This window comes from Croceicoccus mobilis (genome assembly GCF_001661965.1).
GTDB classification, from domain to species: Bacteria; Pseudomonadota; Alphaproteobacteria; order Sphingomonadales; family Sphingomonadaceae; genus Croceicoccus; species Croceicoccus mobilis.
Map to the genome: position 1 here is coordinate 225,051 of NZ_LYWZ01000020.1, position 105,236 is coordinate 330,286.

104 protein-coding genes, 4 tRNA genes and 1 pseudogene (1 of these 109 only partly in view) are annotated in these 105,236 nt (G+C 63.0%); 64 read left to right on the plus strand and 45 right to left on the minus strand.

What is annotated here, in order from left to right; all coding sequences use genetic code 11:
• Window positions 1-1,032, plus strand: partial view of a hybrid sensor histidine kinase/response regulator gene (locus A9D13_RS06270; protein ID WP_082922165.1) — the end only. 1,221 nt of this gene lie to the left of the window's left edge; 1,032 of the gene's 2,253 nt are visible here — the last part of the coding sequence; the start codon falls outside the window, past its left edge; it ends in the stop codon at window positions 1,030-1,032.
• A 13-nt stretch (window positions 1,033-1,045) separates the two neighbouring features.
• On the opposite strand, the gene A9D13_RS06275 is transcribed toward A9D13_RS06270, so the two are convergent.
• The 4 genes from A9D13_RS06275 to pedF all read right to left on the minus strand — a co-directional run bounded on the left by A9D13_RS06275 (window position 1,046) and on the right by pedF (window position 5,146).
• Window positions 1,046-1,729 carry a response regulator gene (locus A9D13_RS06275; protein ID WP_082922166.1) on the minus strand — a complete coding sequence of 228 codons (684 nt, stop codon included), beginning with the start codon at window positions 1,727-1,729 and terminating at the stop codon, window positions 1,046-1,048.
• An 84-nt stretch (window positions 1,730-1,813) separates the two neighbouring features.
• Complete coding sequence (locus tag A9D13_RS06280) at window positions 1,814-3,532, minus strand: methanol/ethanol family PQQ-dependent dehydrogenase (RefSeq protein ID WP_280521081.1); 1,719 nt, start codon at window positions 3,530-3,532, stop codon at window positions 1,814-1,816.
• Between the two features lie 280 nt (window positions 3,533-3,812).
• A complete protein-coding gene (locus A9D13_RS06285) occupies window positions 3,813-4,697 on the minus strand; it encodes a substrate-binding periplasmic protein (protein WP_066771601.1) in 885 nt (294 codons plus the stop codon).
• 5 nt (window positions 4,698-4,702) lie between these two features.
• Window positions 4,703-5,146 carry a cytochrome c-550 PedF gene (pedF, locus tag A9D13_RS06290; RefSeq protein ID WP_082922167.1) on the minus strand — a complete coding sequence of 148 codons (444 nt, stop codon included), beginning with the start codon at window positions 5,144-5,146 and terminating at the stop codon, window positions 4,703-4,705.
• Between the two features lie 157 nt (window positions 5,147-5,303).
• Between pedF and A9D13_RS06295 the strand changes: the two genes are divergently transcribed.
• The 4 genes from A9D13_RS06295 (at window position 5,304) to A9D13_RS06310 (ending at window position 10,723) form a co-directional block, all read left to right on the plus strand.
• Entirely contained in the window at window positions 5,304-6,314 is a 1,011-nt protein-coding gene (locus tag A9D13_RS06295) for a PQQ-dependent catabolism-associated beta-propeller protein (RefSeq protein ID WP_066771614.1), read from the plus strand.
• 125 nt (window positions 6,315-6,439) lie between these two features.
• Window positions 6,440-7,870 (plus strand): hypothetical protein, encoded by a 1,431-nt coding sequence (locus A9D13_RS06300; RefSeq protein ID WP_066771617.1) that lies wholly within the window; start codon window positions 6,440-6,442, stop codon window positions 7,868-7,870.
• Window positions 7,871-8,096: 226 nt separating this feature from the next.
• Window positions 8,097-10,163 carry a TonB-dependent receptor plug domain-containing protein gene (locus A9D13_RS06305; protein WP_082922168.1) on the plus strand — a complete coding sequence of 689 codons (2,067 nt, stop codon included), beginning with the start codon at window positions 8,097-8,099 and terminating at the stop codon, window positions 10,161-10,163.
• A gap of 14 nt (window positions 10,164-10,177) precedes the next feature.
• On the plus strand, window positions 10,178-10,723 hold the full coding sequence (locus A9D13_RS06310) for a cytochrome b (protein WP_229665395.1): 546 nt from the start codon (window positions 10,178-10,180) through the stop codon (window positions 10,721-10,723).
• A 6-nt stretch (window positions 10,724-10,729) separates the two neighbouring features.
• Here the strand turns inward: A9D13_RS06310 and A9D13_RS06315 are convergent, their stop codons facing one another.
• Window positions 10,730-11,743 carry a quinoprotein relay system zinc metallohydrolase 1 gene (locus tag A9D13_RS06315; protein ID WP_066771623.1) on the minus strand — a complete coding sequence of 338 codons (1,014 nt, stop codon included), beginning with the start codon at window positions 11,741-11,743 and terminating at the stop codon, window positions 10,730-10,732.
• 7 nt (window positions 11,744-11,750) lie between these two features.
• Window positions 11,751-12,536, minus strand: coding sequence for a quinoprotein dehydrogenase-associated SoxYZ-like carrier (locus tag A9D13_RS06320; RefSeq protein WP_229665397.1), 786 nt, complete (start codon window positions 12,534-12,536; stop codon window positions 11,751-11,753).
• A 98-nt stretch (window positions 12,537-12,634) separates the two neighbouring features.
• On the opposite strand from A9D13_RS06320, the gene A9D13_RS06325 reads away from it, so the two are divergent.
• Window positions 12,635-13,276, plus strand: a complete 642-nt coding sequence (locus A9D13_RS06325; protein ID WP_229665399.1) for a rhodanese-like domain-containing protein — start codon at window positions 12,635-12,637, stop codon at window positions 13,274-13,276.
• Window positions 13,277-13,296: 20 nt separating this feature from the next.
• Window positions 13,297-13,590: an EthD family reductase gene (locus A9D13_RS06330; RefSeq protein WP_066771627.1), complete on the plus strand. Its 294-nt coding sequence runs from the start codon at window positions 13,297-13,299 to the stop codon at window positions 13,588-13,590.
• A gap of 102 nt (window positions 13,591-13,692) precedes the next feature.
• On the opposite strand, the gene A9D13_RS20950 is transcribed toward A9D13_RS06330, so the two are convergent.
• The 5 genes from A9D13_RS20950 to A9D13_RS06355 all read right to left on the minus strand — a co-directional run bounded on the left by A9D13_RS20950 (window position 13,693) and on the right by A9D13_RS06355 (window position 18,102).
• Entirely contained in the window at window positions 13,693-14,313 is a 621-nt protein-coding gene (locus A9D13_RS20950) for a c-type cytochrome (RefSeq protein ID WP_082922170.1), read from the minus strand.
• Window positions 14,314-15,029: 716 nt separating this feature from the next.
• Window positions 15,030-15,719, minus strand: coding sequence for an SH3-like domain-containing protein (locus A9D13_RS06340; protein WP_066771628.1), 690 nt, complete (start codon window positions 15,717-15,719; stop codon window positions 15,030-15,032).
• Window positions 15,716-16,552: a nitrile hydratase subunit alpha gene (gene nthA, locus A9D13_RS06345; protein WP_308420383.1), complete on the minus strand. Its 837-nt coding sequence runs from the start codon at window positions 16,550-16,552 to the stop codon at window positions 15,716-15,718. The genes A9D13_RS06340 and nthA overlap by 4 nt, the downstream gene beginning before the upstream one ends.
• Window positions 16,533-17,594 carry a FecR family protein gene (locus A9D13_RS06350; RefSeq protein WP_156521938.1) on the minus strand — a complete coding sequence of 354 codons (1,062 nt, stop codon included), beginning with the start codon at window positions 17,592-17,594 and terminating at the stop codon, window positions 16,533-16,535. Before A9D13_RS06350 ends, nthA begins: the two co-directional genes overlap by 20 nt.
• Window positions 17,506-18,102: an RNA polymerase sigma factor gene (locus A9D13_RS06355; protein ID WP_066771638.1), complete on the minus strand. Its 597-nt coding sequence runs from the start codon at window positions 18,100-18,102 to the stop codon at window positions 17,506-17,508. Before A9D13_RS06355 ends, A9D13_RS06350 begins: the two co-directional genes overlap by 89 nt.
• Before the next feature lie 290 nt (window positions 18,103-18,392).
• On the opposite strand from A9D13_RS06355, the gene A9D13_RS21250 reads away from it, so the two are divergent.
• The 6 genes and pseudogenes from A9D13_RS21250 to A9D13_RS06385 all read left to right on the plus strand — a co-directional run.
• Window positions 18,393-20,507, plus strand: coding sequence for a TonB-dependent receptor (locus A9D13_RS21250; RefSeq protein ID WP_172808115.1), 2,115 nt, complete (start codon window positions 18,393-18,395; stop codon window positions 20,505-20,507).
• On the plus strand, window positions 20,483-21,361 hold the full coding sequence (locus tag A9D13_RS21255; protein WP_066771642.1) for a TonB-dependent receptor domain-containing protein: 879 nt from the start codon (window positions 20,483-20,485) through the stop codon (window positions 21,359-21,361). Before A9D13_RS21250 ends, A9D13_RS21255 begins: the two co-directional genes overlap by 25 nt.
• A gap of 88 nt (window positions 21,362-21,449) precedes the next feature.
• Entirely contained in the window at window positions 21,450-22,994 is a 1,545-nt protein-coding gene (locus tag A9D13_RS06370; protein ID WP_156521939.1) for an amidase, read from the plus strand.
• Between the two features lie 10 nt (window positions 22,995-23,004).
• Window positions 23,005-23,394: a nitrile hydratase accessory protein gene (locus A9D13_RS06375; RefSeq protein ID WP_216635492.1), complete on the plus strand. Its 390-nt coding sequence runs from the start codon at window positions 23,005-23,007 to the stop codon at window positions 23,392-23,394.
• Between the two features lie 27 nt (window positions 23,395-23,421).
• Window positions 23,422-24,099, plus strand: coding sequence for an energy-coupling factor ABC transporter permease (locus tag A9D13_RS06380; RefSeq protein ID WP_066771646.1), 678 nt, complete (start codon window positions 23,422-23,424; stop codon window positions 24,097-24,099).
• Window positions 24,100-24,126: 27 nt separating this feature from the next.
• Window positions 24,127-25,187 (plus strand): annotated as a pseudogene (locus tag A9D13_RS06385) (IS3 family transposase); the annotation flags it as partial.
• 154 nt (window positions 25,188-25,341) lie between these two features.
• On the opposite strand, the gene A9D13_RS06390 reads toward A9D13_RS06385, so the two are convergent.
• From A9D13_RS06390 to A9D13_RS06400, 3 genes are all read right to left on the minus strand, one after another.
• A tRNA-Thr gene (locus A9D13_RS06390) sits at window positions 25,342-25,417 on the minus strand.
• A 43-nt stretch (window positions 25,418-25,460) separates the two neighbouring features.
• On the minus strand, window positions 25,461-26,339 hold the full coding sequence (locus A9D13_RS06395) for a hypothetical protein (protein ID WP_066771878.1): 879 nt from the start codon (window positions 26,337-26,339) through the stop codon (window positions 25,461-25,463).
• Window positions 26,339-27,661 carry a replication-associated recombination protein A gene (locus A9D13_RS06400; RefSeq protein WP_066771654.1) on the minus strand — a complete coding sequence of 441 codons (1,323 nt, stop codon included), beginning with the start codon at window positions 27,659-27,661 and terminating at the stop codon, window positions 26,339-26,341. The genes A9D13_RS06395 and A9D13_RS06400 overlap by 1 nt, the downstream gene beginning before the upstream one ends.
• Before the next feature lie 450 nt (window positions 27,662-28,111).
• On the opposite strand from A9D13_RS06400, the gene A9D13_RS06405 reads away from it, so the two are divergent.
• Both A9D13_RS06405 and A9D13_RS06410 read left to right on the plus strand, forming a co-directional pair.
• On the plus strand, window positions 28,112-28,561 hold the full coding sequence (locus A9D13_RS06405; RefSeq protein WP_229665400.1) for a PadR family transcriptional regulator: 450 nt from the start codon (window positions 28,112-28,114) through the stop codon (window positions 28,559-28,561).
• Between the two features lie 100 nt (window positions 28,562-28,661).
• Window positions 28,662-29,096 (plus strand): hypothetical protein, encoded by a 435-nt coding sequence (locus A9D13_RS06410; protein WP_066771656.1) that lies wholly within the window; start codon window positions 28,662-28,664, stop codon window positions 29,094-29,096.
• 1 nt (window position 29,097) lies between these two features.
• Here A9D13_RS06410 and A9D13_RS06415 read toward each other — a convergent pair whose 3' ends face one another.
• Window positions 29,098-30,264, minus strand: a complete 1,167-nt coding sequence (locus A9D13_RS06415; RefSeq protein WP_066771886.1) for a glycosyltransferase family 4 protein — start codon at window positions 30,262-30,264, stop codon at window positions 29,098-29,100.
• A 338-nt stretch (window positions 30,265-30,602) separates the two neighbouring features.
• Here A9D13_RS06415 and A9D13_RS06420 point away from each other — a divergent pair, with 338 nt between their 5' ends.
• From A9D13_RS06420 to gspN, 8 genes are all read left to right on the plus strand, one after another.
• Window positions 30,603-31,382 carry a type II secretion system protein N gene (locus tag A9D13_RS06420; protein ID WP_229665411.1) on the plus strand — a complete coding sequence of 260 codons (780 nt, stop codon included), beginning with the start codon at window positions 30,603-30,605 and terminating at the stop codon, window positions 31,380-31,382.
• Window positions 31,382-33,604 carry a type II secretion system secretin GspD gene (gene gspD, locus A9D13_RS06425; protein WP_066771890.1) on the plus strand — a complete coding sequence of 741 codons (2,223 nt, stop codon included), beginning with the start codon at window positions 31,382-31,384 and terminating at the stop codon, window positions 33,602-33,604. The genes A9D13_RS06420 and gspD overlap by 1 nt, the downstream gene beginning before the upstream one ends.
• A gap of 85 nt (window positions 33,605-33,689) precedes the next feature.
• On the plus strand, window positions 33,690-35,183 hold the full coding sequence (locus tag A9D13_RS06430) for a GspE/PulE family protein (protein WP_066771888.1): 1,494 nt from the start codon (window positions 33,690-33,692) through the stop codon (window positions 35,181-35,183).
• Window positions 35,183-36,409: a type II secretion system inner membrane protein GspF gene (gene gspF / locus A9D13_RS06435; protein WP_066771658.1), complete on the plus strand. Its 1,227-nt coding sequence runs from the start codon at window positions 35,183-35,185 to the stop codon at window positions 36,407-36,409. The genes A9D13_RS06430 and gspF overlap by 1 nt, the downstream gene beginning before the upstream one ends.
• Window positions 36,410-36,413: 4 nt before the next feature.
• On the plus strand, window positions 36,414-36,872 hold the full coding sequence (gene gspG, locus A9D13_RS06440; protein WP_066771659.1) for a type II secretion system major pseudopilin GspG: 459 nt from the start codon (window positions 36,414-36,416) through the stop codon (window positions 36,870-36,872).
• Window positions 36,873-36,884: 12 nt separating this feature from the next.
• Complete coding sequence (gene gspL / locus A9D13_RS06445) at window positions 36,885-38,039, plus strand: type II secretion system protein GspL (RefSeq protein ID WP_066771660.1); 1,155 nt, start codon at window positions 36,885-36,887, stop codon at window positions 38,037-38,039.
• Window positions 38,036-38,521, plus strand: a complete 486-nt coding sequence (gene gspM / locus A9D13_RS06450) for a type II secretion system protein GspM (protein ID WP_082922175.1) — start codon at window positions 38,036-38,038, stop codon at window positions 38,519-38,521. The genes gspL and gspM overlap by 4 nt, the downstream gene beginning before the upstream one ends.
• The gene (gene gspN, locus A9D13_RS06455; protein ID WP_066771662.1) at window positions 38,518-39,276 is read left to right on the plus strand and encodes a type II secretion system protein N; all 759 of its coding nucleotides are present in this window, start codon (window positions 38,518-38,520) and stop codon (window positions 39,274-39,276) included. The genes gspM and gspN overlap by 4 nt, the downstream gene beginning before the upstream one ends.
• Window positions 39,277-39,309: 33 nt before the next feature.
• Here gspN and A9D13_RS06460 read toward each other — a convergent pair whose 3' ends face one another.
• Window positions 39,310-39,762: a Dps family protein gene (locus tag A9D13_RS06460; protein ID WP_066771664.1), complete on the minus strand. Its 453-nt coding sequence runs from the start codon at window positions 39,760-39,762 to the stop codon at window positions 39,310-39,312.
• Window positions 39,763-39,967: 205 nt separating this feature from the next.
• On the opposite strand from A9D13_RS06460, the gene A9D13_RS06465 reads away from it, so the two are divergent.
• Both A9D13_RS06465 and A9D13_RS06470 read left to right on the plus strand, forming a co-directional pair.
• Window positions 39,968-40,948, plus strand: a complete 981-nt coding sequence (locus A9D13_RS06465) for an adenosine kinase (RefSeq protein ID WP_066771666.1) — start codon at window positions 39,968-39,970, stop codon at window positions 40,946-40,948.
• Between the two features lie 4 nt (window positions 40,949-40,952).
• The gene (locus tag A9D13_RS06470) at window positions 40,953-41,531 is read left to right on the plus strand and encodes an LOG family protein (RefSeq protein ID WP_066771669.1); all 579 of its coding nucleotides are present in this window, start codon (window positions 40,953-40,955) and stop codon (window positions 41,529-41,531) included.
• Window positions 41,532-41,534: 3 nt separating this feature from the next.
• Here A9D13_RS06470 and A9D13_RS06475 read toward each other — a convergent pair whose 3' ends face one another.
• From A9D13_RS06475 to A9D13_RS06505, 7 genes are all read right to left on the minus strand, one after another.
• Window positions 41,535-41,984: a hypothetical protein gene (locus A9D13_RS06475; RefSeq protein WP_066771671.1), complete on the minus strand. Its 450-nt coding sequence runs from the start codon at window positions 41,982-41,984 to the stop codon at window positions 41,535-41,537.
• Complete coding sequence (locus A9D13_RS06480) at window positions 41,953-42,390, minus strand: hypothetical protein (RefSeq protein WP_066771673.1); 438 nt, start codon at window positions 42,388-42,390, stop codon at window positions 41,953-41,955. Before A9D13_RS06480 ends, A9D13_RS06475 begins: the two co-directional genes overlap by 32 nt.
• A 138-nt stretch (window positions 42,391-42,528) precedes the next feature.
• Window positions 42,529-43,206, minus strand: coding sequence for a phosphoribosylformylglycinamidine synthase subunit PurQ (gene purQ / locus A9D13_RS06485; protein ID WP_066771675.1), 678 nt, complete (start codon window positions 43,204-43,206; stop codon window positions 42,529-42,531).
• Between the two features lie 25 nt (window positions 43,207-43,231).
• Entirely contained in the window at window positions 43,232-43,462 is a 231-nt protein-coding gene (gene purS, locus A9D13_RS06490) for a phosphoribosylformylglycinamidine synthase subunit PurS (RefSeq protein ID WP_066771677.1), read from the minus strand.
• Between the two features lie 69 nt (window positions 43,463-43,531).
• Window positions 43,532-46,489 carry a M16 family metallopeptidase gene (locus tag A9D13_RS06495; protein WP_156521940.1) on the minus strand — a complete coding sequence of 986 codons (2,958 nt, stop codon included), beginning with the start codon at window positions 46,487-46,489 and terminating at the stop codon, window positions 43,532-43,534.
• A gap of 86 nt (window positions 46,490-46,575) precedes the next feature.
• Window positions 46,576-47,358, minus strand: coding sequence for a phosphoribosylaminoimidazolesuccinocarboxamide synthase (gene purC / locus A9D13_RS06500; RefSeq protein ID WP_066771680.1), 783 nt, complete (start codon window positions 47,356-47,358; stop codon window positions 46,576-46,578).
• A 203-nt stretch (window positions 47,359-47,561) separates the two neighbouring features.
• Window positions 47,562-50,009, minus strand: a complete 2,448-nt coding sequence (locus A9D13_RS06505) for a TonB-dependent receptor (protein ID WP_066771683.1) — start codon at window positions 50,007-50,009, stop codon at window positions 47,562-47,564.
• 432 nt (window positions 50,010-50,441) lie between these two features.
• On the opposite strand from A9D13_RS06505, the gene infA reads away from it, so the two are divergent.
• From infA to A9D13_RS06545, 8 genes are all read left to right on the plus strand, one after another.
• Window positions 50,442-50,687 (plus strand): translation initiation factor IF-1, encoded by a 246-nt coding sequence (gene infA / locus A9D13_RS06510; RefSeq protein WP_066771685.1) that lies wholly within the window; start codon window positions 50,442-50,444, stop codon window positions 50,685-50,687.
• A gap of 11 nt (window positions 50,688-50,698) precedes the next feature.
• Window positions 50,699-51,283, plus strand: coding sequence for a Maf family protein (locus A9D13_RS06515; RefSeq protein ID WP_066771687.1), 585 nt, complete (start codon window positions 50,699-50,701; stop codon window positions 51,281-51,283).
• The gene (locus tag A9D13_RS06520) at window positions 51,270-52,250 is read left to right on the plus strand and encodes a ribonuclease E/G (protein ID WP_308420384.1); all 981 of its coding nucleotides are present in this window, start codon (window positions 51,270-51,272) and stop codon (window positions 52,248-52,250) included. The genes A9D13_RS06515 and A9D13_RS06520 overlap by 14 nt, the downstream gene beginning before the upstream one ends.
• Window positions 52,247-52,438: a DNA gyrase inhibitor YacG gene (yacG, locus tag A9D13_RS06525; RefSeq protein ID WP_229665401.1), complete on the plus strand. Its 192-nt coding sequence runs from the start codon at window positions 52,247-52,249 to the stop codon at window positions 52,436-52,438. The genes A9D13_RS06520 and yacG overlap by 4 nt, the downstream gene beginning before the upstream one ends.
• 138 nt (window positions 52,439-52,576) lie before the next feature.
• A tRNA-Phe gene (locus A9D13_RS06530) sits at window positions 52,577-52,651 on the plus strand.
• 76 nt (window positions 52,652-52,727) lie between these two features.
• Window positions 52,728-54,683, plus strand: coding sequence for an excinuclease ABC subunit UvrC (uvrC, locus tag A9D13_RS06535; RefSeq protein ID WP_066771691.1), 1,956 nt, complete (start codon window positions 52,728-52,730; stop codon window positions 54,681-54,683).
• A gap of 64 nt (window positions 54,684-54,747) precedes the next feature.
• The gene (gene folE / locus A9D13_RS06540) at window positions 54,748-55,356 is read left to right on the plus strand and encodes a GTP cyclohydrolase I FolE (RefSeq protein ID WP_066771693.1); all 609 of its coding nucleotides are present in this window, start codon (window positions 54,748-54,750) and stop codon (window positions 55,354-55,356) included.
• A 139-nt stretch (window positions 55,357-55,495) separates the two neighbouring features.
• Entirely contained in the window at window positions 55,496-58,222 is a 2,727-nt protein-coding gene (locus tag A9D13_RS06545) for a DUF2339 domain-containing protein (protein WP_066771695.1), read from the plus strand.
• Here A9D13_RS06545 and A9D13_RS06550 read toward each other — a convergent pair.
• The 8 genes from A9D13_RS06550 to A9D13_RS06585 all read right to left on the minus strand — a co-directional run bounded on the left by A9D13_RS06550 (window position 58,161) and on the right by A9D13_RS06585 (window position 66,656).
• Window positions 58,161-59,213, minus strand: a complete 1,053-nt coding sequence (locus tag A9D13_RS06550) for a DUF475 domain-containing protein (RefSeq protein WP_066771699.1) — start codon at window positions 59,211-59,213, stop codon at window positions 58,161-58,163. The two genes, A9D13_RS06545 and A9D13_RS06550, sit on opposite strands and share 62 nt — an antisense overlap.
• Window positions 59,214-59,362: 149 nt before the next feature.
• Complete coding sequence (locus A9D13_RS06555) at window positions 59,363-60,808, minus strand: efflux transporter outer membrane subunit (protein ID WP_066771701.1); 1,446 nt, start codon at window positions 60,806-60,808, stop codon at window positions 59,363-59,365.
• 4 nt (window positions 60,809-60,812) lie between these two features.
• Window positions 60,813-61,916 carry an ABC transporter permease gene (locus A9D13_RS06560; protein WP_066771705.1) on the minus strand — a complete coding sequence of 368 codons (1,104 nt, stop codon included), beginning with the start codon at window positions 61,914-61,916 and terminating at the stop codon, window positions 60,813-60,815.
• A complete protein-coding gene (locus A9D13_RS06565) occupies window positions 61,916-63,043 on the minus strand; it encodes an ABC transporter permease (RefSeq protein ID WP_066771707.1) in 1,128 nt (375 codons plus the stop codon). The genes A9D13_RS06560 and A9D13_RS06565 overlap by 1 nt, the downstream gene beginning before the upstream one ends.
• Entirely contained in the window at window positions 63,040-64,788 is a 1,749-nt protein-coding gene (locus A9D13_RS06570; protein ID WP_066771709.1) for an ATP-binding cassette domain-containing protein, read from the minus strand. Before A9D13_RS06570 ends, A9D13_RS06565 begins: the two co-directional genes overlap by 4 nt.
• A 2-nt stretch (window positions 64,789-64,790) precedes the next feature.
• A complete protein-coding gene (locus A9D13_RS06575) occupies window positions 64,791-65,792 on the minus strand; it encodes an HlyD family secretion protein (protein WP_066771710.1) in 1,002 nt (333 codons plus the stop codon).
• Window positions 65,789-66,415 carry a CerR family C-terminal domain-containing protein gene (locus A9D13_RS06580; RefSeq protein ID WP_066771711.1) on the minus strand — a complete coding sequence of 209 codons (627 nt, stop codon included), beginning with the start codon at window positions 66,413-66,415 and terminating at the stop codon, window positions 65,789-65,791. The genes A9D13_RS06575 and A9D13_RS06580 overlap by 4 nt, the downstream gene beginning before the upstream one ends.
• 164 nt (window positions 66,416-66,579) lie before the next feature.
• Window positions 66,580-66,656, minus strand: a tRNA-Pro gene (locus A9D13_RS06585).
• Between the two features lie 223 nt (window positions 66,657-66,879).
• Between A9D13_RS06585 and yajC the strand changes: the two genes are divergently transcribed.
• From yajC to A9D13_RS06605, 4 genes are all read left to right on the plus strand, one after another.
• The gene (gene yajC / locus A9D13_RS06590) at window positions 66,880-67,212 is read left to right on the plus strand and encodes a preprotein translocase subunit YajC (RefSeq protein ID WP_066771712.1); all 333 of its coding nucleotides are present in this window, start codon (window positions 66,880-66,882) and stop codon (window positions 67,210-67,212) included.
• A gap of 14 nt (window positions 67,213-67,226) precedes the next feature.
• Window positions 67,227-68,819 (plus strand): protein translocase subunit SecD, encoded by a 1,593-nt coding sequence (secD, locus tag A9D13_RS06595; protein ID WP_066771717.1) that lies wholly within the window; start codon window positions 67,227-67,229, stop codon window positions 68,817-68,819.
• A 14-nt stretch (window positions 68,820-68,833) separates the two neighbouring features.
• Window positions 68,834-69,820: a protein translocase subunit SecF gene (gene secF / locus A9D13_RS06600; protein WP_066771719.1), complete on the plus strand. Its 987-nt coding sequence runs from the start codon at window positions 68,834-68,836 to the stop codon at window positions 69,818-69,820.
• Window positions 69,821-70,169: 349 nt separating this feature from the next.
• Entirely contained in the window at window positions 70,170-72,152 is a 1,983-nt protein-coding gene (locus A9D13_RS06605) for a glycosyltransferase (protein ID WP_066771721.1), read from the plus strand.
• 5 nt (window positions 72,153-72,157) lie between these two features.
• On the opposite strand, the gene A9D13_RS06610 is transcribed toward A9D13_RS06605, so the two are convergent.
• Window positions 72,158-72,730: a helix-turn-helix domain-containing protein gene (locus tag A9D13_RS06610; protein ID WP_066771723.1), complete on the minus strand. Its 573-nt coding sequence runs from the start codon at window positions 72,728-72,730 to the stop codon at window positions 72,158-72,160.
• Between the two features lie 104 nt (window positions 72,731-72,834).
• On the opposite strand from A9D13_RS06610, the gene A9D13_RS06615 reads away from it, so the two are divergent.
• Window positions 72,835-73,356: a DUF6456 domain-containing protein gene (locus A9D13_RS06615; RefSeq protein WP_066771725.1), complete on the plus strand. Its 522-nt coding sequence runs from the start codon at window positions 72,835-72,837 to the stop codon at window positions 73,354-73,356.
• Between the two features lie 70 nt (window positions 73,357-73,426).
• Window positions 73,427-75,226 (plus strand): DUF885 domain-containing protein, encoded by a 1,800-nt coding sequence (locus tag A9D13_RS06620; protein ID WP_066771726.1) that lies wholly within the window; start codon window positions 73,427-73,429, stop codon window positions 75,224-75,226.
• 19 nt (window positions 75,227-75,245) lie between these two features.
• Here the strand turns inward: A9D13_RS06620 and A9D13_RS06625 are convergent, their stop codons facing one another.
• Window positions 75,246-77,048: an ABC-F family ATP-binding cassette domain-containing protein gene (locus A9D13_RS06625; protein WP_066771727.1), complete on the minus strand. Its 1,803-nt coding sequence runs from the start codon at window positions 77,046-77,048 to the stop codon at window positions 75,246-75,248.
• A 132-nt stretch (window positions 77,049-77,180) separates the two neighbouring features.
• Here A9D13_RS06625 and A9D13_RS06630 point away from each other — a divergent pair, with 132 nt between their 5' ends.
• The 4 genes from A9D13_RS06630 to A9D13_RS06645 all read left to right on the plus strand — a co-directional run bounded on the left by A9D13_RS06630 (window position 77,181) and on the right by A9D13_RS06645 (window position 80,629).
• The gene (locus A9D13_RS06630) at window positions 77,181-77,903 is read left to right on the plus strand and encodes an SIMPL domain-containing protein (RefSeq protein WP_066771729.1); all 723 of its coding nucleotides are present in this window, start codon (window positions 77,181-77,183) and stop codon (window positions 77,901-77,903) included.
• A gap of 111 nt (window positions 77,904-78,014) precedes the next feature.
• Window positions 78,015-78,341, plus strand: a complete 327-nt coding sequence (locus tag A9D13_RS06635) for a PepSY domain-containing protein (RefSeq protein ID WP_066771731.1) — start codon at window positions 78,015-78,017, stop codon at window positions 78,339-78,341.
• Between the two features lie 113 nt (window positions 78,342-78,454).
• Complete coding sequence (locus A9D13_RS06640) at window positions 78,455-79,132, plus strand: response regulator transcription factor (protein WP_066771733.1); 678 nt, start codon at window positions 78,455-78,457, stop codon at window positions 79,130-79,132.
• A gap of 171 nt (window positions 79,133-79,303) precedes the next feature.
• Complete coding sequence (locus tag A9D13_RS06645) at window positions 79,304-80,629, plus strand: sensor histidine kinase (RefSeq protein WP_082922186.1); 1,326 nt, start codon at window positions 79,304-79,306, stop codon at window positions 80,627-80,629.
• On the opposite strand, the gene A9D13_RS06650 is transcribed toward A9D13_RS06645, so the two are convergent.
• The 8 genes from A9D13_RS06650 to A9D13_RS20440 are packed head-to-tail and all read right to left on the minus strand — an operon-like array spanning window position 80,626 to window position 83,777.
• Window positions 80,626-81,042, minus strand: a complete 417-nt coding sequence (locus A9D13_RS06650) for a SufE family protein (RefSeq protein WP_066771734.1) — start codon at window positions 81,040-81,042, stop codon at window positions 80,626-80,628. The two genes, A9D13_RS06645 and A9D13_RS06650, sit on opposite strands and share 4 nt — an antisense overlap.
• A 44-nt stretch (window positions 81,043-81,086) precedes the next feature.
• Complete coding sequence (locus tag A9D13_RS06655) at window positions 81,087-81,335, minus strand: hypothetical protein (RefSeq protein WP_066771735.1); 249 nt, start codon at window positions 81,333-81,335, stop codon at window positions 81,087-81,089.
• 11 nt (window positions 81,336-81,346) lie between these two features.
• Window positions 81,347-81,610, minus strand: coding sequence for a hypothetical protein (locus A9D13_RS06660; RefSeq protein ID WP_066771736.1), 264 nt, complete (start codon window positions 81,608-81,610; stop codon window positions 81,347-81,349).
• A 13-nt stretch (window positions 81,611-81,623) separates the two neighbouring features.
• A complete protein-coding gene (locus A9D13_RS06665; RefSeq protein ID WP_066771741.1) occupies window positions 81,624-81,914 on the minus strand; it encodes a hypothetical protein in 291 nt (96 codons plus the stop codon).
• Window positions 81,915-81,941: 27 nt separating this feature from the next.
• Complete coding sequence (gene pspC, locus A9D13_RS06670) at window positions 81,942-82,319, minus strand: envelope stress response membrane protein PspC (RefSeq protein ID WP_066771742.1); 378 nt, start codon at window positions 82,317-82,319, stop codon at window positions 81,942-81,944.
• Window positions 82,319-82,606 (minus strand): envelope stress response membrane protein PspB, encoded by a 288-nt coding sequence (gene pspB, locus A9D13_RS06675; protein WP_229665402.1) that lies wholly within the window; start codon window positions 82,604-82,606, stop codon window positions 82,319-82,321. The genes pspC and pspB overlap by 1 nt, the downstream gene beginning before the upstream one ends.
• A gap of 4 nt (window positions 82,607-82,610) precedes the next feature.
• Window positions 82,611-83,564: a phage shock protein PspA gene (gene pspA / locus A9D13_RS06680; RefSeq protein ID WP_082922178.1), complete on the minus strand. Its 954-nt coding sequence runs from the start codon at window positions 83,562-83,564 to the stop codon at window positions 82,611-82,613.
• Window positions 83,565-83,594: 30 nt separating this feature from the next.
• The gene (locus A9D13_RS20440) at window positions 83,595-83,777 is read right to left on the minus strand and encodes a hypothetical protein (protein WP_156521942.1); all 183 of its coding nucleotides are present in this window, start codon (window positions 83,775-83,777) and stop codon (window positions 83,595-83,597) included.
• A gap of 165 nt (window positions 83,778-83,942) precedes the next feature.
• Between A9D13_RS20440 and pspF the strand changes: the two genes are divergently transcribed.
• The 6 genes from pspF to A9D13_RS06710 all read left to right on the plus strand — a co-directional run bounded on the left by pspF (window position 83,943) and on the right by A9D13_RS06710 (window position 91,588).
• A complete protein-coding gene (gene pspF / locus A9D13_RS06685) occupies window positions 83,943-85,001 on the plus strand; it encodes a phage shock protein operon transcriptional activator (RefSeq protein ID WP_066771744.1) in 1,059 nt (352 codons plus the stop codon).
• 159 nt (window positions 85,002-85,160) lie between these two features.
• Window positions 85,161-85,751: a ribosome maturation protein RimP gene (gene rimP / locus A9D13_RS06690; RefSeq protein ID WP_066771749.1), complete on the plus strand. Its 591-nt coding sequence runs from the start codon at window positions 85,161-85,163 to the stop codon at window positions 85,749-85,751.
• A gap of 1 nt (window position 85,752) precedes the next feature.
• Window positions 85,753-87,480 (plus strand): transcription termination factor NusA, encoded by a 1,728-nt coding sequence (nusA, locus tag A9D13_RS06695; RefSeq protein WP_066771750.1) that lies wholly within the window; start codon window positions 85,753-85,755, stop codon window positions 87,478-87,480.
• Complete coding sequence (locus A9D13_RS06700) at window positions 87,461-88,222, plus strand: DUF448 domain-containing protein (RefSeq protein WP_066771751.1); 762 nt, start codon at window positions 87,461-87,463, stop codon at window positions 88,220-88,222. Before nusA ends, A9D13_RS06700 begins: the two co-directional genes overlap by 20 nt.
• A 109-nt stretch (window positions 88,223-88,331) precedes the next feature.
• Entirely contained in the window at window positions 88,332-90,956 is a 2,625-nt protein-coding gene (gene infB, locus A9D13_RS06705; protein WP_066771752.1) for a translation initiation factor IF-2, read from the plus strand.
• Between the two features lie 95 nt (window positions 90,957-91,051).
• Window positions 91,052-91,588, plus strand: coding sequence for a DUF1697 domain-containing protein (locus A9D13_RS06710; RefSeq protein ID WP_066771753.1), 537 nt, complete (start codon window positions 91,052-91,054; stop codon window positions 91,586-91,588).
• Window positions 91,589-91,681: 93 nt separating this feature from the next.
• Here A9D13_RS06710 and A9D13_RS06715 read toward each other — a convergent pair whose 3' ends face one another.
• Window positions 91,682-92,008: an RcnB family protein gene (locus A9D13_RS06715; protein WP_066771759.1), complete on the minus strand. Its 327-nt coding sequence runs from the start codon at window positions 92,006-92,008 to the stop codon at window positions 91,682-91,684.
• 113 nt (window positions 92,009-92,121) lie between these two features.
• Here A9D13_RS06715 and rbfA point away from each other — a divergent pair, with 113 nt between their 5' ends.
• The 10 genes from rbfA to A9D13_RS06765 all read left to right on the plus strand — a co-directional run bounded on the left by rbfA (window position 92,122) and on the right by A9D13_RS06765 (window position 100,539).
• Window positions 92,122-92,517, plus strand: a complete 396-nt coding sequence (gene rbfA / locus A9D13_RS06720; RefSeq protein WP_066771761.1) for a 30S ribosome-binding factor RbfA — start codon at window positions 92,122-92,124, stop codon at window positions 92,515-92,517.
• A 56-nt stretch (window positions 92,518-92,573) separates the two neighbouring features.
• Window positions 92,574-93,017, plus strand: coding sequence for a GNAT family N-acetyltransferase (locus tag A9D13_RS06725; protein ID WP_066771763.1), 444 nt, complete (start codon window positions 92,574-92,576; stop codon window positions 93,015-93,017).
• Window positions 93,018-93,083: 66 nt separating this feature from the next.
• On the plus strand, window positions 93,084-93,671 hold the full coding sequence (locus tag A9D13_RS06730; protein ID WP_066771769.1) for a thymidine kinase: 588 nt from the start codon (window positions 93,084-93,086) through the stop codon (window positions 93,669-93,671).
• On the plus strand, window positions 93,664-94,254 hold the full coding sequence (locus A9D13_RS06735; protein ID WP_066771771.1) for a GNAT family N-acetyltransferase: 591 nt from the start codon (window positions 93,664-93,666) through the stop codon (window positions 94,252-94,254). The genes A9D13_RS06730 and A9D13_RS06735 overlap by 8 nt, the downstream gene beginning before the upstream one ends.
• A 64-nt stretch (window positions 94,255-94,318) precedes the next feature.
• Complete coding sequence (locus tag A9D13_RS06740; RefSeq protein WP_066771773.1) at window positions 94,319-95,239, plus strand: hypothetical protein; 921 nt, start codon at window positions 94,319-94,321, stop codon at window positions 95,237-95,239.
• Window positions 95,240-95,271: 32 nt separating this feature from the next.
• Window positions 95,272-95,958: a site-2 protease family protein gene (locus A9D13_RS06745; protein ID WP_066771776.1), complete on the plus strand. Its 687-nt coding sequence runs from the start codon at window positions 95,272-95,274 to the stop codon at window positions 95,956-95,958.
• On the plus strand, window positions 95,955-96,950 hold the full coding sequence (gene truB / locus A9D13_RS06750; protein WP_066771779.1) for a tRNA pseudouridine(55) synthase TruB: 996 nt from the start codon (window positions 95,955-95,957) through the stop codon (window positions 96,948-96,950). The genes A9D13_RS06745 and truB overlap by 4 nt, the downstream gene beginning before the upstream one ends.
• A gap of 39 nt (window positions 96,951-96,989) precedes the next feature.
• The gene (gene rpsO / locus A9D13_RS06755; protein WP_066771781.1) at window positions 96,990-97,259 is read left to right on the plus strand and encodes a 30S ribosomal protein S15; all 270 of its coding nucleotides are present in this window, start codon (window positions 96,990-96,992) and stop codon (window positions 97,257-97,259) included.
• A gap of 198 nt (window positions 97,260-97,457) precedes the next feature.
• On the plus strand, window positions 97,458-99,764 hold the full coding sequence (pnp, locus tag A9D13_RS06760; protein WP_066771783.1) for a polyribonucleotide nucleotidyltransferase: 2,307 nt from the start codon (window positions 97,458-97,460) through the stop codon (window positions 99,762-99,764).
• Window positions 99,765-99,849: 85 nt separating this feature from the next.
• Window positions 99,850-100,539 carry a spermidine synthase gene (locus tag A9D13_RS06765; RefSeq protein ID WP_066771788.1) on the plus strand — a complete coding sequence of 230 codons (690 nt, stop codon included), beginning with the start codon at window positions 99,850-99,852 and terminating at the stop codon, window positions 100,537-100,539.
• Between the two features lie 3 nt (window positions 100,540-100,542).
• Here A9D13_RS06765 and A9D13_RS06770 read toward each other — a convergent pair whose 3' ends face one another.
• Together A9D13_RS06770 and A9D13_RS06775 are read right to left on the minus strand one after the other, a co-directional pair.
• On the minus strand, window positions 100,543-100,782 hold the full coding sequence (locus A9D13_RS06770) for a hypothetical protein (RefSeq protein WP_156521943.1): 240 nt from the start codon (window positions 100,780-100,782) through the stop codon (window positions 100,543-100,545).
• A 93-nt stretch (window positions 100,783-100,875) separates the two neighbouring features.
• Complete coding sequence (locus tag A9D13_RS06775; protein ID WP_066771792.1) at window positions 100,876-101,553, minus strand: GcrA family cell cycle regulator; 678 nt, start codon at window positions 101,551-101,553, stop codon at window positions 100,876-100,878.
• A gap of 114 nt (window positions 101,554-101,667) precedes the next feature.
• Between A9D13_RS06775 and A9D13_RS06780 the strand changes: the two genes are divergently transcribed.
• A complete protein-coding gene (locus A9D13_RS06780) occupies window positions 101,668-102,522 on the plus strand; it encodes an ABC transporter permease (protein WP_066771898.1) in 855 nt (284 codons plus the stop codon).
• A 78-nt stretch (window positions 102,523-102,600) separates the two neighbouring features.
• On the opposite strand, the gene hspQ is transcribed toward A9D13_RS06780, so the two are convergent.
• Window positions 102,601-103,035, minus strand: coding sequence for a heat shock protein HspQ (gene hspQ / locus A9D13_RS06785; protein ID WP_066771793.1), 435 nt, complete (start codon window positions 103,033-103,035; stop codon window positions 102,601-102,603).
• Window positions 103,036-103,192: 157 nt separating this feature from the next.
• Between hspQ and A9D13_RS06790 the strand changes: the two genes are divergently transcribed.
• The 4 genes from A9D13_RS06790 to A9D13_RS06800 all read left to right on the plus strand — a co-directional run.
• Window positions 103,193-103,282: transfer RNA gene (locus A9D13_RS06790), tRNA-Ser, on the plus strand.
• Between the two features lie 321 nt (window positions 103,283-103,603).
• Window positions 103,604-103,756 (plus strand): hypothetical protein, encoded by a 153-nt coding sequence (locus A9D13_RS21340; RefSeq protein WP_308420387.1) that lies wholly within the window; start codon window positions 103,604-103,606, stop codon window positions 103,754-103,756.
• Window positions 103,695-104,249, plus strand: a complete 555-nt coding sequence (locus A9D13_RS06795; protein WP_342341739.1) for a hypothetical protein — start codon at window positions 103,695-103,697, stop codon at window positions 104,247-104,249. Before A9D13_RS21340 ends, A9D13_RS06795 begins: the two co-directional genes overlap by 62 nt.
• A 52-nt stretch (window positions 104,250-104,301) precedes the next feature.
• A partial coding sequence (locus A9D13_RS06800) for a class 1 fructose-bisphosphatase (protein ID WP_066771795.1) occupies window positions 104,302-105,236 on the plus strand: 935 nt, incomplete at its 3' end.

The following is a 105,236-nucleotide window of genomic DNA, read 5'->3' on the forward strand; positions in this document are numbered from 1 at the left end:
CTGAATGCCGCGCGCCTATTCGTGTCCGCGCTGGAAGGGCGGCCCATGGCGTCGCGTTCGCGCAGTCTTGTCGACCAGACCTCTACCGCGCTGGATTCGGTGGAGGATCTGCTGGAGGCATTGTTCGAGATTTCCCGCCTCGACGCAGGCGCGATCCAGCCTGAAATATCGCGCTTTCCGCTCGACCATATATTGTCCGCGCTGCGCACCGAATTCACCCCGCTCGCCACACGGGCGCATTTGCGTTTCAGCGTGCCGGAAACGGGGCTTTGGGTGCAGTCCGATCCGCGCCTCTTGCGCCGGGTGCTGCAGAACTTCGTTTCCAATGCCATCCGCTATACCCAGCAAGGCTGCGTCACGGTCGAGCTGGAGCAGAAAGACAGCGAAGTCGTGGTCACCGTGCGCGATACCGGCCCGGGTATCGCCCCTGAAAACCGCGAACGCATATTCGAGGAGTTCCGCCGCCTTGGCAGCACTCAGGGCATTCCGGGCAAGGGGCTTGGGCTTGCCATCGTGCGCCGCGTGACGACGATGCTGGGGCACGAAATCTCGGTCGATACCGAAGTGGGCAAGGGGTCCGCATTTTCGATCACTCTGCCTTTCGTGGAGCCCGAGGCTGTGACCGAAGAGGAAGCGCAGAGCGTGCCCGAGGCGAAGGAGAAGGCTGGCGGGCTGGTGCTGGTCGTCGACAATGACGCCTCGATCCTGGCAGGGATGGAGGCGTTGCTGGAGAACTGGGGGCTGGAAGTCATCGCGGTCAGCGACCCTGCCGGCAAGGCGGCCACGCGCGCGCTTGAGCAGGGACCGGCCCTATTGATGGTGAACTATCACCTCGACAACGATCTGACCGGCGTGGAGGCGATTGCAGGGCTGCGCCAGCGTGCCGGCACTGCGATTCCGGCGCTGGTCATCACGGCCGATCGGGGCGAGGAGACCAAGGCGCTGCTGGCGGCAGAGGGTTTGCCCCTGCTCAACAAGCCGGTGAAGCCCGCGCAATTGCGCGCGCTGCTGCGTCAACTCGATATCTTGTAAAGGGGAAGGGCGCTTAGCCCTCTTCGCCGAAACCCACCTTGTTGGCGAGGATCACGGCCTGCGTGCGGCTGAATACATTCAGCTTTTGCAGGATGGCAGAGACATGCGCCTTCACCGTCGTCATCGAGACGTCGAGTTCATGCGCAATCTGCTTGTTAAGCTTGCCGTCGACGAGATGGCCAAGGACGACCTTCTGCTGCGGGGTCAGGCTCTCGATCTTCGCGCGGATTGCCTCCTCTTCCTGAACAGCGCTGTCTTCGCCTTCAAGTTCGGGCACATAGATCTCGCCCGCCATGACATGTTCCAATGCCTCGACAATGGCGGAACGCTTCAGCGATTTGGGCACGAAACCGGCGGCGCCGGCGGCCAGCGCGTCATGGACGATGCGGCGGTCGAGAACGCCCGACACCATCACCACGGGGCTTGATGGAAACCGTTCGAGCAATTGCTGGAGACCCGAAAGGCGCGTGACATTTGGCATGTTGAGGTCGAGCAGGACCAGATCGACATCGGATGTATGGGAAAGCGTTTCGAGCGCGCTTTCCATGCTGTCGGCTTCAAGGATCTGGCAGTTGGGATAGGTGTCGACGAATATCGAGCGCAGCCCATCGCGGATCAGCGAGTGATCGTCGACGATCAGCACCCGGTCAGGCGGTGACACTTCCCCCATCGTATTTTCCATCTGGGCCAGTTCCATATCGGCTTCTTCCTGCGACAATAGCCGTGAGTGCAGGGCGCGTCACCTTCGTCCTTTATCGGACGCGCCCTGCACCGGGAGAGATCAGTTGTTCAGCTTGAACACCCAGAGCATGCCGCCCTGGCTGATTTCCTTGAACGTCTTGGCAACTTCACCGCCCCAGAGCGGAACCGCGCCGCCCCAGCCGGACATGACGGCCACATATTGCTCGCCATCCTGTTCCCAGGTGACGGGCGAGCCGACCACGCCCGAACCGGTCTGGAACTTCCACAGCTCCTGCCCGGTCTTGGCGTCGAAGGCCTTCAGATAGCCTTCGGGCGTGCCGGTGAAGACGAGATTGCCGCGGGTGGCGAGGACACCGCCCCACAGCGGGGCAGGGTTCTTGTATTCCCACACGATCTTGCCGGTCTTGGGATCCATGGCGCGCAGGGCGCCGATGTGGTCTTCTGCGATCGGCTTGATGGTGAAGCCCGCACCCAGATAGGCCGCGCCCTTCTTGTAGGCGATGGGCTCGTTCCAGATGTCCATGCCCCAGTCGTTCGACGGGATATAGAACAGCTCGGTGTCCTGACTATATGCCATGGGCATCCAATTCTTGCCGCCAAGGAAGGACGGCGAGGAGAACACCACTTCACCCTTTTCCGCACCGCTCGGGGCACCGGGGCGACCGCCTTCGGTGAAGTTCGGGCGGCCGGTCTTCAGGTCTATGCTGTCGGCCCAGGTCGTCTGCATGACGAACTTGTGCGCGCCCATCAGCTTACCGTTGGTGCGGTCCAGCACATAGAAGAAGCCGTTACGGTCCGCCTTGGCGCCCAGCTTCATGTTCTTGCCGCCCATCTTCGCGTCGAACGGGATGAATTCGTTCACGCCGTCGAAGTCCCAGCCGTCATGCGGGGTGGTCTGGTAGTGCCACTTGATCTTGCCGGTGTCGGCATCGATGGCCAGCGTCGAGGAGGTGTAGAGGTTGTCGCCCGGGCGCAAATGGCTGTTCCACGGAGCGGGGTTGCCGGTGCCGAAATAGACGAGATTCGTGCCAGGGTCATAGGTGCCGCCCAGCCAGGTCGCGCCGCCGCCGGTCTTCCAGAGGTCACCTTCCCAGGTGGCATTGGTCTTGCCGGTGATGCCGTTGTCCTGACCGTTCAGGGTGCCCATGTGGCCCTCGATCGTGGGACGGTGCCAGACCAGTTCGCCGGTATCGACATTGCGTGCCTCGACAGCGCCGACGATGCCGAATTCACCGCCCGAATTGCCGGTGATGACCATGTCCTTGACGATGATCGGGGCGGCCGTGGCCGAATAGCCGGCCTGGTAGTCGCCGATCTTCTTGTTCCAGATGACCTTGCCGTTTTCACGGTTGAGCGCGATCAGGCGCGCGTCGAGCGTGGCGAAGATGATCTTGTCGCCATGGATGGCGGCGCCGCGGTTGACCACGTCGCAGCAGGGCATGATGCCATCGGGGAGGCGGGCGTTATATTCCCACTTCTTCTCGCCGGTCTTCGCATCGAATGCGAACACGCGCGAATAGGAGCCGGTGACGTATATCGTGCCATCATAGACGATCGGCTGCGATTCCTGCCCACGCTGCTTTTCACCGCCGAGCGAGGCGGCGAAGGCAGGGACGAGTTTCGAGACATTGGTGCTGTTCAGCTTGTCGAGCGTCGAAAAGCGCTGCTGCCAGGGCCCCATGCCATAGCTGATGACATCGCCGGGCGTGTTGGCGTCGTTCATGATGTCTGCCGTGGTCGGCCCTTCGGCCATGGCCGGTACGGCCAGCGCGCTGCCGGCTGCTGCCAGCGCGGCCATGATATGAGTGAAACGCCGCTTCATCGGTATCCCTCCTGAGTGGTTCTTCGCGCCGAGGTGCAGGATTGAAGCGTCCATCGCCCATCTGCCCCCGGTCGTCGCGGGTCAGCCTAGACCTTGGGTGAGGGCGGACAATTGCACCTTGGACCAAGAAGGGCAGGTAACACCGGCAGATTTGCAGCACGAAAAAGCCGCGGCACCATCAGGCGCGCGGCTCTTCGCGGTATCATATGGAAACTAACGGGGGCGCCGGTCGCAGCTTGGCGCCCCCGGCGCGTCACTAGGTGTTCGGTTGCAACGCAAGTGCGTTACGCCACTCCACCCCGTGACGTGCAAAGATGTCCTTGAGCTGGCCGCTTTCGGCCATGCCGTGGATCAGGTCTTCCAGCCGGAAGCCCAGCGATCTGCTATCTTCGCGCACGGCGATGCCGATGTCCCATCCCGGAGAGAGCATGGCGGGCAGGGGGCCCTGTCGCGGCACGATATCCGCGCCGCCGTTGGCCTTGTTCCCGGCCATCGCCGATTCCACCTGCGCTCGGGTGGCAACGGCGATGTCCGCCTTGCCCTCGCCCAATGCGCTCACCGCTTCATAGCCGGTGGTGTAATGGCCGACATCGGGACGCAATATGCCGCCGAAACTGCCGACGAGATAGAAATCGGGGATAGAGTCGATTTCGGCCGCCAGCCTTTTGCCGCGAAATTGCGTCGGCACGCCCTCGCAATCCGTTGCCGCGTCATTGGCGCAGGCCGCGGTAAAGCTTTCCCGGTAATAAGGGGCAAGTATGACGACTTCCGTCTCTTGCGCGGCGAACTGCCGGTCGAAGGGGACATGCATCATGACGTCGCAGCGGCGAAAGCCCAAGAGGCCACCGCGCCACACGACATTGCGCAGATCGTCGGATACTTCTTCGTCAGCGGGGAACAGGGCGAGATCGGTTTTCACGCCCAGCGCGTCAGCGCAGGCGCGGGCGATGTCGGCATCGATCCCCATCACCTGCCCGTCCTCTTCCCATGACCATGGGCGGTTCTTCTGATAGAGCCCGACGCGCAGCACGCCGAGCTCTTTCACTCTCGCCAATGGGGCGGCATTGCCGAGCGCTGGCAAGGCCAGCGCACCGGCAGCCGCCGAAATTCCGCCAAGGAATGCGCGACGCGACGGGCGCATCGCGACTACTCGTCCGTGTACTTGGTTTCGAGCCAGCTGCGGATCGTCCAGCCTGCCTTCTGGCCCAGCGATTCCTCGAACGGGGGCATGTAGACCTTGCCGTCGTGGCTGGAGCCGTTCTTGAAGCGCTCGATGAACCATTCATCGCCCGAGGGGCCGAGTTCAAGGTAGCGCAGGTCCGGTGCGATGCCGCCCGAGATGCCTTCGAGGCCATGGCAGCGCGCACAGTTCTGGTTATAGGCCGAGGCGCCGATCTCGATCGCTTTCTCGTTCCCCGAATAGGGGTTTTCCATGACCCAGTTGTCGTTGCCGCCTTCGATGTCGGGCAGGGCCGAGGTGTCGACAGCCTGCGGCGTCACGTCGCCATGCGCATTCAGCTGGCTGGCGGCGGCGAAAGTGAGAGAGGCAGCGGCGCCCATGAGGCACGCGCGACGGAACGTGATTTTCATAATAGTCATCCTCTGCGACCACGGGCCCACTCTTGCTGGCGGCGAACCCGAGCTGTCTTTGGAATAGGGGATCGGGCGGGGCGGCAACCATAGGACTATGGTACGAGACCAAGGTCCTATTTAACGGTGCGGGTCCGGCAGGTTAGACCTTTGTCCCATGGAGAAGAGATGCCTGAAAACCCGCGCGCTGGTCGCATGCGCCGCGCTGTCGTTCGCCCTTGCCGGACTGCCCGGAGCAGCATCCGCGCAGGACCTGTCGGGTCCGGGCATCGCTTATGTCTCGGATGAGCGATCCTCGACCATCACCGTGATCGACTATCTCTCGGGTGAGCAGCTTGCATCGTGGGAGGTGGGTAATCGCCCGCGCGGCATAACGCTGACCCCTGACGGCAAATATCTGCTCATCTGCGCCAGCCTCGACAACACAGTCGAAATGCGCGACCGGCTGACGGGCGAGCTGGTGGCGACCCTGCCGTCGGGCAATGATCCCGAACAATTCTTCATGGGCCGCGACGGGCGCCTGCTGTTCGTCGCGAACGAGGATAATGCCGCCGTCACCGCCGTCGACTGGCGGGAACGCCGCGTCGCGTGGCAGGTCGCCGTGGGTGAGGAGCCGGAAGGCGTCACCGAAAGCCCCGATGGCAAATGGCTGCTGGTCACCAGCGAGGAAGACCATACCGTCGCGTGGATCGACACCGCCAGCCGGGAGGTCGTGAAGGAAGTCGAGACCGACGCCCGCCCGCGCCATGTCGAATTCGTGCCCTCGGGCAAGGAGGTCTGGGTGGCGGCCGAGATGGGCGGCACCGTGCAGGTGATGGATACCGCGACGCAGGAGATCACCGACACGATCAGCTTTGCGCCATCGGGCGTGGCATCCTATCGTGTGCTGCCTTGCGGCATTCGCTTTACCCCTGATGGCAAGACGGCGGTGATCGCCCTGGGCCGCGCCGACATGATCGCCATCGTCGATGTCGCGAGCCGCGAAGTGCTGGATTATGTCGCGACGGGTGGGCGGCCATGGCACCTTGCCATCACGCCCGATGGCAAGACCGCGCTGGTCGCCAATGGCACCAGCGACGATGTCGCCGTGGTCGATCTGGCCAGCCGTAAGGTCATGCGAACTATTGCGGCCGGAAATGGGCCGTGGGGCGTAGTCCTCGCGCCCTGATTTTGGTCGGTTTGGGGCATTGGCCTAAGGTCTAAGGACCCAAAGTCCAATATCGCCACCAACAGGCCCGCTGCATCTTTCCCTTCGCCGCACAAGACGGCGTCAAATACATAAGGAGGGGAAGGATGAAGGTCTCCAGGATGATTCTGTCCGGTTCGGCCGCATTGGGTGCACTCGCACTCGCCATCGCGCCGGCACACGCAAGCCCGGGCGAAAACCTGCTCAAAAGACTGCACGAAAAAGGCATTCTGACCGACGAGGAATATACAGAGCTGCTGGCGGATTATCGCGCCGACGAGGCGGCCGATGCCGAGGCTATGGCCAGCATGCAGGCAGCGACCCCGACGCCGATGCAAAGCGCCGAGAACGCGCTCGATTCCAGCCGCATGGTCAAGATGACCGATAGCGGAATCGGGCTGGAGGTTGGCCCCGCAACGATCAAGTTCGCAGGCTCCGTCAACGGTTTCTACGTGCATGACAATGCCGACACGCCCAGTGCCACCACCAGCGTGGTAGGCGGCGTCGCCAATGTCGGCGACAATAATTCCAGCGCCATCCGCAACGGCCTTCTGCCCGGTTTCCTGACGGTGTCGGTGACGACCCAGCAGGAGGGATGGGACGTGGGCGCCTTCTTCGGTATGTATCCGGGCATCAACTCGACCGCATGGGGTGCGCTGGGCGCGAACAATGGCGGGCAGCCGACCGCGCTTGCCACCTCGGGCATCGATTTCCGCCAGACCTACATGACCTTCGGCAAGCCATCGCTCGGCACGATCAAGATCGGGCGCGACATCGGCCTGTTTGGCTCTGACGCGATCCTTAACGACATCACCCTTCTTTCCAGCGGCACACCGGGCGGCAATGTCGCACCGGGCAATACGACGCTGGGCCGGATCGGCGTGGGCTATATCTACACCGATTTCCAGCCGCAGATCACCTATACCACTCCGAATTTCAGCGGTTTCCAGGCATCGGTCGGCGTGTTCCAGCCGCTGTCCTCGCTGACGGGCCCGGCGCAGGCCAATTCCAGCCCCGGTTTCCAGGGCAAGCTGACCTATGACGGCGATTTCGGCGGCGTTGCCACCCATCTGTGGGCAGGCGGCATCACGCAGAAGCACGATACGCTGACCGGCATGGACTACACCGGCAAGGGCCTCGACCTTGGCGCCAAGGTCACTGCAGGGCCCGTGGCCGTCACCGGCTACTGGTACACGGCCAAGGGTCTGGGCACCACGGTGCTGGGCCTGTTCGACACCGACGCCGATGGCAAGCCGCGTGAGAGCGATGGCTTCTACGTCCAGGCGCTGGCCACCTTCGGCAAGCTGTCGGTGGGCGGCAGCTATGGCGAAAGCTCGCTCGACCATACCGATGCGGATGATGCCGCGGCATTGCCCAACCTGGTCGAGACGAACTCCAGCTATGTCGGCCAGCTTCGCTATGGCCTGACCCCGTGGGTCACGCTGATCGGCGAATATGTCCACTCCAAGGCCGAGGCGCATAACGGCAATGAAGCCGAAAGCGACGCGATCGCCCTTGGCGGTATCCTGTTCTTCTGATCGAGGAACAGCCCATGATCCGGGCCGGCCAATGATCTGGCGATGCCGGCCCGGTCACAGGAGCGTTATCCGCGCTCTCCTTCCCGGAAGCTTGCCGGTTCGACAAAAACACCATACCGGCAGGCTTTGGCCGGCGGCGATCCAAATCGGCGCCGCCGGCCTTTCCGTCTCGCGGTTCCGGATCCCCCACAGGCGCGCCAGGCCGAACGAATAACAGGAGGACATCTTGAGGAAGCACGCGCAAGCGCGCATCCCGACGGTCGCAGCCGTCGCCCTTATCGCAGCACTGACACCAGCAGCGGCATTCGGGCAGACGAGCGATGCGGAGGCGAGCGCAGGCAAGGACGAGGATGAAGGAGGCGAGACGCCCATCATCGTCACCGGCAAGGGACTTGAGGCCAGCATCGCCGCGCCCGCCTATGCCACGATGGAGATCGATCGTGAGCAGATCATCTCCTCTTCCTCCGGCCGGATCGAGGATGTTCTCTCCAATGTGGCCGGGTTTCAGCAATACAGGCGTTCGGACAGCCGTTCATCCAACCCCAGCGCGCAGGGCGTGACTTTGCGTTCGCTGGGCGGCAATGCGACCAGCCGCGCGCTGGTGCTGCTGGATGGCGTGCCGATGAGCGATCCGTTCTTCGGCTATGTGCCCCTGTCGGCGCTCGCGCCCGAACGGCTGGGCAATGTCACCGTCACCCGTGGCGGCGGTTCGGGCCCGTTTGGCGCGGGCGCGCTTACCGGCACGATCGAACTGGAAAGCGCCGATGCCGAGACATTGGGCCTGGTGTCGGCCCGCGCGCTGGTGAATGAGCGTGGAGAGACCGAGACGGCGGCGACCATCGCACCGAAGCTTGGTTCCGGCTTTGTCGAGGTTTCGGGCCGCTGGGACCGGGGCAAGGGTTTCTACACCACGCCCAAGGACCAGCGCGTCGATGCAAGCGCGCGCGCAGCCTATGACAGCTGGTCGGCGGGGGTTCGCGGGGTCGCCCCGATCTCGAGCGACATGGAGCTGCAGGCCAAGGTGCTGGTCTGGCGCGACGACCGTACGCTCCGCTTCGACGGGGCCGACAGCACGACCGAGGGGCAGGATGCCTCGCTCCGCCTTGTGAAGCGCGGCGACTGGTCGTTCGATGCCATCGCCTATGTGCAGGCGCGCAATTTCTCGAACGTGGTGATTTCCTCCAGCCGGTTCACCCCGGTGCTCGACCAGTACAACACCCCCAGCACGGGCGTCGGCGGCAAGTTCGAATTGCGTCCGCCCGAAATGGCAGGGCACCAGCTACGGCTTGGCGTCGATTATCGCAGCGCGTCGGGCACGATGAACGAAAATGCGATCAGCGCCTTTTCCGGCCTCATCACCGCGCGGCGCAAGGCTGGCGGCAGGAACGAGGACCTAGGCTTCTTCGCGGAGGATGATTACACGCTGGGCGCGCTGGTGCTGACAGGCGGCGTGCGCGCAGATCGCACCGCGATCACCGGCGGCTATTACACCGCGCGCAATCCCGACGGGACGATCGACACCAGTACGCAATATGATGACCGCAGCGACTGGACCGTCACATGGCGCGGCGGTGCGGTCTTTAACGTCAGCGAGGCGCTGGCCGTGCGCGGCGCGGTCTATCGCGGCATTCGCCTCCCCACGCTGAACGAGCTTTATCGACCCTTCGTCGTCTTCCCGGTCGTCACGCAGGCCAATGCCGGGCTGAAGAACGAAGAGATCTTCGGTTACGAGGCAGGCGTCGACCTGACCCCGCTGCCGGGCGTGAAGCTGTCACTGACCGCGTTCGACAACCGGATCGAGGATGCCATCGCCAATGTCACCATCGGCGAGAACCTGCGCCAGCGGCAGAATCTGCCCGCGATCGACGCGCAGGGGGTCGAGTTCGACGCGAATATCGGTGCAGGGCCGATCAGCCTTCTGGCCTCGGTCGCCTATACCGATGCGAAGGTCGACGGGAAGGGCGATGCCGCCGTTCTGGATGGCCTGCGCCCCGCCCAGACGCCCAAGCTGACGGCAAGCGCGACGCTGGCCTACCAGCCTGCCGCCGGAACCCGGCTTGCCGCGACATTGCGCCATGTCGGCAAGCAATACGAGGACGATCTCGAAACCTATGTGCTGCCATCGGCAACGACCGTGGACGCGTTCGCCAGTGTGCGTCTATACCGTCAGCTGTCGGTGATCGTTCGCGGCGAGAACCTGTTCGACGAGACCATCGTCACCAGGAACTCGGCGGGCTCCATCGACCTTGGCGTGCCGCGCACGATCTGGGCGGGCGTCAAATGGGGCTTTTGACGGGAAGGTAGTTGATGGCATCGATTGCGAATGGTCACGTTGTGGACGTGGTGAAATACAATTCCGTTGCCCGCATGCTTCACTGGATCATCGCGATCCTTATCATTGGCAATATCGCGGGTGGATTGCTGCACGATCCGCTTGAGGACATCGTGAGCCTGATGCCGACGCACAAGGCGATCGGCATCACGGTTCTCGTCCTCTCCATCGTGCGGGTGATCTGGCGCTTTTCCACCAGCCACCCGCCATTGCCTGCCAGCGTCACCGCGTTTCAGCGCGTCGCGTCGAAGATCGTGCAATTCGTGCTGTATCTGCTGATGTTCATCATGCCGCTTTCGGGCTGGGTCATGACATCGGCGGGGACCTATCCGCTTACCTGGTTCGGGCTGTTCTCCATCCCGAAATTCGACGTGACGAAAAGTGATCCCATCTATGGGATCAGCCATGAAGCGCATGAATTGCTGGGCTGGGTGATGCTGGCGTTGGTGATCGGCCATGTCGCGGCGGCGCTTTATCATCATTTCGTGATGAAGGACGCGGTGCTGAAGCAGATGGCCTGAGCCAGCTTACAGGCGGGGCAGCAGCTCCGCCTCCAGCGCCGGGTAGAAGTGCGAGACGCTGCGCTGCAGCTCATAGCGGGCGAGCTTTACGCCTGCGAAGCGGCCGGGGATGGCGATATTGCCCGCCTCGGCCATGTCGAGCCCTTGTGCCACCGCATCATGCAGCGCCCCATCCAGCCAGCCGAGCCAATCCGCCGTCTGCGCGATGGCATCCTGCCCGCCAGTATCCAGCCCGCCAGTATCCAGCCCGCCAGTATTTAGCCCGCCAGTATCCAGCGGGCCGTGGCCGGGCAGCAGGATGTTATGCGGCACCGCAGCCAGTTCGGTCAGCGATTTCTGCCATGCGGCGATATCGGCGTGGGGCGTTGCGGGGGCGCGGTTGTTAAAGACGAGATCGCCCGCGATCAGCGTGCCTGTCGCGTGATCGAGCAATGCCAGATCGCCGCCGCTGTGACCCTGCAGCGCCAGCAGGCGCAGCTTGCGCCCGCCATAGGTGACGTCTCCCGGCTTTACATCGCCATTGGGCAGGACGAGCGCCGTGCCCTTCATCCAGTCGGCAAGGATCCGGTACATGCCATCGGCAAAGCCTTCGCCTTCATCCACCAGTTCCCGGCGTGTTTCGGGCAGGGCGTGGAGGAGTTCGGGCGCAAAACCGGCCGCGCCCAATGCGTGATCGGGATGCAGATGGCTGACATAGACACGCGTGACCGGCTTGCCGGTCACCTCTTCCGCCAATGCCGTGAGTGCCAGCGCATATTCGCGTGAGGGACCGGGATCGAACAGGATCGTCCCTTCATCGGTTGCGATAAAGGCGCTGTTGGCGATCGCGCCGCCATTGGTCATGGCGATCGCTTCATCGGCGCCGCGCACCATCCAGATACCGTCCGCGATGCTTTCGGCGCGCGGGTGATAGCCAGTCGCGAATTGCTGGGCCAGCGCCGTGGCGGCAAGCCCGTGACCGGCAACCGCCACAGGCAAGCTGGCCGCAGCCGCCAACAGGGCGCGCCGGGAAATCGTCACCGCCGCGTCACCGTGCCTGCGCCAACAGGTCGACGCCTGCGCGCCGCGAAACCGATCCGTCGAACTCCAGCCCGGCCGTGTCGCGCGCGCTGACTGCGATCGGGGCCTCGCCCGCGTCCTTGACGATCATGGTGAAGACAGGGTCCTCTGCCACTGCGCCGAACACTGACATCTCGGCCAGCTTCGTGCCGTCGGCCGCGGTGACCGAAAGGGTGTCGATGTTATAGGCCGAGATGTTCTCGACGAGGCCCGTGTCCATCGGATGGCGAAAGCTGACGCGGATGCGGGTGTCGTCATGGTCGGGCCATGCCGCACCGCGCATTTCGCCCAGATGCTGCGCCCAGTCACCCTTTACACGGCTGACCGGCGGTGCCGAGCAGCCGCCGCCTGCCGCATCGACCCAGACGCCCGATACATGCCAGCGGCCATCACCGGTCTGCACCGCCGCGCGCACCGGCGTGCGCTGGTCGAGCTTTATGCGCGTGGCGACAAAGGCGCGCGCATTTATCGGGCGATAGTCGATGGCGACCGGAATGGGATTGAGATCGGCAAAGATCACGATCCGTTTCACATCGGGAAGTGCGCTGGCGTCGACCGTTACGGGAAAGACGTGCTGGTTTTCTGCCAGTTGCGGCACGATCACCTGCACCGCGTCGTCGAACACGACCTCGGCGTCGCCCAGTATCTCGTTTGCGCGATAATCCCACATCGGTGAATCGAGCGGGTCTGCCGGATATTCTCCGGCCCATGCCGCGCCGGACCAGACCAGCACGGATGCAAGGCAGCAGATCATCGATTTCTTCATACCAAAGAAGAATGTAAGTCAGCGATGCACGCGGTCATATTGGACCATAGGCCCAGATCTGGGGTGGGCAAAAGGGGAGAAGCCAGGTGGCAGCAAGGCGCGTCGGCCAATCCATGCTTGCCCCTTGCATTGCTCTGGTGCTGGCAGGTCCCGCAATGGTCGGCTGCACCATGGAACGCGCCATGCCATCCCCTACGAAAACGGCTGATGCCGGTCAGGCTATCTCTGCCGATTTCAACGCTGAGGGCTATCGCACCCGCCGCTTTCGCGCGCCGATCGACCGCAGCCCGGACCCTGCGCGGCAGATGCCGCTATCGGCGGCGCTGATGGTGCAGCCGGGGCGTGACGCGCTTTTCATCGATGTCCTGCCGGTGGAAAGCGGGGTGCGCGATCCTGAAACGGGCATCTGGCGCGTGGCATCGCCGCACAGCACCATCCCCGGATCGCTATGGCATCCCGAAACCGGCCGCGCTCCGCCCGATCCGCTGCTGTGGCGCGGGCTGAGGGATGAGATCGCGAAGGCGCGGATGGAACGCCCCGATCTGCCGGTCGTGCTGTTTTGCCGCACCGATTGCTGGATGGGATGGAACGCGGCGCGCCGGCTCGCCCGCGAAGGGGTGGAGGATGTGCACTGGCTGGCCGAAGGGGTGGAGGGCTGGCACGCTGCCGGTCGCGCCCTCGAACCCGCGACGCCCCGGACAATCGCGCCGGATTTGACGAAACGATAATCAGAACAAGGAGAAACAGGATGCCTGCATTGATCGTGGCCTATCCGCGCAAGGCCGATACGCAGTTCGACGAGAGTTATTATGCCGGCGCGCATACCGATCTCGTCAAGCAGACTTGGGGGCCGCACGGGCTGACGGGGGCCGAGATCCATTTCCCGGCCGATAGCGCTCAACCCTATGCCGCGATGGTCGTGCTGGACTTTTCCGGGGCAGAGGGGATCGATGCCGCTCTTGGCGATCCCGCCACGCCTGCCGTGCTGGCCGATATTCCCAATTTCACCAATGCCGAACCGCTGATCTATCGGGCGCGTTGAGGGGATGCAGAAACGCAAAAGGGGCGCGGCCCGATGGCACGCGCCCCTTTTTTGATCGGATAACGTCCGGCACCCCGCACTGCGGGATGCCGGCGCCTCCCGTCACTTGTTGTTCTTGAGGAACTCGATGATTTCCTGCCGCTGTTCGGGGTTCTTCAGGCCGGGGAAGCTCATGCGGTTGCCCGGCACCATCTTGCGCGGGTTCTCAAGCCAGCTGTCGAGGGTGGCCTCGTCCCAGGTGATGCCCGATTCCTTGAGCGCGCTGGAGAAGTTGAAATCGGCCGGATGCTCGCCCGCCTTGGTGCCATAGACGCCATGGAGATTGGGGCCGAGCTTGTTCGCGCCGCCCTTTTCCCAGGTGTGGCATACCGCGCAGCGGCTCTTGTAGATCTGCGGCGGCGAGGACGCGACGGCGGCGGCCACCTTTACCGGTTCGGGCTTGGGCTCGGGTGCCGGTTCGGCCTTTGCCACCGGCTTGGGCGCGGGTTCCGGTTCGGGTGCCGGCTCGGGTTCTTCCGCGGCTTCCTCGACGATGGCCTCTTCAGTCGCTTCAGTCGCTTCAGCCTCTGCGGCCGCATCGGCGACTTCCACGGTTTCCGTGCCGGTGTCGGCAGCCGCTTCTGCGGTGTCGGTGGCATCGGCTTCCTCAGGCGAGCCGGAGCAGGCGGCAAGGGAGATCGTGCAGGTCAGCGCGAGCAGGCTGGAGGTCAGGGCGGGGCGCATAAAAGTCCTCTCGAAACAGCGTCGTGTGATTTGCGGCGACATTGACATGGCACCGCACGACAAGGCTATTGCACTTTGGTCCGCCGCGATGAAGGTGCTTTTATGTTTTGAGCGGTGACCTGCCGATCCGGGCAGAACGATCCGCCTTCTGGAGGCGCAGGGCCAAAGCGCTGCAAGCTGCATGTCGGGATAAATGGTGCCGACTATAGGATTCGACCCCGTGGCCCCCTGATTACAAAATGGTCTTTGGCTCTAAGCATCTTTACCCAAACCGACGGTATTCGTCGCATGGATCGCCGCATGCCAAGCTTTGAGCCTTTGCTAGTCGTTGCGGCCTGTTGCAGTCGATAGCACGCAATTGTCTGCTGCTGGAACCCCGTTGGGACCCCACTCGGTTTGCGCACTTATGCTATCTCTGATTATTTGAAAGCTATCGTAAGGAAACTGTTCGCCGCAAAGTGCCTTGCTTTCCGGCTTTAGCGACCTTGCTGTTCTTGAAGCACTTTAAGTGCCAACCCTGATGCAGGTATGGGGCAGCTGTCCATTGAGTGCCAACAGCTGCGATTGGTGCGCACAGTGCTGGTTGGCAGTGATGCACGTGGTTTCGGTTATGCGCGGATGATTGCCAAATCGGCAAAAAGGCGACATTGGCGCGCACTAGCTAGCAGCTTCAGGCAGTTATATCCGCTCTTGAGCTTGCAAACCGTCGATGGTCCCTAGCCCTTACAGGTCAGATAGTCGTCTAACAGGTCTACCTCGAAAAAATCGTTGCGATGTCCATCGACGCCCCACAACTCTACACCATCGAAACTTACAGTATACGCATGCTGGACGCGCCCGCGCTCTGACAACGGTCGTGCGTCGGGTAGGTGATGGGGGCCAAGGTCGTCTGTGATGGTTCCGGTTTTCCCTCTAACATAGCCGGGACAGCGCGTATGTCCGACCGGGTTCATCGCGATGACGGTGACCACATCGCCCACTTTGTGTCGAGCAGGTGCCGCTTCCTCCGGCCGAGGCCAGCGGGTCTTAACGGACCGGATCGCTTCTTCTGCTGTCACAGCTGCTGGAACAGCCCGTGACTGAGCGGCTATCCGCTCCGGTTTGACGTATAAGGCTGCTTCGATCTCTCGTGGGGTCAGTATGCCCGCGGCATACATGGTCTCAAGGATGACGATTAGGTGCTTGGCCCAATAACCCTCGGAAAACGCAATGGCAGGCGTCATCTCCTCCAGCTTCTTGCGGATGTCGATCGGTGTGATGAAATCCTTTTTGCTCTTAGATGAATAGCCCCATATGAGCGGCTCCATGCAATGCATGTGCAGTTCCCAGGGTTCGATTTCCCGATCGTCGGGCACATTGGGCAGCGTCGAGCCGATCCGAAGGCCTGCCACGTCCTGAACATTCATGCCTGGACCTCCGGCGCTGTCCCCGATTGCGGGGCAAGGATCTCCGTTCCGATCATCGCGTTTCGCGTCACGATCGTTTCGAGTTGCTCTATGCTCCAGCCTTCGGTTCCTGCGGGACGTTCGGGCAGGACCATGTAGCGCTGGTCGGCGATGCTGTCCCAGACGTGCACTTTCACGTCGTCTGACAGTTCGATACCGAATTCCTTGAGTACACCGCGCGGGTCGACGGCGACGCGCGACCTATACTCAGGCGATTTGTACCAGCTCGGCGGCAGGCCGAGGACCGGCCACGGATAGCAGGAGCACAACGTACACACTACCAGATGGTGGTCCGTTGGCGAATTGGCTACGATCTTGATCATTGAAGTCAGCACGCCGCCAATCCCCATCGACCAGAGAGCGTCCGTTCCGTTTTCAAGCAATTCGGCGCAGAATTCTGGATCGGTCCAAGCGCGCGCCACGACTTTCGCGCCAATATGGGGGCCCACATCACGGCCATAATGCTCGACCAATGCGGCCAGCGCCGCAGGATCGATGATGCCCTTGCCAATCAGTACACTTTCCAGCGCCATCGCGGTTAGAGCCGCGTCCGAGGGAACGTGAGAGTGGTCATGCGCATGATTGTGATCGTCGTGACTATGCCTGCTCGTCTGCGCCTTGACCGGTGAGGTGGCGAGGGCACCTGCCCCAGCGCCGGCACCTGCCGCTACGAAGCCTCTGCGATCGATACTGAGGCCGGCGGGCCGGGACTTGTCATCTGGATGGGGCATCGGAAATAGAGCTCCGCTTGTGGTGATGGGACAGAGGCCCGGCCTAGGGGGCGGCCTGTCCATCGGTGATGTGGATGGTTCTGCCCTCTCGGTTCACCTGGAGGTCCAGAATGCTGGCCACTGAATTGGTGAATGCTTCAGGGTCATCGAGCGCGAAATAGCCCGCAATCTTGCGGTCGCCGATTTCAGCGCCGTCAAGAATAATGGGGGTGTTGGTATAGCGGGAGAATTCCGCCACGGCCTCGCGGAGCGGCGTGCCGGTAAATGCGATCTTGCCTTCACGCCAAGCCAGATCATTGTTGATCAGGCTCGGATTAAAATGGCTGACCTGTAGGAGGCGACCGCCCTCTTCTGCTTCGACCCGCATGTTTTCACGCAGCTGAAATGGCGCGAACGTGCTTTGATCGTTCGCAAGCTCGACCACACCTTCCTCGACCACGACATGAAACTTGTCCGCCCCCGTATTGCGGACGGCAAACGCAGTGCCGACCGCCCGCACGTTTGCAAACGGGGTGGAAACGATGAACGGTCGCTCCTTGTTCTTGGCGACTTTGAAGAAAGCCTCGCCCGATGTCAGTCGGATCGACCGCTCCGAATCGCTATACGCCACCTCGAGGCGGCTTTGCGTGTTGAGATCGACGGCAGAGCCATCTTCGAGGATGATCCTGCGCATTTCGCCCTTGCCGGTTGTGTAGACGGTCGGCGCAGGCACAAAGAAATTGCCGAAGCTGAAGGCCCAGATAAGCACCGAAGCGACCAATGCCATGCCGACCGCGCGTTTCCAGTACCGAGAGGCAATGGGTGCGGATTCGTAAAATTGCTCATCAGGTAAATGCGCATCGTCATTGTCCGCAACGGGATCGCTGCTCAAACGGGTTGCCTCGACGATTGCGCAGGCCCTGAGCAGCGCGCCTTCATGGCGGGGGCTTTGGCTTAACCAGCTTTCGAATTCCTGTTCGACGTCAGGATCGAGCGGGCCGCAATCGAGCCGGACCGCCCAACGGGCAGCTTCGGCATCAATTTCTTGAGATGTATCTTTCATCTTGCTCTTCGGCTTTTCTCGTCCTGCTCCCGGTAGATGTCTTGAGGGCGCTTTTTCCTCCACGCCCGAATATTTGCATCAATTCCCGGATACCCTTGATCACATGTTTTTCGACCGTGCTTTCGGCGATCTGGAGGCGTGCGGCGATCTCCTTTTGAGAAAAGCCATGGACCTTGCGCAGCACGAAAACCTCGCGGCATTTGGGGGAAAGCTGTTCGATCGCATCCATGACGAGATCGAGCTCCTGACGATCCTGAACCCTCTTGTCGGGCAAAGGGTCAGTGCTTGCGATCTCGAGTTCGTCAATGACGGTCAGATGATCGATCGGAACCGCCTTGGCCCTGCGCAACTGCTGCAGCATGACCGAATTCGCGACTGAATAGAAATAGCTGCGTGCAGAGCGGATTTCATCCACATTCTCTAGTCGGCCCAGTACGACATAGGCCTCGTGGATGATGTCATCCACGTCGAGATTAGGCGGCACCCGCCGTTCAAGCCAACGGCGCACCGACGCTTCATGGGGTAAAATGTTTCGCGCCAGCCAGGCGGCGCGAATTCTCCTGTCGTCCATGCTTTAAGCAAAAACGAAATCTCGCACATGCACAAGAGGCTTTCGTATACAATTTTTCTCGAAGCCGAAAAATTTTTGCTGCAATTGTATGGAGGAAGGGAGGGTCTGCTGCATCTACCCAGTAAGATGACCGTTTTCTGTATGCATAGCGTGCGTTCGCTTTGAATTTTTTCCTACTGAATTCAAGATCTACTCTTGATCAGGTTTGTAGAACATTTTTTTCTAAAGAAAAAAATTCATTCGGTCATTTTTTATTGAAAAATTCTAGAGTAAATTAAGGGGCTAGAATAGTGGCGGGACAATTCATCAAGCAGGCTTCGTTAATTGGATGTTGCGCCGCAGCAATTGCTGTATCTTCAAGTGCGGCTAATGCGCAGACGCGGGTTTTCGATTTGCCGCCTGCCAATGCTGTCGAGACAATTCCTGCATTCGCCCAGCAAAGCGGTCTCCAGATCCTGGCTCCTGCGGATCGCATCGTCGGTGTTAGAACACCGGCGATAAAGGGGGCCTATGATGCCCGCGCGGCCTTGCGAAAGCTCATTGCGAATACAGGTCTGGTGATCAGTTCAGACACTGGCTCCACCATCATCCTCAAATGGCAGGAGCCGAAGCGTGTGTCTGCCACGACAGCAGCGCCTTTGTCTGCAGCGAAGAGTGTCACGAGCACGGCTGCGGTCCAGCCTGTCGCCGAGGCTGCTGCGCTTGAGCCACCATTGGAAGACATCGTCGTTCTGGGCAGCCGTATCCGCGGCGCGGCACCGGTGGGCTCGACCGTGCTTGATCTCGATCGCGCTGACATCGAGGAACTTCCTGCTGTCACGACAGGTGACATTATTCAGACGATGCCTTCGGTCATCAATCTCGGGAACAGCGAATCCTCTCGCGCTGCAGGTGGTGGTGGTAACTTCACCTTCGCGCAGGGCATCAACATCCATGGCGTAGGCAATGGCGCCACTCTAATGTTGATCGACGGCCGACGAGTCGTGCCGCAGGGCACCATTGGCTCGATCAACGATTCCTCTCTCATTCCTGCAAACGCGCTAGAGCGTGTGGAGATCGTGCCTGATGGCGCGTCTGCCCTGTACGGATCGGATGCCATGGCCGGTGTGGCCAATCTGGTAATTAGACGTGACTATGATGGCCTTGAACTCACTGGGCGGCAGGGTTTTGCCGACGATTATTCCGAAACGCAGCTCGGCGCTTCGTTCGGAGCGGATTGGAGCAGCGGCAAGTTCGGACTCGTTTACAACTACTCCTATCATACTGATCTCAACGCGTCGGACCGCGGTTATGCGACGGCAGATCTGTCGGGGCGGGGTGGTGATGATTACCGCGGGAGCCAGTGTTCCCCCCCGACCCTTGTTGCGGGCGGCGTCACCTATGCACTGCCCAGTGGTGGCCTTAACGAGGCCAATGCCGGTGATCTTGTTGCCGGTTCGATCAACAGCTGTGACATTTATGCCAATGCCGACTTGATCCCGGAAGTGGAGCGGCACAATGTCGTGGCGACCTTCGACCAGGACATCACCGATACGCTTTCCGTCGCGGCGACAGGGTTCTACGCAAAGCGTAGCGTATACATGACTGCGGGTCTGACGACTGCGACGTTCACGGTGCCTGATACGAATGCATATTACGTGTCCTCGATCTCTGGACCACAGACAATCCAGTATGCCTTTGCCGATATGGCGACGAATGACACTGATGCCTCTAACGAATTCTATCAGGGGACCGTTGAAGCTGACTGGGTTCTGCCGTTTGACTGGCGCATCAACGGCGCCTTCACTTATGGCTACAGCGAAGATGCGCGGGCCATTACGCGCGGCCTCTACAATTCGGCGTTCACCGCAGCTTTGGCGAGTTCCGATCCGGCAACCGCATTCAATCCCTATGGCGGTGCCAACGATCCGGCCTTGCTCGACTCTCTAGCGCAAAGCGTTGGCGGCTATTTCACCGGCGACAGCAAGCAGTGGGTGGTCGACCTCGGCGCTGATGGTCCGCTATTCGATCTACCCGGCGGCACCGTCAGACTGGCCGCTGGCTACCAGCACCTGAATGTCCGCTCGCGGATTTTCGTGCGGATCGGAACCAACGATTCCTATTTTATTAGCACCGCTGCCGATCATACCCGCAAGGTGGATTCAGGCTACGCCGAACTTCTGGTGCCGATTTTCGGTCCAGGCAATGCGATTCCGGGTTTCCAGCGCCTTGATCTCAATATCGCGGGTCGCTTCGACAGCTACAACGACTCCGGCTCCACTACGAATCCGAAAATCGGCGTGACCTGGGAGCCGGTAAGCGGACTGTCGCTGCATGGTAGCTATGGCAAATCATTCAGAGCGCCGAATATCGCTTCGGCCTCGCGTCAGGCGGCCTGCAGGTGGGGCAGTTCGTCGATCCGCTAGCAGGCGGTGCAATCGTCGACGGGATTCTTAACAATGGGGGCCGTCCTGGTCTGGAACCCGAAACAGCGACCACCTTCTCGTTTGGAGCGGATTTCCGGACCGGTGAAACCGTGCGTTTCAGTGGCTCAGTCAATTACTTCAACATCAAGTACAAGGACATTGTCACCGGAATTGGTACGAATTATCAGGTGCTGAACCAGGCTGATCTTTACGATGGTCTCGGCTTAATCGTCCGCGACCCTTCTGATGAGTATCTCGACCAGTTGTTCGCCTCGTTCCCGTTCCTGGGAAGCGTCCTGCCAGAGGATATAGCGGTCTATGTCGACGGGCGGTCCATCAACATGTCGACCAAGGATATCGACGGCATTGATTTTTCAGCGGATGTCATGATCCCGTTGGATGGATCCGATCTGCAAATCGGAGTTAATGGCCTCTTTCTCCTGACCTACGACACCATGGTAACACCCAATGCTCCAGTCGCGGACCAGTTGAATACCATTCTTTATCCTGTGGCCTTTACTGCGCGGCAGTTCACGCGCTGGTCCAATGATACATTCAATGTCGGCGCCTATCTGAACTACACCGGCTCCTACACCAACAATCTGGTGTCGCCGTCGGAAAAGGTAGGCGACTTCATGACTGTCGACGCCCATTTTGGTGTCGAGCTTGAGGATCTGATCCCGGGCCCAATCGGACGTGATTTCAGCCTGTCGTTCGACGTCAAGAACCTGTTCGACGCAGACCCGCCGTTCGTCAACGTGGCACCTTCGTCGCTGGCTGGTGGCGGCTACGATGCCAGCATGGCCAGCCCGCTGGGTCGGATCGTGATGATCGGATTCAAGAAAACCTTCTGACGGAGAGTTTCCCTCGCGGGCGGGGCTGCAATGCCTCGCCCGCATATGGGTTACCTATTGTCTGCAACCAAATGCGAGGGGTTTAGTCTTGTCCATTGCCAAAGCGCCATCCGCCGATTTTTCGGCAAGTCGCCGTCGGGTTCTCAAGCTGACCGCAGCCGCTGCGGTTGGAATTGCATCAGCACCGACGATGGCTGCTCCCATCACCAGTCCCATTCGCAAGCTTGATCCGAATTCTCCTGATCCTGTCGACTGGACTATGCGCAAGGCAGCCGCGATGCTCGGCGATGGACAGATTTCCAGCATCGAGCTGACTGAGGCCATTCTAGCCCGGATCCAGCGAATTAATCCGGACTATAATGCGTTTCTGACGGTGACCGGTGACGTGGCTCTTGTTTCGGCGCGGCAGGCTGATGCGAATTTTGCCAAGGGCATCAGGCTGAGCGCGATGCAAGGCATTCCGTTTGGCCTCAAGGACAATATCGACACTGGTGGTATTCGCACCACTGTCGGCATGAAACAGTTCTTTGATCGTGTTCCCGACACGGATGCGACGGTCGCGGCACGGTTGAAGTCGGGCGGCGCGGTGCTGGTGGGCAAGAACCACCTCGCAGAAGCGGCGACCACCGTGCACCATCCGATCTATGGCAGGGCACCCAAGAGCCCATGGCGTGATGGCATGTGGACGGGTACCTCGTCGTCGGGTTCGGGTGTAGCCGTTGCAACTGGAATGTGTTTCGGCAGCCTCGGAACCGATACGGGCGGTTCGATCCGTCTTCCGGCAATGTCGAATGGTATTACCGGGCTCAAGCCGACGTGGGAGCGAGTGAGCGCCGCCGGCATTTTTCCACTTGTGCGTATGAGCGATGCCGTAGGCCCCCTGACCCGAGATGCCTGGGGTGCAGCCGCGATGATGTCGGTAATCGCGGGTGAAGACGATCGTGACATGATCACCTCGATCCGTCCGGTTCCCGATTACCTTGCCAGTCTCGAGGCGCCGCTGGATGCGGGCAATATTCGCATCGGCATCGACAGGGAGTTCAATACCGCAAATGTCACGCCCGATGTGCTTGCCTCGATGAGCCACGTGGAAGAGGTCCTGCGCGAACTCGGATTTACAATCGTCGAGTTCAAGATGCCCGATGTTTCGCGCTTCGAATTTGGCAAGTCCAAACCGACGGCGCATGTCGCTTATAGTCACCGGGACATCTATCCTGAACAGGCGGCGGATTACACCGAAGGCTTTGCCAAGGGGCTAGAAGCAGGCCGGAACGCCGATCCCCTGGACATGGCCGCCGCCGAACTTCGCCGAGCGGGCTTCAAGGGCGAGATGGCGCGCACCATGCGCGAACTCGACCTGATCCTTTCGCCCGTCGCGCCGAGGCCTACGCCCAACTGGAACGATGTCATGTCGATGATGGGCAGTGGCACTTACGGCAAGTTCCTACCCTATCTTGGCTATGTGAACGTAGCAGGTCTTCCCTCGATTGCCTTCCCTGCAGGGTTCAGTTCGGAAGGAACACCCTTGTCGGCACAGTTGATCGGCCGGCCATTCGGCGAGGACCTGTTGCTCAATTCCGTAGACGCCTTTCAACAGGTGACCGACTGGCATTTACATACCGCGGTGATTTGAGATGACATCGATGCAAAACGGTAAAGTACAGATGGAATACTCTACCGCTACGCCGTTCCGGTTGGGCGAGGCTAGGAATGATCTGCCGAATTTTGACGAGCCTTGGCAGGCCTATGTCTTTTCGCTGACGGTGGCGTTGGTGGAATCGGGAAAGTTTGACTGGCCGGAATGGATATCCAGCTTTGGCTGCTTGCGCAGTCCCGAGGTGCTCGGTTCAGACGAAGAGGAGCCAGGGGCGTATTACGAGCACTGGATACAGAGCTTGTGCGGCATCCTTCAGGAAAAAGGCGTGGCTTCTATCGCCGAGGTGACAAGCTGTGCGGAACGCTGGCGTCGTGCCTATCTGGCTACTCCGCATGGACATCCGGTCAAGCTGGAAGCCGGTAAACCAATTTTCTGAGCCTGGCACTTCTGAAGGGAAAAGCAAATGCATATCGAACCGGGCGTGGTCGTAGGGGCAAAGGCGATACTTGGATTGGTCACCGCGGCGGCGGCTGTCTTCAAGACTGGACGGGCATTCCGTAATGACCGGCACCGCGATGCTCTCGCAACTATCGCGATGCGCAGTCTGGTAGCAACCATGATCGTGATCGCGATTTTCCAGTTCCTTCCGCATCCGCCCGTCGGCGTTTCCGAAGTGCATTTGATCCTGGGATCCACCCTGTTGCTGACTTTGGGTGTGGCACCGGCGGCCATCGGCCTTGGGGTGGGCCTGCTGTTGCAAGGGATACTCTTCGCGCCCGCGGATCTGCCGCAATTCGGCATGAATCTGACCACGTTGCTCCTTCCGCTCTTCGCAGTCGATGCACTCGCGCAGAGAATTGTTCCCATCGAGACCGCTTATGTGGATTTGACCTACAGCCAGGTCTTGCGCCTCTCAGCCACATATCAGGCCGGGATCGTAGGCTGGGTCGCTTTCTGGGTCCTTTACGGAGAAGGCGTATCCGTTGGCAGCCTCCAGTCCCTTGCTTCCTTTGCAGCAGTGTATGCGAGTATCATCGTGATTGAGCCGATCATCGATCTCGCAGTTCTCGCGGCGGCACGCAGCGGTAAGGGGAGTCTGATTGAGACGGTCTTCGACGCCAAGGTATTTGCGCCCAGTTGAAGCTACTGTCAGCGGATCCTGCGGATCCTGCGGACACTCGAGGCCGAGAACGCGAAGCTCAAGCGGCTTCTGGCCGATGCGATGCTGGACCAGGCTGCCTTGAAGGATCTTCTGGCAAAAAAGTTGTGACGCCCGCCGCCAAGCGGGAAGCTGTCGCTCATCTCCAGCTATGTCGCGGGATGAGCGAACGGCGGGCGTGCCGTGTCATCGATGCCAATCGCAAGAGCATGCGTTACCGTTCGACCCGGGACGATGATGCCGGTCTGCGCGAGAAGCTGCGCCAACTGGCCAACCAGCGTCGCCGGTTCGGCTATCGGCGTTTGCATATCCTGCTGCGCCGCGAGGGGATCATGATCAACCGGAAGAAGACCCAGCGGCTTTATCGCGAGGAAGGCTTGGCGGTCAGGCGACGACGGGGCCGCAGGCGTGCTGTTGGCACAAGAGCACCTGCTACGGTTCTGGCTCTGCCGAACCAGCGCTGGAGCCTCGACTTCGTCCATGATCAGATAGCCTCGGGCAGACGGTTCCGGATCCTCAACGTGGTCGATGGCGTGACGAGGGAGTGCTTGGCCGCACTGCCGGACACCTCGATCTCGGGGCACCGTGTCGTACGCGAGTTGACCCGGCTGATTGCCCAGCGGGGCAAGCCCGGCATGATCGTCAGCGATAATGAGACTGAGCTCACCAGCAACGCCGTGCTGGCCTGGTGCGGCGAGATCGGCATTGAGTGGCATTACATCGCTCCGGGAAGGCCGATGCAGAATGGCTATGTCGAGAGCTTCAACGGCCGCATGCGCGACGAGCTTCTCAACGAGACCCTGTTCCTCAGCATGGCACATGCACGAGTCGAGATCGCCGCTTGGGTCGAAGACTATAACCGGGAGAGGCCGCACTCCTCCCTCGACTACGCAACCCCGGCGGCATTCGCCGCCAAACTGGATAAGCGCTCATGCGCAAAACAACCGCCCGGCTCTAATCCCAGCTGGAGGAAAGCTGGGGTCACGTCACACGCCCTAAAAAACATGTCCGAGAAGGTGGCTGTTTCCCACTTCGCTAAAATCCACAGCGTGATTTCTTCTTTGGGCTAACGTCGGCTCTTTGAGGTTAGGAAACTAGGTCCGAAAGTCCGGCATTAGGGCGCAATCCCAACGTTCCTATCAGTCGGATACGCCGGATCTGTTTCCCCATTGGGACCCAAATTCAATGCCGTCGACATTATTGGCATCTAAGCTTTTGAAAAATTGGTGCCGGCTACAGGATTCGAACCCGTGGCCCCCTGATTACAAATCAGGTGCTCTACCAACTGAGCTAAGCCGGCACATGTCAGGCGGGAAATCGCCTTGCGATTGGCGCTCTTTGCTTCAAGGCGCGCCGAAGGTCCAGCCCTCCGTTTGCGCGACATGTTCGATTTTTTCGGGCTTCCACAGGGTTTCGTCACCTGCGGCGATCCGCATCCATGCGGCAGAGAGCAGGGCATCGGCGCTGTGGTCGTCGATGCTGCCACTGCCCGTGGGGGCGGCGGAACCCAGCGCGGACAGCGCCTGCGCCAGTTCCTCATGACTGCGGATCTTCGACGTGCCCGCGCGGCGACCTGCGGCAACGGCGGGGATGGTCGTGTAGATTTCTACTATGGCGCTGCCGGTGGCAGGCAGCCGGTCGATCGGCCAGACGGGGATGCGCCCATCCAGCCGGTGCAGAACGCGCATCCCGGTCAGGCTCGATTTTCCCACCTGCGCCGCCCCGACAAGGTTGAAATTGGAATAGGGCTTGCAGCCGAGCAATTGCTGCCGTTCTTCGGTCACGCGGAAACGACCACGGCGGTGAGCGGCGCCGGGCGCGTGAAACAGCGCGCCTTCGCGACCGTTGTGGCGGCGGAAATAGGCGGATAGCTCGGGGTGGTCGACGAAGCTCGTGGCCGAGAGATGCGGATCGCCCGCGCAGATATCGTCGATCAGCGCCCACAGGCTTTGGGCATCGGGCGGGCTGTCGGCCCAGCCGGGAAAGAACGCGCCGCAATCGGCGAAGGGTAGCGATATGCCAAGGTCGAGCCCGACCAGCGTATCGTCAGGCAAATCCTCGCGCAGCAAGGCCAATACATCCTCGCGGGACCATCCCCGTCCGGCATCGACCAGCACCGGCGCGCCGCCACCGGCATGGGCCAGCGCCATGGCGATACCGCCGGGGCGCTCGGTCGCCGCGCCCGACCAGTCAACGGCGAGGAAATGGCGGAAGCGGGGCATCAGCCCTGTCTTTCGGCGCGCTTTTTCGCCCACCATTCCATGCGTTCGATCACCTGCCGTTCGAAACCGCGCGGGACGGGCTGATAGTAATCCTGCGCCGCCATCCCTTCGGGCCAGTAGTTCGCGCCCGAAAACCCGCCTTCGGCATCATGGTCATAGGCGTAATCCTTGCCATAGCCGATGTCCTTCATCAGCTTCGTGGGTGCGTTGAGGATGTTGGAAGGCGGCATCAGGCTGCCGGTTTCCCGCGCGCTTTTGAACGATGCCTTGAACGCTTTATACGCCGCGTTCGATTTGGGCGCGGTGGCGAGATAGAGGCAGGCCTGCACGATGGCGAGTTCGCCTTCCGGGCTGCCAAGGAATTCATAGCTGTCCTTCGCGGCAAGGCACTGCACCAGCGCCTGCGGATCGGCGAGGCCAATGTCTTCCGATGCAAAGCGCACGAGGCGGCGAAGGACATAGAGCGGGTCTTCGCCTGCCGTCAGCATGCGGGCAAGGTAATAGAGCGCGGCCTGCGGATCGGAGCCGCGCAGCGACTTATGCAGCGCGCTGATGAGGTTGTAATGTCCGTCGCGGTCCTTGTCGTAAACGGCGACGCGGCGCTGCAGGAATTGCCCCAGCGCGGCGGGATCCAATGGCGCGTCGATCTTCGCGGCATACAGCGTCTCCGCCTGATTGAGGAGGAAGCGCCCGTCGCCATCGGCGCTGGCCACCAGCGCGGCGCGTGCGTCTTCGGTCAGGGGCAGGGGCCTGCCGGTCAGCTCTTCGGCACGGTCCAGCAGCTTTGCAAGCGCCTCGGCATCGAGGCGGTGCAGGATCAGCACCTGTGCGCGGGACAGCAGCGCGGCGTTGAGGGCGAAGCTGGGATTTTCGGTCGTGGCGCCGACCAATGTGACGGTCCCGCGTTCGACAAAGGGCAGGAAGCCATCCTGCTGCGCGCGGTTGAAGCGGTGAATCTCGTCCACGAAGAGCAGGGTGCGTTTGCCTGCTTTCTGCATGGTATCGGCCTCGGCGAAAGCCTTTTTCAAATCGGCGACGCCGGAAAATACCGCGCTGACGGCGGCGAATCGCATGCCCACGCTATCGGCGAGAAGGCGCGCGATGCTGGTCTTGCCGGTGCCGGGAGGGCCCCACAGAATCATGGATGTCAGCCGGCCCGCCGCCACCATGCGCCCGATCGCGCCCTCGGGGCCGGTCAGATGCTCCTGCCCGATGACATCCGCCAGCGATGCGGGGCGCAGGCGATCTGCCAGCGGGCTATCGTCGGGCATGGCTTCGGTAGCGGTCCCGGCAGGGCTGTCGCTGGCAAACAGGTCGTCCATGCCGGGCTAGATAGGCGGTGCGGCGAAAATTTCCCACCGCGTCTTGCGGAAACTCAAATACGATATATCTTAGTTCTATCGAAAACAGGAGTTACGATAAAAGTGCTATTCGATGAGAACATGAGAGGCGGGCGGGGGCGTAAGGGTTTCCGCATGGGCCGCACCGAAGGCGAAGGCCGTGGCCGGAAACGCCATCGTCGCGGCGGCTGCGAACGTGAAGGGCGGATGGAGCGCATGTTGCGCAATGGTCCCGCTGATGCCGGTGCCCGGATGGGGCCGTGGGGAGAAGGCCCATTTGGCGGCCCGATCGGTCGCGGCCCATGGGGTGATGAATTAGGCGCCGGTCCCCGTGGCCGTGGCGACCGGGGCCGGGGCGGCCGAGGCAGGGGCGGCGAAGGACGGGGCCATGGCCGCGGACGCGGCGAAGGTCGCGGCCCGCGCGGGCGCCGGATGTTCCGCCAGGGCGAATTGCGGCTCGTGCTGCTTGCGCTGATCGAAGAGCGGGGTCGTCACGGCTATGAGCTGATCAAGGCGATCGAGGAACTGACGGGCGGCCAATATGCACCCAGTCCGGGCGCGGTCTATCCGCAGCTCAGCCTGCTGACGGACGAGGGGCTGATCGCCGAAGCCCCGAGCGTCGACAGCCGCAAGCCCTTTACCCTGACCGACGCCGGCAAGGCCGAACTGGAACGGGGCCGGACGATCGCCGAATCGGTGATCGCGCGGCTGAAGCAGATGGGCGCGGATGAACCTCGCGAAAGCCCGCCGATCCGCCGCGCGGTGGGCAATCTCCTGACTGCCGTTCGCAACCGGGCCATGCAGGAGGGGTTTGCCGACGATACCGCGAAAGAGATCGCGGCGATCCTTGACGAGGCCGCTGGCAGGATCGAGCGACTCTAGGGCGCGACGAGCCGCCTTTCCTGTTGCCGACCGTGCCTTTGCAATGCCGTCCATGCGGTGTAGCAATGGCACGGGAAAAACTGACGGGGAGACAGACCTTATGGCGAGCAAGGCAGCAAAAGTGCCGGCAAGCTTTTGGATTATCGCGGGCTTGAGCTTGGTGTGGAATTCGCTCGGGGCGTTCCAATACGCGATGACCCAAGCGGAAAATGCCGCCTACCTTTCCAATTTTTCGCCTGAAGAGCGGATGTATTTCACCAGGCTGCCAATGTGGCAGATTGCTTTCTGGGCATTGGGTGTCTGGGGTTCCGTAGCAGGTTCGCTGCTGCTTCTCTTGCGTTCGCGCTGGGCGCTTGCCGCTTTTATCGTGTCGCTGCTCGGGTTGGTGATCACCACGCTCGTGTCCTTGTTCCAGCCTGCGCCGGAAAGCCTGACAGGGCTAGTGAATTGGGTGATGACCGGGGTCGTCTGGGCGATCCTGATCGCATTGATCTGGTATTCGCGCCGGGCCATGGCCCGCGGCTGGATCGCCTGATCTAGCCCTGCGGGGCGAGAAGCTGGCAATAGGCCGACAACACCGCGGAATTTACCTCGTCCCAGCCATATTCGCTGGCGCGTGCCTCTCCGGCGGCGCCATGCGTGCTGGCAAGGGCGGGGTCGGTGCAATAGGCGGATAGTGCATCGGCGAACCCGTCGATGTCGCCAGGTTCCACCAGCTTTCCGGACACGCCATCGGCGACAAGGCTCTGGCTGCCGGTCGCGACGGCGGCGACCACGGGCAGCGCACATGCCATCGCCTCCAGCGTGACGTTGCCGAAGGTTTCGGTGACCGACGGGTTGAACAGCATGTCCATCGACGCGACCGCGCGGCCCAGATCCTTGCCCATCTGGTGGCCGACAAAGACCGCGTTCGACAAGCGCTCGGTAAACCAGCCGCGCGCAGGCCCTTCGCCGATGACCAGAACGCGGTGCTTTACCCCGCGCTTGTCCAGTTCGGCGCAGGCGGCGGAAAAAACGTCGAGGCCCTTTTCCATAACCAGCCGGCCCAGAAAGCCGATGACTTGTTCATCGTCGGCAATACCCAGTGATCGGCGCCACGCCATGTCACGCGCTACGGGTGAGAAAATCTCCCGGTCGACGCCGCGCGTCCACAGCGAGACATTTTCATTCATGCCCTGCTCTTTCAGCAGGGTGACCATCGAATCGGATGGCGCGACCAGCGCGTCGCAGCGATTGTAGAACCGCTTCAGCCCGGCCAGTAGCGGCGCCTCCAGAAAGCCCATGCCGTAATATTGCGGATAGGTTTCGAAACGCGTGTGCACCGAAGCCAGCACCGGAATATTGCGCGATCGCGCCCAGCTGACCGCGCGATGCGCGACCACATCGGGGCTGGAAACATGGACGACATGCGGCGCAAACCGGCCCAGATCGCGGCGCACGCGCGGCGACAGGGCCATCGGCACGCGATATTCGCTGCGGCCCGGAATAGGCAGCGCCGGTACGCCGACCAGCTCTCCGGTTGCCTCAAACGCGGGGTTTTCCACCTTGGGCGCATAGACCCGCACGTCGCAGCCCTGGCTCAGCAGATAGCCGACAAGCCGGTTGAGCGCCTGATTGGCGCCATCGCGCACGTAGTTGTAATTGCCGCTGAAAAGGGCAATCCGCAGGGGCGTTCTTTCAGATGTTGGAACAATGTCTGCCATGGCCATGGCGCGCGCTTTAGCCGTGTGATTCCCGTTTGGCGAGCCGCAAGCTTGCATGATCCACGCCGCCTGTCGCAATCTGCGCCGTGTTTGACATGAATTTGTCAAAAAGCTGCGACATTGGCAGCTGTTCAAACAGCAGAAGGGCTGCTCCCCGTAAAGGATCGAGTCGCGGGAGCGCGCAGATGCGTGGTGGGCATTGGCGCGCTGGCGCTTGTGTCGCGGCGGGCTGGCCCATAGTGCTAGGCAGTCACAATTGACGGGTGGGAAGAAAAATCTTGCGATTCGTTCGCACTAGATCTGGGGGCCTGCCTTTGCGGGCGCCGACATTGCACGATGTGATCTGGTGGTTGCTGGCCGCCGGGATCGTCATCGCGGGTGTGGCGCTGTTCTGGATGGTCGTCACCCCGGTGTCGCCGCTGGGGCAGTGGCGGCCGGCCAGCGTCAATGTCATGTCACCTGCTGCGCGCAGTGCGCTGATGGGCAGCTTTGACCCCTTCAACCGCATGCAGCCCCGGCCCGAACTGGCCGCAGGGCCCGAACGCGTGACCGATCTGCCCCTTACGCTGTACGGCCTGCGCTATAACGCGGCGACGGGCAGCGGCACCGCGATCATTGCCGACAATGACGGAGAGCAGAAGATCTTCCGCATCGGCGATGAGGTCACGCCGGACGCCACCTTGGCGGGGATCGCGTTCGATCACGTGGTGATCAGCCGTTCGGGTGCGCGCGAACTTCTTTATCTCGACCAGTCGAAGCCCGCGCCGGTGGCGCAGGCGGCAACCGGGCCAAGCCGCATGCCGCAGCCCCCTTCCAGCGATGTCATCGACCCCAATGCCGTGTCCGCCTCCGCCCTGCGCGGCGGCGTGTCGGTGCAGCCCGAGATGAAGGGCGCGAGCTTTGCGGGGCTGTCGGTCTATCCCAACGGCAATGGCTCGGCCTTCGATGCCGCGGGGCTGCAGGCCGGCGACATCGTGACCGCGATCGGCGGCAAACCCATTACTTCGGCGGGTGAGGCAGGCAGCCTCGTTCGCGCTCTTGTTCCCGGCAGGCAAGTCTCACTGACGGTGAGGCGCGATGGCCGGGATGTTCCAGTCCAGTTCCAGGTGGCGCCATGATGCGTTTTGATTCCCGTTCGGCCAGTGCCGCCCTTGTTTCCGCCGTCGCGATCTGCGCCAGCTCGGTCCCGGCCCACGCGCAATATGTGCTCAACATGCGCGATGCCGATGTGCGCACCTTTGTCGCCGATGCGGCGCAGGTGACCGGTCGGACCTTCATCGTCGATGGCCGGGTGAACCAGAAGATCAGCGTCGTCACCGATCGCCCGCTGACCCGCAGCGAATATTTCGAGGTGTTTCTTTCGACCCTGCGCGCCAACGGCCTTGTCGCGGTGCCGACCTCTGACGGGGCATTTCGTATCCAGCCCGCCAGCAATGCCGCTTCGCAGCCGACGCGGGTGGGCAGCCAGGGCGTGCCGGGAAACCAGATGGTGACCGATGTCGTGCGTCTGGGCGCCGTCGCGGCGGAGGATGCGGTCAATACGCTGAAGCCGCTGGTCAGCCCGGAAGGTTCGATCACCGCCAATCGCGCGGGCAATTCGCTGGTGATCGTCGATTATGCCGATAATCTGCGCCGCATCCGCGCTTTGCTGACCCAGATCGACACCGACAATAGCTCGACCCAGATGATCGCGCTGGACCACGCCGGCGCGCGCGAAATCGCGACCGCGCTGACCGAGCTGATCCCGCAGGGGCAGAACGGCAATGGCACGCTGGCCAGCGTGGTGGCGGTCGACAGTTCCAATTCACTGCTGCTGCGCGGGGAAAAGGCGACGCTGGAACGGCTGGCCGCGATGGCCCGCGAACTGGACAGCCGCGCCGCGCAGGGAAGCGAGATCAAGGTGATCTGGCTCGATTACGCCGATGCCAGCGCCATGGTCGCGACGCTGGAAAAGATCATGGGCGGAACGGGCAATTACACGCCCACCACCACCGGCTCCACCCGCACCAGCGGATTGTCGAGCATGAGCGGCAGTTCGGGCAGCACCGGCGCGCAGGGCGGATCGACGATGGGCGGGCAGGTCGCGGCATCGTCGGGGACCAGCGCGGCGCAGCAGAACACCAATCTTGGCGGCGGCACTATCGAATTGTCGGGCGGGCGCGGCACGGCTGTCATAACCCGCTATCCCGGCGCTAACGCGGTCATCATCTCCGCCCCTGTAAACGTGCAGCGCCAGCTGGGCGAACTGGTGCGCCAGCTGGACGTTCGGCAGGATCAGGTGCTGGTCGAGGCGATCATCGTCGAGATTTCGGATTCGGTCGCACGCGAACTGGGTCTGCAGGTCCTGCTGGCGGGTGAGGACGTGCCCTTCGCGGTCACCAATTTCTCAAACGTTGCGCCCAATATCATCGACCTGGCAGGCGGCATCCTTGCCGATGAATTCGATCAGACCACCACGGTCATCAGCGGTGACACCATCACCACCAGCACCAATAGCACCGTATCCGACATGCTGCGTGAAAACGCGGCGACGGCGGCGTTGGGCGCGCGTGGCGGGTATACCGGCTATGGCACGAAGTTCGGCGGCAACAACTATCTGGGCGTGCTGCTGAACGCGGTGCAGGAAGATACGGATTCCAATATCCTGTCCACCCCGCACATCACGACCAACGACAATGTCGAGGCCTCGATCCTGTTCGGGCAGGAGATCCCTGTTTCGACGGGTGAGGCGCTGTCCGATAATTTCGACAATGCCTTCCGCACGATCCAGCGCCAGAACGTGGGTATCGAGCTGGACGTAACCCCGCAGATCAATGCGGGCGACGAGGTGAAGCTGAACCTGCGGCAGGAGGTCTCCTCCATCGCCGGGCCGGTTTCGAGCGATTCATCCGAACTGATCGTCAACAAGCGCGAAATCAGCACCACTGTCACTGTCGGCAATGGCGAGATCCTGGTGCTGGGCGGTCTGCTTGACGATAATGAGCGGCGGACGATCCAGAAAGTGCCGCTGCTTGGCGATATTCCGCTGCTGGGCGAATTGTTCAAATCGCGCGGCAGGAGCCATGTGAAGACGAACCTGATGGTCTTCATCCGCCCGACCATCCTGCGCACTGCCGCCGACCGGCAGGAAGTCACCGCACGCCGCTATGGCGTGATTCGTGACGCGCAGCGCGAATTCGATCCGAAGCGCGAACCGGGCATCGATGCGCTGATCGTCGATTATCTGGGCGCGGTGCCGCCCGCGATGCCGCGCAGTGAAGGCGACGTCGTGATCCGCCCGCGCGCGGTGGATTCGCAGCCCGTCGTGCAGGAAATTCCGCCGTCGAGCGCGGCGCAGTAAAGGGGCGCAGACGGTGGCTTCGCGCGATCACGAAGATGTGCCGCTGGGCGAGGACGTGACCCTTGCCGGGGCCGTGCCTGCCGAGATGCCGCGTGTATCGCCCGCGCTTTCCTATGCCGAGGCGCGCGATCATGGCGTGATCGTCGCCGATGATCCCGATGGCCTGCGCCTGACGATGCGCAGCAGCGCCGATCCGCTGGTCCTGCTTGACCTGCGTCGTCGGTTTGGCCGGCCCTTTACGGTCGAAAAGGTGGAGCCGCAGCGGTTCGAGGCTTTGCTGGCCGACACCTATGGCGATGCCGGATCGCTGGCGGCTGACAGCATGGGCTTCGAAGCCAGCGCCGATACCGACATGATGGGCCTGCCCACCGCCGAGGATTTGCTCGACAGCGCCGATGATGCGCCTGCGATCCGGCTGATCAACGGGCTGATCGCGCAAGGGCTGCGCGAAGGCGCGTCCGACATTCATATCGAGCCTTACGAACAGGCCCTCGTCGTGCGCTTCCGCGAGGATGGCGTGCTGATCGAGAAATTGCGCATGCCCCCGCATGTCGCTCCGGTGCTGGTCAGCCGCATCAAGGTCATGGCTCGCCTTGATATCGCCGAACGCCGCGTGCCGCAGGACGGGCGCATCGGCCTCTCGCTAGGCGGGAAGCTGGTCGACGTGCGTGTCTCCACCCTGCCGAACCGCGCGGGCGAACGCGTGGTGCTGCGCCTGCTCGACAAGGAGAACGCGGGGCTGACCCTGAAGGACCTTGGTCTCGACGATCGGGCGGGTGAGGTGCTTGATCGCGCTTTGAAAGAGCCCAATGGCATCGTGCTGGTCACCGGGCCGACCGGTTCGGGCAAGACGACCACGCTTTATGCGGGGCTGCGCAGCCTGAACGATGGACAGCGCAATATCCTGACTGTGGAAGACCCTGTGGAATACGCTGTGGACGGGGTGGGGCAAACGCAGGTGAATGCGAAGGTCGGTCTCGATTTCGCGGCCGGTCTGCGGGCCATTCTGCGGCAGGATCCCGACGTGGTGATGGTCGGCGAAATTCGCGACAAGGAAACCGCCGATATCGCGGTGCAGGCATCGCTGACGGGCCACCTCGTGCTTTCGACCGTGCACACCAATGACAGCATTGGCGCGATCACCCGCATGCGCGACATGGGGGTCGAACCTTTCCTGCTGGCCAGCACTTTGCGCGGCGTGGTCGCGCAGCGGCTCGTCCGCCGGCTGTGCCCGCATTGCAAGCGCGAGGGCGGGATCGACCCGGCGCTTGGCGCGATTCTTGGCATCAAGCCGGGCAGGGCGGTATACGAACCGGTCGGCTGCGAGCAATGCGGCGAAACTGGCTATTCAGGGCGCATCGGCGTGTATGAGGCGGTTCGCATCGACGAGACGATCCGCCGCATGATCCACGAAAGCGCGGATGAAGAGCGGATTGCGGACTATGCGTTCGGCAAGACCGCCGAAGGCAAGCGCCGCGGCACGCGGCTTGCCCGCGCGGCGAAACGGCTGGTGCTGGAAGGCGTGACCTCTGCCGCCGAAGCGGCACGTGTCGCCCGGCGCGAGGACGAGGGCGCCTGATGGCGCGCTATGCCTATCTCGCGGTCGATCCGCAGGGGCGCGAAAGGCGCGGTGCGGTGGATGCCGCCAGCGTCCCCGCCGCGCGCGAGCAATTGGCGAAACGGCGCTGGCATGTGCTGAGCGTCGATGAAAAGCTGGGCGCGGCCTTGCCTGCGGCCAAGGGCGGCATCCATCTCCCCAGTTTCAAACGCAAGCTGCGCCCCAAGCAATTGGCGCTTTTTACACGGCAGCTGTCCTCGCTGATGATGGTAAGTCCGCTGGAAGAAGCGTTGCGCACGATCAGCCGCCAGACCGAAAAGGAAAAGGCGCGCGCGATCCTGACCAATGTCCACGCCGGCATCGTCGAAGGCCTGCCTCTCGCCGATGCGCTGCGGCGCGAGGAAGCGAGCTTTCCCCCCGTCTATCGCGCGATGATCGCGGCGGGCGAGAATTCGGGCAGCCTGCCCAGCATCGCCGAACGGCTTGCCGACAGTCTTGAGAAAAGCGCCGAGGTCCGCGGCAAGATCATCGCCGCGCTCGCCTATCCGATCATCCTGTCGCTGGTGGCGGTTGCGGTGGTGACGGGGCTGATGGTCTCTGTCGTGCCGCGCGTGGTCGAACAGTTCGACAATGCCTCGCGGCAATTGCCGCTGCTGACGCGGATCGTGATCGTGCTTTCGGATTTTCTTTCGGCGTGGTGGTGGGCGCTGGGGCTGGTGATCGCGCTGGCCATCCTGGCTTTCCTGCGCGCGCTGAAGAACCCCGGTTTCAAATATCGCTTTGACGCGCTGATGCTGAAAACGCCTTTCGTCGGTAAGCTCATTCGCGACATGCATGCCGCCGCGCTTGCCCGCACGCTTTCCTCGATGATCGCGGCGCGCCTGCCGCTGGTCGACGGGCTGCGCCTTGCCAGCCGCACCGTGCATAATTCGGTGCAGCGCCAGGCGCTGGAGCAGATCACGGAAAAGGTGCGCGCGGGCACCTCGCTTTCCACCGCCATGCGCGAGGCCGGGACATTCCCGCCGCTCCTCGTCTATCTTGCCTCCAGCGGTGAGGCGGCGGGACAGCTTGGTCCCATGCTGGAGCGCGCGGGCGAATATCTGGAACGCGAATTCGCCAGCTTCACCGCTGCGGCCATGGCCCTGCTGGAGCCTGCCATCATCATCCTCATGGGCGCGGTGGTCGCGACGATCATCCTCGCCATTCTGCTTCCCATCCTGCAATTGCAGGAACTGACCGGACTTTGAGATCATGACCGACCACCAGAAACAGACCGACCCCGAAACCCGCAAACGTCGACGCAAGAACGGCTTCAGCCTTGTCGAGCTGATGGTGGTGCTGTTCATCATCGGCCTGCTTGCCAGCATCGTCATCATCAACGTGCTGCCCAGCCAGGACAAGGCGATGCGCGTGAAGGCGGAGGCCGATATCGCGACGCTGGGGCAGGCGATGGAGATGTACCGGCTCGACACGGCGACTTACCCAAGCGCGTCGGATGGCCTCAATGCGCTGGTCACGCCGCCTGCCAACCTGATGATGCCGCAGAACTATCGTTCGGGCGGCTATATCAAGGAACTGCCCAATGACCCGTGGGGCCGCGCCTATCAGTACCGGGTGCCGGGCGAAGGCGGCAAACCGTTCGAGATCTATTCGCTTGGGGCCGATGGCCAGCCGGGCGGAGAGGGCGAGAACGCGGACATCACTGACTGAGCTAGCTGACCGATGGCCCGTTTCACCCAGCCCCTGCCTGAGCGCGATGCATCCGCCCCCGATGTGGGTGGCGTGATCGTGCTGCTTGGCGAACATCCGCGCGATGACTGGCGCTGGTGGCGCGTTGGTGCAGATGGCCTGCATTCGGAACATGGCTTTACCCCCGGCGATGATGCGGCATGGGGCGATGCGGGCCGCGTGGTCGCTATGGTCCCTTCGGTGCTTGCGCCTGTTCGCTTTTCGCCGCGTGGCGACATGTCCGGGCCGCAGGCGATCGCGGCGGCGCGACTGGCGCCAAAGGGGGCGGGCGCCACGGAAGAAACCCATGTCGCCGCCGCCTTGCTGGCCGATGGCGACACCATCGCAAGCTGCACCGTGGCGAAGTCGGACATGGATGTGTGGTTGGCCGAACTGGCCGCTGCGGGGCTTGATCCGCAGGCTGTCATTCCTGCTGCCATGGCGCTGCCGGAACCACCAGATGGCGAATTGTTGTCAGGCACGCTGGGTTCGCAGGTTCTGGCGCGCAGTGCGCAAGCGGCTTTCGCCGGAGAGCCTGACATGATCGCGGCGCTGTCTGGCGACGCACGGCGGCGAGAGGCGGGTGCCGATGCGCTGGCCGATGCCTTGTTCACGGCCTGGGCCGACCCGCCGCTCGACCTGCGGCAAGGTGTTTATGCCCCGCCGCGCGTTTCGTTTTTCCGCCTGCCCGATTGGGCACAGCTGGCTCGCATGGCGGCGGTGCTGGCGCTGCTGGGTTTCCTGATCCTTGCCGTGGAAACGGTGAAGCTGGAATGGGATGCCAATGCGCAGGAAGAAGCGGCCCTTGCCGCTGCGCGCGAACGGTTTCCCGCCGTTACCGATCTGGCCAGCGCCGAAAGCCAGATCAATGCCGAACTGCTGCGGCGCGGAGCGGGGGGCGCGAGTTTCGATGCGGTGACGCCAGCGGTGTTCGCCGCAATGCAGCCGCATCCATCGGTGCAGCTCAGGTCGCTGAGCTGGCAGCGTGACGGCACATTGGCCATTCGCGCCGCCGCACCACGGACGGAGGATCTGAACGCCATGCTGATCGCGCTGCAGGCCGATGGCTGGGTCATCACCGTGCCGCCATCCATCGCGCCCGACGCGACCGGCGCAACGGTGGCCGATATCACGGTGCGCGCGCCATGAGCGGGCTGCTGGAACCCGTGCGCGACTGGTTCGCCGGATTGACCGGGCGCGAACGCTGGCTGGTCGGGATCGCAGGCGTGCTCGCCGCGATCGTGATCGGGATTTATGGCATCGTGCTGCCACTGGGTGCTTTGCACGACGATGCGCATGTTCACCACCGTGAAGCGGTTGAGGCTTCGGGCCGCGTCATGGCGCGGCTTGAAGCGCTGGCGGATGCGCCGGACGCACCTGTTGCTGGCAGTGGACCCGTGGCGCAAATGGTCGCCGCCGCTGCCGATGCGCAGGGGTTGGTGCTGCAGGCGAATGAAGCGCGCGGTAATGACGCAACCCAGATCAGCGTGCCGACTTCCGCGCCCGGCGCGGCGCTGGCGCTGCTGGACGCACTTGGGAAACAGGGCATCAATGCCGAGCAGGTGACGATCACCCCATCGGCGGATGGATCGGTTTCCCTGAATGCGACTTTGACGCGGGCGACGCCATGATAGGGCGCTGGATATTCATTCGCGACGGGCGGCTCAACCGCCGGACATGGGCTGCGATCGCACTTGCCACGCTTGCGGCGCTTTTGGCGATGCTGCCGCTTCGGCTGGTGCTGGGATTGGCGGGCAATGGCCGGACTTTAAGCGCGCAGGCGGTGGAGGGCGTTGCATGGGACGGGCTTGTCGGTGAGATGCAGATCGGGCCGCTATCGATGGGGCTGATGGAAGTGGATCTGATGCCGCTGCCGTTGCTCGTCGGACAAGCGAAATTCGCGATTGAGCGGCCCGATTCCATGAACCGCGCACCGTTCAGGGCACGTGTCAGCAGCACCCTTGGCACAACAGGCATCGAGAATGCGACGGGTGAGCTTGCGCTTGCGGGCATGTTCGCCCCGCTTCCGGTCAGGGCGCTGACGATGCAGGATTTTTCTGCCAGCATCGCAGATGGGCAATGCGTGGCGGCTTCTGGCACGCTGGGGCTGGCCGTTCCGGCAATGGGCGCGTTCATGCCCGCCGAAACCGTGCTGGCAGGCGAAGCGCGCTGTGAAAACGGCGCGCTAGTCGTGCCGATGACAGGGCCGAGCGGGAACGAGCGGGTCGATCTTTCCATCAAGCCCGACGGGAGCTGGCGCGCGGTGATGTCGGTAGCGGGATTGCCGCCCGAAATGGCCGAACCATTGGAAGGCATGGGTTTTGTCGCGCGGCCCAATGGCGCGGGCCAGACGACAATGGGGCTGACGGCGAGCGGTACGCTCTGACGCCAGCCCCATTGTTTCAGGTCGTTTCAGCGATCAGCCGAGGATCGAGCTGAGGAACCAGGTGCGTTCCTCTGCCTGGTCGGTCCAGTCGTCGATCAACCCGTCGGTCGCATTGTCGCCTGCCTTCTCGGCCAGGTCTTTTACTTCCTTCAGCGTCTTGACCATGGTCGCGTTGTCGTCACGCAGCTGGCTGACCATGTCCATGGCTTCCAGATCGGTCGAATTCTGGTCGGCGACCTTGGTCTTTTCCATGATCGAACCGATCGAGGTCAGCGTCTTGCCTTCGATCTTGCGCACGCGTTCCGCGATCAGGTCGACATTGCCGAAGATCTCTCCGGCCTGTTCGTCGAACAGCAGGTGCAGGTCGCGGAAGTCGCGGCCCTTGACGTGCCAGTGGAAATTCTTGGTCTTCATGTACAGCGCGAGGTGGTCGGCCAGAAGGCCATTCAGTCCATCGATCAGCGCTTTCTTTGCATTGTCGCCCATTGCGGTTCCTCCGGGTGTTAATTTCGTGTCTGATATGGGTATGAAACGCACCGAAACAAATCGGGTTTCCCGTTTTTGGATGATTGATGTAATCGATTTTGTCGATCAGTGACCGTGCACCCGCTTCGTCGATAGCGATTGACCGGACAGCCACCCACCGGTAACGCCCGAAACCATTAATGATGCAGCTGCGAAATTATCCTTCATGACCAGTGACCAAGCGCAAATCGTGGCGCTGGGCGATGCCATCGTCGATGTGCTGGCCCAGCGGGACGAGGATTTCCTCGTCGATTGCGGCGTGCTCAAGGGCACGATGCGCCTGCTTGCCGATCAGGAGGCCGAGGATCTGGCCGCGGCCATGCATGGCAGCGGCACGGTTGAGGAAGTGCCCGGCGGTTCGGCGGCGAACAGCCTCGCGGGCGCTGCCGCACTGGGCGCGCGTTGCCGCTTTATCGGGCTGACCGGCAATGACCGTCTGGGCGAGCTTTTCAAGAAGCACATGGCCGATCTCGACATCGTGTTCGACACGCCGCCGCACGGGGACGCGCCGACGGGGCGTTGCTTCATCCTGGTCACGCCCGATGGCGAACGCACGATGCAGACTTCGCCTGCCGCCAGCCATTGCCTGACGGCGGACGCGCTGGATGAAGAGGCGATCCGCGGCTGCGACACGCTTTTCCTCGAAGGGTATCTCTGGGGCCCCGATACGCCGCGCGCCGCCATGCGCCGCGCGATCGAGCTGGCACGGGGCGAGGGGCGGCGGATCGCCTTTACGCTTTCGGATTCGATTGCCCTTCCGGGGCGGCGCGATTCCATCATGAAGCTCGTTTCCGATGGCGGCGTCGATGTGCTCTTCGCCAATGAATACGAAGCCAAGTTGATGACCGGCATCGACGACTTCCACATGGCGGTCCGGGCGCTGGGCGAAAAGGTGCCGTTGCCGGTCGTGACCTGCGGTGCAGGCGGCGCGGTTGCCGTGCAGGATGGGGAACTGATCGCCCGACCGGCGGTAAAGCCAGAGAAAATCGTCGACACCACGGGCGCGGGCGACCAGTTCGCCGCCGGCTTCCTTGCCGCGCTGATCGCGGGCCGCGATGTCACCCAATGTCTTGATACCGGCGCGCGCAATGCCGCCGCGGTGCTGGCCCATATGGGCGCGCGTCCGCTGAAACGAATGGAACTGTGACCACATGGCCGAACTGAAATCCCTCGCCGTCTATTGCGGATCGGGCATGGGGCAGAACCCCGTCTATGCCGCCGCCACGGTAGAGCTGGGCAAGGCCATGGCGAAACGCGGCATCGACCTCGTCTATGGTGGTGGCAAGCTGGGGCTGATGGGCATCATCGCCGACACGGTGCTGGAAGCGGGCGGGAAGGCCTATGGCGTCATCCCCGATGCCCTGTCGGCCCATGAAGTCGCGCATCTCGGCCTCACCGAACTTCATCAGGTCGCGGGCATGCATGAGCGCAAGGCGAAGATGACGCAGCTGGCCGATGCGTTCGTCTGCCTGCCGGGCGGCATCGGCACGCTGGACGAATTGATGGAGGCGTGGACCTGGAATGCGCTGGGCTATCACGCCAAGCCGTTCTGCCTGCTCGACATCCATGGCTATTGGCAGGGCTTTGCGCAATTCTGCGACACGGTGCAGGCCGAGGGTTTCATGAGCGTTGATCGCCGCCGCCAGTTGCTGGTCGCGCCCGATGTCGAAAGCTCTCTCGACATGCTGGCAGAGGCAGTTTCGGGCGCGGTGAACCAGCCGGTCTGGTAAGCTCTATTCGGATTGCGCATCAGGCAGGCGGCGGATGATCCAGCGATTGCCTGCATCCTCGACGTTCACCGATTGCCAAGTGCCGTCGGGCGCGATGCTTTCTTCATCGCAGCTCTTGTTGCCGTTCGATTCGGTACAGAACAACCCGCGTGACGGGGCGGTCCATGTGCCTGTTTCGGTGACCTGACCGTCCAGGCTGCTGCTATAGGTCCCGTCCTTGCGCACCTCCTGCACGATCACGACATCGCGGGTCGGAGAGCTGATCTCGAACCGGCCGGCCTGCGGCCCGCCATCTGCAGCGGGAAATTCAGGTGCCTCCCGCTCCGCCGCGGACTCCTCGGCAGGCTTCTCGTCCACCGAGCAGGCGGTGAGGGCCAGCGCGAGAAGCGCCGCGGCAGTGGATATGCGCAGGGTCGTCAGGTCATGTCGCTGGGGCAGCTTCGGCTTCTTCATCCGCCATGCGTACCACGGTCCAGCTATCGGTTTCATCCGCGATATTGGTGGCTGTCCACACGCCATCGGTAACCGTGTCGGCATAGCATGTTGTTTCGGTTTCACCCGCCATGGTCAGGCAGAAATTGCCATCACCATCGGTTGTCCATGTCCCTTCGGTCGGTTCGGTACCTTCGATCGTGTTCGTGACGGTGCCGTCTTCGCGAATGTCCTGCATGATGACAGTCGCGCCGTCGGCGGAAGTGACCTCGAACATTCCATATGCAGGCCCGCCGTCGGGTGCCGTGGCGACGGTTTCCGCTTCGGCGACCTCGGTCTCCATGGGTTCCGGGGCAGGCTCCTCGTTCTGTGAGCAGCCGGTCAGGGTGAACGCGGCAATGGCGGTGATGCAGACGATCTTCTTCATGGCAGTCTCTCCCTTTTTTCTGGGGGGAGACTAGGCCTCGACCGGCTCTCGGCAAGCGAAACCGGGGGCACGGGGGCAAGCCCCGCGAATATCTCGACTAATTGCCCGATATAACGACCGCCAATGCGGCGCGGTCGATCAGGCTACCGAAAGCGACTCGAACACGCCTTCAAACAAGGCGCGGCCATCGGCGCTGCCCTGCGCATCTTCGATAGCGCGTTCGGGGTGCGGCATCATGCCCAGCACGTTGCCTTTCGCGTTCAGGACACCCGCGATCTGCCGCGCAGAGCCATTCACGTTCTCACCATAGCGGAACGCGACGCGGCCTTCGCCTTCCAGCTCGTCCAGCGTTTCATCGTCGGCGTAGTAATTGCCGTCGTGATGCGCGACCGGGATCTGGATCGTGCTGCCGGTTTCATAGCGGCTGGTGAACAGGGAAGATCCGTTCTCGACCACCAGCGGCACGGTGCGGCATACGAAATGGATGCCGGCATTGCGCATCAGCGCGCCGGGGAGCAGCCGCGCTTCGGTCAGCACCTGAAAACCGTTGCACACGCCCAGCACGGGCACGCCGCGATCCGCTGCCGCGATGACGGAACGCATGATCGGGCTGTTCGCCGCCATCGCGCCCGAACGCAGGTAGTCGCCATAGGAGAACCCGCCCGGCACCGCGATGAAATCGATATTGCCGGGAAGATCCGCATCGCCGTGCCACAGGCGCAGCGGTTCGCGGCCCGAGATGTCACGGATGGCCACGGCCATGTCGCGGTCGCAGTTCGAACCGGGGAAGGTGATGACGCCAGCGGTGAATGCCATGATCGCGTGCTCCCTTAAGGAAAGCTCAGAGCTTCTCGATGCGGTAGTTTTCGATCACCGTATTGGCGAGCAGGCGGCGGCACATGTCCTCCAGCGCCTCGTCACTGGTGTCGTCGGCGACTTCCAGCGCGATTTCGCGGCCAACGCGGACATCGGAAACGCCGCCAAAGCCAAGACCTTCCAGCGAGTGATGGATCGCACGGCCCTGCGGATCGAGAACGCCGGGCTTCAGCGAGACATGGACCAGCACCTTCATCGCACGAACCTTCCTGTTAGCTGCGCTGGCGAGTGACAAAAGGGCCAGCGGGAATCCGTGCGCCAGCCCCTATGGCGAAGCGGTCGCTGGCGCAAGCGGTGGATCGATGGAAATCGGGGAAGGCACGCCTTCGGGCAGTACGAAAAAGGTCAAAGCCCCTCCTTCGGGCAGCCAGCGGCGGGCATCGGCCTGCAATGCCTCCACCGTCACGGCCTCTGCGCGCTCGCGGATCGCGGCGGTGCGGGCAAGGCGGTCCGCTTCGCTTTGCGCGCGATCGGCCAGTGCCAGCCAGCCCTGGTTCGATTTCAGCATATTGTCGAAACTGGCCATATAAGGCTCCCGCGCTCGGTCGAGCAGATCCTGTGAAATCGGCCCATCACGCAGTTTCGCGATGGTCGCGGTCAGGGCCTGATCCGCCGCCGCAATCGCGTCGGCATCAACCTGCGCGCGAATGGTGAAGCTGCCATATCCCGGATAGATCGAGCTCATCGCATTGGAGGCGGATGGCGAATAAGCCTGCCCCAGTCGCTCGCGCAGCTCGTCGGTCAAGGCAATGCGCACCATGCGCTCGAGGATCTCCATCCGCGTGTTGAGCATGGCGTCGCTGTCATCGCGCGTCGGCCAGATCTTCTGCACCAGCGCCTGCGTCGCTTCGCCTTGATGACGCAGTACCACGGTTCCGCGCCGCTCGGTGAAGCTGCGCGCCAGCGCGGCGGCATCGGGGGTGAAGCTGGCCTCTCGCCTGGGCAGCGCGCCCAGCGTTTTCGCGACCAGATCGATGGCACGGTCCTCGTCGATGTCGCCGACGATGGCGATTTCGATCGGGGCATTGTCGAACACGGGCTGCATGATCTGGCGCAGCTGCGCGAAGTCGAGCGCGCGATAGGCGTCGATCGGTTGCTGGCTGAAGCGTGGATCATCATCGCTCATGATCGCGCCCGCCTCGCTCGCAAAGGTGGAGGAGGGCGTTGCTTTCAGCCGTGCGAAATAATCGGGAAGCATGCCGCGAAACCGCGCCACAGGCTCTGCGCGCCAGCCCGGATCGGTGATCAGCGCAGCCATCAGCTGAAGCTGCATGGCAAGGTCGTCGGGCCGGGTCGAACCCGTGGAGGTGAAGGCGTCGGTACCGGCACTGAAGTTAAAGGAGACGCGCTTGCCCGCAAGAATCGTTTCGAGCTGGTCGGCATCATGCGCGCCCAGCCCGCCAGCCGGAATGCGCGACGCCAGTTCCACCGCGAGCGGATCTTCGCGGCTTTCCAGCAGCCTGCCGCCGCTCAGAGTCATCCGCACGAAAATGACATCCTTGTTGATGTCGGTATGCTTGAGGTTGAGCCTGACATTATTGGCAAAGCGGATCGTGCGAATGCCGAAAATGGGCTCTATCTCGTCCGCCACCACATCACCGGGCATCCCGAAATCAGTATAGGCGAAGTCCTGCGCCTCTTCCCGTGCCTGTTCCGGTAGCGGGGCGGCCAGCGCCTCTTCCCATGCGGCGCGCAGGGCAGGGCCGCCGTCCTCGGGTTCGCTCCGTCCGCGAAAGCGGATCAGCGCATTCTCGTCCAGCGGCACGGCTTCCTCTTGCAGCGCCTCCATGATGGCATCGGGCGTGATTTCGTCGCGCATCGCGAAGTACCGTTCGGCCGCTTCGGGGCCGGTCGTGGGTACGCGCCCTTCGGAAATCCAGCGTGAGATGCGGTTGACGAAAAATTCGTTAGACCGCGTCGCCTCACCCGCTGCGGCCTGTTCATAGCGTTCGTCCAGTTCGGCGAGCTGTTCCGCGATCTCGGCGCGGGTGAAACCCTGCTCCATCGCGCGGCGATATTCGCTGGTGGCAGCGATCAGGCCCCGTTCCCACTGGCCATCGACGCTGTCGACCACCAGCCGCGTCACGCGCGCCATGCGGAAGACGTTGCCGGTGCCAAATCCTGCCGACCGGAACGGTGCGTCAGCCTCACGCGCAAGGCTTTTCAGCCGGCGGTTGATCGCGTCATAGCCGATCTGGCGCAGGACGGCTTCGCGCCGCTCTGCGCTGTCGTCAGCTTCGTTCTGGGCAGGGGCGACGCGAAACACGGTGAGCCGTTCGGACAGCGCGGGGTGGATGTGGATGTCCTCTGCCGCGCCGCGATCGAATTCGACCGAACCGTAATCGCGTGGGGCAGGGGGCGGGCTGCCATCGGACCAATCGGCAAAACGCGCCTTGATCGCCGTTTCCACCGCGTCCGGATCGATATCGCCGACGACGATCAGGGCGGTGTTCTCGGGTCTGTAATGCCCGGCCCAAAAATCCTTCAGCCCGGCGCCGTCGGCAGCTTCCAGCGTTGCAACCGTGCCGCCGGCCCAGCGCTCGACATAGCGCGCGCCGGGTGTCTCGAAGCCATAGCGGTCCAGCGCCTCTTCGAGCTGGTAGTTATCCCGGTCGCGGCGTTCGGCCAGCAATACGCCGCGTTCCCGATCGACCGCGCCCTGATCGAATTGCAGCTCTCCCGCCACTTCGCGCATCAGCATAAGCGCTGTATCGAGCAGTGCCGGGTCGCTCTGCGGCAGGCTCAGCCGATAGCTGGTATTTTCAAAACTGGTGGAGGCGTTGGTGTCCGCGCCAAAGGCCAGCCCCTCGCGCTCCAGCAGGGGCACCATCTCGCCTTCGGGCACATTGGTCGAACCGTTGAAGGCCATGTGCTCGACATAATGCGCCCAGCCGCGCTGCCGATCGGTTTCGTCCAGAGAGCCCGCATCGAAGACGAGGCGAACCTCTGCCGTGGAAGCAGGGGTGCCATTCTGGCGGATGGCGTAAAACATGCCGTTTGCCAGCCGCCCATGACGGATATCGCTGTCGGGCGTCAGATCGCTCTGCGCGAGTACCGTTTCGGGCAGCGGAACGCCCGCGCGGTTTGTTTGCGGCGCTTCTGCCTGAACGCTGGGAGCGGGAAGGGCGGAGCAGCCCGCGAGTGCGGCCAGTGCCAGCAGGCCCGGGGCGAGAGCGGAAAGAGGAAGGCGGAAACGGGCGCGACCCACGCGAAAATCAGCCAAGCATGACCCCCGGGTCACACCGCTTTTGCGTTTGCCTGTTTCCGATTGTCTTTCCTCTCACCGTTCTTCTTTTTGCAGGCTGCGGCCTATTTCTTGCCCCTCAGCTTGCGGTGATGGCTGAGGTCGAAAACCTCGCTCGGCCCGTCATCCTGCAACACGCCAAGGCGGCGGGCAACCTCGGTGTAGGCGTCTTCCTCACCGCCAAGGTCGCGGCGGAAGCGGTCCTTGTCCAGCTTTTCGCCGGTTGCCATGTCCCACAGGCGGCAGCCGTCGGGGCTGATTTCATCGGCCAGGATCACGCGGCTGTAATCGCCGTCCCACAGGCGGCCGAACTCCAGCTTGAAATCGACAAGGCGGATGCCGACCGCTGCGAACATGCCGCACAGGAAATCGTTGATGCGGATCGCCATCGACGACATGTCCTGCATCTCCTCGTTCGAGGCCCAGCCGAAGCATGCGATATGCTCTTCCGCGATGAGCGGATCGCCCAGCGCATCGTCCTTGTAGTAATATTCAAGGAGCGTGTGCGGCAGCGGTTCGCCTTCCTCGATGCCGAGGCGTTTGGAGATCGAACCGGCCGCGACATTGCGCACGACAACTTCCAGCGGGATGATGTCGACCTGGCGAACGAGCTGTTCGCGCATGTTCAGGCGGCGGATGAAATGCGTCGGGATGCCGATATGCGACAGGCGGGTGAACACGAACTCGCTGATGCGGTTGTTGATCACGCCCTTGCCGTTGATCGTGCCCTTTTTCTGAGCGTTGAAGGCGGTGGCATCATCCTTGAAATACTGGATCAGCGTGCCCGGTTCCGGGCCTTCGTAAAGGATCTTGGCCTTGCCTTCGTAGATCTGGCGGCGACGGTTCATGTGAAGAGCTTTCCAACGCTTTGCCGCCGGTCATTGGCATCGCTGCGCGAAGGGGCGGGCGACATGGCCGTGGGCATGAAATACCGAGCCCCGGCCTGACCGGCCCACGATGATTCGGGCAGGGCGGGCCGGGGCGTTTCCGCCCCGCCTATAAGCCAGCTTATGCGCAAAAGCAAAAGCTCTGCGCGGGTGCCGCCAAGTACCTAGAACCGCTTGCGGAAATCGATCTCCAGCAGGCGTCCGGCAGGGTCGGCGAAGGCGGGGAGGTAGTTTGTCGGCACCTCTCCACTCTCATCGGTGACGCGCTGCTGTGCATCGAAGATATTATCGATGGAGAAGGAGAGCCGCGCCCCCTTGAAGAAGGGCACCTTGTCGGCCAGCCCGCCCGCGCGTTCGAGATCGGCGAAGAAGCGCACGTCGAAGGTCGCGATCGGATCGAAGTCGAGCGAGGAGCCGGTGCCGCTCGTATCCTCGATGCTCGCGCCGCCAAGGTAATCGCCGGAAAGCCGCATGCCGAACCCGTTGTAGAAGGCGCGGGCCTGAAGCTCGACCTCATGCCGGGCGACGGGTGTGGAGGTGATCGATTCGCCGTCCAGCAGGTCGAGCACCTGCGTGCCTTCGGCGATCTGCACGCTCTGTTCGAAACGCACGGTGTGATAGATGCCGAAACCCCAGCGCCCGCCACTGCGGTTGCGGCGGCTTCCGGGCATGCCGGGCGCTCCGCCGCCCTGCCGGCCCTGCTGGCCTTCGCCGCGCTGGCCCGATTGCTCTTCGCTCTCCTTGCCCTTGATCCGGCCCGACAGGTCGATGCCATAGCGCAGGCGCCGCCCGTCCTGCCTTGCATAGGTGACAGGACGCTGGTCGATGCTGACCAGATTGCCGCTGGAATCGCGTGTCACCCGGTCCGGGAAAGCAGCTTCGATCGCGGGGGTGAGGGCGGGGAAGCCGCTCGACACGTCGGTCGAGTGTTCGTCGTAATATTCGGCGATGAAGCGTGAGCGGTCCAGAAACGGCAGATCGTAGTTGAAGGCGAATTTCCAGTCGTTCTGCTTTTCCTCGACCAGATTCGGATTGCCGCCGGTGATGAGGTCGACAAGCACGCTTTGCCCCGTGGTAATGTCATAAATCGTCGCGCCGCTGGTGATCAGCGAGGGCGCGCCCAGCTGGCTGAGCGTCGGGGCCTTTTCGGCGTAGATCCGGCTTGCCTGGAAATTGATGCGCTCAAGCGGCGACCAGTTCAGGCCTGCGCTCCAGTTATAAAGCGCGCCGAAATCGGAGAGATGGTTGACGCCGCCCGACAGGTCGATGGTGATATCGCCCACCGCGTCGAGGATGCCTTCTCGCCTGCTGGTGACGGGAATGCCGACGGTCAGGCCCGCATTGGCATCGCCGCGGGTCAGATCGGTTTCGCTGCCCAGGGTCTGGGTCTGGCGCGACACGATATTGCTCCAGTCGAACCCGGCTTTCACCGTCAGCGCAAGTTCGCCGCCCGGCAGCAGCACCGGCCGCCCCGTAAGCGTGGCAAGCGAGCTGGCGTCTTCGGAATTGGAATAGCTGCGGTTGGTGGAACGCGAGCCGAGATAGGCAGCCAGATCATCGACAGGCGCGGTGATCGCGATATCGCCTGCCAGCGCTGCGGCCTCCAGCGAATCGGTGTCGAGCCCGATACCCGATGCGGTCACTGTGTCGTCATGCGTCCAGCGGCCGGTCACGGTAAGGTCCCAGTCGCCTAGCGGCTTGTTGAAGGTCGTGCCCAGTTCGAACCCGGAACTGCGGCTCTGGCGTACACGATTGCCAAGGCCAAGTGCGCTGGAAAGCAGCACGCGCTGCGCTGTCGCTCCGCCTGCATCCTCCAGCGTCACCGTGTCGGGGCCCTGCAGCGACAGCGAATCGCTGCGTGTGACGGTGCCGTTGACCGTCACCGATCCGCCAAGCCCGCCTTCGCCAATGCCGCGCGTCCACACGGTGTTCAGCGTAAGGTCGCGCGTATCGGGCGACAATGAGCGATAGGCCGAAGGATCGGCATCGCCTGCCATCGGCGTAAAGCCATAGGACGACACGCCGCGTTCGCTTTCACGCAGGAGCGACGAATTTTCCGCCTCGATCGCGATGTTCAGCCGGTTGGGGCCGTTGATCGTCAGCATGGATGCCTCGATCTCGCTCGTGTGATAGCCGCCCTTGTCGGGCCAGCCATATTCGGCGGAGATTTCCTGCGAGGAATAGTTTTCCTTGAGGATGAAATTGATCACGCGCTGATTGGGCGAAAAGCCGAAGCGGATGGCAGTTTCCTCGGGCAGGATCTCGACCCGGGCCAGCGCCTCGGGCGGATAGTTGCGCATCTCGCGAAAGCCCGAAATGCGCTGCCCGTTGACGAGGATCGCGGGCGGGCCGCCAGATCCGCGACCGCTGGCGGAATTCGATTGCGGTGCCAGTTCCTCAAGCAGTTCGGCCAGCGACGATGCGCCCACGCTCTCGATCTCGGCCTCGTCCAGCACGGCGATCGGGGCCTGCGGGACATCGACCTGTCCGCGCAGGCGCGGCGCGGTGACGATGATCTCGTTGATCATGCCATCGTCATCCTCGCGCGGTTCGATATCCTGAACGCTAGTGCCCTGCTGGACCGCCTCGTTCGCGGCGGCCGCGACTGGCATTGCACAAATGCACGCTGCTAGCGCAATGGCGCAGACTTTCGGCTCGACGCTGCTGATCGCGCGCGCCGGTACGCCTTGCGGCAATGGGAATTCGGGGTCGCGCGGGGCGCGGCCATTGGAAGCGGTAAGGGGCAAGGCGGTCAGTCTACTCTTTTTGCGCATTGCGTCCCACGATAGGATGTGGGCACCGGAAAGGCATGTAATATTCTGTCGCAATGCAGCATGAACGAAATTGATCCGCGCCAGTCATCAAATTTGACGGCGATCAGCGCGGTTCACGCCGCTAAATGGCAGTCGGTCAGTCGCGCCACCGTCTGGGCGCCAGACGTTGAAAAGCAACTCCGCTCTTTCCATATTGGCCGTGCGGCGCTATGGGCGCGCAGGTTTTTCCCTAACACTTTAGCGAAAGGATGGGTGCACGGCGCCCAAGGCATGGCGAAAGAAGAACTCCTCGAAATGCGCGGCACTGTTGTGGAGCTGCTTCCCAACGCGATGTTCCGCGTCCGCCTGGAAAACGATCACGAGATCCTGGGTCACACCGCAGGCAAGATGCGTAAGAACCGCATCCGCGTGCTGGTGGGCGACGAGGTGCTGGTGGAACTGACGCCTTACGACCTGACCAAGGGTCGGATCACCTATCGCTTCATGCCCGGCCGCGGCGGCCCCGGGCCGAGCTAATCCGCGCCGGCATGGCTGGCCCCACATCAACCGCACTGGTATTGGCATCGGCCAGCCCCCGGCGGCGCGAACTGATCGCGCGGCTGGGCGTGGAACCGGTGCGCATCGATCCTGCCGACATCGACGAAACGCCGCATGACGGGGAATTGCCGCGCGCCTATGTGGCGCGCATGGCGCGGGAAAAGGCTGCTGCCGTCGACGGCAGGGGCGCTTATGTTCTGGCAGGCGACACCGTCGTTTCCGCCGGGCGACGCATCCTGCCCAAGGCCGAGGACGAGGCGACCGCGCGTGAGTGTCTGACGCTTCTGTCGGGCCGGCGCCACCGCGTCATGTCGGGCATCGCGCTGGCCGCGCCCGATGGCACCATCCGCGAAAAGATCAGCGAGACGGTGGTGCGCTTCAAACAGCTCTCCCAGGAAGAAATCGACGCCTATATCGCCAGCAGCGAATGGGACGGGAAGGCGGGCGGCTATGCTATCCAGGGCCATGCCGAGGCGCTGATTGCATGGATCCAGGGTAGCCATTCGGGCGTCGTGGGACTTCCCCTTTATGAAACGCGGGCGCTGCTGAAGGCGGCGGGTTTTGCCATTGCCTGATTGGCTGGTCGAACGCGGCATCGGCGAAACGCGCGCGGTGCAGCTTTCGGGCGGCAGGATCGTGGCGGCGAAGATCGCATGGCCGGGCGAACTGGCCGCAGGCGCTGTGGTTGAGGGCGTACTCGTATCCCGCGCCGCCGGATCGAAACGCGGCACCGTGCGGCTGGAGGGCGGCGAGGAAGTGCTGGTCGATCGCTTGCCGAAAGATGCGAGCGAAGGGGCGCCGATCCGCATCGAGATCCACCGCGCCCGCATTGACGAGGGCGCAAGGTCGAAACGCGCGCAGGGCCGGCCCAGCAATGCCGCATTGTCCCCTGCGCCCGATCTGGCAGACAGGTTGAAAGCCGCAGGCCAAGCGGTGCGCATCGTGCCGCGCTTTCCGGCATGCGATTGGAACGAGCTGGTCGCAGAGGCGATAGACCGCGTGATCGCATTCGATGGCGGTGCGCTGCATTTGTCGCCCACGCCTGCCATGACCTTGATCGACATTGACGGCACGCTGCCGCCGCGTGCGCTGGCGCTGGCGGCTGTGCCTGCCGTTGCCGATTGTCTGCGCCGACTGGATATCGGCGGATCGATCGGTATCGATTTCCCGACATTACAGGAAAAAGCCGACCGGCGCGCGGTGGACGAGGCGCTGGCGCTGGCGCTGGACGGTTTTCCGCATGAACGCACCGCGATGAACGGGTTCGGCTTTGTCCAGATCGTCGCGCGGCTGGAAGGGCCGTCGATCCTGCAGCGGCTTGCGCGCCATCGCCTCTCGGCGGCCGCGCGACTGCTGTTGCGGCGGGCCGAGGCGGTGACGGAACCCGGCGCGATCCTGCTGAGGGTGCATCCCGCGCTGGAGCCGCGATTGACCGATGACCTGCTGGCCGAGCTTGGCCGACGGACAGGACGCGAAATCCGCATCGAAACCGATCCGGCCCTTGCGCCAGAGGCCGGGATGGCGCAGGCGGTGCCCCTATGAGCCAGACACCGATGAAACGCGCGGTGAAGTCCTGCCCGATGTGCGGCAAGCCGCGTTCCGAAACCCACGCCCCGTTCTGTTCCTCTGCCTGCAAGGACCGCGATCTCGTCCAGTGGCTGCAGGGCGGTTATGCGATTCCCGGCGAACCGGCGCATGTGCCGACGGGCGAAGAGGATGAAGATTACTAGCCAAAACCGCCTGCCTGTGGATTTTCATCGCAACGGCGCATTTTCATGTTTGACAGCGCGCAAAGCTTTGGCCATAGGCGGCGCTCCCGACGCGAGGCACTTGTTTCGCCATCGGGAATTCGCCCTTCTGTTGGCGATGCCTGGGTAGCTCAGTGGTAGAGCAGACGACTGAAAATCGTCGTGTCGGTGGTTCGACTCCGCCCCCGGGCACCACTCCCTTTCCATAGCGATAACAATTGCCAACGGGGCTGGTGGCGCTTTGCGTCCGCGCTCCCTATCTTGCACCGCGATGAGCCGCACCGAAGCCGGAACCCCACCCAACCCCAAGGGCAGCGAACGCTTTCTGGAAGAGAAGGCGAGCGCCACGGTGCGCGGCAGCCAGCCCGACATCAAGGCCGGGATCGAGGCAATCCGCGAAGTGCAGCGCACCCTGCCACCGCGCCCCGGCGTCTATCGCATGCAGGATGCGCGCGGCGACGTGCTCTATGTCGGCAAGGCGCGGGCGCTGAAGAACCGCGTGGCGAATTATCTGCAGGTCGAACGCCTGCCGCAGCGGCTGAAGCGCATGGTCGCGCAGACCCGGTCGATGACCATCGTCACGACGAACTCAGAGGCCGAGGCGCTGCTGCTGGAAGCGCAGCTGATCAAGCGGTTTCGCCCGCCCTACAACGTGCTTTTGCGCGACGACAAAAGCTTCCCCTTCATCCTGCTGCGCGGCGACAATGATTTTCCGCGCATCATGAAGCATCGCGGTGCGCGACGGGCAAAGGGCAATTATTACGGCCCCTTCGCCAGCGCCGGTTCGGTCAATACCACGATCAACGCGCTGCAGAAACTGTTCCTGCTGCGCAGCTGCACCGACAGTTTTTTCAGCCGCCGCGACCGGCCATGCCTACTTTACCAGATCAAGCGTTGCAGCGCGCCATGCGTCGGGCGGATCGACAAGGACGGCTATGACGAGCTGGTTCGGCAGGCGAAGGATTTCCTGGCCGGCAAGTCCAGCGCCGTGCAGCAGGAGATCGAGAGCCAGATGGCCAAGGCGGCGGAGAATCTCGATTTCGAGACGGCCGCCATGCTGCGCGACCGCCTCCGTGCCGCGACCTTTATTCAGGGTTCGCAGGCGATCAATGCGCAAGGGGTGGGCGACGCCGATGTCTTCGCCATGGCGGAGAAGGGCGGCCAGATTGGCGTGCAGGCCTTTTTCATCCGTGGCGGGCAGAACTGGGGTCACCGCGCCTTCTTCCCGCGCCACACCGATGGGCTCACGCAGGAAGAGGTTTTCAGCGCCTTCCTCGCCCAGTTCTATGAGGAAGTGCCGCCAGCGCGCACCATACTCGTCGACCGCGAATTGCCAGATTTCGAGCTTTTGACCGAGGCCTTCACCGCCGCTGCCGAACGCAAGGTGGAGATCAGCGTGCCCCAGCGCGGCGACCGCCGCCGATTGATCGAACAGGCCAGCCGCAACGCGATTGAGGCGCTGGAACGCCGTCTTGCCGAAAGCGGGACGCAGGCGAAGATCTGGCGCGAAATGGCCGAATTTCTCGACCTGCCCGAAATACCTCAGCGGGTGGAGGTCTATGACAACTCCCACATTCAGGGCGCGAATGCGGTAGGCGCGATGGTGGTCGCGGGGCCGGAAGGCTTCATCAAGAACCAGTACCGCAAGTTCAACATCAAACAGGCGCAGACCAACGACGATTTCGCCATGATGCGCGAAGTCATGAACCGCCGCTTTGCCCGCGCAATGAAAGACGATCCCGAACGCGAGACGAGCGGGAAGGACGATGCGGTCTGGCCCGATCTCGTGCTGATCGATGGCGGGAAGGGCCAGCTGTCGTCGGTGATGGACACGCTGGAGGAGCTGGGCATCGAGGATGTCGCCGTGGTCGGCATCGCCAAGGGGCCGCATCACGGACGCGAAGGGCGCGAGGTGTTCCACTTTCCGGACGGGCGTGAAAAGATGCTGCCGACCAATTCGCCGGTGCTGTTCCACCTGCAGCGCCTGCGCGACGAGGTGCACCGCTATGTCATCGGCGCCCACCGCGCCAAGCGCAGCCGTTCCATTCAGGCGAGCCCGCTGGACGACATTCCCGGCATCGGCCCCGCACGTAAACGGGCACTGCTTCTCCATTTCGGCACGGCAGGCAAGGTGCGCGCCGCCGCGCTTGATGACCTGCGCCGCGTCCCCGGTGTGTCGGACAGCGTCGCGAGACAGATTTATGATTTCTACCACCCCGCACGTTAGTGCATGGTGACGCACGGGGTGGGAGCACCTATCTGGACGCCATGCAGAACAGAAAGACCCGCGCATGAGCAGCCTTGTCGGCCCCGATGAAGACAACCCACTGGGCAAGCCCCCGGTCCCCGAAGACGTGCAGGAGGCGATCCGCACGCTGATCCGATGGTCGGGCGACGATCCGGAACGCGAAGGGCTGCTCGACACGCCCAAGCGCGTGGCGCGTGCGTGGAAGGAATATTGCATGGGATACGAGGAAGATCCCTCGGTCCACCTGTCACGCGTGTTCGAGGAAGTGGGCGGCTATGACGAGGTCGTTCTTCTGAAGGACATTCCCTTTCAGTCGCATTGCGAACATCACATGGCCCCGATCATCGGCAAGGCGGCCATCGCCTATCTGCCCCGCGATCATGTAGTGGGCATTTCCAAGCTGGCGCGGGTGCTGCACGGTTTCGCCCGGCGCCTGCAGATCCAGGAAAGGCTGACGGCAGAAGTCGCCCAGTGTATCTGGGATCATCTGCAGCCGCATGGCGTGGCCGTCGTTATCGAGGCGAGCCATGCATGCATGACAGCCCGCGGCGTGCGTACGCCGGGTGTAGGCATGGTGACCAGCCGCATGATGGGCACTTTCCTGGAGGATCAGCGCTCGCGCAAGGAAGTGCTCTCGCTGATGGGGTACTGACAGCAGGGCGGTTCGGACCAAATTAAACACCGCTCAATTTCATTATTGAACAGTGTTTATTTGACTGCTAATCCACTCCCCGTGATAGTGGGTGAGTGCGGCCGGCTGGCCGTGCGCGCCTGTCAGACGGGGGTGTTGCGTGGAATTCTTCCTCTTACTCGTTGGTGCGGGCCTGCTCGCAGCACTTTGGAAGCGGGTCGACGGGCTGGAAAAGGAGCTGCGGGAAACCCGTGGCGATCTTGCCGCGATCGAGGCTCGGGAGATGGCGCATGGGCGTGCGCCAGCCGCTCGCGATGCCGAGGCGGCGGAGGCGGCCTCGCGCCGACCCGCGACCGTGGCGCGCAGCGCTTCTGTGCCGACCATCCGGCCGAAGTCTGCACCGGCGAAATTTGACGAAACTCCCGCTCCCACAACCTCGACACCCTTGGTCGAGCCTTCCGCACCTGCTGCTTCTGCACCTTCGCGCTCTTTCGGGGAGCGTGTCGCCGGGCTCGATTTCAGTCTTGATTTCGAGGAACTGTTCGGCCGGCAGCTGTCCATGTGGGCGGGCGGCATCACCCTTGCTGTCGCGGGCTTCTTCCTTGCGCGCTATGCGATAGATGCGGGTATTCTCGGCCCCGAAGTGCGTGTGGTTCTGGGGCTGCTGTTCGGTTTTGCACTGCTGGGCGGGGCGGAGCTGGCATATCGCTTCAAGGAACGCGTCGCCGATCCCCGCGTGCCGCAGGCGCTTGCGGGGGCTGGCCTCGCCACGCTTTATGCCAGCATCTATCTAGCAGGATCGCTCTACGGCCTGATCGGGACCGGCACCGCCTTTGTCGGCCTCGCGCTGGTAACCGCGGCGGCATTGGGGCTGTCCTTCCGCTTTGGCCTGCCATGCGCGGTCCTGGCGCTGGTGGGCGGTTTTGCCGCCCCGGCATTGGTCGGCAGCGAAGAGGGCAATATCACCCTGCTGGCCATCTATCTTTCACTGGTTGCAGGCGGGCTTGGCCATGCGGCGCGCAGGCAGGGCCGTTTCGACGAAGGCGGCGGCTGGGCGCGTGGCGGCTGGCTTGGCCTTGCAGGCATCGTGGGCGGTCTTGGCTGGGGGCTGTTCATGCTGCTGGTCGATCCGACCAGTCGGGGTGATCTGGTCAGCGTCGGCCTTTATCTCGTCATCGTGGGCGCACTGCTGCCTGCGTTGGTGTTGCCTGAGTTGAAGGAAAGCCGCTTCCTTCGCATTGCATTGGGTGGATTTGCTGCTTTGCAGATGGCGGTGCTGCTCGAGAATTCGGGTTACGAGCCGCTGAGCTGGGGTCTTTACGCCCTTTTGGGCGGCGCGTTGGCAGGTCTGGGGTGGAAGAACCCCGGCCTGCGTGAAGCTGCAGCGATAGCAGGCGGCGTCTCGGCATGGATGATGGGTTTCTGGTTCGATCCCGATCCATGGACCTTCGGGCTGGTCGGCGCGGCCATGGCGGCAATCTTTGCCGGTGTGCCGCTTGCGCATGTCTTTCTCGGCCGGGGCAAGGGAGCCGATGTGGCCGCTCTTGCCGTCATGCCGCCTGCGCTGATTCTTGCCGCCTATTGGCATTTCGTGCCGGGTATCGACGAATTCGTGCTGCCGATCGCTCTGGCCGGGCTGGCGCTGGCCGTGCTGCCGGCGCTGGGCGCATGGCGGATCGGGGCTTCGGGTTGGCGCGCAGGCATCCTCGAAGCGTCCTGTGTTGCCACCGCCTATGCCGGGGTGACGCAGGTACTGCCTTTGGACTGGATGGCATGGGCGACGGCCATCACCGCGCTTGGACTGGTGTTCGGTCTGCCGCAGCGGAACTGGGCTGCACGCACGAGCCTTGCGATCGTGCTGGTCTGGGCGGCCTATCCCTTCGCATGGTGGCTGGGCGCATCGGGCTTCACTCTTTCCGGCTCGCCGGGGCTTGTCAGCGATTTCCCCGGGTTCAAGGACATGCTGCAATTCGTGGCCCCGGCAGCGGTCGTGGCGGCGGCGCTGGGCTGGGCGCACGGGCACATGGCCATCGTGCCAAGATGGATGATGCGCGCTGGAGCGGGAATTCTTGGCCTGTCGGTCTTCCATGTCGGGTTCAAGCTGGTCTTCGCGATACGCGAACGGTCCGACAGCATCCCTGAATGGCGCGATTTCGTTACCTACGGCCTTGCCGAACGCACGGTGTGGGAAGCTCTGCTGCTGGGCGTCGCCGTGCTGGCATGGCAAATGCGCGACCGGCTGCCTGCGCTTCGCCGGGTGGCCGCGGTATTCGCCGGCCTCAGCCTCGGGCATTTCGTAATTTATACCGGGTTGATCTTCAACCCACTCTGGGCCGATCAGGCGGTCGGGGCCACGCCGGTCGCGAACCTGCTCATCATCGCCTATGGCATTGCGATCGCGGCGCTGCTGATGGGCCGCGTGATGCTGCCAGCGGATGAAGAACAATCCCGCTGGGTCAGGGTGGCAAGCGACGGGGCGCTGATGGCGCTGATCGGATTCCTGGCGCTGTCGGAACTGCGCCAGGCATTTGCAGGCAGTGTCCTGACCAGCCCGCCGGTCGGTCAGACAGAGGATCTGCTCCGTTCGCTTCTTGGCATCGTTCTTGCCATCGGCTTCTTGCTTTGGGGCGCGAAATCGGGAACGCGCAGCTGGCGCATCGGCAGTCTCGTGCTGATGCTGGCGGCGGTGTGCAAGGTGTTTATCTATGACACGCAGGGGCTGGACCAGCTTGCCCGCATCGCGAGCTTTACAGGTCTCGGCTTTTCACTGATCGGGATCGGCTGGTTCTATTCCAAGATATTGCGGTCTGCTTCTGCCGAAGAAGTCACGCCTCCGGCAGAGCCTCCGCTTCCGCCCGTTCCCGGCGGTTCCAGCGAACCGAGCTGAGGAAGGCAAGCCCGATCAGCACCGCGCCGATCAGGCCGGTGACGACTTCGGGAATGTGGAAGCGCACGTTGAGGAACATGATCGCGGCCAGCACGATGATCGCATAGAACGCGCCGTGTTCGAGATAGCGATACTCGCTCATGGTGCCCTTATGGACGAGGTAGATCGTCATCGAACGCACGAACATCGCACCGATGCCAAGGCCGATGGCGATCACGAACAGGTTGGTCGAAAGCGCGAATGCACCGATCACCCCGTCGAAGGAGAAGCTGGCGTCCAGCACTTCGAGATAGAGGAACGAGGCAAGGCCCGAGCGGGCGGCGGCCTCGGTCGTGCCTTCGGGCGCGCCCAGCACATCGCCGATCATTTCCACGCCGATGAAGGTGACAAGGCCGAAGAGGCCCGCGGTGAGGAAGGTCAGCTGTTCTTCGCCATCCAGCAGGGTCGAGGTGCCCCGCAGGGCCAGGATCATAACGCCGATTTCGAACGCCTGCAGGCGCCCGAATTTCACCAGCGGGCGTTCAAGGATGCGGATCCAGTGCACTTCCTTGTCCGCGTCGAAGAAATATTTGAGGCCGACCATGCCGAGGAAAGCGCCGCCAAAGCCCATCAGCCCGTTATGCGCATCCTCCATGATCGAGGCGTAACGCTCCGGCTCCTCGATCGCGAGCATCAGCGCGCCCCATGGGCCAAGCGACGCGGCGATCGCGACGATGACGATCGGGAATACGATTCGCATGCCGAATACGGCGATCGCGATGCCCCATGTCAGGAAGCGGTGCTGCCATTTCGGGTCCATGTCCTTCAGCACCGTGGCGTTCACCGCGGCATTGTCGAACGAGAGCGAGGTTTCCAGAACCGCCAGCACGACGCAGATCCAAAGCGTTGAGATCATGCCCGAAAACGTGCCGGAATATTCCCAGCCCACGAATGCGCCCAGCGCAAGCGCGATGACGGTGAAGATGATCGAACCGGTGAAATGTTTGAGCAAGACAGGCCTCTGGCGGGAGGGGTAAGGGACGGGCGTCAGGGCTTCGGGCGAAGCGGATTGCCGCCTCAAATGCACGAGAGCACCTGCACGAGATCAACTGGCTGGGCAAGCAGTGGGTTCCCGCCTGCCTCTCGTTCCTTTGGCCGCGGTCAGTTTGGCGCAGGTGCTTCGGCTTCCTGCACGGGAGCGTCCGGCGTTCCGCCCAGCGCCTTGTACAGGGCGACTGCGGCCTGCGCCGCCTCGGCCTTTGCCGCAACGGCTGCGCGGGTGCGAGAGAGCAGTTCCAGCCGCGCCTGGTCGAGGGACAGGCGATTGTCCTCCCCCGCGTCGAAACGCTGCATGGAAAGGGCAAAGGCGCGTTCCTGATCGGCTGCTGCCTTTGTCGCCGCGTCGGCGCGCCCTTTCGCCTGCATAAAGCGATTGATGGCCGCTTCGCTGTCGTTCAGCGCCTCGACCACGGCCTGTTCATAGGCTGCGGCTGCGGCATCGCTGGCGGCATCGGCGGCGCGGATCTTCGCCCGGATAGAGCCGCCCGCAAAGATCGGCCATGAAAAAGCAGGCCCGATGGAAAATCGGGTTGAGGCGGGGTCGAACAGATCGCCCGCATCGCGCGCCTGCGTGCCCAAACCGCCCATCAGCGAAAAGCGGGGGAAGAGATCGGCGGTCGCGACACCCACCTGCGCGGTCGCTGCGGCAAGATGGCGTTCGGCAGCGCGCACATCGGGGCGGCGGCGCAAAAGGTCGGAGCGCAGGCCCACGAGGATGCTTTCGGGCGCGTCTGGCAACGGGGCGGACTGGCGCAGGGCAGGCGGGATATCCTCGGGCTTTCGCCCGGTCAGCGCGGCCAGCCTGTAGCTTGCCGCAGCCTCGGCAGTCGCGGCCTGCGCCGCGGCATCGCGCGCGGAGCCTGCCTCGGCGCTGGCGGTATCGGCCTGCTGGCGATTGGCCTCGCCCGCATCGTAAAGCTGCGTCGTCAGCGCAGAAAGTTCATCCGCCGTATCCGCCGCCTCCCGCGCGAGGGCGGAAGACTGCTGCGCTGCGCGCAGGTCCATGTAGCTGCGCGCGATCTCTGCCGTCAGCTGGACCAGAGCGCCCTGATATTGCGCCTCGGCTGCTCCCGCCTGCGCATTGGCGGCTTGCGCCTCGCGAGTGCGGCGGCCCCACAGGTCGATTTCCCAGCTGGCATCAAAGCCGAGGTCGAACAGGCTGTATTCCGGCGAGAATCCGGGGATTGAGGAAACCGGGAGCTGCCCGTTTTCGCTCAACCGGTTTTCTGTCGCGGCGCCGCTGGCAGACAATTGCGGCAGCCGCTGGCCCAGCACGGCATCGCGATTGGCGCGCGCCTCGGTCAATCGTGCCCGCGCTTCGGCAAGCGTCGGGCTGCCTGCCAGCGCTTGCTCGATCAGGGCGGTCAGTTCGGGATCGCCGAAATTCTGCCACCATGCCGGATCGATAGTGCCGGTCTCCGCCTGTTCGACCCAGGCGTCCTGCACCTGCGTATCGGGCGCGGCATAATCGGGGCCGACCGTGCAGCCGGACAGGATCAGGGCGAGCGTGCTGCAGGCGAGAGAAGTGCGGAAAGGGCGGGTGGACATCGGATTACTCCATGCGCGCGCGGAACAGCCAGCCCGCGGCGGATATGGTGATGGTGGCGATCAGCAGGAGCGGCCAGAGCAGGCCGAAGACATCGGCGGCAGGCATGTCCTTGAGGAACTGGCCAAGCGAGAGTTCGAGGAAATAGCGCGCCGGATTTCCATAGGTGATGAATTGCAGCCAGCCGGGCATGTTCTCGACCGGACTGGAAAAGCCAGAGAGCAGGATGACCGGGACAGTCGCGACAAAACTGCCCAGAAATGCCTGCTGCTGCGTCATCGACAGCGAGGAGACGAACAGCCCCACGCCGATCAGCGAGAGGAGATAGGCCGACAGGCCGAGGTAGAACAGCGCCAGCGAGCCGGTGAAGGGCACGCCGAACACCAGTGGTGCGACGATCAGATAGACCGTGCCGTTGAACAGCCCCACGCAGAACGGCGGGATCATCTTGCCGATCAGGATCTGCGGCACGGTCAGCGGGCTGACCATCAGCTGGTCGAATGTGCCCATCTCGCGTTCGCGCGCGACCGATTGCGCGGTCACCGAAAGCCCGGCGACCGAGACGATGATGACCAGCAGGCTGGGCATGTTGAACCAGATATATTCAAGGTTTGGATTGAACCAGTTTATCGGGGCGCTTGCCTCGCGTGAGGCAAGCGGACTGCCCGACACCACCGCCCCCGTGCTGGCCGCGATCCGCGTGAGATAGCCGCCTACGATCTGCGCCGCGTTCGATTTGCGCCCATCGAGAATGACGCCGACACTCGCCGGTTGTCCGCGCACGATGTCGCGGTCGAAATCCTGCTCGATCACAAGCGCGGCGATCACGTCCTGTGTCTCGACGGCGCGGCGCACCTCCTCCATCGAATGGAGCAGCTTTACCTCGTCGAAACTGGGGCTGGCCTCGATCTGCTGGATCAGTTCGATGCTGGCCGACCCGCCCGACCGGTCGAGCACGGCGACATCGACGTTGTTGACGTCGAGCGTGACCGCGAAGCTGAAGATCACCAGCTGGATCATCGGCGGCAGCACCAGCGTGATGCGCCCCTTGGGGTCGCGCAGCAGGGCCCAGAACTCCTTGATGATCGTGGCTTTCAGCGCGCCCCCCATCAGTCGAGGCTCCTTTTCGTGACACGGATGCACAGGGCGAAAAAGCCCGCGCCGAACAGAAGGAGGATCCCGATATTGGGAATAATCAGCGCCCAGATGTCACCCGCCAGAAACACGCTTTGCAAAGATGGCACGAAATAGCGGGCTGGGACCATATAGGTGATCGCCTGGATCCATGTCGGCATGGACGATATCTCGAACAGGAATCCCGAGAGCAGGAACGTCGGCAGAAAGCCTGTCAGCAGCGCGACCTGGCTTGCCACGAACTGGTTTTTCGTCGCGGCCGAGATGAACAGGCCTTGCCCCAGCGCAGGCATCAGATAGGCCGCCGAAATGGCGAGCAATCCCCAGATCGATCCGCGCAAAGGCACGCCGAAAACGAACACGGCAAGCAGCGTGCACAATACCATCGAGACCAGCGCCAGCAGGAAATAGGGCACGATCTTGCTGGCGAGGAATTCGGCCATGTGCATGGGGGTGGCCATCATCGCCTCCATCGTGCCGCGTTCCCATTCGCGCGCGATGATAAGAGACGTCAGCAGCGTTCCAATCATCGTCATGACGATGGCGATGGCGCCGGGCACGAGGAACATGCGGCTCTGCAGCGATGGATTATACCAGAAGCGCAGCGATAGCGAGATCGGCGGTTCGAGTGAGGTGCCCCTGTCGGCAGCCTCGTTCGCTAGCCATGTCTGAAGCACCCCTTCTGCATAGGAGCGGGTGAAGTTCGCGGTATTGGGCATGGTGCCATCGGTAATGATCTGCACGCGCGGCGGATTGCCGCGCGCATAGCCCTTGCCGAAATCCTGCGGGATCACGACGATGCCGCGGATCTCGTCGGAGATCATCATATCCCTTAGCGGCTGGACCGTCCGCGCCATGTGCACGTCGAAATAGCGGCTGTTCTGGTAAGCGCCTGCCAGGGACTGCGCGGCGGCGCTTTCATCCTCCAGCGCGATGCCGATGCTGGTGTGCGTGGAATCGAGATTGAGCGCATAGCCGAACAGGAACAAAAGCAGGATCGGCAGGAAAAACGCGATCAGCCCCGTCGCCGGATCGCGCAGGATCTGCCGCGTCTCCTTGGCGATCATGGCGAAAAGGCGCCTCTTGTCGATGGCCGCGCTCATGCCGCTTCGCTCTCTTGGCGGGATGCGTCGCTCGCCTCGATCATGGCGATGAACGTGTCTTCCATCGTCGGATCGTCGAGATCGGCCATTTGCGCGGCTTCGGCTTTCAACTCGTCAGGCGTGCCGCCCGCGATCTGTTCGGAGCGATAGATCAGCGTGATTTCGTCGCAATATTCCGCCTCTTCCATGAAATGCGTGGTGACGAGGACGGCGACACCTTTTTCGACAAGGCCGTTGATGTGCATCCAGAATTCACGCCGCGTGACCGGGTCGACGCCGCTGGTCGGCTCATCGAGGAACAGGACGGGCGGTTCGTGAAGCACGGCCGCTGCCAGCGCGAGGCGCTGTTTAAAGCCAAGGGGGAGGGTGCCGGCATCGGTCCTGAGCCGGTCGCCCAGCTCGAAAATATCGGTCACGCGTTCGACTGCAGCCCGCGCATCGGAGCCCTTCAGCCCGTAGGCGCCGGCGAAAAAGTTCAGGTTCTGCTGGACGGAGAGTTCGCCATAGAGCGAGAATTTCTGCGCCATGTAACCCAGCGCCGCGCGCGCCTCTCCGCCCGATGTGCGCAAATCATGGCCTGCCACCGCGCCCGAACCATCGGTCGGGGTGAGGAGGCCGCAGAGCATCTTGAACGTGGTCGACTTACCCGCGCCATTGGGACCAAGAAGTCCGAAGATGGACCCGTAAGGCACTGAAAAACTGACATCATGTGCAGCGGTGAAGTCGCCGAAACGCTTGGTTAGCCCTTGCGCTTCGATAGCCGGGCCCGACCCTGGCTCAATCCTGCGATAGCGTTCGGCAAGTGCGCTCGTCCCCTTGGGTCCGCCGCCCAGCCGTTCGATGAAGCCATCTTCGAAGCGCGGGGTAGCGGGGGTGACATCGAAACCGGACTCGCCCTTCAGCGCGTCCTTGTCCTGCAGCAAAAGCCGGACCGAGCGGCCCTGGATCGTGCCATCGAGGACGTCGCTGCGATCCAGCATCCGTGTCAGCACCTGCCGGCGGCGCGGCTCAAAACCGGTAAGGCGGACGACGCGGTCGTCGACGGAGCCTGTGAGCCGGGCGGGATCGCCCTCGAACAGGAGTTCGCCCTCGCTCAGCAGATAGACCGTGTCGCATTTCTCGGCTTCGTCGAGATAGGCGGTGGACCACAGCACACCCATCTGCCCGGTTTCCGATCCATCGCCCAGCAGGTCCTGCACCATGGCCCAAAGCTCGCGCCGCGAGATCGGATCGACGCCGACACCCGGTTCGTCGAGCAGCAGCAGGCGCGGCGTCTTCACCAATGCGCAGGCAAGGCCGAGCTTTTGCTTCATGCCCCCTGAAAGATTGCCCGCCAGCCGCTCGCGAAAACGGTCGAGATCGGTGAATTTCAGAAGCCGCGCAAAGGTCTCGTCATGATCCTCCCGCGGCAGGGCACGCATCTCGGCATAGAGTTGCAGGTTCTGTTCGACCGAGAGGTCTTCATACAGCCCGAAGCGCTGCGGCATGTACCCGATGTCGGCGAGATCCCTGCCCGGTTTGCCGCCAAGCACCTCGACTTCGCCGCCATCGGCTTTCATCAGCCCGGCGAGGATGCGGATAAGCGTGGTCTTGCCCGCACCATCGGGGCCGACAAGTCCGGTCACGCGGCCCGTCAGGATTTCCAGCGAAACATCCGACAGGGCAGGCTTTTCCGCGCCATCGAAATTCTTCGACAGCCCGGATACGCGGGCAACCGCGTCCCTGTGGTGGGCATCGCCCGTCACGCTCAATCCTCTGCGGGCGCGCGAGCGGCGAGGACATTGACCGTGACCGGCTGCCCCTGCCTCAGCCCATCGTCCGGGTCGGACACGATGATGCGCAGGCGATAGACCAGATCGGTGCGCAAATCCTCGGTCTCGACCTGCTTCGGCGTGAATTCCGCGCGCGGTGAGATAAAGCCGATAGTGCCCTGATATTCCTTGGGATTACCGTCTGCAGTCACCGTGACTTTCATACCGGGGGAAATACGGGACAGATCGGTCTGCGCGACATAGGCGCGGACCCGCATCGGCCTGTCGATCGCGATGGTAAATGCGGTCGCGCCCGGTGCGACCAGGCTGCCCGGTTCAACGGCGCGGGTCATGATGACGCCATCGACCGGCGCCTCCAGCCGCGTAAATGACAGGTCGGTATCAACCGAGCCACGCGCGGCCTCTGCCGCCTGTAGCTGAGCGCGGGCGGCGGCAATGTCTTCGCGCCTTGCGCCCTGCCGCGTCAGCGATGCCGCCTCTGCCGCTTCGCGATACTGTGCCTGCGCGGTTTCCAGCGCGGTCTCGGTCGCCTTCCAGTTCGCGCGGCTGATCGCGCCGGTTTCCAGCAGCGGTTGGCGGCGATCATAATCCTGCTGCGCCTTGTCCAGCGCGGCGCGGGCGGCGGAAAGCCGCGCATTGGCGCTGGCGATTTCCTGCGGGCGATTGCCTGCCTGCAGCTTGGCAAGACTGGCGCGTGCCTGCGCCAGCTCCGCATCGGCCTGCCGCAAACGGTCCTGCGCCTGCGACGCATCGATGCTGGCAAGCAGATCGCCTTTCTCGACGCGTTCGCCTTCCTCGACCGGGATTTCCTCGACCCGGCCCGACGCCTGAAAGGCCATCTCGACCTCTCTCACATCGACATTGCCATACAGGGTGAGCGGGCCGGCGGGCCGCGCGATCAGGCCAAAGCCGCTGGTGGCTATGGCGATGACGACAAGCGCGGCAATCGCGATACCGACGATGATGCGGCGTTTCATTCAGAGCTCTCCATATCGGCGGTCAGCACGAGTTCGGTGTTGGCGTGGAACTGGTCGATCAGGATGCGGGCGGTCGCGGTGTCGAGCGTTTCGACGCCCATGACCCGGCACACCGATGCACGTGTTATGCGCAAGGTCATGGCCTGCCCCCAAAGCGCGACGGCGCAGGCGCGCGCCTGCGGTTCGCTCAGGTCGCTTCGCGCGCAGCGGATCAGGCTGACGACCGTTTCGATCACGCGGTTCATCATGCCGCTGTAAAGTTCGTCGAATGCCTTGGTCGGGGCCTGCTGTTCACGCACGATGAAGCCCGACCAGCGTTCCGATTGCGGATCGAGCATGATGCGGGCGAAACCTTCGAGAAGGGCGTGGAGGGCTTTGACGGCCTGATCGCGGCTTTGCCGGGCAGGATCGCCGATGGAATCGAGAATCGGATCGAAGCGGGCCGAGATATGCTCCGCGATATGGCGGGCGCAGGCGATGTAGAGCCCTTCCTTGCCGCCGAAATGGTAAGTGATTGACGACATGGCCGTATTGGCATCCGCCGCGATGGCGCGCGTCGCCGCACCCTCAAACCCAAGGCGCGAGAAATGGCAGGTCGCCGTTTCGAGAAGCTTTTCCTTCATTGGGAGCTGGGTAATTCGTTCGACCGAACAAAGTCAAGATCGAACGGAAGCGCGCGTCGATTCGGCGCGTCGCGATCACGGGTTAAAACGCCCGCTGTTTCGAAAATTCAGGATTGTTGGGGAAGGGTGGGTTTCCGCCGCGGACAATGCCGGTTGGCGAAAGTTGGTCGGGACGAGAGGATTCGAACCTCCGACCCCCACACCCCCAGTGTGATGCGCTACCAGGCTGCGCTACGTCCCGACCGGACAGCGGCCCTATAGGCGGGCATTTTCGATGGCGCAAGCCGTTGTGACATGGAAATTGTCACGGCCGGTTCATGCGGCATGTCTTCAGGTGCCGACGCGCCGGGTTTGCCTCGCTTGTTTAATACTGCTAGGCGCGCGGCCATCCATGGCGGACGGGTGGCGAAATGCAGCCCCGATGCCCATCCCATCTCTTTCTTGAAAGCATCGGTTCGTCTGACATGACCAGCACTTTCATGTTCCTCGCCGCCGCGACCTCTTCGTCCGCGCCGCCTGCGTGGATGCAGTTCCTTCCCCTGATCGCGATGGGCGCGATCTTCTGGTTCCTGATCCTTGGCCCCCAGCGCCGCCGGATGAAGGAGCACCAGGCCAAGCTTGCCGAGCTGAAGAAGGGCGACAAGGTCGTCACCGCCGGTGGGCTGATCGGCAAGGTGATCAAGCTTTCCGACGATTACGTCGAGCTTGAACTGGCGCAGGGCGTGAAGGTGCAGGCCGTGCGCAGCACGCTTGGCGATGTGATCCCCCCGGGCGGTGCAAAGCCCGCCAACGATTGAAGGCATAGCTTTCCATGCTTGATTTTCCCACGTGGAAGCGGGTCTGGCTGTGGGGCATAACCGCCCTCGGCATCCTGCTGGCCGCGCCGTCGATCGCCATGCTGGCGGGCGCGCAATGGCCGTCTTCCCTGCCCGATCCAGAGATTAATCTGGGTCTCGACCTTGCCGGCGGTAGCCACATCCTGCTTGAGGCCGATACTGCGCAGGTGCGCGGCCTTCGCCTCGCCGCGATGGAAGAGACCGTGCGCGATTCCATGCGCGAGAAGGGGATCGCCATCGGCGATATCTCCACCGCCGACGGCAATCTGTCCTTCATGCTGGAAGATGGCAGCGACGTCGACGCCGCACGCGAAGCTCTGCTTCCGCAGCTGGAAGGCGTGGGGCTTACCGGTCAGCGCAACTGGAACCTCGAGGTGATGGACGGGCAGCGCATCGTGCTGTCGCCCACCGACGTGGGGCTGGAGCAGGCCGTCGAAAACGCGATGGACACCGCGACCGATGTCGTGCGCCGCCGTATCGATGAACTGGGCACGCGTGAGCCGACCATCATCCGGCAGGGCGACAACCGCATCGTCGTGCAGGTTCCCGGCCTTCAGGATCCAGCCGCGCTGAAGGCGCTTCTGGGCCAGACCGCCAAGCTGGAATTCAAGCTGGTCGACACGACCGCGCTGCCCGACCAGCTGGCGCAGGGCATCGCCCCTCCGGGCGACCAGATCCTGCCTTTCGCGCCCGATGCCAGCCAGCAGGGCGTGATCGCGGTCAAGCGTCTGGGCGGTATTCAGGGCGACCAGCTGACCAATGCGCAGCAGGGCTATGACCAGAACGGCGCGCCGGTGGTGAACATCACCTTCAATTCCGAAGGCGGGCGCAAATTCGCGGCGCTCACGACCGAGAACGTGAACCGTCCTTTCGCCATCATTCTTGACGGTGAAGTGCTGTCGGCCCCCAATATCAACGAGCCGATCCTTGGCGGTCAGGCGCAGATTTCGGGCGGATTCAGCGTGGATACGGCGAATAATCTCGCCATCTCGCTGCGTTCGGGCGCGCTGCCGATCGACCTCGCCGTGGTGGAGGAGCGCACTGTCGGTCCCGACCTCGGTGCCGATTCGATTGAAAAGGGCGTGCTCGCGCTTTTGATCGGCGGCGTGATCGTGCTGGTGTTCATGGTCGTCACCTATGGCCGCTTCGGCCTTTACGCCGATCTCGCGCTGCTGCTGAACGTGCTGCTCATCCTTGGCATCATGGCTCTGCTTGGCTCCACGCTCACGCTGCCCGGTATTGCCGGTTTCGTGCTGACCGTGGGTGCGGCGGTCGACGCCAACGTGCTGATCAACGAACGCATCCGCGAGGAACGCCGCCGCGGCCGCCGCGTGGTGCAGGCGGTGGAAGTCGGCTATCGCGAAGCGCGCCGCGCCATTCTCGACGCCAATATCACGAACGTCATCGCGGGCGTGCTGTTGTTCCTGTTCGGCTCCGGCCCGATCCGCGGTTTCGCCATCGTTCTCATCATCGGCATCATCACCTCGGTCTTTACCGCGGTCGTGCTGACCCGCATGTGGGTCGCCGGTTACCTGCGGGCCAAGCGCCCCAGCGAACTCAACATCTAAGGGAGGGCTGAACTATGCGACTTCTCAAGCTCGTTCCCGACGACACCAATGTCCGCTTCCTGCGCTGGCGCGTGCCGTTCTATATCATCTCGCTGCTGCTGATGGCGGCAAGCTGGGCGATGGTGGCCACCAATGGGCTCAATCTCGGCGTCGATTTCGTCGGCGGCCAGATGATCCGCGCCACCTTCACGCAGGACGCCGAAGCGCCCGTGGGTGAACTCCGCGACGAGATTGGCGGCCTTGGCTATGGTGCGCCGATCATCCAGCGCTTCGGCGAGCCGAACGAGGTGTCGATCCGCATGCGTCTGCCCGAAAGCAGCGAAGGTGCGGCTGCGGCCAAGGATCTCGCCGACCAGATGGCGCGGCAGATCACCTCCAGCATGCAGGAAAATCACCCCGGGGTGCGTATCGACGGCGTCGATTCGGTATCGGGCAAGGTGTCGAGCGAATTGTTCGAGACCGGCATGCTCGCACTGCTGGCGGCCATGGTGATGATCGCGATCTATATCTGGATCCGTTTCGAATGGCAGTTCGGCGTGGGCGCCTTGTTCGCGCTAGTGCACGACGTGTCGCTCACGCTTGGCCTGTTCGCGGTCACGGGGATGGAGTTCGACCTCAACATCGTTGCCGCGATTCTGGCCATCATCGGCTACTCGCTGAACGACACGATCGTCGTCTATGACCGCATCCGCGAGAACCTGAAGAAATATCGCAAGATGCCGATGGCTGAACTCCTCGACCTCTCGGTCAATGAAACGCTCTCGCGCACGGTCGTCACCTCGCTCACCACGCTGGTCGTGCTGGTCGCGCTGATGATCATCGGTCCGGCCATGACCTTCGGCTTCGCCACCGCGATCGCCTTCGGCATTTTCGTCGGTACCTACAGCTCGATCTACATGGCAGCGCCCATCCTGATCTGGCTCAAGGTCAAGTCCGACAGCTTCGTGCCCAAGGAAAGCGAAACGGACCGGCAGGAACGCCTCGCGCGCGGAGAGGGCTGACCCTTCTTCGACACTTCCGGCGAAATCAGCGCCGGGGCAGGGCCAGCCGCCTTGCCCCGGCGTTTTCGCGTTTAGCGCCCGCATTAAACCGATTGTGGCGGTTTTGGGGCATTTCGTCGCGCCCGTCCTTGCTCGCCTTGGCGCGTTAACCATTGTAACGCGCAGTAACAGCGCAGTTCGATCGCTCGCAGCGATTCGTGGTCGACTGCCGACTTCAAGTAATGCCGATCCCTTCACGCTGACCCCGGCGGCGCGTTTTGCCGCTTTCCCGGTCCGCGACGACGCGAATTTCGCATGAAGGGAGGGCGTTTGTTTCTCGCCGTTTGTATCAACTATGTGAGCTGATATTTTGCCGATACCCGCACGCGCCGATTTCGATCCGTGGATGCTGTTCCTGGGCCTGCTGACATTTTGTGTCGCGGTATGGTCCGCCTATCGCCGCGACACCATCGCGGGCGATCAGCAGCTGGGCGGGTGGATCAACCTGAAGGGCGATATGCGCATCGGCGGTTACCTGCCGCGCAATATCATCGAGCTTTCGATCATCACCGCGCTCGCCTTTGGCGTGACGGCGGCGGTGTTTGGCGAGGTGCGTACCTTGCTGGTGCCGCTGGGCGCGTTCCTGCTCGCCCTGTCGCTGCGTCAGACCATGGGCTGGCGCCTGACCCTGCCGGGCATGGCATGGCTTTCGGTCGAGGCGCTTGCCGTTGCCGTCAGCTGGTGGTGGCTGTGCCTTCTCATCAACGAAATCGACCTGCCTTTCTGGAACGAGGCGGCGCTGTATCTGGCCGCGACCATCGCCATGGGCATCGGCTATCTTGGCTGGATCGAGCGTATCGCCCGCGAAGCATCGCTTACGCATCAGCACTGGCGCCTGCCCAATCGCGCCCCGCAGCCGGGCGAACAGCCGCTGCGCAGCCATCGCCGCGTTGCCGCGCACGAAGAACCGTTCGAGCCGCGCGTATCGGTGCACCTGCCGTGCTATGCCGAGCCGCCGCAGGTGGTGAAGCAGACGATGGATTGCCTTGCCGCGCAGGATTACCAGAATTTCGAAGTCATCGTCATCGACAACAATACCAAGGACGAGGCGCTGTGGCGTCCGCTGGAAGCGCATGCCGAGCTGCTCAATCGCCGGCTTGGGCGCGAGGTGTTCCGCTTTTTCCACGTCGCCCCGCTGCCCGGAGCCAAGGCCGGTGCTCTGAACTGGGTGCTCGACGGCCGCATGGACCCCACGGCGGAAATCGTGTCGGTGATTGATGCCGACTACCTCGCCACGCCCGATTTCCTGTCGCGTCTCGTGCCGTTCTTCCGTGACAAGCGCGTGGGATATCTCCAGACCCCGCATGATTACCGCGAATACGAAGGCAATGCCTATCTGACCGGCTGTCACTGGGAATACATGCCCAACAACAAGGTCGATATGTGCGGCGTGTCCGAATATGGCGGCGCCTTCACCATCGGCACCATGTGCCTGCTGCGCGCCGAGGGGCTGCGCCGGGTCGGCGGCTGGGCCGAATGGTGCCTGACCGAGGATTCGGAAGTATCCGTGCGCCTGCGCGCCGCGGGCTATCGCGGCATGTATCTGGGCGAAACCTTTGGCCGCGGCCTGATCCCCGACGGGTTCGATGATTACAAGAAGCAGCGTTTCCGCTGGACCGCAGGGCCGGTGCAGCAGCTGCGCCGCCACTGGAAGCTGTTCCTGCCCGAGCCTTATGCGCGGCCCATGCCGGGCTGGACGAAGCTCTTGGAAGTGCTGCGCTGCTCCGCGCCACTGCATACCCTGTCGGGGTTGGTGCTGGGCCTGATCGGCGTCACCGCCATCGCGGTTGCCGTGCTGCTGGGCGCGATGGATCCGATCCAGCTTGCCCCCATCACCTGGCCGATGATCGGGCTGGGCCTCGCCACGGGCCTTGTCCGCAACTGGCACCGCTATCGCCTGACGGGATGCCACCGCATCCCCGACATGATCCGTGGTGAGATCGCGCGCGCATCGCTTACCTATATCGTGCTGATTTCAGGCGTGGCAGGCCTGTCGAACAAGCCGCATGCGTGGCGCCGCACCCCCAAGTTCGGCGAAAGCGGCGGGTTCGTCTCGGCGCTGTCGTGCACGATCCCGGAAATGGTGCTGGGTGCGATCACCTTCGCCATTGCCGCTTTCATGCTCTGGTCCACGCCGGTGCTGGGCACGGGCTTTGCCCTGCTGGTCGGCAGCGTCTACGGCTTCCTGTCGCTGCGCTTTTTCGCCGCGCCCTATATGGCGCTGCTCGCACTGGCCAAGCCGGTGCCGCAGGGTGAAGCGCCAGCGGAAGAGGGCAAGCTGATCGAGGGCTGACCGGCCTAGAGCGCCCTGATCAGCAGCACCGCCTGCGCCAGCCAGGCCGGCTCCTTCACCACGATCTGGCGGTGACCAGCCCCTGGCGGCAGCAGCGCCACCATGTCATCGCTGAAATCAATCAACCGGCCAAAGGCAAAGCGCCCGCCGGGGCGCGGCACCAGCACGTCGCGATTAATGGCGCGGGCGCGATCGTGCGGCGCGATGTGCCGCATCCACAGCCGGTCGCCCACCCGGTACTCGCCCGCCATCGCGTCGATTTCCATCACCGAGAGCGGTCCGTTGCCCAGCATGGCGATGGGTTCGGGCGCCTCTCGCGGGGCGGTCAGCGGTTCCGCGCCAGCTTCGGTCAGTTTTGCCACGACCATCACCGCTTCGTCGCGTTCGCTTTCCAGCAGCGCCTCTGGCGCGACCTGCAGCGCATCGGCGATGCGGTTCAGCCAGTCGATGGAAAGCGTGCGCATGCCCGTTTCCAGCCTGCCGATGGTCTGCGGCGTGGTGGGCGGCGTGCAGGCGGTGGCAAGCCCGGCCAGCGTCAGGCCCTTTTCCTTGCGGATGGTGCGGATGCGATTGATCATGCGGTTATCCCGACGCGTTAAAATTAACCGGTCAGGTTTTATTTTCCTACACACCGCTCTCCCGCGCAAGCCCACCGTGGCAATTATCAAGAGGGAGCGCCGCGATGAGCAAGAATGCCGCAAGTCTGCACGAAGGGGCTGGCGAATATGTCACCCGCGAACTGACCAGCGAGGGGCCGCGCCGCATTTCGAAAAGCTACAAGGGCGGCGCGTCAAGGCGTGGGCGTAGCGTCACCGTCAATCTCAAGGAATCGCCGCTGGGCTGGCTTTATGCGCATGGCCACCTGACCGAACGGCAATACGAGGCGGGCGAGCGCCTGCGCGCCGATTGGGAGCGGGCGCAGATGGCCCCGTCGATCACCATGCGCTGGGACCCGGTGCGCATTAGCGGCAGCAACTCCGACCGCGGGCTGGAGCCGGGCGAGCGACAGATCGCCGCCAAGGCGCGGTTCGACAAGGCAACCGCAATGGCGGGACCGGGGCTGTCCGACATTCTCTGGCGCGTCGTCTGCTCTGGCGAAGCGGTGGGCGCAGCGGAAAAGACGATGGGCTGGCCAGCGCGCAGCGGCAAGCTTGTGCTGGGCCTCGCGCTCGACCGGGTGGCGCAGTTCTATCGTATCGGCTGAGTCTTGATCGGGCGATGGCGGCGTGGCAATTCCCGTTTCCACGGAAACCAGATTCTTCAGGGTCGCTATCATGCATCGCAGACAATTCCTTGCCGGCACCGGCACGGCCGCCATCGCCTTTTCCTTTGCCGGAACGGCTCTTGCCGAAACCACTGCTTCGACGCGGCTTGCTTCTGCCATGGATGCGATTTTCATGCGCGACATGCAGATGAGCCCGATGGCGATGACCGATCTCGGCATCGATACGGGGCAGGGGGCATGGGCACGCCATCGGCTCGATGGGTTCGGTCGCGCCGCGGTCGATGCCCATATCTCCCATGCCGAGACCATGCTGGCCGATGTGCGCGCGATCCCTGCCGATGGACTTTCCGTACAGGAGCATATCCGGCAACAGGTGGTGGAACACATGCTCGAGCAGCGGCTTAATGGCCGCGAATTCGGCATGCAGGGGGCGGGCTCTCCGTATGTGATGAGCCACATGGGCGCGATCTACAGCTATGTCCCCAGCTTCCTCGACACCAAGCATCCGGTGCAGACGGTCGAGGACGCGGAAGCCTATCTCGACCGCCTGACCGCGCTGGGCGAGGCAGTGGATCAGGAAAGCGCGCTACAGCGCGAACAGGCGGCAAAGGGCTATGCGGCGCCGGCATGGTCACTTGAAATCGCGAAGCGCGGTATCGATGCGATCGCCGGTGCCGATGCAGCGCAGACGCGGCTGGTCGGTTCGCTTGTCCAGCGGGCCGAAGCAAACGGGCTTTCCGGTGACTGGACGGCGCGCGCCACCACGATCGTACAGAACATCGTGCAACCTGCCTTTGCCCGCCAGTCGGCCATGCTTGCCGACATCATCCCCGCCGCCGCCGCGGGCGATGGCATCTGGCGCGTGCCCCAAGGCGATGAGATCTATCGCCGCGGCCTTGCCCATTACACCACCACCAGCATGACGGCGGATGAAATACACAAGGTCGGCCTCGATCAGGTCGCGGAATTGACCGCCGAACTCGATATGCTGTTGGCGAAAGAGGGGCTTACGTCCGGTTCGGTGGGAGAGCGGCTGACCGCGCTGAACGAAAGACCCGACCAGATCTATCCCGATACGCCCGAAGGTCACGCGGCGCTGATCGGTTCGCTGAACGAAGGCACGAAGGCGATGTGGGCCAAACTGCCGCAGGCTTTTGCCCGGGTGCCGACCCAGCCGATGGAGATTTACGCCGTCCCCGCAGAAATCGAGGACAGCGCCGCGATGGGCTATTACGAAAGCGCGTCGCTCGATGGCTCTCGCCCCGCGCGCTATTACATCAACCTCAAGAACCCGGCGGACTGGCCGAAATACACGCTGCCAGCACTGACCTATCATGAAGGCGTGCCCGGTCATCACTTGCAGGGCAGCCTGGTGCAGGAGGCGGGCAATACGCCGCTGCTGCTCAAGAACTACTGGATGTCATCCTATGGTGAAGGCTGGGCGCTCTATGCCGAGCAGGTCGCCGACGAACTGGGCGGATATGAGGGTGTCGAAAAGCTCGGCGCGCTGCAGAGCTGGCTGTTCCGGGCGGCGCGGCTCGTGGTCGATACCGGCCTCCATTCCAAGCAGTGGAGCGTGGACAAGGCGACGCAATATTTCATCGATGCCGTGGGATATACTCCGGGCGCTTCACGCGCAGAGATCCAGCGTTACTGCATCTGGCCGGGGCAGGCCTGCAGCTACAAGATCGGGCAGAACAAGTGGCGCGAATTGCGCAGCCGCGCCGAAACGAAGCTGGGCAGTGCCTTCGACCTGCGCCAGTTCCACACCATCCTCGACGAAGGTACGATGCCGCTAAGCCTATTGGAACAGCGCATCGACGTGTGGATCGAAAGCCAGATGGCCTGACCTGCGAAGGAGGGGCGGCTCAGCTATCGAGCCGCTCCACTTCCTCGGCCAGTTCCAGCCAGCGTTCCTCGGCCGCGTCCTTTTCGCCGCGCAGTTTTTCGAGTTTCGCGGTCAGCTTCGCGAACTTGTCGGGATTGGCGGTGTAGAGGTCGGGATCGGCCAAGGCTTCCTCGTTCGCCGCGATCTCGCCTTCCAGCTCTTCGATCCTGCCCGGAAGCAGGTCGTAATCGCGCTGGTCCTTGTAGCTGAGCTTGGTCTTCTTTTGTGGCGGGGGCGGCGGTGTGGGCGCGCTCTTCTTCGCAGCCGACCGGTTCTGGCCGACCTCCTTCCTCTTGCGCTCCCAGTCGGCGTAGCCGCCAGCAATGATGTCGACCGTGCCGCTGCCATCGAGGCCCAGGGTCACGGTGACGGTTCGGTCGAGGAAGTCGCGATCATGGCTGACGATCAGCACGGTGCCGTCATAATCCGCGATGACTTCCTGCAACAGGTCCAGCGTTTCGAGATCGAGATCGTTGGTCGGCTCGTCCAGCACCAGCAGGTTGGAGGTGCGCGAAAATTCCCGTGCCAGCAGCAGGCGCGAACGTTCGCCGCCGGACAAAGTGCCGACCTTGGCCTCGACAAGGCTTGGATCGAAGAGGAACTCTTTCAGATAGCCCTGAATGTGCTTTCTGACCCCGCGCACATCGATCCAGTCGCCGCCCTCGGCCAGCACGTCGCGCACGGTCTTTTCATCCGAGAGCAGGCTGCGCTGCTGGTCGATCATCACGCCCGACAGCGTATTGGCGAGCTTGACCTCGCCAGTGTCGGGCTCAAGCTCGCCCGTCAGCATTTTCAGGAGCGTGGTCTTGCCGGCGCCATTGCCGCCGACGATGCCGATGCGGTCGCCGCGCTGGATACGGAGGGAGAAATCCTTGATGACCGTGCGGTCACCGAATGACTTGGAAATATGCTCGGCGGTGATGACGCTCTTGGTCTTGTTGTCATCGCTGGCGAGCTTCATCTTCGCCGCGCCCTGCGGGTTGATCATCGCCGCCCGCGTCGCGCGCATTTCCCAGAGCTTTTCGAGCCGCCCCTGATTGCGCTTGCGCCGCGCGGTCACGCCGCGCTGCAGCCAATGCGCTTCCAGCTTCAGCTTCGCATCCAGCTTTTCGGCCGCCCGCGCTTCCTCGGCATAGATCTGGTCTTCCCATGCCTCATAGCCGCCAAAGCCCACTTCCTTGCGCCGCAGCGATCCGCGGTCGAGCCACAGGGTCGCGCGGGTCAGGCGGGTGAGGAAGGTTCGGTCATGGCTGATGGTGACGAACGCGCCGGTGTAGCGGTTGAGCCAATCCTCCAGCCAGTCGATGGCGGTGAGGTCGAGATGGTTGGTCGGCTCGTCAAGCAGCAGCACGTCGGGTTCGCTCGCCAATGCGCGGGCGATGGCGGCGCGGCGCTTTTCGCCGCCGCTGGCCGCTGCCGGATCGCGGGTCATGTCGATGCCGATCTGGCTGGCGATCGCCTCCACCTCGAACTGCTGGGGCGCATCTTCACCGCCCAGCGCATATTCCATCAGCGTCTTGCAGCCCGAAAAATCGGGCTCCTGCTCCAGCGTGACGACGCGGGTGCCGGGCACGATGACGCGCTTGCCCTTGTCCATCTCGATCTCGCCCGAGATCAGCTTCATCAGCGTGGTCTTGCCCGCGCCATTGCGGCCGATCAGCGCCAGCCGGTCGCGCGGGGCGATATGCAGGTCGAGATCGCGGAAAAGCCAGCCATTGTTCGCCTGCAGGCCGCCCTGCTGCAAACCGATGTTTTCGAGAGAGAGTACGGGAGGTTGAGCCATATAGACGCGCGCCTAGCCCGCCCGTTGGCGGCCCGCAAGCGGGAAGGGGCGAGACGCGTGCGCAAGCACCGGTTCATGGAACGCTTTGCATGGATAAGCCATTGATCGGGGAAAGAGAGAGGAAATCCGACCATGCAATCCATCGCCCGCACAATCGCTTTCGCCACCGTGGCTAGCGTTACCGCCGCCGCCCCCGCCATGGCAGCCGAAGTCGAGATCACCGCGGCCGGCCCCGTCGTGGAACTGCAGGTGTCGGAACAGGTCATGGGCGATCCCGACAAGGCGATGGTGAGCGCAGGCGTCACCACCCGCGCCGCAACCGCCACGGCAGCGATGCAGCAGGCGGCGGCGCAAATGGACCGCGTGTTAAAGCGGCTGGACGCGCTGGGTGTGCCAAGGGAGCGGGTGCAGACCAGCGGCATAACCTTGAACCCGCAGTATAATTATCAGAACAACCAGCCGCCGAAATTCATCGGTTACGATGCCAGCAACACCGTGTCGATCGAACTGCGCGATACCGCCAATGTCGGTGAAGTGCTCGATGCGCTCGTCGCGGCTGGTGCGACCAATATCAACGGCCCGAACTGGGGGCTGGTCGATGACAGCGAACCGCGGGCAAAGGCGCGCGAAGCCGCCTTTGCCAAGGCGTTCGTGCAGGCCCGCGAATATGCGCGCATGGCCGGATATTCGGATGTGAAACTGCTTTCAGTCGCCGAATCGATGGGGTTTTCCGCGCCGGTCGTTCGCACTGTCGCCGCCCAGGCTGCCGCTCCGCCGCCGCCGCCTTCACCGACGCGTCCGGGGCAGGTTTCGACGCAGGTCACGCTATCGACGAGCTTCGAACTTGTGAAATGAAACCCGTATGTTGCCCGCTATGTTGCACCTCGGTAACGCCCGTTGCTTTCCGATTGCCAAATGCAACATTCACGCCTTGTTCAATGCGATTGGCTTAGGCACGGTCTCATCATGAGCCTTTTTCTCTCCTTGCGAAAAGCCGTTGCCGCGATTGCGCTGGCAGGTCTTGCCGTGCCTGCGGTTACCGTTCCTGCCCATGCCGATCAGGCCAAGGGCGGTCAGGGCGAGGCGCGGCGCGAATTGCGCGCGGGCAATGTGTTGCCCTTGCGCCAGATCGAGAAGAGCGTGATCCCCCGCATGCGCGGTGCCCGCTACCTCGGCCCGGAATTCGACAGCGGGGCGATGATCTATCGGCTGAAATTCATGGAGGACGGCGGCCGCGTCGTATTTGTCGAGGTCGACGCCCGTTCGGGCCGGGTCATTCGCACGCGCCGATAATTGGGGGGACACTTGACCGGCCACGCCTTGACCCGAGGTAGCGCCAACCCCATCTTTTGCGCCGTAACATGGGGCCGCATTCCATTCCGCGGCCCGCCATATTCGGAGAGTGCATGCGGATCCTGATCGTCGAGGATGAGCCAACGCTGGGTGGCCAGCTCAAGTCCACGCTGGAGGCGAACGGCTATGCCGTCGACCTGTCCACCGATGGCGAGGATGGCCATTTCCTCGGTTCGACCGAGGATTACGATGCCGTCGTGCTCGACCTTGGCCTGCCTGAGATTGACGGTCTCACCGTTCTGGGCATGTGGCGCAAGGAGGGGCGCAATTTCCCCGTCCTCGTGCTGACGGCGCGTGATAGCTGGTCGGACAAGGTTGCCGGCCTTGACGCAGGCGCCGACGATTACCTCGCAAAACCGTTCCAGACCGAAGAGCTGATCGCCCGCCTGCGCGCGCTGATCCGCCGTTCGACCGGCAATGCGTCGAGCGAGCTGACCGCTGGCCCGGTGCGGCTGGACACACGCTCTGGCCGCGTCACGCTGCAGGGTGAGCCGGTGAAGCTGACGGCGCAGGAATACAAGCTCCTGTCGTATCTGATGCATCACAAGGGCAAGGTCGTCAGCCGGACCGAGTTGATCGAGCATATCTACGATCAGGATTTCGACCGCGATTCCAACACGATCGAGGTGTTCGTCACCCGCATCCGCAAGAAGCTGGGTGCCGATGTCATCACCACTATTCGCGGCCTTGGCTACAGCCTCGACGATCCGACGGACGCGCCGCGCAGCTAAGGTATGGCGGAAGGGTCCTCGCACCTCGAGCCGGGTGAGAGTGAACCCGCCAAGGCTGGCCAGTCCGAGCAAACGGTCGGGGGCGTGCAGCCGGGCGAATCTGCGCCAAAGGGGCCGATCCGGCCGAAGATAAACCTTGGCGCGGGCCATACAGGTTCGCTCGCCCGGCGCATGATGCTGATCGCTGTGGGGTGGATCGCGGTGCTGCTGCTGGGCGGGGGCATTGCGCTCAACCAGACGCTCACCGGTCTCGTCACCCGCAATTTCGACGAACAGCTCGACTACATGCTCACCGCCATGGTCGCCTCGGTCGAGGTGGGGCAGGATGGCGACGTGTATTTCTCAAGGCCATTGGGCGACCAGCGTTTCCTTGAACCCAATAGCGGTCTTTATTGGCAGATCACCGGCAAGGGGCATGAGGATTTTCCCTCGCGCTCTTTGTGGGATCGCACGCTGACCGTGCGCGAATCCGATCACATGGAGCCGCAGGTCTATGACAGCGGGCAGTTTTCGGGAGAGCCGCTGCGCGTTATCCAGCGCCCCATCTTCCTGCCGGGCAGCGATACGCAATGGTGGTTCGTCGTCGCCGCCAGCCGCGAAGAGCTGGATGTGCAGCTGTCGCGCATCCGGCGCATCCTCTTGTTCTCCTTTCTGGCTCTGGGCGTCGGGCTGATCGCCATGGCGCTGGCGCAGACATGGCTGGGCCTGTCGCCACTTCGCGGCATTCGCCGCGCGATCCAGCGTATCCGCATGACCGGCGAAACCCGTGTGACGGAACCGCTGCCGCTGGAGGTCCAGCCGATGGTGGAGGAGCTCAACATGCTGCTCGCGCACTCCGAAAAACAGGCCGAGGAAGCGCGCGCGCACGCAGGCAATCTGGCACATGCATTGAAAACGCCGCTCACCGTCCTCAACAATGCCGCGCATGACAAGGCGCCGGGCCTGCCCGAAATGGTGGAGCGCGAGGTCGCGGCGATGCGGCGGCAGGTCGATCACCACCTTGCCCGCGCGCGCGCCCTGGGTCGCCGCGCGGCGGGCCTGTCGCGCGCCGACATGCGCGAAAGCGCCGATGCGGTGGAACGGGCGGTTTCGCGCCTTTACGCCCATGTCCGTTTCGACCTGTCCGGCCCTTCGGCTGGATCGCCGCGCGCGATTGTCGCCATCGAGCGTCAGGATCTCGACGAGATCCTTGGCAATCTGATCGAGAACGCGGCGAAATATGGCGGCGGGAGTGTTTTCGTGACGCTGGACGCGATGCCGGGTTCGCAGCTGTGCGAAATCTGGGTGGAGGATGACGGCGCAGGCATCCCGGCCAAGGATCGCGAACAGCTTTTCGCTCGCGGCGCGCGGCTCGATACCAACAAGCCGGGCACGGGCCTTGGCCTCGCCATCGTGCGCGACGTGGTGGAGATCTATGGCGGCAAGGTCGAACTGGACGAAAGCGAAGACCTTGGCGGCCTGCTCGTCAAGCTTTCCCTACCGCGGGCGGCAGCCTAGCCCTCAGCTGCGATGCGGCCTGCGGTTTCGCGGATCAGCGCGATCATGTTGGGCACCCCCTGCGTCCGGTTGGACGACAGCTGGTTCCTGAGGTCGAAGGGTTCGAGCAGCGCCGCAATGTCGGTCTCTGCCACCTGTGCGGCTGGCTTGTCCTGCACCGCGGCAATGACCAGCGCGACGATCCCCTTGGTGATGGCGGCATTGCTGTCGGCAAGGAAATGCAGCTTGTCGGTTTCTTCCACCCGCGTCGGATAGACCCAGACGGCGGCGGAGCATCCCTTTACCTGCGTCGCCTCGGTCTTCAATGCGGCGGGCATGGGTTCCAGCTCTCGGCCCAGCTCTATCAGCAGGCGATAGCGTTCGTCCCCTTCAAGGAACTCATATTCTTCGGCGATGTCGTCAAGGCTGCGCATGGTGCAGCGCGCTAGCGGGGCATGGGGCCGCTAGCAAGGGGGGATCAGAGATCGACCCCGCTGGCGATGGCCTCAAGGCGGCGGATGCGTTCTTTCAGATCCGCGATCTCGATGCGGGCAGCGGCGGGTGCCACGCCCTTGTCTTCGGGTTCGAGGGCGGGGCGGGCAGTGCCCTGTTCCAGCTCACGCGTTTTCAGCGCCAGCCAGCCCTGCCAGCCGTAAAGCAGGGCCCCTGTCACGACCAAAAGCGCAATAAACGAAAACAGGGGCAGGGCAGCGATTTCGAAGCTCATCTCTCAGCTCCTCACTTGTCGCGCAGCAGCTCGATCTCGTCGGCGAGACCCAGCTTCTGCCGTTCGTCATAGGCGATGCGTTCCAGCACCTTCACCCGGTCCTTCAGCTCGGCAACCTCGGCGCGCAGGCGTTCTTCCTCGGCGGTGTCGCGGCGGGCAACGGGTCTGCCTTCGTCATCGGTGGCGAAACCCACGCTGGCATTATGGCGCGAGCGCATGAACTGCGTGACCGAAACGATCAGCACGATCAGGACTATGGCGCTCCACAAACTCATTTCGATCTACTCCTCAAACCTCGTGACGCGGGCTGGTGACGGGCGGGTTCAGCCGTTTGTCGCTGTCCTCGTCGCGCAGCGCCTCGATCTGGCGGGCAAGGTCATAGCCCTCTGCCGTCACAATGCGCTCCAGCACGCGAACGCGCTCTTCCAGCTGCGACGTGTGCTGCGCATATTGCGCGGCCTTTTCAGCGGTGGCGCCCACCTGCATTTCGGCAAGTTTCGACTGGTGCTTGGTCCAGACGATGAAGCTGACCATTACAAACGGTGCGGCAACCGCAACCAGTCCGATGAGATCACCCATGATATACAGTCCTCCTAAACTATTGTCTCAGCGCAGCTTTTCGATTTCGGCCGAAAGCTGGCGATTGGACGAGACGTAATATTCCTCGACATGGGCCAGGCGGCGATCGATGTCGCGGAACTTGGCCTTCACCTCGCGCGCCGAACGGGCCGGCGACTGGCGCACGCCCTGCCAGAACTTCTGCTGTTCCTGCGTGTCGGCATAAAGATGGGCGGGCTTCTTCGACGCCATCATGCCAAGCGCGAAATAGATGATCAGCGGCCAGCCCATCATCAACGTGGTGATGACAAAGCCGAGGCGGATCCAGATCGCGTCGATCCCGGTGTAGTCGGACAGTCCGGCGCTGACGCCCAGGAACTTCCCGTTGACCTTGTCGCGGTAAAAGCGGGTGCGTTCGGTAACCATCAGCGGGTCCTTTCCTTCATCATGCGGTCAAGCTCGGCGAGCTTGGCGTTGTCGGCTTCCTGGTCCGCGATCAGGCGGGGCTTCTGAAAGTCGGTGTTCTCGGAGGCGACGAGCCTCTCGACTGTGTCCATGCGGTCATCAAGGCGCTTGGCGAGGTTGTAGAGTTCCTCGAGCATGGCCTCGTCTCCCTGCGTCAGCGAAGGCGTGGTCTTCCACTTGGTGACATAGTGAAAGAGCATCCACGGCAGGCCAATGAAAATGCAAACGATGACGATGATGTCTTCCACGGCCTCAATCCTCCTTGCCCGTGCTGCCCTGCGCATCGCCCTTCAGGGCGCGCTTCATGGCTTCCAGTTCCTCGTCCACCTTGTCGGGGGCGGACAACCCTTCGATCTGCTGGGCCAGGCTGGGCTCGCCCTTCATCGCCATGCCAAGCGCATCGGCGTGGCCCTCGGCGTAATCCACCCGGCGTTCGAGCATTTCGAAACGGGCCAGCGCCTCGTCGACGCGTTCGGTGGTCATCAGCTTCCTGAGGCGCACGCGGTTTTCCGCGCTTTCGAGGCGGGCCGCGATCATCGACTGGCGGCTCCTTGCCTCGCGCAGGCGCTGCTGCAGCTTGGCGATGTCTTCCTCGTTCGCGCGCAGGCTTTGCTCAAGGACATCCATTTCCTCAGCCAGTTGCGCGGCCAGATCGGTCGCCTTGCGCTTTTCCATCAGCGCGGCGCGGGCCAGATCCTCGCGGTCCTTCGACAGGGCGAGCTGCGCCTTGTCGGCCCAGTCGGCCTGCAGCCGTTCCAGCTTGACCGCGTGGCGCTGCATTTCCTTTTGATCGGCGATGGTACGGGCAGCGCCTGCGCGCACTTCCACCAGCGTCTCTTCCATCTCGACGATGATCATGCGGATCATCTTTTCCGGATCGTCCGCCTTTTCGATCATGTCCGAAAAATTCGCGGCGATGATGTCACGGGTTCGATTGAATATTCCCATCAATTGGGCTCCGTTCTGCCTGAGGCTGTTGCCGCCGCGAAAGCGGATCGGGTCTTCCTCCCGTCCCTGATCGCTGCGTGAATTATTGTCCCGCGATTGACGCAGCCGCGCAACCTCCCGGTCAAAGCGCGAGCCGCGGGTCCGGCCCGCGTCCTTTTCGCTTTCTGCCCAGGGCGTGTCGCGCAGGGCGCGAATGTCGTCGGCCCTGTTTTGGGTCGGGGTCGGCGTCTCGGGGGAAAGATCGTTCTTGTCATCCATGTCGCATCCTCTCGCGGGTTATCTCGACCTTCAGGCCAACACGTATGCGGTGATCGGTGCCGCGATCCGCGGGCTGCACACCGGCGAAAACCCCGAGATCTCGCCGGAGATGGCGTAGACGCTCAACGTCAGCATGGTCACGGTGGCAATCACGCTGACCATGGCTGGGCTCGCGGCCTTGGCGATCAGTCTGGTTGCTGGTTCGAAGTTCATGATGTCCCCACATCTTGGCGATACATGAACATATTAGCAGGAAGCGTGCCAGTTTAAGATAAGCGCGTATTATCAATGACTTGGCAGTTTTTGGCCGGAATTGCGTGCGAAATAATTGCCAAGAGTTGGGATTTTACGCTAATTATCGGCGCATGGCCAAGTCGCATGGATAGAGGCAAGCAATTCGTCGGGCAATCGCCCGCCATTCTCGACGCGGTCGAGAGGGCGTCGCGCGCGGCCGCCCTGTCGCGTCCCGTTCTTGTTATCGGCGAGCGCGGCACCGGCAAAGAGCTGATCGCCGAACGACTTCACCACCTGTCCGACCGCTGGGGTGAGCCGCTCGTCGTCATGAACTGCGCCGCATTGCCCGAGACCTTGATCGAGGCGGAACTGTTCGGTCACGAGGCGGGCGCGTTCACCGGCGCGTCAAAGGCGCGGGCAGGGCGGTTCGAAGAGGCCGATGGCGGCACGCTCTTCCTCGACGAACTCGGCACGCTGTCGATGGCGGCGCAGGAACGCCTGCTGCGCGCGGTCGAATATGGCGAAGTCACGCGCATCGGCGCATCCCGTCCGGTGCAGGTCGATGTCCGCATCGTGGCCGCCACCAATGAAGATCTGCCCGCCATGGCCGAGCACGGCGAATTTCGCGCCGACCTCCTCGACCGGCTGAGCTTCGAGGTCATCACCCTTCCGCCCCTGCGCGCGCGTGAGGGGGACATCATGGTGCTGGCCGATTTCTTCGCCCGCCGCATGGCGGTGGAACTGATGTGGGAGGAATGGCCCGGTTTCGCCGAAAGCGTGATGGACCAGCTGGAGGCCTATCCATGGCCCGGCAATGTTCGCGAACTGCGGAATGTGATCGAGCGCGCCGTCTATCGCTGGGACGACTGGAGCCGCCCGGTGGGCGAAGTCGTGTTCGATCCCTTTGCCTCACCCTGGGCGCCCAAAAGCAGTCATCGGGCGAAACCGGCAGAAGCTGCGGCTGGCACGCCGGCGCCTGTCGAAATTCGACCGATGTTCGATTTCGCTGCCGTTACCGACCTGCGCGCCGCGGTTGACGGGCATGAACGCGCCATCGTCGAAAGCGCCTTGGATCGCCACCGCTGGAACCAGCGCAAGGCGGCGGAGGCGCTGGGCCTCAGCTATGACCAGATCCGCCATTGCATCAAGAAGCACGCCCTGAACGAAGGAGCGGAAGAACGCGGCGGTGGAAAGGCGGCCTGAGCAAGCGCCCAAGCGACTTGCTTTTTCGCGTACTTGCGCCTATCTGCCGATTCATCCCGACATTGTCGTGCACAAGGCCGGGCCGGCGCCGCGAGGCACCGGCGCGATTTTCTGCATTTGTGGCACATGTCGGGGCCCAAGGATTTGCCAAGGAACCGAATGACCGATCTTGCCCGCCTCACCGATCTGATCGAACAGGAAGTCACCGCTTGCGGTTACGATCTCGTGCGCGTGAAGCTGTTCGGTGCCGATGAGGAGCGCACGCTCCAGATCATGGCCGAGGATGGGAATACCGGTCAGCTGGTGATCGACCAGTGCATGGCGATCTCGCGCCGCGTTTCCGATGCGATCGACAAGCGCGAAGAGATGGGCGACGAGCTGATCGAGGGCGCCTACCGGCTTGAGGTTTCCTCGCCGGGCATCGACCGCCCGCTGACCCGCCAGAAGGATTTCGCCAACTGGGCCGGGCACGAGGCGCGCATCACCCTGTCGAAAAGCGCCGAGGCGCCGGTCGGCAACAAGCGCACTTTCCACGGCGATCTGATCGGGATCGAGGGCGAGACCGTTTCCATCGAGGACGCCAAGATGGGCCGGGTCGAAGTGCCTTTCGCAGATATTCACGCGGCAAAGCTGGTTCTGACCAACAAGCTCATCGCCGCAACCACCCCGCTGGACACCACCGGGGCCGACGAAATTGAGGAATCAACATCCGAAGACGGGGCAGACAGCCTCGCCAATCAGGAAGACTGACATGGCTAATGCGATTTCGGCGAACCGCGCGGAACTTTTGGCGATCGCCAACGCGGTTGCATCGGAAAAGATGATCGACAAGTCCATCGTGATCGAAGCGATGGAAGAAGCGATCCAGAAGTCTGCCCGCAACCGCTACGGCGCGGAAAACGATATTCGCGCCAAGCTCGATCCGCAGACCGGCGACCTGCGCCTGTGGCGCGTGGTCGAGGTGGTCGAAGAGGTCGAGGACTATTTCAAGCAGGTTTCCGTCGAGCAGGCGCAGAAGCTGCAGGATGGCGCGCAGGTTGGCGACTTCATCGTCGATCCGCTGCCGCCGGTCGACCTTGGCCGCATCGACGCGCAGTCGGCAAAGCAGGTGATCTTCCAGAAGGTCCGCGATGCCGAGCGTGATCGCCAGTACGAGGAATTCAAGGACCGTGCCGGCGAAGTCATCACCGGCGTGATCAAGTCGGTCGAATTCGGTCACGTGATCGTGAACCTCGGCCGCGCCGAAGGCATCATCCGCCGCGACCAACAGATCCCGCGCGAAGTCGCCCGTGTCGGCGAACGCATCCGCGCACTGATCCTCAAGGTCGAGCGTTCGAACCGCGGCCCGCAGATTTTCCTGAGCCGTGCGCACCCCGAGTTCATGAAGAAGCTCTTCGCGCAGGAAGTGCCCGAGATCTACGACGGCATCATCCAGATCAAGGCCGCCGCCCGCGATCCGGGCAGCCGCGCCAAGATCGGCGTGATCAGCCATGACAGCAGCATCGACCCGGTCGGCGCCTGCGTCGGCATGAAGGGCAGCCGCGTTCAGGCCGTCGTGCAGGAATTGCAGGGCGAGAAGATCGACATCATTCCCTGGAGTGAGGACACCGCGACTTTCGTGGTGAACGCGCTACAGCCCGCGACTGTCAGCCGCGTCGTCATCGACGAGGAAGAAAGCCGCATCGAAGTCGTCGTACCCGACGATCAGCTGTCGCTTGCGATCGGTCGCCGCGGTCAGAACGTGCGTCTGGCTTCGCAGCTGACCGAAAGCCAGATCGACATCATGACCGAGGCGGAATCGAGCGAGAAGCGCTCGAAGGAATTCGCCGAGCGTTCGAAGATGTTCGAAGAAGAGCTGGACGTCGACGAAACGCTTTCGCAGCTTCTGGTGGCCGAAGGCTTCACCGAGCTGGAGGAAGTGGCCTATGTCGAGCGTGACGAGCTGGCCGGTATCGAAGGTTTCGACGAAGAGCTGGCCGAAGAGCTGCAGTCGCGTGCGATCGAGGCGCTGGAGCGCCGCGAGGAAAGCTTCCGCGCCGCTCGCCGCGAGATGGGCGTCGAGGACGCGCTGGCCGAAATCCCGCATCTGACCGAGGAAATGCTGGTCGTGCTGGGCGGTGCAGGCATTCTGACGCTGGACGATCTGGCCGACCTTGCCACCGACGAGCTGATCGCCAAGCGCCGCGAAGGTCCGCGTCGCCGCGGCCCCGACAAGGGACCGCCGATGAAGCGCGACAAGCGCCCCGAGGACAAGGGCGGCGTGCTGGGCGCATACGGCCTGAGCGAGGAGCAGGGCAACGAGATCATCATGGCCGCTCGCGCGCACTGGTTCGAGGACGAGGAAGACGTCACCGAAGGGCAGCCTTCGGACGATACCATGTCTTCGGATGCCGAAGCCGTGAGCGACGAAGCCATCGCCGAGGCAACTGCCGCCGACGAGAACATGCAGGAGGCCGCCGATGCGGACTCCAAGCAATGAGACCGTAAGCTCCGACATCGACGAGCAGGTGCCCGAATTTGATGAGGGCACCGTCACCCGCCGCTCTGGCGCGCGGGGCGATGGCCCCATGCGCAAATGCGTGCTCACGGGGCGCATCGCGCCGCGTGACACGCTGCTGCGCCTTGCCGTGGGGCCGGGAGCGGATGGCAAGCCCGTGGTGCTGCCCGATGCGCTGGCGAAAGCGCCGGGGCGCGGCGCGTGGATCGGTGTTTCGCGTGGCGAACTTGAAGAAGCCATCGACAAGGGCCATCTGAGGAATGCACTGGCGCGTGGGTTCAAGAGCGCGCCGCCTGCCATTCCCGCCGATCTTCCCGATCTGTGCGAAGACGCGCTGACCCGCGCATTCACGGCCCGGCTGGGCATCGAATATCGCGGCGGCAACGTCCTCGCCGGGTCTGACCGGATCGCCGAGGCGGCCCGCATGGGCAAGGTGCGCTGGCTGGCGCATGCATCCGATGCGGGTGCCGATGGCTCCAGAAAGCTGGACCAGGCATGGCGCGTGGGAGAGGATAAGGAAGGGACCGGCGCGGCTGGAGACAGCTTGCCACTGGACCGGGACGCACTGTCTGTGGCATTGGGCCGCGACAATGTCGTCCATCTGGCGTTGACCGACCGCGCTGCGGCGGGACGTGTCACGGCATTGCTGGCCCGTTTGAACCGTTACCTGGGGCATGACCCCGGCGCTGAAGGGCCCGCTGATCAGCGGGCGAGCGAGCCGTAGAAGCGGGCGCATTCGGCGCACCTGCGCAGGCAGGCCGCAGCAGATGACGACGCGCCCATCTGGGGACGCGTGACGACGACGAAGTATTTTGAAGGGCTTTCTGACCAACATGAGCGACAACGACAACAGCACCCGGACCCGCAAGCCGCTTGGACTCAAGCGTGCGGTGGACGCGGGCGAGGTCAAGCAAACCTTCAGCCATGGCCGCACCAACAAGGTCGCGGTCGAGGTGAAGCGCAAGCGCAAGATCCTGAAGCCGAACGAGGGTGGCAGCGCCCCGGCTCCCGCTCCTGCGCCCGAGGAACAGAAGGCGGCTCCGGCCCCTGCACCCGCGCCGGCCCCCAAGGCCGCGCCGAAACCCGCGCCCAAGCCGAAGCGCCCCGCGCCCAGCGACGAAACGCCGCAGGAGCGCGTTGCCCGCCTGCAGCGCGAGGCCGAGGAAGATCGCCTGAAGCTGGCCGAAGAGGCCCGCCGCCGCGAGGAAGAGGCCAAGGCCAAGGCGCTGGAAGAAGAAAAGCAGCGCGCCGAGGACAATCGCAAGGCCGAAGCCGAGGCTGAAGCCGCCGCGCAAAAGGCTGCCGAGGAAAAGGCTGCCAAGCCTGCTTCCGAGGAAAAGCCGGCCGAGCCCGAAGCCAAGGAAGAGGCCAAGGAAGAGGCTAAGGAAGCTGGGCCTGAAGAGAGCGGCGATGGCGAGGAAGCCACGCCCGCTCCGCGCCGGTTCACGCCGGTCAAGCGCCCCGAGCCCAAGCGCACCGAGAAGAAGCCCGCCGCCGACAAGAAGGCGGGCGGTAAGCGCGCTGCGGCATCGACCGAAAGCGATGGCGGTGGCCGTGGCGATCGTCGCCGTGGCGGCAAGCTGACCGTAAACAAGGCGCTGAACGAGGATGAGGGCGCCCGCGCCCGCAGCCTCGCCGCGCTGAAGCGTGCCCGTGAAAAAGAACGCCGCGCGCATTACCGCGGCCAGTCGCAGCCGCGCGAAAAGCAGGTGCGCGACGTGGTCGTGCCCGAGGCAATCACCGTTCAGGAACTTGCCAACCGCATGGCCGAAAAGGGCGCGGACCTGGTCAAGGAGCTGTTCAATCTGGGCATGATGGTCACCGTGAACCAGACCATCGATCAGGATACGGCAGAGCTGCTGGTCGATCAGTTCGGCCACAACGTCCAGCGCGTTTCGGAAAGCGATGTCGACATCGACACCACCGAGGATGTCGATCCCGAAGAGTCGATGAAGCCGCGTCCTCCGGTCGTGACCATCATGGGCCATGTCGACCACGGCAAGACCAGCCTGCTCGACGCGCTGCGCGGCACCGATGTGACCCGCGGCGAAGCTGGCGGCATCACGCAGCATATCGGCGCGTACCAGATCAAGACCAAGGGCGGTGACGTGATCACCTTCCTCGACACGCCGGGTCACGAAGCCTTTACCGAAATGCGCGCACGCGGTGCCAATGTCACCGATATCGTCATTCTGGTGGTGGCGGCCGATGACGGGCTGATGCCGCAGACGATCGAGGCCATCAACCACACCAAGGCGGCCGGCGTGCCGATGATCGTGGCGATCAACAAGATCGACAAGGACGAGGCGAACCCGCAGAAGATCCGCGAGCGCCTGCTTGAGCATGAGATCATCGTCGAGGCCATGAGCGGCGACGTCATGGACGTCGAGGTTTCGGCCAAGAACAAGATCGGTCTCGACAAGCTGCTCGATGCGATCAACCTGCAGGCCGAACTGCTGGAGCTAAAGGCGAACCCCGACCGCGAGGCCGATGCCACCGTGATCGAGGCGAAGCTCGACAAGGGCAAGGGTCCGCTGGCGACTGTGCTGGTCACGCGCGGCACGCTGAAGCGCGGCGATGTCTTCGTCGTCGGCACCGAAAGCGGCCGCGTGCGTGCGCTGCATGACGACAAGGGCCGCCAGATCAAGGAAGCCGGTCCGGCCATGCCGGTCGAGGTGCTGGGCCTTGGCGGTGTGCCGCGTGCAGGCGATGTGCTGACCGTGGTCGAGAACGAGCAGCGTGCCCGCGAAGTGGCAGGTTATCGTACCGAAAAGGCCAATGAGAAGCGCACCGCGATGCCGGTCTCGAACTTCGAGAACATGTTCTCGGCGCTGAAGAGCGAAATGGTCGAGTTCCCGGTCGTCATCAAGGCGGATGTGCAGGGCTCGGTCGAGGCGATCGCGAACGCGCTGGCCAAGATCTCGAACGACCTCATCAAGGTTCGCGTCCTGCATTCGGGCGTTGGCGCCATCACCGAGAGCGATGTGACGCTCGCGGCGGCATCGGGCGCTCCGATCATCGGCTTTAACGTGCGTCCCAATTCCAAGGCGCGCCAGCAGATGGAAAAGGACAAGGTGGAGATGATGTATTACGACGTCATCTATCACCTGACCGAGGAAATCGCGAAGCGCATGGCGGGCGAGCTTGGTCCCGAGCGGATCGAGAACGTCGTGGGCCGTGCTGCCGTCAAGCAGGTATTCCCGGCCGGCAAGAAGGACAAGGCAGCCGGTCTGCTGGTGGAAGAGGGCGTCATCCGCAAGGGTCTGTTCGCGCGTCTTACCCGCAACGATGTCATCGTTTCGGCCACCTCGATCGCCTCGCTGCGCCGGTTCAAGGACGATGTGGACGAAGTCCGCGCAGGCCTCGAATGCGGCGTGGTGCTGTCCGACACCAATGACATCAAGGCTGGCGACCAGCTGGAAGTCTTCGAGGTCGAGGAGCGCGAGCGCGTTCTTTAAGGTCGGCAATCGCTGAAACAAACCGGGCCGGTCGGGTGCAAACCTGGCCGGTCTCGGTGTATTCAGGCCCCGCGACTTTTATCAGGAGAGCTGGAATGCCCCGCTACGCCGCCTTTTTCGCCAGCATGAATGTCGGGGGTAACCGCCTCAAGATGACCGAGCTGCGCGACGCGCTGGAGCGGGAGGAGCTGGAGGATGTCGAGACCGTCGTCGCCAGCGGCAATGTCCTCTTCACCTTTGACGAGCGGCCCAGCGACGGGCTTTCCGAAATGCTGGCCTTCATCGTGAACGATCGCTTCGGCTTCCCCACCTTTGCCGCCGTGCGCAGCAAGGAGGAGGTGCGCGCCGCGATTATGGACAATCCCTTCCACGGCGAGGGTGACGACAAGTTCGTCCACACGCTCTTCCTGGACCGAGAGGCCGATCCCGACCAGTTCAAGGTCATGATGGCCGCCTATGAAGGGCGCGGGCCTGAGCGCGTCGCGCTGGGCGACCGGTGCCTTTACGCCGATTACGGCGAGGGCGTCGCCGACAGCAAGCTCACCAAGGCTTTCATCGAGCGCAAGCTCGACCGCCAGTGCACGGGGCGCAACATGTCGTCCCTCAAGCGCATCCTCGACAAGATGGGCTGACGCAAAATCGAAAGGGCGGCCCCGAACCGGAACCGCCCTTGTTGGCTTGCACGCCTCCCGGGGGAGGGGACTGTGAGGAGGCGCGCAGCCCGATCAGTTCAGCGCGTTCGACACCACGGCTGAAACGATGCCGCTGGTAATGCCGACCAAAAGCGCGTCATTGCCGTTCTGGACCCAACGATAGCCGCTCGGCGGGGCGGACAGGCGGCGATTGTCGCGATAATTGATGACGCGGTAGTTGGTGGCCCGCTTGGAATCGAACTTCTCGCCCTTCTTGAAACTATGGGCGGCCTTGCTCACCTGTTGGCCATGATTGGACTGGGCGTGATCGGACCGGTCATTGTGCTGCGGCGCGGCCATGGCGGCGGTGCCGGGCAGGATCAGCGCGGCGGCGGCGAGCGATGCGAAAAGCTTCTTCATGATATACTCCTGTGTCATTTCCCTTACGGGTATGAACAGGAAACGGGTGAAGCGGGCCGATTGCTCCGTCACAAAATGTTGCAAATTGTCGCAGGATAGGCAGGGAAGCCCAAATGGCACGAAACAATTCCACTCCCGAGCAGCAGTCGGTCCGCGTCCTCAAGGTGGGCGAGCGGGTACGGCATATCCTGTCCGAACTGCTGGCCCGCGGCGAGGTGCATGACGTCACGATATCCGCCCACGCCGTCAGCGTGACCGAGGTGCGCATGTCGCCCGACCTCAGGCAGGCGAAAGTCTATGTGAAACCGCTGCTGGGTGCAGAGGAAGCCAAGGTGGTGAAGGCGCTGCAGGTCAACACGGCTTTCTTCCAAAAGGAAGTGGCCAAGCGCCTCGGCCTGAAATTCGCGCCCAAGCTGCAGTTTCGCGCCGACGAGACCTTTGACGAGGCCAGCCGCATCGACCAGCTGCTCGACGATCCGCGTGTCAGGCGCGACCTCGACGACGAGTGAGCAATGCGCCGCACCCGTCCCGTGATTGGCGATTGCGTCCGTTCCGGGCGGGCGACATGGGGCTTATCGCGTCACGGCAAGCGGCGCTCTATGACGAAGGTTATGACTGGGGATCGAAGCTGGAGGCGCTGATCCTCGAGATTACAGCCAATTTCCTGCGCGACTTCAGGCCGGACCGCGAACAATGCTGGGTGGCAGAGCGCGATGGCCTTATGCTTGGTTCGGTTTTTCTGGTGCGTGAGAGCGAGGACACCGCCCGTCTGCGCCTCCTTTATGTCGAGCCGCAGGCGCGCGGCATGGGCGTCGGTGCGGCGCTGGTGCGCGAATGCACCGATTTTGCCCGCGGGGCTGGCTATCGCCGGATCGCGCTGTGGACCCACTCGGTGCTGGAAAGTGCGCGCAGGCTCTATGCGGCAGAGGGCTATCGCATCGTCGCCACCGAGATGCAGGACAAGTTCGGCAAGCCCGAACAGAGCGAGCACTGGCTGCTGGAATTGTGAGCAAATGGGCGGCCGAGCGCCCTACCGGATTGGCAGGGCGCGAAACTGGCATTAGCGCTTGTGTCCATGGCCAAGCTCTATTTCTACTACGCCAGCATGAACGCGGGGAAATCGACCACGCTGCTGCAGGCCGATTTCAACTATCGCGAACGCGGCATGAAGACGATGCTGTGGACCGCGGCGCTGGATGATCGCAATGCAGAAGATGGCGGCAAGCCGATCCATTCGCGTATCGGACTGCAGGCGGATGCGCATCTCTATCGCCCTGATACCGATCTGTGGGAGACGGTCGCGCCAAGACATGCCGTAGATCCTGTCGCCTGCCTGCTGGTGGACGAAGCGCAGTTCCTGACCAGGGAGCAGGTATGGCAATTGGCGCGGCTGGCGGACGAGGCGGGGATCCCGGTGCTCTGCTATGGCCTGCGCACCGATTTTCTGGGGGAGCTGTTTCCCGGTTCCGCCGCGCTGCTGGGCATTGCCGATGCTCTGATTGAATTGAAAGCCGTGTGCCATTGCGGGCGCAAGGCCACGATGAACCTGCGCGTTGATGATAACGGCCACGCCATCATCGAAGGCGCGCAGACCGAGATCGGCGGCAATGACCGCTATGTGGCGCTTTGCCGCCGTCATTTCAGCGAGGCACGCGATGGCTGACCTGCACCCCCGTATCGCCGCGCTGGCGCATGTGCCCGAAGCCCATCCCGTGCGCTGGGTCCCGCTGGCCGAGGAGCATCTCCCGGCCCTGCGCGCCATTTGCGAGGAGGATACCGAGACCTGGGCCATCTATCCGGTCAACATGGCGGGTGAGGGGTTCGATGAGGAAATGGGCAATTTCCATGAGAACACCGCCTGGGTGAACCTTGTCGCCATCGACATGCGCACGGGCGAGATCGCGGCCTTTTCGAACTATATCAATCCAAACGTCGATTTCCCCGAAACTGCCGAATATCCCGGCGGCATGGGCACGGTCGAGATCGGCGGCACCGTGCTGTCATGCAAATTGCGCGGCAGCGGCTTCAACCGCGCCATGAAGCACGCGATGATCTCTCACGCCTTTGCCTGCGGCTTTCACCGCGTGGTGCTGAACGTGGATGAGCGCAACGAGCGATCCAAGGCCGCCGTGCGCAAGCTGGGCGCGGTTTATGAAGGGACGCGCCGCAAGGACAAGGTTACATGGACCGGCCATGTCCGCGACACTGCCGTTTTCTCCATCCTGAGGGACGAGTGGCAGGGTTGAGGCTTGGCAGAGGGGCCCTGCGCCCCCTAAGGCGGCGCCCAGGCATCCCGATAAAGGAAAGCGCGTGACAGCCCCCATCGTCCATATCGGCTATCACAAGACGGCGACGACCTGGTTTCAGGAAACCGTGTTCCCCGCTGCGCGCAGTCATGAGTTCATCCCGCGCAAACAGGTGCAGGACGCATTGCTCGCCCCGCCGGGACTGCATTTCGATGCCGCCACCGCGCGCGAAAAGCTGGCGCTGGATGGCCGCACCCGTCCCGTGGTGCTGAGCGAGGAAAACCTGTCCGGCTATCTCCATAATGGCGGGCTCCATGGGCTGATCGGGCCGGAGATGGCGCGTCGCATCCATGCGGTGCTGCCCGATGCGCGGATCGTTATCTTCATCCGCAGCCAGCCCGAGATCCTGCGCGCCACCTATGCGCAATATGTTTCGGGCGGGGGCACATGGTCGCAAAAGCGCTATTTCGGCGGCATGCAGCACCGGCGCGGCGCGCTGACCCGGCCATGGAAAGCGCCGGCATTTGAATACGAACATTTCGATTTCGAACCGCTGGTCGCGTTTTACGAAGGGCTGTTCGGGCGCGAAAAGGTTTTTCTCTATCCCTATGAATGGATCCGGGACGAGGCCGCGTTGCTGTCACGCATGACGGACGATCTTGGCATAGAGTTCGGCCATGAAAGCGCCGCGGCCAAGGCGCGCAATGTTTCGCTTGGCACGGCGTCGCTGGCGGTGGTGCGGGGCGCGAACCTGTTTACGCGGCAATCGGTGGTGAACAAGGATTGCATCGTCGATCTGCCCGGTGGGCAGGTGCTGCGCCATGGGGTGAAGCGCGCGCTGGGCGCGATCAGGCCGCTCAACGCGCATCGCCTGCAATTGCGCGCCGATGTGCTGGCCAAGGCTGAGGACCTTTATGCCCCCGGAAATCGCCGTCTGATGGCATCGCGGGGGCTCCCACTGGACGAGCTGGGTTACCCGCTCTAGCCGAACCGCACCCGAATCCCTATCTGGCGCGCATGTCCGATACCATTCTTCTGGCCGCGATCCTGATCCCGTGCCTGGTCATTGCCATCGTCTTCCATGAGGTTTCGCACGGCTGGGCCGCGCTGGCGCTGGGCGATCCCACGGCGAAGGAGCGGCGGCGGCTTTCCCTGAACCCCATTCGCCATGTCGATCCCGTCGGCACGGTGCTGCTACCCGGCGCGATGGCGCTGATCGGCGGGCCGATCTTTGGCTGGGCGAAACCGGTGCCGGTAAACAAATGGCGGCTTAATAACCCGCGTTTCGGCATGATGGCGGTCGCGGCGGCAGGGCCTGCGAGCAATTTCGTGATGGCGACGCTGGCGGCGGTGGTGCTGGGGCTGGTGGTGCGCGGCTTCGTGCCCGGTGTCGATCCGACCTTCTGGCAGGGCACGGCGGTAAGCGCGCTCGACTATTTCATCGTCATCAACGTATTCCTTGCCTTCTTCAACCTGCTGCCGATCCCACCTTTCGACGGATCGCATATCGTCGAAGGGCTGCTGCCAAGGAGCATGGCGGCCAGCTATGAAAAGCTGCGCGGCGTCGGCATGGCGTTCCTGTTCGTCATCATTGGCATCAGCTGGTTCTTCCCCAGCCTGTCGATCATCGAGAATGTCGTATGGCCGCCGGTCGAATATCTGCGGGGCATCTTCATCTCTCTGGCAGAGGTGATCGCATCGTGAGCACGCAGAGCGAAAAGCCAGCACCGCCCAGCGGCTGGATCATTCTCGACAAGCCGCTGGAGCTGGGTTCGACGCAGGCGGTTGCTGCGGTCAAACGCAATCTGCGGCAGGCGGGATACGCCAAGGCAAAGGTCGGGCATGGCGGCACGCTGGACCCGCTGGCGACCGGCGTTCTGCCGATTGCCATCGGCGAAGCGACCAAGCTGTGCGGGCGCATGCTGGATGCGACCAAGACGTATGAGTTCACGATCCAGTTCGGCACCATGACCGATACGCTGGATGCCGAAGGGAAGGTGATCGAGACGAGCGACCGCCGCCCTCCTGCTGCCGCGTTGCATGCCGTGTGTGAGGCCTTCACCGGTGAGATCGAGCAGGTGCCGCCCAAATATTCGGCGCTCAAGATAGACGGCAAGCGCGCCTACGACCTCGCCCGTGCGGGTGAGGAGGTCGAGATGAAGACCCGCCGCGTAACGATCCATGCGTTGTCGCCCGTTGGGCATCAGGGGGAGGGCGTCGAGATCGGTTCGGTATTCGCCACCACCAGCGGCCGGCCCGATCCTTACGATCCGGGCGCGCCATTGGAGATGCTCGACAGCGTCACGCTGGAAGCGACCGTGTCGAAAGGCACCTATATCCGCTCCTTGGCACGGGATATCGCGCATGCCCTTGGAAGCTGCGGGCACGTTACCTATCTAAGGCGTAAGCGCGCAGGCCCGTTTGGCCTCGAATCCGCGATTTCGCTGGACAAGCTCAACGAAATCGGTCAGGGCGCGCCACTTGCTGAGATACTTCTGCCGCTGGAGGCAGGGCTGGACGACATCCCGGCCCTCGATCTCCACCCGGATGAGGCAGAAGCGGTCCGACAGGGCCGGCAATTGTCCGGGCTGGCCATTTCTGACGGCACTGTCTGGGCGAAATGCGGCGAAACGCCGGTTGCGCTTCTGGACATTACCGATGGGACGGCCAGGGTCATCAGGGGATTCAACCTCTGACGACGACAAATCGTTCCATGATGTCGCGGAGTGAAACTTATGTCGGTTACTGCCGAAAAGAAGCAGGAAATCATCAAGGACAACGCCCGTCAGGACACTGACACGGGCAGCCCGGAAGTGCAGGTCGCGATCCTTACCGAGCGTATTCGCAACCTGACCGAGCACTTCAAGGATCACCACAAGGACAATCACTCGCGGCGCGGTCTGCTGGTGATGGTCAACAAGCGTCGTTCGCTGCTGTCCTATCTGAAGAAGAAGGACGTCTCGCGTTACAACGCTCTGATCCAGAAGCTCGGCCTGCGTAAGTAAGAGTTTCCGAGGGCGGCCCATGCGGGCCGCCTTCGTCGCATATGGGGCCAGCGATATTGGCCCTTTCTAAAGGCGTTTCCCGCAATTCGGCGGGGCCGCCCATGGGCCGCGAAAAAGGCCCGCACCGGACCGGGACGGTATCCCCGGCAGTAGGCCCCGCGCTGCAATACGGCACCTGCGGGTTCATAAGGAAAATACATGTTCGACACCAAAACCGTATCGATTGAGTGGGGCGGAAAGACCCTCACCCTCGAAACCGGCCGCATCGCCCGTCAGGCTGACGGCGCCGTTCTGGCCACCTATGGCGAAACCGTGGTGCTGTGCGCCGTGACCGCCGCCAAGAAAGTGAAGGAAGGGCAGGACTTCTTCCCCCTTACCGTTCACTACCAGGAAAAATTCTCCTCGGCTGGCCGCATTCCCGGCGGCTTCTTCAAGCGCGAACGCGGCGCGACCGAGAAAGAAACCCTGACCAGCCGCCTGATCGACCGTCCGATCCGTCCGCTGTTCCCCGAAGGTTTCTACAACGAAATCAACGTCATCTGCCAGGTCATGAGCTATGACGGCGAGACCGAGGCCGACATCGTCGCGATGATCGCAGCTTCCGCCGCTCTCACGATCTCGGGCGTGCCCTTTATGGGCCCGATCGGCGCCGCGCGCGTCGGTTTTGTCGATGGCGAATATGTCCTCAACCCCAAGCAGGAAGCCGCGCTGACCGACGGCCGCCTTGACCTTGTCGTCGCTGCCACGCAGGAAGCGGTGATGATGGTGGAATCGGAAGCCAAGGAGCTTTCCGAGGACGAGATGCTGGGCGCAGTCATGTTCGCGCATGACGCATCGCGTCAGGTCATCGGTGCGATCATCGACCTCGCCGAAAAGGCCGCGAAGGAGCCTTGGGAACTCGACCTGTCGGACAACACCGCCGACATGAAGGCTAAGCTCAAGGACCTGGTCGGTGAAGACATCGCCGCCGCCTACAAGCTGACCGACAAGTCGGCCCGTTCGGAAGCGCTGAACAACGCCCGCGCCAAGGCGAAGGAAGCCTTTGCCGACGCAGACGGCCAGACGCAGATGACCGCCGGCAAGCTGGTCAAGAAGCTGGAAGCGGAAATCGTGCGCAGCGCCATCCTCAAGGACGGCTCGCGCATCGACGGCCGTAAGCTCGATCAGGTCCGCCCGATCGAGGCGACTGCCGGCTTCCTGCCGCGCACTCACGGTTCGGCGCTGTTCACGCGCGGTGAAACGCAGGCGATCTGCACCACCACGCTGGGCACCAAGGAATCCGAGCAGATGATCGACGGCCTCGAAGGCCTGAGCTACTCGAACTTCATGCTGCACTATAACTTCCCGCCGTACTCGGTTGGCGAAGTTGGCCGTTTCGGCGCGCCGGGCCGCCGCGAAATCGGCCACGGCAAGCTGGCATGGCGCGCGCTGCACCCGGTGCTGCCTGCCCATGACGACTTCCCGTATACGATCCGCATCCTGTCGGACATCACCGAATCGAACGGCTCGTCCTCGATGGCGACCGTTTGCGGTGGCTGTCTCTCGATGATGGACGCGGGCGTTCCGATCGCACGTCCGGTTTCGGGCATCGCGATGGGCCTGATCCTTGAAGGCGACGACTTCGCCGTCCTCTCGGACATTCTGGGCGACGAGGATCACCTCGGCGACATGGACTTCAAGGTGGCAGGTTCGGAAGCGGGCATCACCACCATGCAGATGGACATCAAGGTTGCCGGCATCACGCAGGAAATCTTCGCCGCTGCACTGAACCAGGCCAAGGCTGGCCGCGCCCACATCCTGGGTGAAATGACCAAGGCGCTGGGCTCGGCCCGCACCGAAGTCAGCCAGCATGCCCCGCGTATCGAGACGATCCAGATCGACAAGTCGAAGATCCGTGACGTCATCGGCACGGGCGGCAAGGTCATCCGCGAGATCGTCGCCGAAACCGGCGCGAAGGTCGACATCGACGACGAGGGCGTGATCAAGATCTCGTCCAGCGATCTGTCGCAGATCGAGGCGGCCAAGAAGTGGATCGAAGGCATCGTCGAAGAGGCGGAAGTCGGCAAGATCTACACCGGCAAAGTCGTCAACATCGTCGACTTCGGCGCATTCGTGAACTTCATGGGCGGCAAGGACGGTCTCGTCCACGTCTCCGAAATGAAGAACGAGCGCGTGGAAAAGCCGACCGACGTCGTGTCGGAAGGCCAGGAAGTTAAGGTCAAGGTCCTCGAGATCGACAACCGCGGCAAGGTCCGCCTGTCGATGCGCGTCGTCGACCAGGAAACCGGCGAAGAGCTGGAGGACACCCGTCCTCCGCGCGAACCCCGCGAACCGCGTGGTGACCGTGGCGGCGATCGTCGTGGCCCGCGCGGCGGTGGCCGTGGCGGCGACCGTGGTGGTCGTGACCGTGGTCCGCGTCGTGATCGCGACGGCGGCGCCAATGATGGTGGGGGCAAGTCGGGCGGTAACCCCGACCACATGCCGGCGTTCCTCAAGGACGACTAAGTCCTGCCGGAATCGACAAGAATTTGGGCCGTCGGAGCGATCCGGCGGCCCTTTTCATGTAAGGCGCTGAAATGGATACCGACCGATGCTGACACGCGAACTTCTGGGAACGGCGCAGGTGCCGGGTGGTGAGGAACTGCGGCTTTACAGCCATGGCCGCGACTTCATGATCGTGCTCGACCGTAACGAGCTGATGAGCACGCGGCAGAAGGGTTCGGAAGAGGCGCTGGCGGTGATGAGCCTTGAGCGGCTGCAGGGCGTGAAATCGCCCAGCATGCTGATCGGCGGCTATGGCATGGGGTTCACCCTGCGCGCCGCGCTGGCAAAGGCCCCGCCTGCCGCGAAGATTACCGTGGCCGAACTGGTCCCCGAAATCATTGCATGGGCGCGCGGCCCCATGGCGGAAGTGGCTGACGGTTGCCTCGACGATCCGCGCGTGACCGTGCGCATGGGCGATGTGGCCGATGCCATTGCCGAACGTCCGGGGCGCTATGATGCGATCCTGCTTGATGTCGATAACGGCCCCGACGGGCTGGTCCGTGAAGAGAACGACCGCATCTATTCCAATGCTGGCCTTGCCGCCGCCTATCGCGCCCTCACGCCTGATGGCGTGCTGGCGATCTGGTCAGCCGCGCCAGATCCGCGCTTTACCCGTCAGCTGCAAAAGGCCCGCTTTGATGTGGATGAGGTTACCGTCCACGCCCGCTATGACGCCAATGGCAAGGGGAAGGGCGCAAAGCATACGATCTGGTTCTGCTCGCGCCGAGAGGGCTGATCCCTATTCGCCGATTTCGATAACGGCTCGCCTGGCGCGCCAGCATTTGCCGGCCAGCCAGAACAGGGCGACCGCGATTCCCATGCCGATCCAGCGAATATCATGTTCGTCAGTCGGCAGCGACGTATAGCCCGCGACAAAACCCACAGCGCCCAGCACGCCTGCGACAAGGCGGTTGAGCGCCCGTTCAAGCCTGCGGCCGACCTTGCGGCGATACCATCCCTCTTCGCGTTCTTCGTCCATGGCGGCAGCATAGCGCACAGCCGTTAAGGCCCAAAGAAAAAGCCCGCCGTGCCATGGGGCATCGGCGGGCTTTCGCTTATCCGTGTAACGCGATCAGCGCACCCGAGGGCCGCCGAACGGCAGCGGCGGAGGTGGTCTGCGCGCGCCACGGGGCAGCTGTGCCTGATAGGCCCGGCCGCAATGTTCGACGCAATAAGGGAATCCGGGGTTCACCTTGTCGCCGCAGAAGTGGAAATCGGGTTCGCCCGGGTGACCCATCGGCCAGCGGCAAATGCGATCGTTAAGGTCGAGCAGGCTCGTCTTGTCCGCAATCTCCGGGCTCGGCTTTGCAGGCACGAGGCGGCGCGGCGGCGCGGGCGGGATCGGCGATTGCTGGTCACCGGGGCCCTGACGCAGGAAACCGCCGGGACCGACCGAGACGATACGCGGCGAGTTGCTGCTGGGCGCAGGCGACGCAGTATCGGCGGCGCGCTGCTGCGGCGCTGCGGCCGGGGTGGGGCGGGCTGCCGGGGCAGGCGCGGGCGCGGGTGCTGCGCGTGCGGGTGCTTCTGGCTTTGGCGCTGCCTCCGCCTTTTTCGGCGCGGGCTTCGGCTTGGGCTTTGCGGCCTTCTCCTTCACCGGAGAGGGGCGCGCCTTGAGGCCAAGGCGGTGCGCCTTACCGATCACGGCATTGCGGCTCACGCCGCCCAGCTCCTCTGCGATCTGGCTCGCGGTCGATCCGCCTTCCCACATCTTGGTCAGCTTTTCGATCCGTTCTTCGGTCCAGCTCATGCTGTCTCCAATAATATCTCTGCGCCCCGGGGCGTGTCCCTCAGGGCCTTGTGGCCATATCCATGCATGGCCATGCTTGCCATATCGATTGCCCGTCACTACTTCGCAAACGCAATGAACGAGCCAGCACCAGACACCCTGCCCGAACCGATCTTCCGCCCCTTTGGAGAGCCGGTCATCGGCCGGATCAACCGGCTGGGACTGTGGACCCTCTATATTAAGGAAGTCCGGCGTTTCTTCAAGGTTCAGACGCAGACGATCTGGGCTCCGGCGATCACGACGCTATTGTTTCTGGTGATATTCTCTGTCGCGCTGGGCCGCGGCGACCGCGAAATCCTTGGCGTGAACTTCGCGACCTTCGTCGCGCCGGGCCTGATCGTCATGGGCATGATGCAGAACAGCTTTGCCAATTCCAGCTTTTCGCTGCTTGGCGGCAAGGTGCAGGGCACTATCATCGATTATCTGATGCCGCCTCTCAGCACGTTCGAACTGCTGCTGGGGCTTGTCGGGGCGGCGATGACTCGCGGTATTCTGGTCGGTTTCGCGGTGGGCATCGCGATGAGCCTGTATCCCGGCGTCGATCTCACGCTGGCGCACCCCATTGCCATTGCATGGTTCGGCCTGATGGGCGTGATGCTTCTGTCGCTGATGGGTGTGCTCACCTCCATCTGGGCGGAAAAATTCGACCATAACGCGGCGGTGACCAATTTCATCGTCGCGCCGCTGTCGCTGCTGTCAGGAACGTTCTACACGATCGACAGGCTGGCACCGCTGTTCCAGACGATCAGCCGCTTCAACCCGTTTTTCTATGTCATCTCGGGCTTCCGCTATGGCTTTCTGGTGGAAAGCGATATTGGCAGGACCGGGCATGCGGTGCTGTGGGCCGGGATCGGCCTTGGCGTGCTGAATGCCGTCATGTTCCTGATCACCTATATGGTGCTGAAGTCGGGGTGGAAGCTGAGGAGCTGATCCGCCAAAGGCGTCACCCACACGAAAAAGCGCGGCCGGGTCATCCCGCGCCGCGCTTTTTCGTATCTGTGCAGCCGATCAGTGCTGAAGGCTGAAATGCAGCGGATAGCGCCCGTCGTCGAGGTCGAAATGGTCGAACACCAGATCGATCGAGGGGTGGTCCACCGGGCCTGCAAAGCCATCCTCCACCAGGTTCTGCTGGCTGACATAGGCGATGTAGCTCGATTCATCGTTCTCGGCGAAGAGGTGATAGAAAGGCTGTTCGCGGCGCGGGCGCATGGCACTGGGAATCGATTCGTACCATTCCTCGCTATTGGCGAAGACCGGGTCGATATCGAATATCACGCCGCGAAACGAATGGGTCCGGTGCCGCACCACATCCCCGATGGCAAAGCGCGCTTTCGCGACTTTAGGTGCGGAAACGGTGCCGCCTGCCTGCGGGGAGAAATAGGTCGAGCGCTTCGATCCCTTGCGGGTGGACTCGGTCGGAGGGGTGCGAAAACTTCCTGCCATGATGGTGAATATAGGTTTTGTGCGTGCGCGAAACAAGCAAACCTGAAATTTGCTGCACATTTCGGTAAATAGGTGCTTGGCAAGCGCGGTTTGATCGGCTAACCGCCCGCTTCCTGACGACCCGACGCGCCGATGCGCGGATCGCACCCCTTTTAGCGGAGAGGTGGCAGAGAGGTCGAATGCGCTGCACTCGAAATGCAGTGTACGGGCAACCGTACCGTGGGTTCGAATCCCACCCTCTCCGCCATTTGCTTCATGTCCCAGACCGGCTTTGCTCGCCGACAGGCGATGCGCTTGTTGGCACGGTGGCGATCGTCCGGCTGTGCGGGCGGGAAATATGAGCGGGGCACTGAAATCAGAATTCCCGCATGAGCGCCGCCCCTGCGGAGCCGTGACAAGGCTTTGCATGTTGCTCTCGGGAAGGCCGGGGAACGGCAGTTCGCTTCTGCAGAACCAGCTCTATGTGTTGATGGGACTCAGCTTTCTTTAAAGTTCGTTCGGCACCACCGACCAGCCTGCGGCGATCGGCGGGATTAGGGCTTTGGGCATTCGCGGATGTGCCACATCGATGCCGTTCAAGGAGGAAGTGATCTCGCTGCTCGACCATATCCACGCGTCGGCAAAGATGATCGAGGGCGTCCATGCCAGTGTCATTGACGATGGGGCTGACCGGCCACAACGCCGATTTCATCGCGGTGCGCAACCTGTCAAAGGCAAATGATTTCGATCTTTCGACCCGGCTCATCCTGCGCGTCAGCGGCGGCATGGCCAAGGCGGTAGAGGCGGCTTTGCACCACCTGGGCTTCGACAATGGCATCATCGTTGCCCGCAATGCCGGGACCGGATCCGTGCTTGCCCGGCAATACGACCGGTGCGCCGATCTGCCTGACCTGGGCACGGCCCTTCTGATCAACGTGACACTGCTGCGAATGGAAGGCGGCAATCAGAACGCCGTGGCCTTTCCCGTAGACCATGCCGCAAAAGCCCGGATCGCAATCGACGTGATAGCGCAGCTTGCGGGAAGCCCCTTCATTCGACTGGCCCGCGAAGCGAGGAAGTTGGCAATTTCGGGTGCCAACGTAATCGTATTGCAGGCGATCGAACAATTCGTGCTGTATACTGGGGTGCGTCCTGACGCCGACATGGTAGAAGAGGCTGCGGCCTCTGCCCATGGCGCAGCCGCGGCCGCTGAAATCCGCGCCACGCCTGGCTGATGCCGGGTGTGGCCAAGCCTTTGTAATGACAGCCTGTCAGAGAGCATTGCCTATGTCCAAACCCACTCTCAGCCGTTTTCTCATCGATCAGCAGCGCATGCCGGATTCGACCTGTCCGGCCGAACTGCGCCTCTTGATCGAAACCATTGCCCGCGCCTGCAAGGTGATCAATCACGCCATTTCAAAGGGCGCTTTGGGGGATGTGCTGGGCAGCCTCGACAGCGAAAACGTGCAGGGCGAGGTGCAGAAGAAGCTGGACGTGATCGCCAATGACCTGCTGCTCGACGCGAATGAGTGGGGCGGCCATCTTGCCGGCATGGCGTCTGAAGAGATGGAGGCGATCCACCCGATCCCGAACCGCTATCCCAAGGGCGAATATCTGTTGCTGTTCGATCCCATCGACGGGTCGAGCAATGTCGATGTCGATCTTTCCGTCGGCACTATTTTCTCGATCCTGCGCGCGCCGGAGCACACGTCTGGCCGCGATGTGGAGGAAGGTGATTTCCTCCAGCCCGGTCACTGCCAGGTGGCGGCGGGCTATGCGATCTATGGCCCGCAGACGCTGATGGTGCTGACCGTGGGCACGGGCGTCTATGAATTCACGCTGGATGCCGAAATCGGTTCGTGGCGTATGACCGACGGGCCATTGAAGATCCCGACCGGCCGCCGCGAATTTGCGATCAACATGGCGCGCCGTCGCCAGTGGTCGCCTGCGATCAGCCAATATGTGGAAGAGCGCATCCTTGGCGCAGAGGGGCCTTTGGGCGTCGATTACAACATGCGCTGGACCGCATCCATGGTGGCCGACGTGCATCGCATCCTTAAGCGTGGCGGCGTGTTCCTTTACCCCGAAGATCACCGCAACGGTAAGGCGAAGCTGCGCCTGCTATATGAAGCGAACCCGATGAGCATGCTGATCGAACAGGCTGGCGGCGCGGCGACCGATGGGGCCAACCGCATCCTCGATGCAGAGCCTGTCGGCCTGCA

What these genes read in the sequence shown, in the direction of transcription:
- A9D13_RS06275 (WP_082922166.1), bottom strand. Translation starts at nt 1,729, where the DNA reads ATGGAACTGGCCCAGATGGAAAATACGATGGGGGAAGTGTCACCGCCT.
- A9D13_RS06280 (WP_280521081.1), bottom strand. Translation starts at nt 3,532, where the DNA reads ATGGCCGCGCTGGCAGCAGCCGGCAGCGCGCTGGCCGTACCGGCCATG.
- A9D13_RS06285 (WP_066771601.1), bottom strand. Translation starts at nt 4,697, where the DNA reads ATGCGCCCGTCGCGTCGCGCATTCCTTGGCGGAATTTCGGCGGCTGCC.
- pedF (WP_082922167.1), bottom strand. Translation starts at nt 5,146, where the DNA reads ATGAAAATCACGTTCCGTCGCGCGTGCCTCATGGGCGCCGCTGCCTCT.
- A9D13_RS06295 (WP_066771614.1), top strand. Translation starts at nt 5,304, where the DNA reads ATGGAGAAGAGATGCCTGAAAACCCGCGCGCTGGTCGCATGCGCCGCG.
- A9D13_RS06300 (WP_066771617.1), top strand. Translation starts at nt 6,440, where the DNA reads ATGAAGGTCTCCAGGATGATTCTGTCCGGTTCGGCCGCATTGGGTGCA.
- A9D13_RS06310 (WP_229665395.1), top strand. Translation starts at nt 10,178, where the DNA reads ATGGCATCGATTGCGAATGGTCACGTTGTGGACGTGGTGAAATACAAT.
- A9D13_RS06320 (WP_229665397.1), bottom strand. Translation starts at nt 12,536, where the DNA reads ATGATCTGCTGCCTTGCATCCGTGCTGGTCTGGTCCGGCGCGGCATGG.
- A9D13_RS06330 (WP_066771627.1), top strand. Translation starts at nt 13,297, where the DNA reads ATGCCTGCATTGATCGTGGCCTATCCGCGCAAGGCCGATACGCAGTTC.
- A9D13_RS20950 (WP_082922170.1), bottom strand. Translation starts at nt 14,313, where the DNA reads ATGCGCCCCGCCCTGACCTCCAGCCTGCTCGCGCTGACCTGCACGATC.
- A9D13_RS06340 (WP_066771628.1), bottom strand. Translation starts at nt 15,719, where the DNA reads ATGAATGTTCAGGACGTGGCAGGCCTTCGGATCGGCTCGACGCTGCCC.
- nthA (WP_308420383.1), bottom strand. Translation starts at nt 16,552, where the DNA reads ATGGACAGGCCGCCCCCTAGGCCGGGCCTCTGTCCCATCACCACAAGC.
- A9D13_RS06355 (WP_066771638.1), bottom strand. Translation starts at nt 18,102, where the DNA reads ATGGACGACAGGAGAATTCGCGCCGCCTGGCTGGCGCGAAACATTTTA.
- A9D13_RS06375 (WP_216635492.1), top strand. Translation starts at nt 23,005, where the DNA reads ATGCAAAACGGTAAAGTACAGATGGAATACTCTACCGCTACGCCGTTC.
- A9D13_RS06380 (WP_066771646.1), top strand. Translation starts at nt 23,422, where the DNA reads ATGCATATCGAACCGGGCGTGGTCGTAGGGGCAAAGGCGATACTTGGA.
- A9D13_RS06395 (WP_066771878.1), bottom strand. Translation starts at nt 26,339, where the DNA reads ATGCCCCGCTTCCGCCATTTCCTCGCCGTTGACTGGTCGGGCGCGGCG.
- A9D13_RS06400 (WP_066771654.1), bottom strand. Translation starts at nt 27,661, where the DNA reads ATGGACGACCTGTTTGCCAGCGACAGCCCTGCCGGGACCGCTACCGAA.
- A9D13_RS06405 (WP_229665400.1), top strand. Translation starts at nt 28,112, where the DNA reads ATGTTCCGCCAGGGCGAATTGCGGCTCGTGCTGCTTGCGCTGATCGAA.
- A9D13_RS06410 (WP_066771656.1), top strand. Translation starts at nt 28,662, where the DNA reads ATGGCGAGCAAGGCAGCAAAAGTGCCGGCAAGCTTTTGGATTATCGCG.
- A9D13_RS06415 (WP_066771886.1), bottom strand. Translation starts at nt 30,264, where the DNA reads ATGGCAGACATTGTTCCAACATCTGAAAGAACGCCCCTGCGGATTGCC.
- gspD (WP_066771890.1), top strand. Translation starts at nt 31,382, where the DNA reads ATGCGTTTTGATTCCCGTTCGGCCAGTGCCGCCCTTGTTTCCGCCGTC.
- A9D13_RS06430 (WP_066771888.1), top strand. Translation starts at nt 33,690, where the DNA reads ATGCCGCGTGTATCGCCCGCGCTTTCCTATGCCGAGGCGCGCGATCAT.
- gspF (WP_066771658.1), top strand. Translation starts at nt 35,183, where the DNA reads ATGGCGCGCTATGCCTATCTCGCGGTCGATCCGCAGGGGCGCGAAAGG.
- gspG (WP_066771659.1), top strand. Translation starts at nt 36,414, where the DNA reads ATGACCGACCACCAGAAACAGACCGACCCCGAAACCCGCAAACGTCGA.
- gspL (WP_066771660.1), top strand. Translation starts at nt 36,885, where the DNA reads ATGGCCCGTTTCACCCAGCCCCTGCCTGAGCGCGATGCATCCGCCCCC.
- gspM (WP_082922175.1), top strand. Translation starts at nt 38,036, where the DNA reads ATGAGCGGGCTGCTGGAACCCGTGCGCGACTGGTTCGCCGGATTGACC.
- gspN (WP_066771662.1), top strand. Translation starts at nt 38,518, where the DNA reads ATGATAGGGCGCTGGATATTCATTCGCGACGGGCGGCTCAACCGCCGG.
- A9D13_RS06460 (WP_066771664.1), bottom strand. Translation starts at nt 39,762, where the DNA reads ATGGGCGACAATGCAAAGAAAGCGCTGATCGATGGACTGAATGGCCTT.
- A9D13_RS06465 (WP_066771666.1), top strand. Translation starts at nt 39,968, where the DNA reads ATGACCAGTGACCAAGCGCAAATCGTGGCGCTGGGCGATGCCATCGTC.
- A9D13_RS06470 (WP_066771669.1), top strand. Translation starts at nt 40,953, where the DNA reads ATGGCCGAACTGAAATCCCTCGCCGTCTATTGCGGATCGGGCATGGGG.
- A9D13_RS06475 (WP_066771671.1), bottom strand. Translation starts at nt 41,984, where the DNA reads ATGAAGAAGCCGAAGCTGCCCCAGCGACATGACCTGACGACCCTGCGC.
- A9D13_RS06480 (WP_066771673.1), bottom strand. Translation starts at nt 42,390, where the DNA reads ATGAAGAAGATCGTCTGCATCACCGCCATTGCCGCGTTCACCCTGACC.
- purQ (WP_066771675.1), bottom strand. Translation starts at nt 43,206, where the DNA reads ATGGCATTCACCGCTGGCGTCATCACCTTCCCCGGTTCGAACTGCGAC.
- purS (WP_066771677.1), bottom strand. Translation starts at nt 43,462, where the DNA reads ATGAAGGTGCTGGTCCATGTCTCGCTGAAGCCCGGCGTTCTCGATCCG.
- purC (WP_066771680.1), bottom strand. Translation starts at nt 47,358, where the DNA reads ATGAACCGTCGCCGCCAGATCTACGAAGGCAAGGCCAAGATCCTTTAC.
- A9D13_RS06505 (WP_066771683.1), bottom strand. Translation starts at nt 50,009, where the DNA reads ATGCCAGTCGCGGCCGCCGCGAACGAGGCGGTCCAGCAGGGCACTAGC.
- infA (WP_066771685.1), top strand. Translation starts at nt 50,442, where the DNA reads ATGGCGAAAGAAGAACTCCTCGAAATGCGCGGCACTGTTGTGGAGCTG.
- A9D13_RS06515 (WP_066771687.1), top strand. Translation starts at nt 50,699, where the DNA reads ATGGCTGGCCCCACATCAACCGCACTGGTATTGGCATCGGCCAGCCCC.
- yacG (WP_229665401.1), top strand. Translation starts at nt 52,247, where the DNA reads ATGAGCCAGACACCGATGAAACGCGCGGTGAAGTCCTGCCCGATGTGC.
- uvrC (WP_066771691.1), top strand. Translation starts at nt 52,728, where the DNA reads ATGAGCCGCACCGAAGCCGGAACCCCACCCAACCCCAAGGGCAGCGAA.
- folE (WP_066771693.1), top strand. Translation starts at nt 54,748, where the DNA reads ATGAGCAGCCTTGTCGGCCCCGATGAAGACAACCCACTGGGCAAGCCC.
- A9D13_RS06555 (WP_066771701.1), bottom strand. Translation starts at nt 60,808, where the DNA reads ATGTCCACCCGCCCTTTCCGCACTTCTCTCGCCTGCAGCACGCTCGCC.
- A9D13_RS06560 (WP_066771705.1), bottom strand. Translation starts at nt 61,916, where the DNA reads ATGGGGGGCGCGCTGAAAGCCACGATCATCAAGGAGTTCTGGGCCCTG.
- A9D13_RS06565 (WP_066771707.1), bottom strand. Translation starts at nt 63,043, where the DNA reads ATGAGCGCGGCCATCGACAAGAGGCGCCTTTTCGCCATGATCGCCAAG.
- A9D13_RS06575 (WP_066771710.1), bottom strand. Translation starts at nt 65,792, where the DNA reads ATGAAACGCCGCATCATCGTCGGTATCGCGATTGCCGCGCTTGTCGTC.
- A9D13_RS06580 (WP_066771711.1), bottom strand. Translation starts at nt 66,415, where the DNA reads ATGAAGGAAAAGCTTCTCGAAACGGCGACCTGCCATTTCTCGCGCCTT.
- yajC (WP_066771712.1), top strand. Translation starts at nt 66,880, where the DNA reads ATGACCAGCACTTTCATGTTCCTCGCCGCCGCGACCTCTTCGTCCGCG.
- secD (WP_066771717.1), top strand. Translation starts at nt 67,227, where the DNA reads ATGCTTGATTTTCCCACGTGGAAGCGGGTCTGGCTGTGGGGCATAACC.
- secF (WP_066771719.1), top strand. Translation starts at nt 68,834, where the DNA reads ATGCGACTTCTCAAGCTCGTTCCCGACGACACCAATGTCCGCTTCCTG.
- A9D13_RS06610 (WP_066771723.1), bottom strand. Translation starts at nt 72,730, where the DNA reads ATGATCAATCGCATCCGCACCATCCGCAAGGAAAAGGGCCTGACGCTG.
- A9D13_RS06615 (WP_066771725.1), top strand. Translation starts at nt 72,835, where the DNA reads ATGAGCAAGAATGCCGCAAGTCTGCACGAAGGGGCTGGCGAATATGTC.
- A9D13_RS06620 (WP_066771726.1), top strand. Translation starts at nt 73,427, where the DNA reads ATGCATCGCAGACAATTCCTTGCCGGCACCGGCACGGCCGCCATCGCC.
- A9D13_RS06625 (WP_066771727.1), bottom strand. Translation starts at nt 77,048, where the DNA reads ATGGCTCAACCTCCCGTACTCTCTCTCGAAAACATCGGTTTGCAGCAG.
- A9D13_RS06630 (WP_066771729.1), top strand. Translation starts at nt 77,181, where the DNA reads ATGCAATCCATCGCCCGCACAATCGCTTTCGCCACCGTGGCTAGCGTT.
- A9D13_RS06635 (WP_066771731.1), top strand. Translation starts at nt 78,015, where the DNA reads ATGAGCCTTTTTCTCTCCTTGCGAAAAGCCGTTGCCGCGATTGCGCTG.
- A9D13_RS06640 (WP_066771733.1), top strand. Translation starts at nt 78,455, where the DNA reads ATGCGGATCCTGATCGTCGAGGATGAGCCAACGCTGGGTGGCCAGCTC.
- A9D13_RS06645 (WP_082922186.1), top strand. Translation starts at nt 79,304, where the DNA reads ATGATGCTGATCGCTGTGGGGTGGATCGCGGTGCTGCTGCTGGGCGGG.
- A9D13_RS06650 (WP_066771734.1), bottom strand. Translation starts at nt 81,042, where the DNA reads ATGCGCAGCCTTGACGACATCGCCGAAGAATATGAGTTCCTTGAAGGG.
- A9D13_RS06655 (WP_066771735.1), bottom strand. Translation starts at nt 81,335, where the DNA reads ATGAGCTTCGAAATCGCTGCCCTGCCCCTGTTTTCGTTTATTGCGCTT.
- A9D13_RS06660 (WP_066771736.1), bottom strand. Translation starts at nt 81,610, where the DNA reads ATGAGTTTGTGGAGCGCCATAGTCCTGATCGTGCTGATCGTTTCGGTC.
- A9D13_RS06665 (WP_066771741.1), bottom strand. Translation starts at nt 81,914, where the DNA reads ATGGGTGATCTCATCGGACTGGTTGCGGTTGCCGCACCGTTTGTAATG.
- pspC (WP_066771742.1), bottom strand. Translation starts at nt 82,319, where the DNA reads ATGGTTACCGAACGCACCCGCTTTTACCGCGACAAGGTCAACGGGAAG.
- pspA (WP_082922178.1), bottom strand. Translation starts at nt 83,564, where the DNA reads ATGGATGACAAGAACGATCTTTCCCCCGAGACGCCGACCCCGACCCAA.
- A9D13_RS20440 (WP_156521942.1), bottom strand. Translation starts at nt 83,777, where the DNA reads ATGAACTTCGAACCAGCAACCAGACTGATCGCCAAGGCCGCGAGCCCA.
- pspF (WP_066771744.1), top strand. Translation starts at nt 83,943, where the DNA reads ATGGATAGAGGCAAGCAATTCGTCGGGCAATCGCCCGCCATTCTCGAC.
- rimP (WP_066771749.1), top strand. Translation starts at nt 85,161, where the DNA reads ATGACCGATCTTGCCCGCCTCACCGATCTGATCGAACAGGAAGTCACC.
- nusA (WP_066771750.1), top strand. Translation starts at nt 85,753, where the DNA reads ATGGCTAATGCGATTTCGGCGAACCGCGCGGAACTTTTGGCGATCGCC.
- A9D13_RS06700 (WP_066771751.1), top strand. Translation starts at nt 87,461, where the DNA reads ATGCGGACTCCAAGCAATGAGACCGTAAGCTCCGACATCGACGAGCAG.
- infB (WP_066771752.1), top strand. Translation starts at nt 88,332, where the DNA reads ATGAGCGACAACGACAACAGCACCCGGACCCGCAAGCCGCTTGGACTC.
- A9D13_RS06710 (WP_066771753.1), top strand. Translation starts at nt 91,052, where the DNA reads ATGCCCCGCTACGCCGCCTTTTTCGCCAGCATGAATGTCGGGGGTAAC.
- A9D13_RS06715 (WP_066771759.1), bottom strand. Translation starts at nt 92,008, where the DNA reads ATGAAGAAGCTTTTCGCATCGCTCGCCGCCGCCGCGCTGATCCTGCCC.
- rbfA (WP_066771761.1), top strand. Translation starts at nt 92,122, where the DNA reads ATGGCACGAAACAATTCCACTCCCGAGCAGCAGTCGGTCCGCGTCCTC.
- A9D13_RS06725 (WP_066771763.1), top strand. Translation starts at nt 92,574, where the DNA reads ATGGGGCTTATCGCGTCACGGCAAGCGGCGCTCTATGACGAAGGTTAT.
- A9D13_RS06730 (WP_066771769.1), top strand. Translation starts at nt 93,084, where the DNA reads ATGGCCAAGCTCTATTTCTACTACGCCAGCATGAACGCGGGGAAATCG.
- A9D13_RS06735 (WP_066771771.1), top strand. Translation starts at nt 93,664, where the DNA reads ATGGCTGACCTGCACCCCCGTATCGCCGCGCTGGCGCATGTGCCCGAA.
- A9D13_RS06745 (WP_066771776.1), top strand. Translation starts at nt 95,272, where the DNA reads ATGTCCGATACCATTCTTCTGGCCGCGATCCTGATCCCGTGCCTGGTC.
- rpsO (WP_066771781.1), top strand. Translation starts at nt 96,990, where the DNA reads ATGTCGGTTACTGCCGAAAAGAAGCAGGAAATCATCAAGGACAACGCC.
- pnp (WP_066771783.1), top strand. Translation starts at nt 97,458, where the DNA reads ATGTTCGACACCAAAACCGTATCGATTGAGTGGGGCGGAAAGACCCTC.
- A9D13_RS06765 (WP_066771788.1), top strand. Translation starts at nt 99,850, where the DNA reads ATGCTGACACGCGAACTTCTGGGAACGGCGCAGGTGCCGGGTGGTGAG.
- A9D13_RS06770 (WP_156521943.1), bottom strand. Translation starts at nt 100,782, where the DNA reads ATGGACGAAGAACGCGAAGAGGGATGGTATCGCCGCAAGGTCGGCCGC.
- A9D13_RS06775 (WP_066771792.1), bottom strand. Translation starts at nt 101,553, where the DNA reads ATGAGCTGGACCGAAGAACGGATCGAAAAGCTGACCAAGATGTGGGAA.
- A9D13_RS06780 (WP_066771898.1), top strand. Translation starts at nt 101,668, where the DNA reads ATGAACGAGCCAGCACCAGACACCCTGCCCGAACCGATCTTCCGCCCC.
- hspQ (WP_066771793.1), bottom strand. Translation starts at nt 103,035, where the DNA reads ATGGCAGGAAGTTTTCGCACCCCTCCGACCGAGTCCACCCGCAAGGGA.
- A9D13_RS21340 (WP_308420387.1), top strand. Translation starts at nt 103,604, where the DNA reads ATGCCGTTCAAGGAGGAAGTGATCTCGCTGCTCGACCATATCCACGCG.
- A9D13_RS06795 (WP_342341739.1), top strand. Translation starts at nt 103,695, where the DNA reads ATGGGGCTGACCGGCCACAACGCCGATTTCATCGCGGTGCGCAACCTG.